We start from the raw sequence: 115,343 nt of genomic DNA on the forward strand, positions 1-115,343 counted from the left end.
AAATCCGTTTCAGAATTCAAATCCATGAAATACTGGATAAGATTCACCAAAACTTCTGTATCTGTTTCTGATTTGAAGGTAAAACCTTTTTCAGTAAGCATTGTTTTAATGGTATCGTAGTTTTCAATAATCCCATTATGAACAAGTGCAATCTTATTATTGTTAGAAAGGTGTGGATGGGAGTTTCTATCACTTGGAACTCCATGTGTAGCCCAACGGGTGTGGCCCATACCGATTTTAGAAGTCCCTTTTAGGCCTTCAGAAATCTTTACTAAATCATCTACCTTCCCTTTCGTTTTCTCAACTTCTAATTTATTATTTCCATCTTCTAAGACAATTCCAGCACTGTCATACCCTCTATATTCCAATCTTCTAAGACCGTTGATAACAATATCATACGCATCCTGAAATCCTGTATACCCTACTATTCCGCACATAATTTATCTCGTGTTTTTTTATTTGTATTTTATTTTTTGCTGTGAACAACTAAAAGCTGAATTTTCTTTTGGCTAGATGGATCGTTACCAATAAATACCGCTCTGTCTGCTGCAAAAGCTCGACTTGTATATTTATATCCTGCTAAGGTCCCCGAAGTACTAGAAATAAATCCTCCTAAATCAATTTTGAAATATTTATTAGTATTGTCCACTCCTGTCTCTACTATATCTTTTAAAGATTTGGTAATTGAAAAATCATAATATGCCTGATTTTTGTCAATATCATAAATTTTATACATTCCAAAATTGATCGAGCCACTAAGATTTAATAAATCTGTGGTAAAGGCTGTTGTTTCTTTGCCATTACTATCTAAATCTTTTTGAACAATGGTAAATGATCTTGGATTTATATATTGACTATTATAGTTTGCATAATTAACACTCCAAGTAGGATCAGTATAAATTCTGATTCTCGCTCCTATAATAGCAGATTTATCATTTTCATATAGCTCTTTCAATTTTTCAATTGTGGTCGTTGGAATTTTAATTCCAATTGAAGGACCACCCATTCCCTGTGTATACAATTTCTCGTCCCCTATTACTTTATTTCCAATAACAAAAGTTCCAAATTTTGCTCCTGTTCTGTCATATTCATAATGACCAATATGAGCATTTGCAGATCCCATGGTAAAATTATAAGTAGATTGTGGTCTTGTATTGGTACCGTTTTCGGTTTTATCATTCTTATAATACATGATCATTTCTATATCATCCGGACTAAACTGCAATAAATATCCATCACTTTCAGCTACAGAAATTCTTAATCCTTTAAAATATCTGATAAAATTAGAAGCATCTTTAAGGTCTGAAGAACTTGCTTTATCTACAATTTTAGTTTGGAAGAAAGTAGCACTTAAAGGAATTCTTATTCCTACTGCTGAAGAAGTATATATTGATGTTGCATCAGAATCTTTAGTAATAGTTACACTATTTACATTTCCATTAAATATTTTACTTCCTAGTTCAGATGAATAATATTTATAATTAGTATTTGAATATGCTATATCGTTCTGTCCATTTAAGAAATCTTCAACTTCATGTACTTTGATTGTAAATTGCGGAGTTGATCCGTTAATTTTAGCTTTACCATATTTATAAGCAGGATAAGTATTTACTACTTTTTTAGCAGCAACATTCCCATCTGGGGAAATATAATCTTCATCTGTTGTTGTGGTAAGTGAGTCCGTTGCATACGTTGGCTTTACAACTAAAACAACAGAATCTACAACCGCATTTGTTCCAAAATCTGGAGTATAAGCAGGCAAACGTACCTGTGTAAGATAAGATGCCCTTTGCATACCAAACTGACTTTCCGTAAAAGCACCTAGGACAGCTTTTCTTGTAGAATTATAAACATCAAACATATTTGATGCATCACTTCGGATACTGTCATTATTACTGATATTATAAGCAATAACATCATAAGAAGCCTCATCTCCCTGAGCTGCATCATTCAAAAATAATTGTTCTCCTAAATTATCTGTTTCTGGTTCACAATTGTATAATAATACACTTCCAAAAATCGCCATAAACAAAATGGCGAAAGTTCTTTTAATAATAGTCATTAAAATGTGTTTTTTAATAAAGTTGATTGATAGAATCTACATCAAGATACTCCGATTTTGATGTTTCTGTTTCGTTGAACGCTTTATCCAGTTCTTCATTTAAGAATTCGTCTCCTTTAACGATTGAATTCACATAGTTCATACTTTCAATGACAACATTCTGAGTCGTTGGATTTTCTAGTGCTTTTAAACCTGAAATATTATCAAACTTAAGTTTTTCATCCATATTGTTACTCAATACAGCATCTTTCTCATTGTATAAAGAAAGAACTATTTTAGCATCTTTGAAATATGTATCTGTTTCATAATAGGTTTTCAGATAAATAGGAACGAAAGAAGACATCCATCCGTTCAGGTGAACAACATCGGGAACCCAATTTAATTTTTTGATGGTTTCTATAACCCCTCTCGCAAAAAAGATTGCTCTCTCATCATTGTCATCAAAAGGATTTCCTTCATCATCAAAATAATATTGCTTTCTTTTAAAATACTCTTCGTTGTCTATAAAGTATACCTGAAGTCTTTCCCCAGGAAGAGAAGCTACTTTAATAATAAGTGGCTGATCTAGATCATTGATAATAATATTCATTCCTGAAAGACGAATAACCTCGTGAAGCTGAAACTTCCTTTCACTTATTTGTCCAAATCGTGGCATAAAAACTCTCACATCATTACCTTCTTGGTGCATCTTAAGTGCCATTTTGTTTACCACTGTTGCTAAATTTGTATCTTCCTGATAAGGGAACATTTCTGTGGTAATGTACAGTATCTTTTGATTCGGCATAAACTTCTATCTAATTTTTGTAAAAAATGCTTTAATGTGCAAAATTACAAAAAAACATCCAACATTATTTTAATTAACATTTTTTTACGATAATTCCCTTTTCCAAATTATCAAAACCAACAATATTATATGATATTTTTAGTATTTTTGAAATACTATTATAACAAACTATGGAAGTTTTAAAAAATAAAAAAACGCTTCAGGATTTCATTGAAAGACAGAAAGAAATGGGAAAAAGAATAGGCTTTGCTCCTACTATGGGAGCGTTGCATAAAGGCCACCTTTCTCTTTATGAAGAAGCCAGAAAAGAAAATGACCTTGTCATCTCTTCAATTTTCGTAAACCCTACCCAATTTAACAATTCTGAAGATCTTGAGAAATATCCAAGAGATATCAATCGTGATATTTTGATTCTGCAGAATTCAGGATTGGTAGATGCTGTTTATATTCCTGAAGTATCAGATATCTATCCTGAAAAGACAGAAAGCCAACATTATGATTTTGACGGACTGGAAAATGAAATGGAAGGAAAATCACGCCCCGGACATTTTGACGGGGTAGGAACAGTCGTAGAAGAACTTTTCAGACAGATCCAGCCCGATAACGCCTATTTTGGTGAAAAAGACTTCCAACAGCTAGCTATTATTAAAAAAATGGTTGAAAAGAAAAAACTTCCTATTCACATAAAAGGAGTTTCAATCTACAGAGCTGAAAACGGCTTGGCATTAAGTTCCAGAAACCAAAGATTACATGAAGATAGAAAAGAAGCGTCGAAAATTATTTACGAAACTTTAAAAAAGGTAAATGATTGGTTTAAAACGAATACAATATCTGAGATTAAAGAAAAGGTGCAGGATGTTTTTGATCATCAACAAGGTATGCAGTTAGAATATTTTTTAATTGCAGACGAAAAAACTTTAAAAGAAACTAATTCTGTTTACAATGACAGAATCTACAGAGCTTTCATTGTCGTTATTGTAGATGGAGTAAGACTCATTGACAACATGCATCTATCATAAAAATCTACTTGATAAATTTATTTTTTAATATAACCTGCGTTACTTTCTAAGTAGCGCTTTTTTATTCAATTTAAGTTTAAGACATTTTAATTTTAGTAATTAAAAACATCCCGCTGCTTACTGTATGTACATAAAAAAATCAAAGGCCTCTTGAGGAAGCCTTTGAAACACCAAATCACAAAATATTAATATGAAAAAAATTTACTTTTCAGTAAACTTGTGACCCGGCTGGGATTCGAACCCAGGACCCATACATTAAAAGTGTATTGCTCTACCAGCTGAGCTACCGAGTCGGTCACTTATCTACAAAGACATTTTAAAAATGTTTTTCGCTTTAAGCGGTGCAAAGATACAATATTTTTTGTTTTTGCAAAATTTATTTTTAAAAATCAAAGGCTTCTTGTGGAAGCCTTTGAAACACCAAATCACAAAATATTAATATGAAAAAAATTTACTTTTCAGTAAACTTGTGACCCGGCTGGGATTCGAACCCAGGACCCATACATTAAAAGTGTATTGCTCTACCAGCTGAGCTACCGAGTCGGCCACAATTGTAATGATAAATATAAAAATAATTCTAATAAATCATACCAATTATTTCAATTTTCTGCAGTGTGCCTGCGACTGGATTCGAACCAGCACATCCTTAGGAAACCACCCCCTCAAGATGGCGTGTCTACCAATTTCACCACGCAGGCAATAAAATTACAAAATCCAGTAATTTTCTTGCTTGTGACCCGGCTGGGATTCGAACCCAGGACCCATACATTAAAAGTGTATTGCTCTACCAGCTGAGCTACCGAGTCGGTCACTTTATTGTCGATTAACACTGTGATAATGTCTCTCGTTTTTAGTGGTGCAAAGATATGAGTTTTTTCTTTATCTCAAAACTTTTTCGCAAATTTGTTTAAAAAAAATTCATGATAATTTCACTTGTTGGATACATGGGAAGTGGCAAATCTCACATTTCCAAAATATTAAGCGAAAAACTAGATTTTAAATTAATTGACCTCGATAAAGAAATTTCACGGAGAAATAAATTAACGATCCCTGAAATCTTCGATAAAAAGGGAGAAATTTACTTTAGAAAGCTGGAAAGAGAAACTTTGGAAGAGATTTTAGCTTCTGAAGAAAATGTGATTTTAAGCCTTGGTGGAGGGACTCCGGTTTATTATAATAATATGGAAATTATTAATCATAACTCAAAAAGTGTTTTTTTGAGGGCTTCTGTAGTAACTTTATCTGAAAGGCTTTTAAAGCAAAAAGAAAAACGTCCTTTGATTGCAACTATTTCTGATGAAAATCTTGCTGAGTTTATAGCTAAGCATTTATTTGAAAGAAATGACTTTTACAATAAAGCACAAATCAATGTAATTACAGACGCACGAGAACCGGATGATATCGTTAATGAAATAATAGAAAAGCTCTATCTCTAGAGCTTTTTTGTTTTTAATCAATATTAATCTTCATTTTCTGAATCTCCTCCAGTTTCCCCAAAGAAGTCATCCCAATCTGTAAAATCTGCAGCAACATCATTTTCTACATAGTCATCCATATCTCGTCGGTCTTTCTTCGTTGGTCTTCCTTCTCCTTTGATTCGGTAATAATCCTGAGACATTTTACGCATTTTTAATAATTCATATTGATCGTTATCCGTCACATCTTTTATATGAAGCGGCACCAATTTCGCTCCTATTCTGCTTTTAGGGATCTGAATTACTTTAATTTTATAATCAATCTGATTTTTACGGATCTTGATCACATCGCCCTCCTTCACCTCTTTAGAAGACTTCACCACCGACTCACCAATAGAAACTCTGTTTTTTTTAATCTCCTCAGTAGCAATGGTTCGCGTCTTATAAAAACGAATGCTCCATAAAAATTTATCTATTCTCATATTTTTTTATACTTTTGTCGTTATATTATTTGTAAAGTAATTAAAAGTTTTTTTAAAAATGAAAAAAATATTTTTATATATCCTTGCGGGTGGACTATGCTTTTCTGCATGTAAAAAAGATGACGAAGATGATGCTTTTGTGGAACCTACTGATATCAATGTAAGAAATTCTTATGATGAACAGGCTATTCAAAAATTTATGGACGAAAATTATCTAGATACACAAGGAAATATAAAAGCTTTTAGTGAAACAGATACGACCGATGATAACTATAAAAAGCTCTCTGAACTTAATCCTATCAAGCTCCCATCTGGGGTTATTTATGTAATAAGAGATGGTGCTCAACCTTCACCTGGCGTTGCCATAGAAACAAATTCTAGCGCTAGTAATGCCACCCAAATCAAAACCATGATAAGAGCAAATTATTACCTTGCTACAAATACAGATGGAAATATTAATTTATCGTCCAGAGGTGCACTTTTCAATACAATCGACGGAAACGGGTCCCCCTTTACAGATCCTACTTTTTATTATGTGAAAAAATCGGTTTTAGATGCTGCAACAGTAGATGTTGCAAAACAAAGAAGCTATTACGAAATCGAAGGTTTTCAAGAGGGTTTAAAGCAATTCCGTGGATATGAAAACACTGCAAACGGAGCTCCATATAACTTACAGGGTGTAATTATAGTTCCATCAAAAGCTGCTTATGCAAGAGACAGTAACTACTACAATCTTCAGAATGCATGTTTTGTATTTAACTTTCAAATCTACGATGCCAAAACAAGGCCAGCAGACCAACAATAAAATAAAAAAGCGCTTCAAATTTGAAGCGCTTTTTTTTATTTATGTATTTTCTAAGATCTTGCTTTTTGTTTTACATTCCCTAAGATATCCGGGAAGTAAAGATCTGCTAAGTGATCAAATTCATCTCCTCTCATAAACATGGTGGCATCAACCTCTTCGTAAGAACTTCTTCCTGCCGCAGCAATCAATTCATTACAGGTATGAAGTGTATTTTTATGGAAATGATACACTCTTTCTGCTTTATCAGTTACATCAAGGCCTTTAATCAGCATTTTATCCTGTGTAGCAACACCTGTCGGACAATTATTCGAGTTACATCTTAGCGCCTGAATACAACCCAACGAGAACATAAATCCTCTTGCATTATTACACATATCTGCTCCCATTGCAATAGCTCTCAAAATATCCAAACTCGTTAACACTTTTCCACTCGCAATAACTCTTAATTTATTTCTTAAATTATAGTTCTTAAGTGTTCTGTTAACAAAAATCAAAGCAGGTTCTAAAGGCATCCCTACTCCATCTGAGAATTCCGGTGGTGCTGCTCCGGTACCTCCTTCAGCTCCGTCAATAGTTATAAAATCAGGATAAATTTTCAGTACATTCATCTGAACGCATACGTCTTCAAACTCTTTAGTATCTCCTATACAAAGTTTAAATCCTACAGGTTTCCCCCCTGAAAGTTCTCTTAAATGTTGTACAAATCTCAAAAGGCCTGCCGCATCAGAAAAAGCACTATGAGAGGGCGGAGAAATGACTGTAATTCCTGGCGTGACGTGGCGTATTTTTGCAATTTCCGGAGTATTTTTCACCCCTGGTAAAACTCCGCCATGACCTGGTTTTGCTCCTTGAGATAATTTGATTTCAACCATTTTCACATTAGGCATGGTTGAATATTTTTTAAATAATTCAGGGTTAAATTTCCCTTCTTCATCACGACATCCGAAATATCCTGTTCCGATTTGCCAGCACAGATCTCCTCCTTCCAAGTGATGCGGAGAAATCCCCCCTTCACCCGTATTGTGATAGAAATTGCCTTTTTTGGCGCCTCTGTTCAAGGAAATTTGCGCTCTATCACTCAATGCTCCGAAACTCATTGCAGAAATATTGAATAAAGAAGCATGATAAGGCTGTCTACACTGCTCACCTCCTACCCAAACTCTTGGAAGTTCTTCTTTTGGAGATTTGGCATAAATGGAATGTTTTATTCCTTCATATTTTCTATGATTGACTTCAAGTTGGGTCCCGAAAGCTACGGTATCACTTAAGTTTTTAGCTCGTCTATAGACTGCTGAACGCTGGTTTCTGGGAAACGGTTTCCCATCTGTTTCCCTTTCTATGAAATATTGCTGCATTTCGGGTGAAATACTTTCGAAAAAGTATCTGAAGTACCCCAAAACAGGGAAGTTCCTTAGAATAGCATGTTTTGACTGATAAGCATTGTAAACTCCCAATGCATAAATTGCGGATAACAGCGTAGGTATCCAATAGTGTGCTCTTATTAGTATTGCCACAATCCACGTAGCAACAACTAATACAATCCCCCAAGATAAAAACTTATCTCTCATGAATGTCGTATTTAAAGTTAAAAATAAATTTAGTGGAAATTTCGCAAAGAGACTATGCTTTTGCTAAAAAACTTTCGTAGGAAGATTGCACAGAAACCGTGCCATCTGACAGGATTTTTTCTAAATTTAGAAATTCGATCTGATTTACAGAAGCCTGATCAAAGTCCTTTTGAACTCTCACATAGTTTTCTGTAAAGCCAAACATTTTGCCGTCTTTATTTTCATGCTCCCAAAGAACCGGAAGCGTTTTCCCTAATTGGGTTTGGTAAAATGCCATCTTTTTCTTTTCAGATAAGATTCTCAGCATTTTATTTCGCTTTTTTCTTTCAGGAATCGGAACTACACCTTCCATTCCTACCGCTTCAGTATTTTCTCTTTCAGAATAAGTAAACACGTGAAGATAAGTAATAGGAAGCTCATTAAGGAAATTATAAGTTTCCATAAACCTTTCTTCCGTTTCTCCAGGGAAACCGACTATTACATCCACACCAATAGCAGCATTAGGCATTACCTCACGGATTTTGTTTACTCTATCATTATAAAGCTTCGTCAGATAACGACGCTTCATTTTTTTCAATAAGTCATCACTTCCGGATTGCAACGGAATATGAAAATGTGGAACAAAACTTTTGCTTTTAGAAACCAGTTCAATACTTTCATCTCTCAAAAGATTAGGTTCAATAGAAGAAATACGGATTCTTTCGATCCCTTCGACCTGATCTAATTCTGAAATTAGATCTAAAAAAGTATGTTCGTGTCTTTTGTTTCCGAATTCGCCTTTTCCATAATCACCGATATTCACACCTGTAAGAACAATTTCTTTGATGTCTCTCGCTGCGATTTCTTTGGCATTCTTTAAAACATTTTCGATGGTGTCTGAACGGGAAATCCCTCTTGCTAAAGGAATTGTACAGTACGTACATTTGTAATCACAACCATCCTGAACTTTCAGAAAAGCTCTGGTTCTGTCACCAATGGAATAGCTTCCGATAAAGAAATCAGTTTCTTCAATTTCACAAGAATGAACAATACCTTCGCTTTCAGATTTTTCTAAATCGTCAAGATAGCTTAAAATGTTGAATTTTTCTTTGGCTCCTAAAACCAAATCAACGCCTTCAATCTGTGAAATTTCTTCAGGTTTCAATTGCGCATAGCATCCAACAATAACCACCAATCCTTCAGGATTGGCTTTCATAGCTCTTTTCACGTGAAGTTTACATTCACGATCAGCATTTTCAGTGACTGAACAGGTATTGATTACATAAACATTCGCCTTCTCATCAAAACTCACCTTGTCATAACCGGCACCTGTTAATTGACGGGCAATAGTAGATGTTTCCGCAAAATTTAATTTGCAGCCAAGGGTGTGAAATGCGGCAGTTCTTTGAAAAGTTGACATTTATGTACTCCTGATTTTTGTGGATGCAAAGATAGTAATTTTAATATGATTTTTAAATTGATTCAATCTATTGCTTAAATTCGTCTCTCACTTCTGGGCTATTTTGATAACAAACAGGCGAAGAATTGGAATTAAAATCATTTTCAGGAAATTTATTTTTCATTTCAGTATTAAATTCCTGAGACTTATTTCTTGCGATAGAAAGTGTATTCCAGTTATCATTTTTCATCATTTTAGCAATGTATATGATTTGTCCTACATGATAAGGGTAATGCGCCAACTGACGGAAAACAGCATCAATTACCGAATGGGCTTCATTTCTTATATAAATCGTTGAATATAAATTTTCATCATTAATTTGATTCAAAGCATCGAAAAGACATTTCCAGCCTTTTTCCCAATACTCTAAAACCTCAGCTTTTGATTTAAAAGTATTCACAAATTCTTCGTCACGATTTCTCCAAGGTTTTTCGCCGTCTTCTGTTAAGAAATTCGTCCATCTCGACAGCATATTTCCTGCAATGTGCTTCACAATAACAGCAATTGAATTACTCTCTTCATTGAACTGCCAAAAAATCTGCTCATCAGAAAGCTGTTCAAATGATTGATCACCAAGTATTTTATAATATTCAAAACGTTTTATGAATAGATCTTTCATACATATTAATTTGAATATCTAATTTAAAGATTTTACAATAAAAAAACCGCCACTTTCATGACGGTTTTATAATTTTTAAGTTAATTTATTTTCTGTTTTTTACCATTACCCATCCTGTGTATTTAACAGGAGTATTTTGTTTACCAGGTTCATTCCATGTTATGGAATACCAGTAATTTCCTGTTGAAACAGGTTTATTACCCGCAGTTCCGTCCCATTTATAATTATTAAACTTATCCGCCTGGAAAATTTTATTTCCATATCTGTCATAAATATTAAAGACCAGATTCTGTTTACCTGCCAATGCTGAGTAATCAATCACATCATTGATACCGTCTCCGTTTGGCGTAATGGCATTAATTAAATTCGGAACAACAATAGCAACATCTACAGGCTCACAATTATAAGCGTCTTTCACGTAAATGGTATGATCTCCTCTTTTAATATTTGTAAAGACATTAGAATCCTGCCAATTAATATTATCCATTGAATATTTATATGGAGATGTCCCTCCTGTCACATTTATAGTAACGGTTGTATTAGAAATATCAATACTTACTACTACAGGTTCTTCGGCTGCGTGTACTTTTACGGTTTGCGTAGCAATACATTCGCCTGATTTCAGTTTTACCCAATACGTTCCTACACTTACGTTGGAAATAGACTGTGTAGTCGCTCCTGTACTCCATTCATATCCGTCAAACCCAGATCCTGCATCAAGAGTGGTTTTATCTTCAATACATATTGTTTTATCTTTTAAAACTGATGAGTACACCGCAGGAATGATCGACAATGTTATTTTCGCAATACCATAACAGCCATTGCCATCTATTACTTTTACGTAGGCCGCACCTTCTGCCGAAATGTAAGCTAAAGGAGTCAGTATTTCATTGGTTCCATTGATCGCGTTGGCTACAGAGGCATAATATTTTTTAGTAACACTTGTTTGTGTAGTTACCGATACAGTAGTTAGATTAAAAGATGCCATTTTAGGATTATCTTCTGATGCACAAGCTCTTAAAGAAACATCATTCACAATCACTTCCGGGTAAAACTTGAGAGTAATCACAGCTACAGCAGAACAACCCTGCGATGTTTTTATCGACGCATATACCACACCTTCTGCTGACAAGTATTGGTTAGGCGTTGTAATCGGTGATGTTCCGGCATTCAGATCAGCCATCGTCTGATAATATTTAATCGTAACACTCGATCCGGTGAACACATTGGCAGTTGTCAGATCAAATGTTCCTTTCCCTGATTTATAATTGTTACAAGCATATATTGTAGCATTATTCCCCGTTATTCCTCCTATTTTAAATTTAAACGCGCCGGTCTGCCTACAGAAGTTGATCGGATTATTCGGATTTGCAGGGTCTAAATAATGTATACTATAATAGTAAGTCATGGTTGTATAAACCAATTGAGGCACTAAAATAGGATTAGCCCCGGAAAGAGCATCATTCTGAGAAGTATGATAAGTGATCACAAAATTAGGATTCCCATTAAGAATTCCCGCGGTTAATGTACTGAAATCAAAAACGGCAGGACTTGCACAGATTAAAATTTCTCGAGGATCATTTGGATTTGCCGCAGGAGTTCCTGGTGGAGTAAATGGATGCGGCTGCAAAAGAGGATCTGTAAAAGGAGAAGCCAAAGTAGCTGTTCCGCCCCAGGTTAAAGAAAATGGAGCAACAGTTGTACTTCCCGCTCCTACCCAGTTATCAATATAAAGATAATAGGTCTGTCCGGCTATAACGTCCATATACATACAGTAAGGCGTAGTTGAGCCTCCTGCTGCACTCGTAAGCGTACTGGTCATATTTAACCCTGTATTTGCACCTACTCCAATTACAGTAGCTGCATTACACCGGATAGGAGATCCCAAATTTCCACAAGTGGCATTAGGTCCGTAGATTGCCCAGTCATAATCTGCTCCCGGATCATTGGGAACCAGATCAAAAGTAAGGGTTCCGCTGGTAGCGATCGTAAGTTTATACCAAATTGAATTATGCTCACCCGTTGTCAAACAGCCTCCTAAGGTTTCATTCACGTTACCTATTCCTGTAGGACTGTAGGTAATACTCGAATTTCCACAAACCGACAACGCAGTAGAACAATCTGCCTGAGAAAAATAAACTTGTGATAATAATAAAAGAAATAGTAGTAGAGTTTTTTTCATTATCCAGTGGTTATTAAATTTTTAAAGCACATCAAATATAACAATTTAAACTTATAACAACAAAAGATAAGAAAAGTAAAATATTTAATTATAAAAAATTAAAATAATTAAATAAATGAAAACGAATAAACAAAAACTATTTTATACTCGTAATATTACCACACATATTTTCAAGGTGGAAAATTTTATGAAAAGGACTTTTCACTTCATTTAAATGCTCCCTGTCTTGAATAAAGGTATATCTCGAAGCCAGAGAATTCATATCCGAGACAATGACCAGCCAACATTCATCAACTGTACTGTCATAATACGGGAATTTCTCGTTTTTCTTCTCTATTAATTCCAGGATTTTTTCAGAACAAAGCTCATCAAACAGGCTCATGCTGTATTCATAAGTGATGAAAACATTTCTGCGGTGAAAAGATTTCCGTACACTTTTTACCACACCAAACGGCTTACCTTTTTTAATACTTTTATAAATATTCTGAATAATTTCTTCCTGATGCTCCAGAGAATCTAACTTAATGTTTGGGTAGAATTCTAAAAAATAAACACCACGATGCTTCGTAGTGTCTTCTTGTTCCAGTAATATTTCTGTCTGACGGAAAATTTTATTTAAACTGCTTTCAACCTTTTTCATTTCAAGATGATTGATCACCTCTGTAAGCTCTATTCCTATCTTTTTGTCGTTAAGTTTAGCGATAAAGTCTGGACTCTCACAGGTAAGATTTTCAAATTGTACTTCCGGAAAATGGTGCATAAATGAATTCAGCAATAAAATCTCGGCCTTCTTTTTATATTTTTCACGATCATGCAAAGGAGACTCATCGATCTTACGGTGATACTTCTCCATCGGCTTTTTTTTCAAATGTCGGTTCAGATAATATAAGCTCAGATTTTTAATTAAATCTTCATCAGAAAATGCCTTTTTCATGTGCTTATGATTTTATTGTTATGGAACACATAAAACTTCCTGTTTCAGTTCTTGAAGTTTTGATTATCAAAAAATTACACTTAAAGGTAAGCAAAAAAACAATTCAAAAAATGCTTTTAAAAATAATTTCTCTTATAATTAATATAAAGTTTATTTTCATAATCAATACCTTTGCCCTTTCAATTATAAAACTGTGATTTATGGATTTTAAGAATTTTAAAATACCCTACAGCATCAATCCCCAATACTCTAAAAAAGTTGCCTATTTTTCAATGGAATTTGCCATTGAGCAGGTGTTAAAGATATATTCAGGAGGTCTCGGATTTTTGGCAGGTTCTCATATGAGAAGCGCTTACAACCTAAAACAGGATCTTATCGGAATCGGTATTCTTTGGAAATTCGGATACTACGATCAGGCAAGAAACCATGATCAGACCTTACAGCCAACATGGACAAGAAAAATGTACAGCTTCCTTGAAGATACCGGAATAAAATTTCAGATTGAAATACACAGTGCTCCGGTTTGGGTAAAAGTCTGGTACCTGGATCCTGAAATTTTCAATACGGCTCCCATGTTTTTCTTATCAACAGATGTTCCGGAGAATGATCACATTTCAAAAACCATTTGCCACAAACTTTATGACGCTAATGAATCTACAAAATTAGCGCAGTACATTTTGCTTGGTAAAGGCGGAGCAAGATTGCTGGATGAAATGAATATCGAAAGAGAAACTTATCATCTTAATGAAGCTCACGGACTTCCTGCTGCATTCCATTTATTAAAAAAATACAACGGAGACCTGAATAAAGTAAAGGAAAAACTGGTTTTCACCACCCATACTCCGGAAGAAGCCGGAAATGAAAAGCACAATCTGAAATTATGCTATGATATGTCTTATTTCTCAGGATTGAGCATGGAAGAAGTGAAAAAAATAGAAGGTGCAGATGACGATCGCTTCAATCACTCTCTTTGTGCTTTGAAAATGGCAAAAATTGCCAACGGAGTTTCACAGCTTCATGGCGTAGTTTCCAGAGCAATGTGGAGCAAATATCCGGGAATTTGCGAAATTACTTCGATTACTAATGCGCAGGAATTCAAATACTGGTCAGACAAACCGCTTTATAATTCAAAAGATGAAAACGACGAGACTGTTTTTGATTATCGTAAAAAACATCTGAAGAAAAGATTATTCAAAATCGTAGCAGATCAGACTGGGAATTTATTCAATCCGAATATATTTACCATTGTCTGGGCAAGAAGATTTGCAGGTTACAAACGTGCCGATTTGCTTTTGCATGACAAAGAGAGATTATACAGATTATTGAATCATCCTAAATATCCGATTCAGATTATCTGGGCGGGAAAACCTTACCCAATGGATTATTCTGCGATTTCTACGTTTAATTCTTTAGTAGAAGAAAGCAAAAATCACAAAAGTATGGCAGTTCTTACGGGCTATGAACTATCATTAAGCAAATCCTTAAAACAAGGTTCTGATCTTTGGTTAAACAATCCGAGAGTTCCGAGAGAAGCTTCAGGAACTTCAGGAATGACGGCAGCAATGAACGGTTCTGTCAATTTATCTACAGATGACGGATGGATCCCTGAATTTGCAAAACATGGTGAAAATTCATTTGTAGTTCCAAAAGCTGATTACCAGAATATGAGTGTTTACGAACAGGATACTTATGATCTGAACAAACTATATGAAATCCTGGAAAACGAAATTCTTCCTACTTATTACGAAAAGCCTAATGTATGGAGAAAAATTCAGCATAATGCAATGAATGACGTGAAAGATCAGTTCAACAGCGATAGAATGGCTGATGAATATTACAAAGTGCTTTACAACTATAACGGGTAAAGTTTAAATTAAAGATTACTTTATCCTAAAAAACAAAATCGGTCTGAAAAATTTCAGACCGATTTTGTTTTTGTTTGTTAATCAATTTTTCTTTTTGTGAGGTACTTTTAAACCTTTTTCTCTGGCTTCAGAAATACCTATGGCTATTGCCTGTTTTCTGCTCGTCACTTTTTCCCCGGAAGAAGATTTCAGCTTTCCTTCCTTGAATTCGTGCATTACTTTTCCTACTTTGTCCTGAGCTTTTTCTGAATATTTTGTCTTGCTCATGATATATTTCTTTTAAGATTTAGGCAGGGCAACCCCTATTTCGTAAACGCATGCATGCTTCAAATACTTTGAACGCTCTCTGGAAGTCACCGATTCTAAATGATTATTCTTCAACACAATAATCGGATCTTCCGTATTTTCTATTTCAAAATTGGCGAAATATCTTTCGTCAGGACTTGTTTTATCATTACTTGCTTTTATCTTTTGCAGCTCATCCGCATATTGTCTGAACCCCGGATCTGATGAATGAATGAATTTATACTCATCACCTGCTTCTACATAATAATGAAGTTTTTTCTCGATCAGATTGGCTTCATCACAAATCTCGGGATTGTCATTTCCGTCTTTAAAACCTACTTCTACCAATGTTCCTCCTTTCTTCTGTGCACATTGCTCAGCATCATCATAACTGGAAAATCCTGTGTATACAATTTGATTTTCTAAAACATATCGGTTCAGCTTTTGGTTAAATGCATTCGTTTCCATAATTATTATTGATTTGATTATATATTCATTACATTCAATTTTGTTGCCAAAATCCTTGTTTTAATTTGCTTTTTTCTGCATTTATAAAATTATTATATTTGAAATCTTTAAAATTAGAAATGAAAAAATTCTTACTCACGCTTACAATTGCTGCTGCATTTCAAAATATATCAGCACAGGAAATCACTTTAGATAAAATATATTCAGGATATTACCGCGGAAAAGGCATTGCCGGAATCACCTCTATGAAGAACGGTGAAAATTATCTGGTGATCGAACAGGGCGGAATCGCTAAATATTCTTATAAAACGTCTCAAAAAGAAGTAAATATCGTAGACGGAAATTTTGAAAGCTATGAGTTTTCTGATGATGAGTCTAAAATTCTATTGCAAAAAGAGAGTCAGCCTATTTACAGACATTCTTTTTTAGGAACATTTGATGTAAAAGATCTAAAATCCGGGAAAACAATTTCTTTGAACAACGGAAAACCAGTTCAGGAGCCGAGATTCTCTCCGGATGCAACAAAAGTGGCGTTCATTGTTGATAATAATATTTTTTATCAGGATTTAAATTCAGGGAAAATAACTCAGGTTACAGAAAACGGGGTTAAAAGTAAAATATTAAATGGTCTTGCAGACTGGGTATACGAAGAGGAATTCGGGCACGCAAGATTATATGAATGGACCAAAAATTCCAATGCGATCGTTTTCGTAGAATCTGTTGAAGAAGATGTTCCGGAAATTTATATTCCAATCTATGGAAAAACGCTTTATCCAAGCGAAATGCGTTATAAATATCCTAAAGCGGGAGAAAAAAACTCTGTAGTTTCTGCTCACATTTATCTTTTGGATAGCGGTAAAAAATCAAAAATAAATCTTGCCAACTTTAAGAATTATTATATTCCGAACGTTATTCAGACGGCAAAACCTGACGAAATTGTATTGATTACTTCTGAAAGAACTCAAAACGCTTCAGATATTTTAAAAGTCAATACAAAAACAGGAGAAGCAAAAAAACTTTTCACGGAGACCGATGAAAAATGGATCGATACGGATAATGTAACGTTAGAATTTTTAGATGACAACAGTTTCCTTTGGGGATCTGAAAGAGATGGAAACCGTCACTTGTATTGGTACGATCAGGAAGGAAAACTAAAAAAACAGGTTACAAAAGGAAATTGGGAGGTAACTGATTACTATGGTTACAATCCAAAATCAAAGGAAATCTACGTTCAAACTACGGAAAAAGGAAGTATCAACAAAGTGGTTTCTAAAGTCAATATTGAAAACGGAAAAACCCAGTTGATTTCAAATACAGAGGGAAATAACTCCGCGAACTTCAGTAAAAACTACAATTACTTCATTGAAACTTCTTCTACTGCAGCAAAACCTTACACATTCGTTCTTAAAGACGGAAACGGTAAAGTGGTAAAAGAACTTCAGAATAATGATGCGCAGCTTCAAAAATTAAAGACCGATAATTTCGTTGAAAAAGAATTTATCACCATTCCGAATGAAGCCGGAGATCAGATGAATGCATGGATCATTAAGCCTAAAAACTTTGATAAAAACAAAAAATATCCATTGTTCATGTTTCAATATTCAGGACCGGGTTCTCAGCAGGTTGCCAACTCTTGGGACAACGGAAACGGAATCTGGTTTGAAATGCTAGCGCAAAAAGGCTATATCATAGCTTGTGTTGACGGACGTGGAACGGGGTATAAAGGGGCTAAATTCAAAAAGGTGACTTATATGAATTTAGGAAAATATGAAATTGAAGATCAGATTACCGCTGCAAAATGGTTCGGAAATCAATCCTATATTGATAAATCAAGAATCGGAATTTTCGGATGGAGCTTTGGTGGATATATGGCAAGTTTAGCAATGACTAAAGGAGCGGATGTTTTCAAAACAGGAATCGCTGTTGCACCGGTAACCAACTGGAGATATTATGATTCTGTTTACACAGAAAGATTTTTAAGAACTCCACAGGAAAACCCTGACGGATATGATAAAAATTCACCGACTGAATATGCGAATCTTTTAAAAGGTAAATTCCTGTTAATCCACGGAACGGCAGATGATAACGTACATTTCCAAAATTCTATGGAATTCTCAGAAGCTTTGATTCAAAACAAAAAACAATTTGAATTCATGGCGTATCCTGATAAAAACCATGGTATCTATGGTGGACAGACAAGACCTCAGTTATATCAGAAAATGACTGATTTTATTTTGGAGAATTTGTAAACATGATTCATCATTAAGAAAGCCTTATATATTGAGATTCTTTCTTCGTCAGAATGACAAATATTGTGTTTTTAAGCATAAATATAAAAATCCCTCTCGGCTGTGAGAGGGATTTTTATATTTATTTCATTAATCAATTATTCAAAATTCAATTAATTTTATCAATTAAAATTAAAAACCTATTTTTGGGAAATTTGAAATTTTCAACTATGAAGACTAAACATCCTAAAGGGTTGCCTTTCCTCTTCTTCACTGAAATGTGGGAACGTTTCGGGTATTATTTAATTCTCGGAATTTTTGTATTGTACGTAATTGAACCAACAGGTTTAAAAGGAGGACTTGGACTTCCTGACAAAACTGCAGACGATATTTTTGGAACTTATATTGCCTTGACTTATCTGACCCCTTTCATCGGTGGATTTCTAGCAGACAGAGTTTTAGGCTATATCAAATCGATTTATTTAGGAGGAATTCTAATGGCAGCCGGATATATCGGGATGGGTATCTTCAAAGATCTTACTTTGTTTTACAGTTCTTTAGCTTTAATTATCATCGGAAACGGTTTTTTTAAACCCACTATTTCTACATTGCTTGGAAATCTGTATTCCGAAGAACCTTATAAAGCCAATAAAGATTCCGGATACAATATTTTCTACATGGGAATTAATATCGGAGCGTTTATCTGTAACATTATTGCTGCTTTCATGAGAAATAAATTCGGTTGGGGTGAAGCTTTCATTACGGCCGGAGTTGGGATGTTAATCGGTATGGTTATTTTTACGATCGGCAGAAAACATTATATTCATGCTGCTCAAATGAAACCTGTACAGGAAGGTGACACAAAGCTTTCTGAAATTTTGATTAAAGTTTTCGTCCCGGCAATTATCGCGGGAGTTATTGGATGGTTTATCCCTAAAAATATTTTTGGAAGTGATAGTACGGATGCCTTTATTTTTGCGTGTATTCCTGTTATTTACTTTTATGCCTCCCTTTATTTCAAAGCAAAACCTGAAGAAAAATCATCTATTGGAGCTTTGTTATCGGTATTTTTGATCAGTATGTTCTTCTGGGCAGTGTTCAAACAAAACGGAACAGCCTTGACTAGGTGGGCCAATTATTATACGGACAGAAGTGTTCCGGCATCACTGGAAAAGCCCTTGGAAGGAATTTATATGGTGGAAGGAAAAAGTTATGAAAATAAAGAAGTTCCTGTATATGACGACCAATTCCAGTCACAAAAAGATAAAGACGGAAACACGATTAAAGTACAAGGAAAAGATGTTTATTTTAAAAACATTTCTCCTGAACAACGTGCTCAATTAGAGAAAAACCCGGAAACAAAAACTTATTTATATAACACTGAATTATTCCAATCTATCAATCCGTTTTGGGTAATTGCTTTAACACCTCTTGTCGTAGGATTTTGGGCATTATTAAGACGAAAAGGAAAAGAACCTTTAACTCCGACAAAAATCGTTTTAGGGCTTTTCATTTCGGGATTGTCTTGTTTGGTAATGGTTTTGGCAGTCTGGGCCGGAGACAATGGAGCTGTAAAAGTTTCACCTTGGTGGCTGGTTGCAAGTTACGGAGTTATTACAGTCGGAGAATTATGCCTTTCTCCGATGGGATTATCTTTCGTTTCCAAATTGTCTCCTGCGAGAATTACAGCCTTGATGATGGGAGGCTTTTTCTTAGCAAACTCTGTCGGAAACAAGCTTTCAGGAATTTTAGCGAGTACATGGTATAACTATGACAATAAGATGAATTATTTTCTGGTAAACTTCGCTTTATTAATATTTGCTACACTTTTAGGCTTATCAATGTTAAAAAGATTAAACAAAATTATGAAAGAAAAAGGGCATTAATCCTCCTTTATAATAAAGAAAATAAAGCTGCAGAGTTATTCTGCAGCTTTTTTATTTAAATATAAAATTAAAACCTTGCCGAAAACACAAAAAAAACTATATTTGTCAGTCTTAACAAAAATTAACAATAAAAAATGGATAATACTGAAGCATTAAGTCCGAAACCGGATGAATTTGTAGAGAATAAGAATTCCAGACATCCAAAAGGATTATGGGTTCTGTTCGGAACAGAAATGTGGGAGCGTTTCAACTTTTATGGGATGAGAGCATTGCTTACCTTATTTATGGTAAACTCGCTTTTGATGAAGGAGGCAGATGCTTCAATTATTTACGGAGGTTTCCTTGCTCTTTGTTATCTTACTCCAATGTTAGGTGGTTTTATCGCCGACAGATTCTTAGGAAACAGATATTGTATCCTTCTTGGAGGTACTTTAATGGCGATCGGACAGTTCTTGTTATTCATCAGTGCAAGTACATTCGGATCTAGCGTAGGAACAGCCACTACAATCATGTGGACTGCTTTGGGAATCATTATTTTCGGTAATGGATTCTTCAAACCAAACATTTCTTCAATGGTTGGAAGTCTTTATCCAAAACAGGAAAAATCTAAACTAGACTCTGCATTTACAATCTTCTATATGGGGATCAACTTAGGAGCTTTTCTGGGTCAGTTGATTTGTCCATTAATTGGAGACGTAAAATCTGCAGACGGAATCAGAGATATCCATGCTTTCAAATGGGGATTCTTAGCGGCTTCTATCGCTATGATGGTAGGAACAATCACATTCTTAATTCTTAAAAACAAATATGTTGTAACACCGACTGGAAGACCAATCGGAGGTTTACCAAAACATAATACTTCAGAAGACTTTGAAGAAGGGGAAGCACAAACTGCAAAATTCTCTACAGCTTCAGTTGGAATTGCAGCTGTATTATTTGTAATTCTGGGTTCATTATTTCATTTTGCTCTAGGGCAGAATGTAATCTATTCATTGGTTTACGCGAGTGGTATCTCATTGGCCTATTTAATTATGTCTGATTCTTCTTTAACTAAAATTGAAAGAGACAGAATCTGGGTAATCTATATCGTTTCATTCTTCGTAATCTTCTTCTGGGCAGCATTTGAACAGGCAGGTTCATCTTTGACGTTCATCGCAGACAACCAGACAGACAGACATTTCTTCGGATGGAATATGCCACCTTCAATGGTGCAGATCTTCAACGGAATCTTCGTTGTAGCTTTAGCCGTACCTTTCAGTATCCTTTGGGATAAATTGAGAAACAGAGGAAAAGAGCCTGTATCTCCATTCAAACAAGCATTAGGATTAGCCTTGATCGCTGTTTCATATTTCATCATTGCACACAACGTAAAAGATCTTGGTAACCATGGCCTTTTAGCTGTAAAATGGTTAATCTTATTATATTTCATCCAGACTTGCGGTGAGCTTTGTTTATCTCCGATCGGATTGTCATTGGTAGGAAAATTAGCTCCAAAAAGATTTGCTTCATTACTATACGGAGTATTCTTCATCGCAAACGCAGCTGGATATGCATTGGCCGGAACTTTAGGTTCTATCTTGCCTGCAACGGGTGATAAATTCGAAGCTGCTCAGAAAATCGGAGTAAATCTTCAGGATGTACTGGATAAAAAAGTAGTTTTAACGAATGATCAGGTAGCTGCTTTCGAAAAAGCGCAATTACCTTTACAGAACCCAACTTTTGCAGGATTTGAAATCCACAACTTATTCGAATTCTTTATGGTATTCGTGGTTCTTTGTGGTATTGCCGCTGTAATCCTTGCTCTAATTTCACCATTCTTAAAGAAAATGATGCACGGTGTAAACTAATCCGCATCAAATAAAATACAACTAAAACCTCTGCTAAGTCAGAGGTTTTTTTTATTTTCGTATGTTCTTATCAAAACGATAATTATTGGCAAATCATTCAATAATTAAATGAATTGCTTGAACTTCTTAATTAAAAAATAATCATATACTTATTATGAGCAAAACTCTAGAAGAAATACAAAATTTCGAAGGAAAATACCCTAGGCAAATCTGGAGCCTTTTCTTCTCTGAAATGTGGGAACGTTTCTGTTTCTACGGAATGAGAGGAATGTTGGTTTTCTTTATGATCTCACAACTTAATTTTCATGAAAGTGAAGCCAATCTTCAATACGGAGCCACACAGGCTTTCGTGTATGCTTTCACTTTTGTTGGCGGGCTTTTCGCTGATAAGATCTTAGGTTTCAGAAAATCTCTTTTCTGGGGCGGACTTTTAATGATTGTCGGAAGTTTAATTCTGGCAGCAGATCCTCACAAATTTTTCTTTCTGGGAATTGCATTTACCGTGGTAGGAACAGGTTTCTTTAAGCCTAATATCTCTTCAATGGTTGGACAGCTTTACAAACCAAACGATTCAAGAGCAGATGCAGGTTTTTCACTTTTCTATGCTGGAATCAATCTTGGAGCGTTACTCGGTGGATACTTATGCATTGCCATTGGAAAAGGAGAACTTTTTGCCAGTATTATTCCTGAAGAATTAAGATGGCACTTAGCATTCGGATTTGCAGCAATTGTAATGGTAATAAGTTTAATCAATTTTGTATTTACCCAAAGAAGTCTAGGAACAATCGGGCTTCAGCCAGGACATCCTGATAATGAAGTAAAATCCACTCCTATTCCAAAATGGAAAGAATACGGAACATACGTCTTATCATTAATCTTCGTTCCGATTATCATGATCATGGTAGCCAAAACCGAGTACACAGATTATTTCATGTGGACGATCGGACCATTGACTTTGATTTATCTATTTTATGAAATGACAAAAGTAACGCCTTCAGAACGTAAGAAACTTTGGGCTGCTTTAGTATTTATTTTATTCTCAATTTTATTCTGGGGAATTTATGAACAAAGTGGAGGTTCGTTAAGTATTTTCGCAGCGAAAAATCTTAATAAAGATCTTCTTGGCCTAGATCCGAATGGAGTAAACAATTCAGGAGGTGCATTCTTCATTATTTTCCTTGCACCACTCATCGGATTGCTTTGGATTTGGCTGAATAAAAGAAAAATTGAACCTAATACCATCATTAAATTCGGTTTAGGATTTATTTTCTTAGGATTAGGATATTATATTTTATTTGCTACAAGACTTTTTGCAGACCTTCAGGGAGTTACTTCTTTGAATTTCTTCACCATAGCTTTACTGGTCATTACCTTAGGAGAACTATGTCTCTCTCCTATCGGACTCTCTATTATGACGAAGCTTTCCACAAAAAACCTTCAGGGTATGATGATGGGAATGTGGTTTCTGGCTTCCGCTTACGGGCAATATGTTGCAGGAATTATTGGAGCAGGCTTAGCAACTGCCAAAGAAGGATCTACCAACTATGACGCTCTTATCACTTATACCGATGGATATAAACAATTAGGTTTATACGCTGTAATTGCCGGAGTGGTATTAATTTTGATTTCCCCATTCGTGAAAAAATTAATGCAGGATGTAAAATAGATAAGTAAATACTTACTTTTACTTAAATAACAAATCATGAAAAAAATTATTAGTATAATCTGTTTGTTTTTGTTGACTTTCAACTTTGCACAGGTAAAATGGATGACCATTGAAGAAGCTTTAAAAGCCCAGAAAGAAAATCCAAAAAAAATCTTGATCGACTTTTATGCAGACTGGTGTGGTCCGTGTAAGATCATGGATAAAAAAACCTACGGACATCAGGTTATTGCTGATATTATCAATCAAAATTATTATCCCGTAAAATTTAATGCGGAAGAAAAAAAATCGATTGAAATTTTTGACAGAACATTTTCAAACCCAAATACCGAAGTAAAAAAAGGCAGAAATTCTTTACACGAATTTACCCAGTATATGAATGTAGGAGCTGTTCCAAGTACTGTATTTCTGGATGAAAACGGAGGACCAATCACTATTTTGCAAGGTGAATTGTCTGCGAAAGAACTGGAACCTTATTTGGAATTTATTTCAAAGGATATGTTCAAAAAAATCCGTTCAAGGGAACAATGGGAAGATTATCAGAAAAAATTCAAATCAAAAATAAAAGATTGATCAAAAACTTTGGGATACATGATTCATCATTCATGGTTTTAAAATTTAATCTAAAAAAATATCAGAGAGACTTTCAATTTTTTTGGAAGTCTTTTTTATTTTCCCGAAATTCGAACCTTTGTTTTTTCATTCAAAATCTCGAAGCTCCATCTCGAAACCTGAAAAATGAATCTCGAAACTTCTATAGAATATGTTAAAGGTATCGGTCCTGAAAAAGCCAAACTCATCAAAAATGTGTTAGGAATTTCAACCGTGGAAGATCTGTTAGACTTCTACCCTCTTCGTTATCTGGATAAAAGTAAAGTTCATAAAATTTCTCAGCTTAAAAATGTGAGTACAGATGTTCAGCTAAAAGGAAAAATCACAAGCATTCAGGAAATACAGACCGGAAAAATAAAAAGGCTTTCCGCGAAATTTAATGATGATACCGGTTCTATGGATTTGGTATGGTTTCAATATTCTAAATGGCTGAAAGAGCAGATTCCCGTCAATAAGGAAATTTATATTTTTGGAAAGATCAATGTTTTTAATAATCAATTTTCGATGCCGCATCCGGAAATTGAGGTTGAAGAAAAAAAAGAAAGCGACAATCGTCTAAGACCCATTTATCCAAGTTCGGAAAAACTGACCAAAAGAGGATTGAATCAAAAATTCTTTCAAACTGTTTTAAAGAATATCTGTAAAGAAATTCCCAATCTGATCGAAGAAAATATGCCTGAATACATGATGAAACATTTTAAGTTTTTATCAAGACAACATACTTATCTGAACATCCATTTTCCAAAAGATATAGAACATTTTGAAAAAGCCAATTATAGGTTAAAATTTGAAGAATCGTTCTTCTTTCAGTTGGGTTACGCTTTAAAAAAACTTCATCATAAAACACAGTCACATGGAAATCCTTTTCCGATCGTAGGAGATTTTTTCACGGGTTTTTATGCGAACAATCTTCCGTTTGATCTTACAGGAGCGCAAAAAAGAGTGCTTAAAGAAATTCGTCAGGATATGAAGAAACCGATCCAGATGAACAGACTTTTGCAAGGCGATGTAGGTTCCGGAAAAACAATGGTTGCTTTACTGACGATGCTGATTGCAATGGACAACGGCTTTCAAAGCTGTATGATGGCTCCTACTGAAATTCTCGCTCAACAGCATTACAATGGGATCAAAGATCTTCTGATCGGAACTGATATCAACGTACGTCTTCTGACAGGTTCCACAAAAGCATCCGAAAGAAAAATAATTCATGAGCAACTGGAAAACGGAGAACTTTCTATTTTAATAGGAACCCACGCTGTTTTGGAAGACAAAGTAAAGTTTAAAAATCTGGGATTAGCCATTATCGATGAACAGCACAGATTCGGGGTTGCACAACGTGCAAAACTCTGGGCTAAAAATAAAATTCCACCACATATTCTGGTGATGACCGCAACACCTATTCCCAGAACATTAGCCATGAGCTTTTATTCTGATCTGGATGTTTCTGTGATCGATGAAATGCCGGTTGGAAGAAAGCCTATTATAACAGCTCACCGACGCGAAAAAGACAGAGCCTACGTTTATAACTTTTGCAGAGAGGAAATTCAAAAAGGACGACAGGTCTATTTTGTTTATCCTTTAATTGAAGAATCTGAAACTTTAGATTATAAAAATTTGATGGTAGGATTGGAAAATGTAATGGATAATTTTCCAAAATACAATGTGACGATGCTTCACGGAAAAATGAAGCCCGATGAAAAAGATGCTGCTATGAGTTATTTTGCATCAGGAAAAGCAGAAATTATGGTGGCAACAACCGTGATTGAAGTAGGGGTAAATGTTCCGAATGCTTCTGTAATGGTCATTGAAAGTGCAGAAAGGTTTGGTTTATCACAGCTCCATCAATTGCGTGGCCGCGTGGGTCGTGGTGCAGAACAAAGCTATTGTATTCTGATGACTTCCGATAAGCTGTCTTCTGACAGCAGAACCCGTATTAAAACGATGACGGAAACCAATGATGGTTTTAAAATATCAGAGGTCGATATGAAGCTTCGCGGTCCCGGAGATATTTTGGGAACCCAGCAAAGTGGTGTTGTAGATTTTAAAAGGCTGGATCTCATTGAAGATTCAGCAATTATAAAATTGACGAAAAAAACTGTCGATAAAATTCTTGAAAACGATCCTCTTCTTACCCGAGCAGATAATCAATTGATCAAAAATTATTATTTAAGATATTACAGAGGAAAAAATAAATGGAGCAAGATTTCATAAAAAAGTCGTGAAAAAAAAATTTCCACGACTTTTAAAAACTGTTATTTAAGAAGAAATTGAAAGGCAAATAAAAAACAAAATGAATTGAGTTTCCAAATATTATTATAAAAACCAACTATTTGAGCTAAGAGAAAGGATTCTTTTAACTGTTTGAGTTTTCATGATTGTACCGTTTTATTTAAAGATCTTCTGCGCTTTAATTGGAAACTCAAGTAATCCATTTTGTTTAACTAACGTTTTATCTAAGATTCAAGAGAGAAATAGTAATAACTTCTCGAGCATTATGCTTTTATATAGTTTATTTGTGTTATTAATTTGTATTACAAAATTGACATATCCGCACAAAAAAAAATTACATCATTATAATTATTTTTTATATAATTATCACATTAATGTGAATATTATGTAATATATAATTTAATTCACCTCTATCCCATTTTCATAATAAAGTTGCTCCTGTTCAGTCCGGACGTCTGATATTGCCAAATCATTGTAATAATTTCTGAAACTGTTTTTTTGAGTTTAGCAAAATCTTCATTCAACTTTAAAAAGATATTGGCCCCGGAAACAAGAATATCTTCTATTTCAGTATCCGCCAAATCATTAGAGTAAACAACAAATATGGCAGAGCTGTATCTTGTATCATCTATCCTCTCTTTAATAAGCAGAAAGTCTGTATTCTGAATATCCTGATAATTGATAAATACAACATCGGGAACTCCATACATAGCTTTGTTTAAGTACTGGCTCAAATCTTCATCATTATAAAAATCTGTACATCTGATTTTTATCCTGTGTTCCTGAAATATTTTTTTTAAAAGAATAAGACTATGTACATTAGAGTCTAATAAAGTGATGTTTAAAAACTCTTTATTCATGCTAGATTCCTTGTACTTAGTTCTACTTCTTTTTCTTTAAGATTTTTTCTTTTACCGATCATCTTTAAGAACAATGAAGGCGTAAGACCGGTAATATTTTTGAACTGACTGCTTAAATGGGCTACACTCGAATAATTAAGCATTAATGAAATTTCCGTTAAGCTGTACTTATTGCTTATCATTAATTCTTTTGCATACTCAATCTTCTGGATGATAATAAAGTTCTCTATGGAAGTATACGTAATTTCAGAAAACAGATTGGACAAATATCCATAGCTGTGATTTAATTTCTCGGAGATATAAATGGAAGCTTTTACAGAAATACAGTTTTCCGAAAAAACCAGCTCTACAATTGCATCTTTTATTTTCTGTACCAAAGCCGTCTTCTGGCTTTCAATAATCTCGATGCCGTAGTCTTGCAGTCTTTTTTTAAAGACTGTGTGTTGTTCTTGGGTGAAATCCTCGTAAAACTCAACTTCTCCAAAATCGAGCATCCGGTATTTCACTCCGTATTCTTTTAACTTATCATCCAATACCTTCCTGCAGAGCGCATTGAAATCAAACTTTACATACATTTTCATCCTAATCTAAGTGTGTTTATATTTAAAAGTAAATATACAAATTATTTCAATTAAAAGTGATATAGGGTATTAAAAAAAAATTCCTGTATGATTTTGATACAGGAATTAAACACTAAGGATGAAAAAAAATATACTTACTAAAAAGCTAAAAAATGCTTATAACAAAGTATATGTACATTATATTTATATGCGACTTGATACTTGCAAATATGCCAAGATAAACAAATTCACATATTATAGAATTATAGTAAAATGTTATATAATTATCAGTTTTTCAATATATGTTCCATCAGAAAGTCGTCCATAAAAAAATTATTTCCGATATCAAAAACCCCTTCGTCATATACTTTATAACCCTGAGACTCATAAAAATTTCTTGCTGAATTGTATTTATTTACATTCAGAATAATTCTTTCATCTCCGTATTGAGCAACGTTATCATTTAAAAATAACAGTGCTTTTTTCCCAAATCCTTTTCCTTTACTTTCAGGAACAAGATAAATTCTGTGAAGCTTTGTAGTTTTTTCTTCATAGCTGTTTTCATATCCTATAAAGCCTTCATAGGAATCATTATTTTCATCTTTAATCAAAAAATAATGATAATCAGGATTGTGTAAATGGCTGGCAATTTCTTCTTTAGAATACATGGTGTTCAGCATATACTCCATCTGTTTCTTGGAAAGGATTTCTGCGTAAGCATTTTCCCATGATCTTTTGGCCAAATCCTGAATCAAAGGAATATCGTTTTCTGTAGCTTTTATAAATTTCATTTATTTTAATTTTAATGCAAAGTTCGCAAAGATGTTTCACTCAGCAAAACCATAGATTATCAGGAATTAAAAAGGTGAAAAGTACAAAACCTTTCACCTTATAATATGTTTATTGTAACTTTAAAATGTTACTGGAAAATCATATTAAATATTTGCCATTTCAGCTTTGATCTTTGCGTGAAGACTTTCTGAAGCAGCAACTAATGGAAGTCTCAAATAGTTTTTAATAATTCCCATTTCTGCCAAAATCACTTTAACTCCGCAAGGATTTCCTTCTGCAAAAATAAGTCTTGTGATTTCAACTAATTTGTTGTGAATTTCGTAGGCTTCATCAACTTTTCTATCAAAAGCCAACTGCACCATTGTAGAGAATTCTTTCGGATATGCCTGTCCGATCACAGAAATCACTCCGTTTCCACCTGCTAAAGTTACAGGAAGTGTATATTCATCATCTCCGGAAACTAAATTAAATCCTTCTGGTTTTTTTCTTAAGATATCGAAATACTGAAGAATGTTCGGTGCCGCTTCTTTAATCAGGAACAAATTCGGAAATTCTTTTGCCAAACGCAATGTCGTTTCCGCTTCAAGGTTTTGTCCTGTTCTTGAAGGAACGTTATAAATAATGATGTTTTTCCCTGTAGAAGCAAGCACTTTATAATGTTGGTAAAGTCCTTCCTGATTCGGTTTGTTATAGTATGGAGACACAGAAAGTACCGCTTCAAATGCAGAAAGATCTGCTTCTTCTATCTGTTTCTTGACCTCAAGAGTATTATTACCGCCAATTCCTAAAACCAAAGGAACGCGTTTATTATTAACCTTAATGATATGCTCAATCACCTGTTTCTTCTCATCAGCAGAAAGCGTCGCAGCTTCGGCTGTAGTTCCCAAAACAACTAAATAATTGGTTCCGTTCTCGATGTTGTAGTCGACTAATTTTGTTAAACTATCAAAATCTACGGATAAATCTTCATTAAAGGGTGTCACCAATGCAACACCTACTCCTTTTAAAATGCTCATCTGTTAGAATTATTTTTTTCAAATTTAATCATTTACGCTAAGAATTTACAATAAATAATAATGTTTTATTCTACATATAATTATATTTGCATATACTAAAAGATATTATGAAAAATAAATTCATATTACTAGGAATTACTCTGGCAACGTTATCCGCTTGTAAGACGGCTTCTTCGGTCTCTTCTGTACAGCTTGTGGACGTGAAAACCCAGAAAAACATTTCTATTAATAATGAGCTAAAGAATGATGATGAGTTTGTAAAAATTATTGAACCTTATAAGCAGAAATTGGATAAGGAGATGAACCAGAAAATCTCCCACACCAATGTAGACCTTACAAAGCAGGGGGACAACAGTAATTTGGGCAATCTTTTAGCAGACTATACATTCGATGGAGCTAATGAGTGGGCGAAGAAAAATCTTCAAAAAAATGTCGACGCAGCGTTGATTAATATCGGAGGAATCCGAACAACGATCGGTAAAGGAGATATTTTGCTGAAAAGTGTGTTTGAAGTAATGCCTTTCGAAAATGAAGTCATCATTGTAAAAATGAAGGGAGCAGATTTGCAGGGTCTTTATGATTACTATGCAAAAACTCAGGTAAACAATCCTGTTTCTCATTTATACATTGAAACCAATAACGGACAACTGACCAAAACCTTAATCAACGGAAAAGCAGTAAACCCGACTCAGGATTACTATATTGCTACGTCTGATTATCTCGCTTTGGGTGGTGATAATATGAAATTCTTCGGAAAAGGAGAATCTATCCCGACAGGAATTAAATTAAGAGATTTATTTATTGATTATTTTAAGAAAACTCCTGAAGTTGTAGTAAATAATGATGTTCGTTTAAATTTTATCGGTAAGAAATAATGGATAGAAAAAGTTTTTTAAAAGCAATAGGTGGTGGAACTTTAGCAATGGCTCTAGCTCCCAATATGATGATGGCGGAAGAATTGAATATTCTTGATTTAAAGTCTGCAAATAAACTGACTATTCTTCATACCAACGATCAGCACAGCAGAATAGAACCTTTTGATGAAAGTTATACCAAAAATCCTAATCAGGGTGGTTTTGCAAGAAGGGCCAGTTTAATTCAGCAGATTAGAAATCAGGAATCTAATGTTTTACTGCTTGATTCTGGAGATATTTTTCAGGGAACTCCTTATTTTAACTTCTTCGGAGGCGAACTGGAATTTAAATTAATGTCCATGATGAAGTATGATGCTTCAACGATGGGAAATCATGATTTTGACAATAGTCTAGACGGATTTTTAAAGGTTTTACCTAATGCAAAGTTCCCTTTTATTTGTTCAAATTATGATTTTAAAAATACTATTCTTGACGGAAAGACTTCTCAATATAAGATTTTCAATAAAAATGGAATCAAGGTTGGTCTTTTTGGAGTAGGTATTCAATTAGACGGATTGGTGGGTAAAAAACAATATGGAGAGACCGTATATTCAGACCCGATTGATGTTGCTCAACATTATTCCAACTTCCTGAAAAATGAACAGAAATGTGATCTTGTCATCTGCCTTTCTCATATTGGCTATGATTATAAAGACGAACCTAATAAAGTAAGTGATAAAATCTTGGCGGCCAAAACAGAAAATATTGATATTATTTTAGGTGGCCATACCCATACTTTCTTACCGGAACCGCAAACTTTTACTAACAGAGCCGGTAAAAATGTACTGGTGAACCAGGTGGGATGGGCAGGTCTTCTTTTAGGCAGAATAGATTTCTTCTTCGATTCAAATAAAAACGTAAAACATATTTCCTGGAATAATCAGGTAATTGACAGCAGCATAATAGCATAATATGAAAAAACTTTTAATTTCTCTTGGCGTTTTAGCTTCTCTGCATTTTGTACATGCACAAACCATTACTTCAAAAAAATGGCAGGACATCTTCTCCTATAATAATGTTCTCGCGATGAAAGAAGATAACGGAAAAATAGTAGCTGCCACCGAAAACGGAATTTTTTATTATACGATTTCAACAGGAGAAATTACAAAGCTTTCTAAAGCGAATGGTCTTCATGAAGTGAAAATTTCAGCCTTCGACTACAATCCTCAGACAAAAATAGGATTGATAGGCTATCAAAACGGTTCATTAGATGTTATTACACCAGCTGGAATCACCTACGTTGTTGATATTCCTATTGCAACAGGGTATAACGGAAGTAAAAAAATCAACCATATTTCTATCACAGGAGACAAGGCGATTGTTTCTGTAGGATATGGGGTTTCTATTTTTGATCTTAAAAAGAAAGAATTCGGAGATTCTGCGCTTTTCGTTTCAGGAGGCGTTTATCAGGCAAGTAATGAAGCTACGATTTTAAATAACAAAGTGTATGCTGTCACGAATAACGGGCTTAAAACCCATGATTTAAATACAACATTTCCTGTATTTTCAACCTGGGCAACAGAGGTAAACGGATCTTTTACCGATGTAGATTCCGAATCTACCGTTGCATTTTCTTCATCTACAAGTGTACAGTTACTTATTAACAATACCTTTACTACACTTCCCCAAACATTCACAAATGTACAGGATGTTGTTGTGAACGGAGACAATATCGTTGTTGCAGATATTAATAGCGTTTATAGTTATAGCCTTACCGGAGGATTAATTGGAAATGTTTCAATAGGAGAAGAATGTAACACTGCTACACGTATCAATTCGAAAATTTTTACCGGAACTAAACTTTCTGGGATAAAAAATGAAGAACGCAATACCTTCAAACCTGATGGACCTTATTTTAATGATTCTTATAAAGTAAGAATATTTAATGAAAATCAGCTTTTGGTTTCAAGTGGTGCGAGAGTTGGTGGATTTAATGAGTCAATAGACAATCCTAAAAATCCTGGTTTTTATTATTTTAATGGAATGGAATGGGTTTATCCTTCATATTTTAAAGGAAGTAGTACCAAATTTAATGTATTAGATGCAATAGCAGATCCTGCGAATCCAAATGATATTTTTTTTACAAATTACAGCAATTCTCCAGGGCAAGGAATATATAAAATGAAATATAATACGACCAATAAAGATTTTGATTTTACAAAACTTTATACTGTAGGAGCTGATGGAATATTGGATCGACGACCAGTCGGTTTCGCATATGATGATCAGAATAATCTAGTTGCTGATCTTGCCTATTCAGAAGGAAAATATCCTGGAATGGCTTTTTATGATAGAGGGACTGATAATTTTTTAGTAAGAATGGTAACCCTTACAAGTAGTGGAATGCAACAACCTTTATTTAACCAAGGACTTTTTTGGATTCCGTTACCAAGATCTAATGAGTTTTTAGTCTATGATCATAAACAAACCATTAATACTTCAGATGATACTGAATATATAATACATCAATCAAACGGCCTACCGAGTAATTCTGAAGGCACACTCTCTGTTGCCATAGATAAATCTGGAGATGCTTGGATTGGGACTTTTACAGGATTAAGAATTCTTCCTAATGCAGCTACAGAAATAAAAAGCAACCCTCAACTAGAACCAATTGTAATAGAGCAAGGAGGGATAGCAGAAGAGCTCTTTAAAGACTCTCAGATTCTACAAATTGAAGTAGATGCAGGAAATCAAAAATGGGTTTCCGTAGATGGTGGTGGGGTATATTATCTTTCAGCTAGTGGAGAACAGACCCTAAAGCATTTCACTAAAGAGAACTCTCCACTTCCTACAAATAGTGTAACCGACATAAAAGTTGACAAAAAAACCGGTAGAGTTTACTTCGTTACGTATGATGGAATTGTTACCTATCAAGGTGATGTAGGTGATGTTACTTCCGGCTTCGGAAATGTATTGGTATATCCGAATCCTGTTGTCTATTCAAATTTCAAAGGAAAAGTAACCATCAAAGGTCTGGCTGAAAAAACAAATATCAGAATAACCGATGCAGCCGGAAACCTTGTGCATTCAGCTGTAGCCAGATCCGGATATTACGAATGGGATTTGAATAACCAGCGCGGAACAAGAGTAGCCTCCGGAATTTATTTCGTATTAATGACGAATGAGGACGGTTCAGATAAAGCGACTGCAAAAATAGCTGTGGTTAATTAATGAACGCACAGTCGGGATTTCTACTTTCTTATCTGAAATACGGAGAAAACGATGCCATCATTCATGCTTTTACAGAAAATGATGGCTTTCAAAGTTATTTTCTAAAAGGAATTTATACAAAAAAGAACAAAAAGAAAGCATTTCTTCTGCCTTTAAACAAGCTTAATTTTGCTGTTAATATGGCAAGAGGAAATGGCATTCCGACAATTTCAAAATTAGAATTGGATCATTTTTATGATTTATATTCAGATATTAATGCCAATACCGTTGTATTTTTTATTTCAGATTTTTTAAATCAGATTTTAAGGATTGAAAATAAAAACACAGTATTATTTATTGGAATTGATGAATTTCTTCAGGAACTCGACCGTAAAAACTATCAGTCTCATTTAATTCTTTTAATTAAGATTTTAAAAATACTGGGAGTTGCACCTCTGATCAATGAAGGTCAATATCTTAATCCGGAAACAGGAGTTTTTGCCCTTGAAATGGCGCATCATTTTTTTGATGAACACAATTCCCTGATCTGGAAAAATATCCTTTCTTCAGAAAGTCCTTATGAAATAAAAATACCTTCCAAATTCAGAAGAAATTTTTTAGACAGCATTTTGATTTACTACCATTATCATTTTGCAGACTTTAAAACTCCCGGATCTTTGGAAATCATTCAGCAGATTTTTGAATAACATCATGCATTTTTATGTATCCTTTTGTGAGTTTACATTTTCAGGACTTTCAGTCTCTGATTCAGCAATTTCTTTTTTAGAAAATCTCGGCTGAAGAATTTTTGCAATCAAACCGGTCCATCCCGTTTGGTGGGAAGCTCCTACTCCACGACCGTTATCTCCGTGGAAATATTCGTAAAACAAGATATAATCCTTAAAATCAGGATCTGTCTGAAATCTTGGATACTGCCCGTTAACAGGGCGATTTCCATTTTCATCTTTTAAAAATATTTTAGACAATCTTTTGCTGAGAGCATCTGCAATCTCATCCAGGTTTGAATAATTTCCGCTTCCGGTAGGATATTCTACCAAAAAGTCGGGGCTGTAGTAAAAGAAGAACCTTTGAAGACTTTCAATGATTAGAAAATTAATCGGGAACCAGATCGGGCCTCTCCAGTTGCTGTTTCCTCCAAAAAGTCCGCTATCGCTTTCTGCAGGGGTATATTTTACAGAATAATCGGTTTCATTCAGTTTTAAAGTATATACATTCTCCTCGTATTCCTTAGACAGGGCACGAACTCCGTAGTCACTCAAAAATTCATTCGGATTCAGCATTCTGTATAGTAACCTTTTCAGGCGATGCCCACGCAAAAGCGACAGCAAGTGCTTTGAATCCTGACCTTTCACTTCCCAACGGGAAACCAAAGATGCCAATTCGGGTTTATTTTCTAGCACCCATTTCATTCTTTTCTTAAAATTGGGAAGATTTTCTATCATTTCATCATCAATGACCTCAACCGCAAACATCGGAATGAGCCCCACTATGGTTCTTAGTTTTAAATACATATGGCTTCCGTCACTTGCTGAAAGAGCATCATAGAAAAATTCATCTTCTTCATCCCAAAGGCTGAAGTTTTCATCTCCCATTTTATCCAGTGAGTTGGCAATAGCAAGAAAATGATCAAAAAACTTCATGGCCATCTCTTCATACACATTATTATAAAGAGCCAGTTCAAGAGCAATTCTCATCATATTTAAGGCAAACATGGCCATCCAGCTTGTTCCGTCTGCCTGTTCCAGCTGCTCTCCATTCGGAAGGGTTGTATTTCGGTCAAAAACACCAATATTATCCAATCCTAAGAATCCCCCTTCAAAAATATTATTTCCATTATTGTCTTTTTTATTCACCCACCAGGTAAAATTCATAAGCAGTTTTTGAAAGGCACTTTCAAGGAATGCAATATCTGCTTTTTCCTGTATATACTCATCTATTTTAAAAACCCTGAAAACCGCCCATGCGTGAACCGGCGGATTGACATCACTAAGATTCCATTCATAGGCAGGAAGCTGCCCGTTTGGATGCATATACCATTCAAAAAGGAAAAGCTTTAACTGATGTTTTGAAAATTCCGGATCGATCAGTGAAAAACTTATTGTATGAAAAGCAAGATCCCATGTTGCATACCAAGGATATTCCCATTTATCGGGCATTGTAATAATATGACCGTTATTGAGGTGCTTCCAGTCCTGATTTCTAATTTTTTCACGGGAAACGGGTGGTTTTATTTCTGCGGGATCACCTTTCAGCCATTGTTCTACATTGTAATAATAAAACATTTTGTTCCAGAGCATTCCTGCGAAAGCCTGTCTTTGCACCAGTTTTTCATCCTCCGACTGTATTCCTGTCTGAATATCCACATAAAATTCATCAGCTTCCTGCTTTCTTGAATTAAAAATTACATCAAAATCTTTAAAAGGCTGTTCTAAATCTTCATCTGTAAGTCTGAATTCAAAAACTTTGGTTTCTTTTGCAGAAAAATTTTCATCGATCAAAAAAGAAGCTTTAGTTCCGAAATTTTGTGGATTAACAGATTGTGAATCCCCGGTAATTACAAAATTATTGATTCCGTCTTTGCAATATTTATATTCATTTGGAGACTGATAAAGCCGTGAATTATTGGTTTCATTATCACAAAACAATATGGATAAAGACTGTTTTGCATAGAATTTTTTTATTTCAAGATCTTTATGACTAACCTTAATTGATGATGCATCTTCTGTTCTCAATTCAGGTTTGTAATCATCATAGCCCCATTTCCACGTATTTCTGAACCAGATCGTCGGTAAAATAACAATAGTGGCGTCTTTTTCCGATTTATTAACAACCGTAAGCTTAATTAAGATATCATTCTGACTTTCTTTGGCATATTCAATAAAAATATCGAAGTATTCATTCTGATCAAAAATTCCGGTATCTATTAATTCGTATTCAGGCTCGTTTTTATTTCTTGCGGCATTCGTCTGTATAAGATCTTCGTATGGAAAAGCATTCTGAGGATATTTGTACAGCATCTTCATATACGAATGGGTAGGTGTGGAATCCAGATAATAAAAATATTCCTTTACGTCTTCTCCATGGTTTCCCTGTCCATTGGTTAAGCCAAAGAAACGTTCTTTTATCATTTTGTCTTTTTTATTCCAGAAGCCTACAGAAAAAACTAGTTTCTGCACATCATCACAAATCCCGCAAATTCCTTCTTCTCCCCACCTGTACGTTTTTGCTTCGGCATCATTGTGATTGGTGTAGTTCCATGCGTCACCGTTTTCACTGTAATCTTCACGCACAACTCCCCATTCTCTGTTGCTTACGTAAGGTCCCCATTTTTTCCAAGAGACATCTGAAAGTCTTTGCTTTTCTTTCATAGCTTTTCAAATAAATGTTAAAAATGAATTTTAAATGATTTGTTTTCTCACAAAAGAATTTCTGATATATCTAACCACCGGTTGAAAAACTTTCAAAAGTGGTCATTCCGCCATCTATAAAAATACTGCTTCCTGTAATATAATCTGAAAGATCACTGGCTAAAAATGCGGCTAAGTTCCCAATATCTTCAGGCTGCCCGATTCTATTGTAAGGAATCAATGTAAGAAGAGAATTCAAAGCATTATCTGTATTCCATGCATTGGTATTAATCGGTGTCTGAATTGCTCCCGGACAAATGGAATTCACCCTGATCTTGTCTGCTCCATATTCCTGAGCCAACGTCTGCATCAGCATTCTTATGGCTCCTTTACTCGAAGCATAATTGGCATGTCCTGCCCAAGGAATAATTTCATGAACGGAACTGATATGAATGATTTTTCCGCAGGCAACCGAACGTGAAGGATCGATTCCGCGACGGAGAAATTCTTTAATGGCTTCTCTTGCACACAGAAACTGACCTGTCAGATTCACTCCCATTACTGCATTCCATTGATCGATGGTCATTTCAGTAAATTTTGCATCTTTCTGAATTCCGGCATTATTGATCAGAATATCCACCGTTCCCAGCTCTGAAACGATATCCTGAAACATTTTAACCACCTGATCTTCTTTAGAAACATCACACTGGTAGATAATACCTTTTCCTCCGGCATCAATAATTTCTTTAAGAACACTATTTGCCTGTTCCATTGATCCTTCAAAAGGATAATTAACAACGACTGTTGCTCCCGCAGATGCTAAAGATTTTGCCACTCCGGCTCCGATTCCGCTGCTGGCTCCTGTAATCACGGCGACCTGATCTTTAAGTGAGATTTCCATGTTTGATTCGTATTTTATTTACAATCAATGGAAAGAATCAAGCCAAAATGAAAAATTTGGGAATTAAAATTTAATTTACAGTTTTTTATACATCAAAAATTGCGGTCCGCTTCTTCCGTCTCTGATTCTTCCATCATACACATATCCTGTCTTCAAATAAATTTCATAGGCAAGCGTATTATTCTGATTCACGGCAAGAACGATTTCATCACAAGTAAGAAAATATTTTTTCACAAACTCATCGATTACAAACATCACCGATTTTCCGATTCCTTTCCCCTGAAGCTCCGGATTAATTGATAATGACCTCAATAAAACTGAATTTGGATTATCGGTAATATCGAATTTATCAGCTCCAAAATCTAAAACTAAAAAACCCGCCAAAACTGCGTCGTCAAAAACAGAAACAGGAAAGGCAAGACCATCACCTCTTTCTTCTATTCTTTCCAGCGCCTGTGCAGCCGTAGAAGTATACAGGCTTTGCCTTTCGTCTAAAACATAGCTTAGTCCGGCTAAGTCTTTGGAAACAAAAAATTTCAGATGAACCATTGCGAATGTAATTAATGGTGATAAATATCTTCGTACATTACTCCTGCTCTGATCTCAACAGGAAGTTTATTTTCTTCAGGAACAATCGGACAGTTGTAGTCGTAAGCATTGTAGGCACAGTACGGATGATAAGACTGGTTAAAATCTAAAATAATTGAATTTCCTTCAGGAATCTTCAAATCCATGTATTTTCCTCCTCCATAGGTTTCTTTCGTATTGGTGACATCCCGAAAAGGAAGAAAAAGATGATCTTTATATTTTTCCGTTTTCATCAGATCCAAACTCTGGTATACGGTAAGTGTATAAGGCTTTCCGTCAAGTTCAAACGTTGCTTTTCCGAATTCCTGATAAGATTTTGTTTTTCCCGAAGATGTCGGAAGATCAAAAGGTACCGGATTTTCTGTTTTAACAAATTTTGCCCGTACTCTGTATTTTAAATCTATCGGAAAGAAAGGATGTTTTTTAAAGTTTGTGAAATTATCTCCTCTTAAAGGCGTTTCTTTAGGATTCAGATATTCTTCATTCAAATCCTTTTGAAATTTTTTGATGGCTTTAATTTCTTTTGCTTCCTGTTTTGAAGTGACCATAGTTGCTCCATTCTTTTGGGAAAAGCTGAAGAAAGGTATCAGTAAAAGAAGAATTATGATAGAGGGTTTCATTATGATTCGGAGATTTTAATTTTATAGATGTCAGATGAGTTTCTTTTAATTGACTGCACAAAAAAGCCTCCCTCTTCCGGAATCACTTCCTGAAAATCGAAACTTTTACAATCTTTGGGAAGCCCCGAAAATACAAGGGTAAACCAAAAGTCTTTCATAAAAGGCACTGCCGTCCAATTAGGATATATTGAAATATTTTCCGCATGAATCAGGTGACTTTTGTGATCCGAATTATTATCAAAAAGATACGTAGACCTCCAGATTCTGATCAGGTTTCCTAAAAACGGTGATGCCGGAAAACAGCAATGAACAATTACCTGTTTCTCCTCCTCTACTTTGGTTTGAAGAGATTCCAGAATTTCTTTTTCTATAATTGGTTTATTGATTGTTTCAGCCACGTTTATTTTATCGATAATGAGTAATAAATAATGAGTAATCGTTACATTACTCATTATTTATTGTGTTTGTTATTTTAATGTTCTAATTCAAGTTTTTCTTTAGAATAGCTTCGTACTTTTTCTGTCAGTTCAGGATGTTCCGCCAGCTTTTGTCCGTAAGAAGGAATTATCTCTAGCAATTTGTCTTTCCATTCTCCTTCCAGCTTTTCAGGGAAACATTTTTCAAGAACTTTTAACATAGCATATACCGCTGTAGATGCTCCCGGTGAAGCTCCCAATAATGAAGCGATCGTTCCTGCTTTATTCACAACGACTTCAGTTCCGAATTCGAGTTTTCCACCTTCTTTTTCGTCTTTTTTAATGATCTGTACTCTTTGTCCGGCTACTTTCAATTCCCAGTCTTCTTCTTTGGCATCTTTTATAAATTCTCTCAAATGCTGCATTCTCTGCGCTTTGGTCATTGCCACCTGCTGAATCAGATATTTCGTTAAAGGAATATTGTGCCACCAAGCTCCAAACAGAGATCTCAAATTTTTTGTATTTACACTTTCCGGCAAATCAAGGTAACTTCCTTCTTTTAGAAATTTTGTAGAAAATCCTGCAAAAGGACCAAAAAGAAGCGCTTTTTCACCATCAATAATTCTTAAATCCAGGTGAGGAACTGACATTGGCGGCGCATCTACCGTTGCCTGCGTATATACTTTTGCCTGATGTTTTTTCACCAATTCCTGATTGTGGGAAACCAACCATTGTCCGGAAACCGGAAAACCTCCATATCCTTCGCTTTCCTTAATATCCGAACTATCCAATAACGGTAAAGCATATCCTCCCGCTCCGATAAATACAAAATCAGCAACAATCTCCTGTTTGTGGTTATGAATTCTATCCTTCACCTTCATTTCCCATTTTCCGTCATCTCTAGGATCAATGTCTTTTACCTCATGATATAAAAAGACTTCAACATTGGAATCTTCCAATAAATGTCTTCCCATTTTTCTTGTTAAAGTTCCGAAGTTCACATCGGTACCTAAATCCATTTTGGTAGCCGCTAAAACTTCCGATTCATTTCTTTTGCTCATGACCAAAGGAATCCATTCTCTCAACTTGTCATGATCTCTGGAAAATTCCATTCCTTGAAATAAAACCGATTCTGATAATTTCTCATGACGCTTTTTAAGATATTCTGCATCTTTTTCACCAAACACCAAACTCATGTGCGAGCAGGAGTTGATAAAGTCTTTCGGATCATGAATATATCCTTTGCTTACTAAATACGACCAGAACTGTTTTGAAATTTCGAACTGCTCGGCAATACTTTCAGCTTTTGAAATATCTATAGATCCGTCTTCTTTTTCAGGAGTGTAATTAAGTTCACAAAAAGCAGAGTGTCCTGTTCCTGCATTATTCCATGCTGCTGTACTTTCTTTTGCAAATCTGCCTAATCTTTCAAAAATTGCAATTTCGAGATTGGGATCAAATTCATGAAGTAATGTTGCTAAAGTGGCACTCATAATTCCGCCACCTATCAGTACAACGTCATATTTTGGTTTCGGTGTTCTGCTAATAAGCGATTGTGACATAATTTCAAATTTTCTATCAAATTTCGGGAAAACTTATTAAAATTGATTTCATTTTAACATCTTATTTTTGCCTATTTCAACATTTTTTTTCTCGGAAGGAAATACAATGGAAAATATCAATGGATTGAAATTGAATCTATAAATAAAAAGCACCAACAAAATTGCCGGTGCTTTTTTATATTTTTTATAATGATTTCTAATTCAGTTTTGTAGTCAGCTTTTTGAATTGTTTTTCTGCATTTTTTCCTTCATACAGAATTCCGTACACCGTATCAATGATTGGAAGCTTTAAGCCTTTTTCTTTTGAAGTTTTATAAATAGAATCTGCAGCGTAATATCCTTCCGCCACCATGTTCATCGACTGAATTGCAGATTTTACAGTATAGCCCTTTCCTATAAGATTTCCTAAGTTTCTGTTTCTCGAGAATAAAGAATAAGCCGTTACCAGTAAATCTCCTAAATAAGCACTTTCATTCACGTCTCTAGGTGCTTCGTAAATTGCTTCCAGGAAAGTTTCCATTTCACGGATGGCATTGGAAACGAAAACAGCAGTAAAATTGTCTCCATACCCTAATCCGCTTGCAATTCCTGCTCCGATTGCAAAAATATTTTTAAGAATCGCACTGTACTCATTTCCTAAAATATCTTTACTGGAATGAACTTTAATAAAGTCAGAATTAAAAATACTTACGAGTTTTTCTGAAACTTCTTCTTCCACTGTAGCTATGGTAAGATAAGAAAGTCTTTCCATCGCAACTTCTTCTGCGTGACAAGGTCCTGCAATCACGGCCTGATTTCTGAATCCGATTTTGAATTCGTCTCTCAGATAATGGGCAACCACATCATTTACTTTAGGAATAATCCCTTTAATGGCCGAAACGAAGATTTTGTCGGTGTATTCACAACTCATTTTATCCAGCGTATCGGAAAGATAAATGGAAGGGGTTGCTAAAACAACAACATCACAGGCAGAAACCAACTCGTTGATGTCTGTTGTGAGTTTTAGATTTTTAATATTAAAATTGACTGCGGTAAGATAAGTCGGATTATGCCCACGAAGTTCGATGGCTCCTTTCACAAACTCATTTCTTACACACCAATGCACTATTTTGCAGTTTTCCACAAGCATTTTTACAATTGCCGTTGCAAAGCTTCCGCTCCCTACAACGCCTACAGAAACATCTTTTTTATTTTTCTTGGTATTTGAAGATTCTGACATTTTTTTCTTTTTTGCCATAATTGATTGTGAACTGCAAATATATTAAAACAAAGATTGCAGGAGACTTTTCACTACATGATAAAAGCCATTTTTAGATAAAATTAACACTTGTACACAATTAAATATCTAATTAGGCGTTAAATAGATAAAAAACTAAATTTTCACCACAAATATTCTTAAAAAATTATTTTTAATTAAATTTGCAACCTTAAAACCGTTTTTAAATACTAAGAAAAGAAAAATGAAGAGATTTCTAAGCAGCAAAAGGAACGTAAACTTCGTCTTAGGCGGACTTTTATCAGTAGTTTTTGCACAAGGTATATTCATTGCAAAATTATTTTCTGAGAAAGATAACAGAAACTATGAAGTAAATCTTGTAAAAATAAACACTGAAAGAGACAGTGTAGATTATCTGAAAATGAAAACTGATCTTGCATTAGTAGATCAAACCGTAAACGAACTGAATTCCTTCTTACGATCAAAAGATATCAGCAATGGAAAACTGACCGTTCTGAGCAAGGACAGCATTTCGAACTCCATTTACCTTGCAAAACAGGCCAACCGATACAGCCAGTATCTGATGGATCTTCAAAACAAACTGATGCAGGTTCCTCTGGGAATGCCTACTGACGGACATATTTCATCTAATTTCGGGATCAGAAAAAATCCTATTCCTTTCAAAACAGTATATGCTTCGGTAAAATCTAATATTGCGACACCAGCTGCAGCTTCTGCCCCAGCTCCTGAAGTAAAGGCTGTACCTGTAGAAAAAATCGTTGAAGTTACCGACAGCTACGGAAATAAAAGAGAGGTAAAAGTAATGGTAACTCCCAAAGCAGCTCCGGCTGTTGCTGCCAGTTCTACCCCGGCAAAATCTTCTGTTGCCACATCTTCTAAAACAGTCGCTGAACAAAATAATCCTCCTGCCGAAGCAGATCAAATGCAGTTCCATAAAGGATTGGATATTGCAGTGGCATTTGGTTCTGATGTAAAAGCAGCCGCAGCGGGAACTGTGATTTTCTCAGGTCAAAAAGGCGGTTACGGAAATTGCGTGATCGTATCTCACGGAAATGGTCTGGCTACCCTTTACGGACATTTATCCCAGCTTATTGCAAGGGTAAATGATAAAGTAAAAGTTGGAGAAGTCATCGCAAAGTCAGGAAATTCCGGACGTTCTACAGGACCTCACCTTCATTATGAGGTACACAAAAACAATACTCCGGTCAATCCGAAGTTGTTTATGAATTTATAGAAATTATTTAATCAATAAAAATCGGCGGCTCTTTTGGAGCCGCCCGAAGCTATATATACAAGAACTTATTAGTAAGCCGCCGTAAAACGCTCACGGATATGATTATTTTGTTCCAGTTCGTCAACCAAAGCTACCGCAACATCTTCTACAGAAAGTATGCTTCTTCCTTCCTCATTAAATACAGGATTTTCTAAACCGGTTCTGTATTTTCCGGTTCTTACCCCTGCAGTTCCCTGATGCATTTCAATGGCCGGGCTGAAGAACGTCCAGTCTAATGTTTTATTTTCTTTAATTTTGTTCAGATAATCTCTTGCTGCTGTTGCTCCCGGTTTAATTTCTGCCGGAAAATCTGCTCCGTCTACCAACTGGTTCCCATCAATAAACAAACTTCCTGCTCCTCCAACGGTAATGAATCTTTTCACTCCTGATTTTTCCACTGCATTTTCAATATTTACTGAACCGTTTAAGAAATCATCATAAAGATTAAGATTCGTCCATCCCGCGTTGAAAGCGCTGATTACTGCATCATTTCCATTTAAAGCACCTGCTAACTCATCTACATTGTTCACATCAACACTTTTTGCAGATACGTTTTCGTTTTGCTGAACTTTAGAAGCGTCTCTTACAATTGCTTCAACTTTGTACCCCCTGTTTGCCAATTCGTTTACGATCTGTGTTCCCACAAACCCGGTTGCACCGATTACTGCTACTTTTTTCATACTATTTTATTTTAAAATTAAATTGTAATAATTATTATTACATTTATGGTTAAAAAATTTTATTCAAACTGATCACTAAATTCCTGAAGTGATTTATTTCCTAAAAACTTTACAACCAATTCATCTGTTTCTATAAATAAACGGGTCAGATGATTATTGATTTCCTTACCGACACTGCAGGCCGGGTTTGGATTTTGATTTTTCTTTCCTAAAACATCTGTGTTCTTCACTACCGAATAAATTTCAGAAATGGTAATTGATCCGGCATTCTTGGCAAGCTGGCTCCCCCCCTCTTTTCCCTGTTTGCTCACAATAAGCCCCGCTTCCCTTAATACACTTATTTCTTTACGTACAATAGCAGGATTTATATTTATACTGCCTGCAATCCACTCGGAACTTAACCAGTCCTGAGGCGATTTTGCCAGTAATGTCATAATATGTATTGCCGTAGCAAATCTTGTATTGTTCATTTTTACATTGCAAAGATAAACAAATTTTTAAATGTAACAAATTTTATTACATTTAAATTATAAGATTAATTTATCAAGGTCTAAAAGCAGGTAATTAATATTCTGATTAATTGTTCTTGTTGCTGACTGCATTTGGTTGAGCATTGCCGCTCTGTTATGCAGATCATTGGCTCTGTAATATCCTCCGTCACTGAAAATCACAGAATGGTCTGCTGCATTTTTATCATCATCAAACTGGTAATGAAGCCACCGTTCTTTCATACTGCTGATAATCGAATGTTTTTCTTTGTTCGAAAACTTCTTTTCGGTGTACATATACCAGATGAATGGCGGAAAATTGGGAGATTCAAGTTTTTCATTCCAGATATCTCTCAACAGGTTTCTTTGATGAATGAATTCTACTTTTTTTCCTTTAGGATTAAGGGTTGCCAACCCAAAACCTGCTCCTAGAACCCCACCACTTATATCAATCGCATTGCTCCATCCTTCGTTTTTTACAATTCCACCCGCAATAGATGCTGATGCACCTGCAATGATTGAATATAAAATCATTTTATTATTTCTTGAATCATTCAGATTGTCTACATAGTTACCAATTTGTGCCACTCTCTCCCCTTCACAGTCAAATTCTGCGGCTACGGCATCTAGTTCCGTAAGCGCAATGGTGATTCTGCTGTTGATCACGCTTTTAAGTTGCAGTACTTTTACCTGCGAGCTTAAAGAAGAGTCTTTTTTAAGTTTAATAATTTGATGAACCTCATCAAGGTTATTTAAAGCATTTAAAATCAGAATGCTCTGATCAGAGAATATTCCCCTCAATTCTTTGTTGGCCATGATAATGGAATCTGAATTGTAAGAAGGGATTTTAGTCGCATAATTATACTGAAAAGGAGCTTTGCAATAGCTGTCTCTCAGCGTAAGAATATTCTGATTGATCACCTGATTTTTCTTTGAAACGCAGGAAGTCACCAAACCTAAGATTACTAAGCAGCAAAACAAATTTTTCATCTTAAACCATTTTGTATTGTCAGGGAAAAAACTAAACTATACTAATATACTATAAATAAAAAAATCCACCCGAATCCGGATGAATTTTTAATCTATTTTTAAAGAAATTTATTTAATTCCCAATAGCTCCACTTCAAAAACAAGTGTACTGTTCGGTCCTATTTCTTTGCTTATTTCCTGATCTCCGTAAGCTAGATGTGGAGGAAGGATAAGTCTCCATTTACTTCCAACAGGCATTAGCTGAAGTGCTTCTGTCCATCCTGAAATCACTCTGTTTAAAGGAAATGATGCAGGCGTTCCTCTTTTCACAGAGCTGTCGAACACTTTTCCGGTGATCGTCGTTCCGTGATAATGGCATTTTACGGTAGATTTCGGACCCGGTTTTGCACCGTCACCTTCCGTAATGATCTCATACTGCAATCCGCTTGGCAAAGTAACTACGCTTTCTCTTTTGCCATATTCTTCCATGTATTCTTTACCGTCTTTCAGGTTTTTCTCCGCCAGTTCTTTTTTACGCTTAAATAACAAATCTGCTACTCCCATACTTAAATATTTTTACAAAGATAGGATTTTAAGGCGGGAAGAAAGAAACCGGAAACCAGAAGTTTTTTTGAATATAATGGTAAGAAATATAGTAATTAACCAATTTATTATCAAAACATTATAACAGAATAGCATTATCCTTATTTTTTCATCTTCAAAAAGTTCAAATATCTTTAATACTGCGTTAACGTCTTTTCGGAAACTTGGCGTTATAATTGGATTTAAAAACTGAATGCCAGATCCATTAAAATATAATAAGAACTTCGATAAGCTCTCGTATGAGGAAAAACAACTGCTGGAAGAAACGAAGAAAAGTATCGCTGATTTTGTAGAACAATCTCCTTCTATAAGTGATGTAAACTATGCTACCAGAAATGCTCATGCAAAAACTTATGCTGTTCTGTCAGGACGTTTCATTATCGATCCTCTTCTTCCGCAAGATTTAAAATACCTTTTTGATAAGGAACAATATGAAATCGTCGCCAGACTTTCTAACGCCAACCTGAAAATAAAAAGGAATAAAAAAGATATTCCCGCTTATGGTTTTTCCATCAAGATAAAAGATGACTCAGGACGTACGATTTCCAATTATCCTCTGGTAAATTTCCCTTTGTTTCCTACCAATTCCGTTTCTGCATTTTTAAAGATGTTTACGGCCATCAATAAGTTTTATGCCAAGAAATGGGGTAACTGGATGACATTCTTAAAAAATATCTGGAAAATTGCTCCTTCTTTTCTGACATTTTCTTTTATAAAGCACAGTATCGGTCTTTTCCTGAAAAGAAATGATTTTATTTTATCGTTTGATTTTCATTCTGTAGGGGCTTACAGACTAGATGATAAAATGATGAAAATAAAAATAAGCCCGAAAAACATTCAGAAAAAGGTCGGAACGAGAAGGGATGTCAAGAAGTCTGTCAAAAGTTATTTTGAAAGTAATGATTATGAAGCTGAAGTTTTTATTCAGCTGTGCTATGACCTGAAAGATCAGCCGATCAACAGATTAAATATTGAATGGAAAAACTCCCCTTTTATAAAATTAGGCGAGATCAGGTTTGAAAAAGATTCGTTTCAAAATTCTACCAGCTGCGACAATGAATTATTGTCTTTTAATCCTTTTGAAAGTGCCGAAATCTTTCAGCCGGTCGGAAAGATTCAGAAGTTAAGAGATGAAGCCTATAAAGTTTCATTACAGACGAGAAAAAAGATCAACAAGCTTTTAAAGTATAAATAAAAAAAGGCTTTACTGATGTAAAGCCTAAATATTTTCATTTTCTTCTAATTGTTTTTTCATTTTATTATCTGGAAACAGCATCGAGACAATAACGGAAATCACTAAAACTCCTCCCACAATTCCTAAAGAAACCGGAGATGGAATGTGAATCCACGGAGCTATCAGCATTTTTACCCCAATGAAGGATAAAATAATTGCCAAACCATAGGACAATTTGCTAAACATATAAATGAAATTAGCCAATAAGAAATATAGGGATCTAAGTCCTAAAATGGCAAAAATATTCGATGTATAAAGAATAAAAGGATCGTTTGAAATCGCAAATATGGCTGGAATGGAATCTACTGCAAAAAGAACATCCGTAAATTCAATAACGGCAACCACTACCAAAAGCGGAGTCGCCATTTTTATACCGCTCTGAATGGTGAAGAATTTGTCGCCATCATAGGTGGAAGAAACTTTCCAAAAGCTTTTTACAAGTTTTGCACCGGCAGAATCGCTGTAATCTTCGTCTTCCTGATCATCATGTCCTCCCCAGGATTTGATTCCCGCATACACTAGGAACAAACCAAATAAGGTCATTACCACATTAATCTTTACAGGATCTCCAAATACCTCCATTTCCGGAAGGTAGGTCAGATTAATGATTCCTATTCCGGCAAAAATAAATATCGCCCTGAATATTAAAGCCCCGATAATTCCCCAAAACAGCACTTTATGATGAAGATGCTTAGGAACTTTAAAGAATCCGAATACTAAAATAAAAACGAATAGATTATCTACAGAAAGTGCTTTTTCTATCCAATACGCCGCCTGATATTGTGTGAATTTTTCTACGGCAAGCTTGTGTCCTTCAGCTTCATTAAAAACCCAATACACAACGCCAGAAAAAATCATAGATAAAGAAATCCAAACCACCGACCAGATGGTAGCTTCTTTTGAAGAAACTTCATGGCTTTTCTTATTGAAAATTCCTAAGTCTAAAAGCAACATAACCAATACCGTTATGGCAAATCCCCACACCAACGCCGGATGAAGATCTAAAATATTTTGTTTCACTATGTTTTTATATTAAAATATTGTGGCTCGCTTACTGCCAAAGATACCATTTAAATCTAAGACAGCCTATTTATATTCCTGACTCTTCTCATTCGAAATAGATCAAAAAAATCACTTCTCAGGCATCACTTTATACGTCGGATCATCCTGAATATTGACCTCAATAACCGCTTCTGCATTTTTCAGCATTTTCCGACAGTCTTCGCTCAAATGTTTTAAATGCAGCCTTTTATTTTGCTGAGCGTATCTTTTTGATAATTTATCTAAAGCATCAATCGCACTCATATCAACAATCCGGCTTTCCTTAAAATCAATTACCACTTGTTCAGGATCATTGTTCGGATCAAATTTATCTGTAAAAGTGGTTACAGACCCGAAAAATAACGGACCTAAGATTTCATAGTATTTAACTCCGTTTTCGTCAGTATGTTTTCGGGCACGAATTCTTGTCGCATTATCCCAGGCAAAAACCAATGCCGAAATAATCACTCCTACTAAAACCGCCAATGCCAGATTGTGAAGCACAATGGTAATTAAAGCGACCGTCATTCCAACAAAAATATCAGACTTCGGCATTTTGTTGACAATTCTGATAGATACCCACTGAAATGTACTGATGGCCACTACCATCATCACTCCTACCAAAGCAGCCATCGGAATTTTTTCTATAAACGGAGCTCCAACCAGAATAATGATCAGGATCGTGATTGAAGCAATAATTCCCGAAAGTCTAGCTCTTGAACCTGCATTTAAATTCACCAGAGTCTGTGCAACCATCGCGCAACCTCCCATTCCTCCGAAGAAACCATTTGTAATATTGGCTACACCCTGCGCTACAGATTCTTTATTGGCATTTCCTTTTGAATTGGTAATTTCATCAACCATTGATAAGGTCAACAATGATTCAATCAAACCAACTCCGGCCATAATTAAAGCATAAGGAAAAATAATCTGCAACGTTTCTAATGAAAAAGGAATACCCGGAATATGAAAACTTGGTAAACTTCCGCTAATATGAGCAATATCCGCGACCGTTTTTGTATTGATCCCAAATCCTACAACAACTCCAAAAACAATTAAAATAGCCACCAGAGATGCCGGAACCACTTTTGTAATTTTTGGAAAAAAATAAACAATGGCAATCGTTAATGCCGTTAATCCCACCATACTATATAATGAAGTTCCCTGAAGCCAGCTTACAGCTCCATGAGCGTCAGTAAATTTAAACTGTTCGATCTGCGCCATAAAAATAATAACCGCCAAACCGTTCAAAAAACCATACATTACCGGTTGTGGAATTAATCTCACAAATTTTCCGAGTTTGAGGACACCTACCAACAGCTGAAAAATTCCGGCAAGAACAACTGTGGCAAAAAGATATTCGATACCATGAGTTTTTATCAAGGCTATCAAAACAACGATTGTTGCTCCTGCTCCTCCGGAAACCATTCCGGGCCGACCGCCTAAAATGGCAGTAACCAATCCCATCATAAAAGCAGCGTACAATCCTGTAAGAGGGGAAAGCCCGGCAAGAATGGCAAAGGATAAAGATTCAGGAATCATGGTCATTGCGACCGTAAGTCCTGCTAAAATTTCGTTTTTATAATTAATTTTCTTTGAAAAGTCAAACAGTTTAAGAGAATTTTCCATTGGAAAAATTGATTGTTAAGGATTTAAAATTGATTTTTGAAAACAGTATATCCTACCTTTTTCAGGAATTGAAAAAAAACAGGTGGAATAGAAAATCCTTAAAGCGGTGTAACTTCAGAAGAAGTCTTGGTTTTTGTTCTCATAATTTCTGCAAAGATAAAAACTTAAAAGTGGATCTGCAATTCGTCATTTTTAAATCATACACCTGTTTAAAATTTTTATTTAACCACAAAAGGCACAAAAGATTTATATTATACATTTAAAGTTGATCATTAGGCTGAAAAAAGAACGCCCAAGTCTTTAAAAATCTTTGATTTTTTTATCCTTTTGAGTGCTTTCAGTATCTCATAGTATCTGTATCAATAGCTTTTGTCTCTTTTGTGGTTAATTTTAATATGAGTTTAAAACAGACTTCATTTTAAATAAAAAAGACTACAAATTTCTGTAGCCTTTTCTTGGATATTAGTTTTTAAGAACATCTTTTATTCCTTCGAGCCCTTCACTGAACTGGGCAAGCAAAGCAACCACCTGCGCCATTCTGTCGTTCTCTCCGAGACCTTTCAGTGTTTTATTTTTTACAAACGTTTTTTTGATCCCTTCCCAACGTTCTGTTTCACTTTCATTCATCATTCCCATCAGTTCTTTCAGCTTCAGCATATTGGCTTCTGCTCCGGTTGTTAACGTCTGAGATTCATTCTGATAATGATTCAGGACGATCTGCGTCACCTCATCTTCTTTCAAAATCGGCTGGATCTGGGCAATCAGTTTATTCATGTTTCGATAAGATCCTTGTAATTTAAAAGTTGGTTCATTTCTGTATTCATCGGCCATTGCAGCAGAAGAGATATATTGAGCATTTACTTTTAAAACTGTTTCTCTTACTTTCAATGTATTTTCAAGTACTTTTCTGAAATCTGAAATTTCGTTGGAACTAAAGTTTCCAATCAAATCTACATTGGGACTGTTTGAAACGATGCTGTCATACAATTCATACAGGTTTTGCATTCCCGGATTCGTCAGTCTGGTCAAATATTCATTGGACATCAAAGCGTTTTCAATTAAACTTAAATCAAATAAACCTGTTTTGCTGCCTGAAATCTCACCTAAATTATAGGTGTCTGAACGGTTGGCCAACATGTCCGGAATTCTGAATTTCTCACCGCTTTCCGTGTATGGATTTCCTGCCATTACCAGACAGAAACGTTTTGATCTTAAGTCATACGTTTTACTTTCTCCATTGTAGATCCCTTCAATTTTTCTCTGTCCATCCGCTAAAGAAATGAATTTTTGTAAGAATTCAGGATTACAGTGCTGAATATCGTCCAAATACAGCATCACATTATCTCCCATTTCCAAAGCAAGGTTCAGTTTTTCAAGTTCCTGTCTTGCTCCTGCATTTTTAGCTTCATTCGGATCTGTGGAAACGATATCGTGACCGATTGACGGTCCATTGATTTTCATAAAAACCAATCCCATTCGGTCCGCCATATATTCCATTAAGGTTGTTTTACCGTAACCCGGAGGCGAAACCAAAAGCAGCATTCCCATTCTGTCGGTACGTTTGTCATTTCCTACGGTACCTAACTGTTTTGCCAGATTGGCTCCAATCAAAGGAAAATAGACCTCACTGATCAGTTTATTTCTTACAAAAGAACTCAGAACCTGAGACTGGAACGTTTCTATTTTCAGGGCTTTCTTTTTCTCATTTACCCATTTTGTTTTCAGTTCATTCAGATTTCGGAATTTCGGAACGGTGATTTCGCTGTAATGTTTTAAACGTGAGGTGAATTCATAATAATTTAAAATATATTCAGCGTCTTTTTCCAAAGAGCGTAATTCTTTTAAACTCACTTCATACGTTGTGTGGTGAATATTTTTCTCGTCAAAATTCTGAGAAATTAAAAACACCGCCACTTCATTAATGATTCCGTTTTCAGTATTTAATTCTGAATGACTTGCAAATGCTTCCACTGCACTCTCCGCCATTGAAAAGCAGGCAGAAGGATAAAGATGGAGCATTTTCAGCTGATCTGTAAATTCAATATCTTTTCCGTGTTCTTTTAAATCTTTAAAAAACATTTGATACAATATCGCGGCTTTTTCAGAGATTATAAAATGCGGTCGGTTCTCTGTTTTCAGATATTCTGCAGCATTGGAAAAGTCCACCTCCACAAAAATCTGATACTGTTCTGCAAAAGCTTTAATTTCTTCTGACAGTTCAACAGTTAACCGTTCAAATCCATTTTTTGAGGTAAATGATGATGAAATCAGAGAAATAATTTCAAACTGCTTTTGATAATACTCTTTTCTTTCTTCTTTCAAAAAGCTCCAGAGCAACTGTGCTAAAGCTCTTTCATTAGAGGTAAAACGCATCAGTCCCAATTCATTATGAATCTGCTGAAGTTTTGAAACAATCGTCAAAGCATCTTCATCATGAATTCCTTTCACCAATCCTTCTCCGAAATGCTGAGTCATAAACTGCTGTATAAACTCCCGGTTTTGTTGTTCAGGGTAGATATCCTGATGTTTTGAAAAAATATTCCAGGCAAGATATTCAAAACGTTTTACCACATTATTTTCTGAGATAAATTCCTGATTCCAGACTTCTTTATAGTCTGAAAGGGCATCAAATTGAAGTTGCTCATAGAATGCCGTTCCTGTTAAATGATAATAGTACTGTGCATTTCGCATCACCAACGTAAGATCAAGCTTCTGTTGATTGACTGCAAATTTATAATCTCCCAAAGCAATCACATGATCTCCGTCTGCATAGATTTCTTTTTTATCTTTCAGCTTTCTTACCGATTCTTGCTGAGAAGTTTTTAACAAAGTCTGAATTTCTTCTGACTTTGCTGAGTCTTCCATTTCGCTCAGCTGTCTTGAAAGATCACGAACTTTCTCTACCATCAAATCGGTAGCAAAGTATCCATTGATCTCGTTTTCCGAATCAAAGGACTCTGCTTTGGTCTGCACAGATTTTAAAATTCTCTTTGCTGAATCGTACAAACTTTGGGTACGTTTGTTTCTCGACTCGGTAAGCTGAACTCTTTTATTCTGAAAATGTCCGTATACCTCTTCTCTCTTCTCTCCTATTTTCTGAATGAATTCATCAAAATCAACAAACTTTGTTTCCATTTCTTCAAGCTGAATGGAGAGTTTGGTGAGATATTCATCACATTTTTCAGGAGTCTGCGAAAGTTCCAGGAAGTTAATTACCGACTGATCAAACAACATCATCTGCGCCTGAAAATCTGCAGACAGTTCTTTTCCGGAAATTTCTCTTTTACGTTTTGTTAATTCCAGTCTTTCCTGATTCAGCCTTGCAAAAATCACGGAAATATTCTCGATGATCTGGGTTGAATGGGAAGTGTCTTCAATTTTTAAGTTATTGACGATATCCACCAAAAGTTCAAGCTGGCCGGAAAGATTTGTAATCTCTTCATCAATCGTTTTTGCATCGATCGCTTTCTGAAGGTTGATGATATTTTCAGAAATGGTCTGCGCTCTTTGCTGATAGGGAGCCAATGAATTTTCCTGCAAAAGAAAATTCACACAGGCATTCGACAATTCGTCCGAACGCTCTGCCAAAGATTTTTCCAGCTGATCCAGTAGAGGAACTTCTACATATTTTAGTTCTCTTGCACCGGTAATTTCACCACGCAATGCACGGATCTGTGAAAGCATATCGATATAATCGGTAAGCTGAGAATAATTGATCCTTTTGGTATCGTCTAAAATTTTCTCACAAGCAGCTTTGATTTTTTCAACCGCTTCTGCCGTACTTTTCTTCTGCTCTACCACTTTTTCATATTCGTTGATGGCAGAATGGGCTATATTTCTGATTTCTTTTAAAGGAAGATCAAGGTTCTGAACCTCATCATCATTTAAAAAATAGTAAGAATCTAAAATTGCCGTCGAAAGTTTGACGATATCATCATACAATCCGCTGTAAGAATCTTTTTTGTTCAGAAGCGTGATCAGCTCCTGGCTTTCCGCCATCACACGAACGATGTCTTTGTTTCCTATTTTATATAAAAGACTGTCCGATTTATCCAGATTCGGCTGTAATTCCTTAGAATAAGGTGTTTGCCAGATTTGAGCCAAATGATGTTTAGTCGTTTCTACACTTTCACGAAGATAGATGAGTTCTCCATTATTTAAAATCGTATATCCGCTGCAACGGATAGGGGTTTCAATGGTCTGGGTAATGATATTGTATGAGATCAGCTGATAATTATTGGTTTTATCATCGTAGAAAACATACATGAAGTTTTCACCGTTCGGTTCCTGAATGGTTTTCAGATAGTGAAGTCTGTTAATATCCTGAGAAATTACCTTTAAACCTCCCGTCTGCAAAGCATATCCGTTGGAAAATAAAATCCCTTGATTTTCCGGAAGCAAGACTCCCGAATGTTTTAAGGTATCCACTCTGGAAACGTTTTTTTCTTTATGATTATAAATGAAATAACGTTCCGTTTCCTGATAAGGTCTGATTTTGAAAATCACTAAATTATCCAGATCACAGAAATGAATTTCAGCATCATCCAGATTCTGGTCTTTGTGAATGACATCTTCTGAGTAAATTCCCTTTCCTGTTTCGGTATTGTCTTCAATTTTAATGGTGATATCACCTCCGATGGATTCTACAAAAACTTTATCTGCTAAAGAAACGTGAGGAAATTTTCCGTTTCGCTGCATATCTCTTGTAGCCTTAGTCCATGCAAAACCATGTTGTGGTGGATACGTAACTTCTGAAGCGCTTCTGGAATCAACGTAGATTAACTGATCTTCTTTGATGAGCCATTTGAACGCTTTGATATCGGTTGTACTTTCAGAGAGCTGAAAAACCATATATAAATAGTTTTCAGTGAAGTGAAAGCGCGCGAAGAAGGTATTTCTATAATATTTATAAAGGTTTTTAAATTCATCAATAAATACTTCATCAGTAATCAATGAAGAATCCTGTGGTTCAAAACGGTTGTTATTAATTTTATAAACAGAAAAAACGTCTGTGATGTTAATTTCCGTCTGTAATCCAAGGTGTGCATTAGATCCGAAGATCAGATTGTCTTTTAATGAATAAATATCTTTCGCGACACAATTGTGAGCAGTAGAAATTCTTTCATTGGCAATCAGAGAGAAGTCTACCCCGCCAAAAATATCTTTCCGGTTTTCATTAAGTCGCTGAAGTCGCTGAATAAGATCGTTTTTCTGATCATTCAGACGGTTTTGTATAATTTCGTATGTCCCTGAATTTAATTTTTCTGACATAGTAATGAGATATTAGATTTAGATACAGGATGTTGGATCCGTATCTCTGTTAAAAAAATGCTTTTTAGAAAAACATATATTTTAGAAAAACTCTCAAAGTATGATTAAAAAAGTATACAATGAGAGTTTTACAATATAATTTAGTCGTGTTTTTATCTGATTGGTTTCTGGTCTATTCCCAAATGTTTCGCCATATCCATCGCTCTGTCCAGAAGACCTCTTTCCTGCTGATTGGCCATATTATTCAACTTGAAAATAAGACTTGCAATGCTCATGTTTTTGATGTCTTCGGAAGAAATATTGTATTTATCAACCATTCCCATCACTTTAGAGATCAGGTTTTCTCCATCTCCCAAAAGGTTTTCTTTCACCAACTGAGCATTTTCACTGTGGCTGATAAATTTATCCAGACCTTTTCCTGCAGAAACCTGACGAACCACATTATCGAAGAAGGTATTGTCTCCACCCACAATATCAATTTTTGCAGTTTTGAATGCTTCAGCCAAAACACCAGCCTGAGCTTGTGCAATGTCTTTCTGAATCGAAATCTGAGCCAATTCCACTTCTTTTTCTTTTGCCAACGTCAGACGGAATTCTTCGTGGTCTTTTCCTGCATCGTTCAGCTTCTTCATGGCTTCTGCTTTTTCGGTAATTCCTGCCGCTTCCGCCAACGCTTTTTCTTTGATGACTTCTGCCTGAGCAATTCCTTCTTTTTTGATCGCATCTGCTTTTTTCTCGATCACTATAGCTTCTACAATTCCCTGTCTTTCCTGAGCCTCCGCTTTTGCATGCATTACCTGAGCTTCTGATAAACCTACCGTAGCTTCTTCTTTCGCTTTTGCATCAGCGATGATCTTACGCGCTTCTGCTTCTTTTTCTGCTGCATCTCTTTTTGCCTGTGCTTCGATCACATATTTCTGAGCATCTTTTTCCGCTGCTAATTTTCTTGCTTCGGCCGCTCTTGTTTCTCCGATCAATTTCTTTTCAGCTTCCTGAGTCGCTACCGTAATTTCTACCTGCTTGTTTCTTTCTGCCGTTTTGAAGGCTTCCAAATCTTTGATTCCCTGTTGTTCTTCCACGACGGTTTTTTCCATCGTCAAACGCTCACGAATTGCATCCTGAATACTTTTCTTCTCCAGTTCGATCGCTTTGTCTTTTTCAATCTGTGCCAAAGAAACAATACGTTCTCTTTCTGTTGCTTCCAACATTTTGTCTTTCTGTACTCTTTCTGTTTCTACCAAATCGGCACGTTCTTTATTTTTAGCAGCAATAACAACCTGTCTCTGCTTGTTTTCTTCTGCGATCTGAAGTTTTTCTTCTGTGGCAATACGAACGGTTTCATATTTTAGCCTTTCTTCTTCATCCACTTTTAGAATTTCAGCATTCTCGCGCGCTTTGATATTGGCTACTTCTCTTTTCTGAGATTCTTCTTTTTCAGCTAACTGCTTTTCGAGTTCCAAAATCGCTTCACGGGCTTCAACATTCTGCTTGGTAATTGTTTTTTCCTCGTCTCTACGAACCTGATTGGCTTTAATATTCTGAGTTGCCGTTAATTCGGTAATTTTTTTAATCCCTTCAGAATCAAGAATATTGTCTTTATCTAAGTTGTCAATTGAAGTCTGCTCCAGGTAATCGATAGCACAGTCATCTAAAACATATCCGTTCAGATCTGTTCCGATAATATCTAAAATCTCCTGACGGAATTCACTTCTTGCTTCGTATAATTCAATGAATTCAAATTTTTTACCGACTGTTTTTAAGGCTTCGGAAAATTTAGCTTCAAACAATTCTCTAAGGGTATTGATATCTGAAGCTCTCTGACAACCGATCGTCTGACCAACGTTGACAATATCATCTACGGATTTATTGACTCTGATGAAGAAAGCCACCTGAATATCAGCTCTCATATTGTCTTTACAGATCAAACCTGCTCTTCCTTCTCTGGAAATCTCCAGTTTCTTCACTGAAATATCCATTGATTCCATTCTGTGAATGATCGGGATTACAATTCCCGCGTTGAAAAAGACTTTTGTTCCACCATATCCCGTTCTTAAAATAACGATTCCCTGTACAGTTTTTTTATACATTGAAAGAATCCAGAAAATCAATCCGATAGATGCGATTACCGCAACAACAATTCCTACAATTAAAGGCATATTCATATTGTTATAGTTTATATATTTTAATGTGTTTTTTTATTTAATTTTTTAAAGAAAAAGATCAAGGATAAAATTCAAAATTTCCATGAAAATCATTAGCATTTTATTTTTTTAAAGGTGTAATTCTTTAGCTACATAGTATATTCTTTTATCCGGATCTTCGTCTACAATGACTACACGGTCGCCATGCTCTATCATTTCGCCATCTTTACTTTTCACCATAAGCGTCATAGGATCGCTCCCGATAAAAACTTCCAGTATTCCTGTTTTGGTTCCGTTGATACTGGATTTCATTCTTCCTTCTCTCCCCAAAAAATCATGCGGACGCTCTCCTTTATGATTAATTTCTTTAAAGAAAGGGTTTAACGGTTTGAGAATAATTTTCGTCAATAATATACTTCCGATCAACAGAGGTAATATGATAACGATTCCCAACCAGGTAGGCAATGGTATAAACATCGTAAGATAAACTGAACCCAACCAGGTAAAAAGCAATGTGAGCGTCAGAAAATAAGTCATCGGAACGATATCCAGATTCAAAAACTTCAGAAACTGAACCCACGCCGAAGGATCTTCAGGAATATGAACATGACCATCCGGCGCATCAAAATCGACATCCACATCGGCATCTATCCCAACATCAATATCCAATCCTGTAACAATCGTAAACACCCAGTACAATGCTGACAGAATCAGCAAAACACTAAGAACCGTATTGACCGGAGAAAAAGCTACATTCAAAAATTCCTGAAAATTCATCGTTATTCTTTTTTAAGGGATTCCTTTAATTTTTTTAAAGCATCCTCAGCTTGTGTGTCATCATTTTTCACTACGGCATCAATTTCATCATCAATCGATTTTCCCGCCGTTGAAATATCCAAATACGCTTCTGCCAAAGCTTCCTGCTGTACCACTCTTTCTTTTAATTTCTCCAACATATTCACTGTAGAATGGGTATCGATCTGCGTCATTTTCTTGTTAATATCCTTTGTCGCTTCACTCACCTGAACTCTCGCTTTTAAGGTTTTAAGTTCATTTTCCCATTTAGAAATGTTCGATTTCAGTGTATTGATATTGGTCTGCATCTTTTCACATTCTGCATGAAGTTTTTCATGTTCTTTATTCAGATGTACTGCATTTTCCTGAGCTGCCGTCTGTTTTTTAAGTGCTTCTTTTGCCAAACGATCCGCCTCTTCTGCAGTAATCTCTCCTTTTTCAGCTTTTTGCACCAGAACAATGGCTTTTCCATAATAATCTTTTGCGGTCTGATCTTCTCTTTCCGATTCATTTTTTTTACGGATCGATAGTGCCTTCAGCTGAGCTAAAGCTTCCACACTTTTCGACAACTGCTCTTTCATGTCTCTTATCCCTTGTTCTGTAAGTTTAATCGGATCTTCAAATCCGTCTATGGCTGAATGAATTTCAGCTTTTCCTATATTAAACAATCTTTTAAAAATATTCATATCAATATTTTTTATTTTATTTACTCATATTAATCATTTCCGTATTGAATTCTCCTACAAGAATTCCCAGCGAATTGATGGAAGCCATCACTTCATTCTGTGCCATATTATCTGTGGGAAGCGTATCTCTGAAGATTACTCTTTTCCCAGAACCGTCAAGTACAAAAGCTCCATGCACAATATCCCTGTTCTTCTGCAACAAAGTTCTGTAGATCGATTCTGTCGGGTTTTTAATCTCAAAAAGAAACTGCTCCATAATCAGTATAGAATCTGAAATAATCAAAATCATATTTTTAATTCCATTCGATTCTTTTTCTATAATCAAAATTGACTGGCTCTCATCTTCAAAAGTCACATTGAACTCATAATCCAACAGCCATTCCTTAACTTTTTCAAAATTTTTATTCTTCATATTTGATCCTTTATTCACTATTGTATGATACAAATATAGAATTAAATTTCATGATTGCAAATATTTTTAGCAATTATTTTTAACATTTTCTCTTATCTTTGCAAAAAGGATTAGATAGCTATGAGTTTTTTCGGCGTAAATATCAAAAAAATAAGACAGGTTAAAGGCTTGAGTCAGAAAGCATTTGCAGATCTCTTCGAATTAAATCGAGGAGTCATCAGTGCTTATGAGGAAGGTCGTGCTGAGCCTAAGATAGAAACTGTTTTGAAAGTTGCTCATTATTTTAGCCTGGATCTTGATGACTTTCTCACCAAAACCCTTCAGGTAAATCATTTAGCAAGTCCATCCAATATAGACCGCTTGATGTTTGTAAATGAAACGCATACCTCTTCGGAAACTTCTGTTCAAAAGCAGGAGATTTCTGCAGAAGAAAAAATCATGCAAAAAATTTTAGCAAATTCAGATTCTGTCTATGAATTTACTCTAAGCAGTCCAACTTTTTCACATTATCAAACCGGAGATATCCTTTTTTTAAAACTCGCCAATCCTCAAAACGAAATAGCTCAGACTCTTTATACTTTAAAAAATGAGAATCTGAAAATGGTTACCAATACCGATACAAAAAGTAAAGAGTCTTATTACAAAATCATTGGATACTTTTCCTTCGAACAAAAAAATATCCTTGCCAGTATTTTGGAAAGGATAGAAAATTTAGAGAGAAAATAAAAGGCAATTACCGAAAAAAGTACGGGGCAGCGTTATGCCGGAGTCGAACCGGATAATCTTGTCAGAATTACTGACTGCATTATTCCTCCCCTTCCAATGGTAACGAAGTAACTTTTTTCTACGACACTTTTATTATTTTTAAACAAGGCAACAATCAAAAAGCGCAATGTCGTGCTCTAACCAACTGAGCTACTTTTCCTATTTGAATTTTGTGTTTTAAATGGTGGAAAAGACGGGATTCGAACCCGTGACCCCGTCGTAATGAGCGAAGTAACACTTTTCTACGGCACTTGTTTATATTTTAAAGCAAATAAGGCAACAGGCGAAAAAGGAGTGCTCTTTTCTGAGCACCGCTCTTACCCATTCTGGGCAGTGAGCCGGCAATTCTACATCTACGAGAGACTTACGTTTTCTTACGAAAACTTTTGCCCAGTTGGTTTTCAACCCAACCTCGCTAGTTCGGTCGCCCGAATTACGCTACTTTAGGACCGTTATAGTTACGAAGGATCCCTTCTCTACGACACTTACTTGCATAGATTTTATAAAAAAGAGGCAACAGACGAGAAAACTCTATATATAAATCATTTTCAGATTTATTCTGGAGTCGAACCAACATCATAAGATTAACCGAAGTAAGTTTTCTCTAACGGCACTCTTTTTTAAACCAAGGTAATAATTACAGAATCTTTCGTGCATTTTGCTCTACCGTCTGAGCTACATCTCGTTTACAACAGAAAAGGCAGGAGTCGAACCTGCGACCTAAATGTTTACTCAATCTCGAAGTATGATTCTAAAACGACACTTGATTTTTATTTTCTTATTTCTAAAAGCAAAACTATTGCACTAATGCGCATTCTTTTTACGCAGTTAAAATTTATTTAAAAAATATCGAACCAATAATATCATACAGTTTTACAAGTCCTAAAACAAGAAGTAAAATCATCCCTCCAATCACTAAGTAAAATTTCACTGTATTCAAAAAGCTATCTTTAGATTCTTCCGAAGTTCCTTTTTCTCTTCTTTTTCTTTTAAAATCTGGAATATGTTTTGTCTTTTTATAGCTATCAGATTCCAGTTCTTTTAAAATATTTTTTGCATAATTGGAAAGTTTATCTTTATCTCCACGGAATACAATATCTTTTAAGATAGCATTTCCAGAATTACTGAATGTATTTCTATACATTTCAATCGCTTCTTTCATTTCAAAATTTTCAATTTCGGACAAGATCCAAAACTTTCCTGCTTCATCTTTAAATCCTGAATCATAATAAATTTGTGCTAATTTTTCTCTTAAAGAAATATCATCAGGAAATTCATTGATTAAATTTCTCAATCTGTCACAGGCTTTTTTCTTTCTTCCTGCATTCAAATCTTTTTCGATCCTGTTGAAAATATCTTCCATGATTATTTTTATAATTAAGTCGTTCGTTTTGCCTTGAAGCAAAAGAACCAAAAGTTCAAGACTTGGAAATTCCGGCTAAAAATTTAATGTAACTAACCAAAATATTCATCTTTTGCGAAGAAAGTGATTTGAGTAGTATTTAAATTAATCAACATAAATCCCTCATACAGTCCTTCATCAAACCCGCTCCAATCTGCAAGCTTAAAGATCATACATTTTTTATTATCAAATAAAATGTTAATAAAATCACTAATTATTTTGTTTGTAAATGAATCAGATAAATTCCAGTGTTTATACAAACTTCCCCTTTTTGCAATCTCATATAATTGCTTTTTCAATTGCTTAATATTAATATCAAATATTGGCACCTTTCTGAAATCTTCAAGCGAATTGTATTCTTGAGTAATACTTACAAAGTCATCATCTTTATAAAAACTTAGGTGCAATTTTTTCAAAGATTTGTTTTTTATAAAGTTAAAAATGAAATCTTTCGCATCATCTGTTGCAATTTCAAAAGGTGCTTTCCTTTCAAAACCGCTCCTGTTCTTATTGACTGAATTTAAATATTCTTTTAATCTTAAATTATCAGTTTTGACCGTTTTAACAAAGAAAAATCCATTAAAATTTAAATTAGAATATTCTTTTATAAATTCAGTTTCCTTCAAGTTTATATCTATTTCATTAAACTCAAAATCTGCTAATTCTTTATATTTATTTTCCATTTTTGAAGTATTACTTTCCTAGCCCCGATTGCAACGGCATCCTTTTTCTGTAATGGCTTAAAAAAAGCGTTGGCGAAAAAGATACAGTGAAAAGCGGGATTAAGCTCCTAAATTAAAGTAATAATCCAATCAGAAGATCACTTATCATTTATGATTTATAACTTATATTTTAAAGGAGTGCCTTTTACAACACTACTTTTTTTATCATTTCTACCGCCGATTTTTTGTCTTCCAAAGCATTCAGTACATCGAAAATTTTGTCGGACCAGCCTGCGATAAGGTATATATCATTTTTTCTGATATCCAAAGGCTGTTTTCCGTAACCAGCCAAATCAAAAATATACAGTTTTGCATTTGGATTGAGTTTTTTATACTTATTCCATGAATTTTCAAATGAATTTCTTCCTCTGTTGCTATCCCAAAGCTGAGTGTCTGTAAATAACATTATTTTATCTACATTTTCATTTCTTCTGATCAAATCATCAATCACCAAATATCCGTTTGTAGAATACCCTACCTCACCTTCTCTTTTATAGAAAGCATCCACGTTTCTTAAAATACTGCTTTTAGGCATTGAAACTCTCTTCCAAGTGTCACCAAACATTCCTGAAACCACATTTTTGCATTGTGACTGCAACATCATTGACATTAGTAATCCAATATCATACAACAACACTTTGGATCTTGGAGAAACCGGCTTTTGCATAGAACCTGAGACATCTGCTGCTATTACTACCGAAGTTTCAAAGCCGAAACCTTTGATATTTTTCGCACTTACCATTACCGCATCTTCCAATGCTTCCAAGATTGATGACAAATATTTTGAATCAATCGTTTTCAATTCTCTATATGCTGCCAAAAATCTGAATGGTAATTGCTTTGAGTTTCTCACCGCTTTTTCATCCGACAAATAGCTGCAAATTTTGTTCATGGCTTCCGGAGAAACATCTGCTTCCAAAATATTTCTAAGGTTCCGTAAGGTTGCCATATACCCTAATTTATTACTGAAAATCAATTCTTCCCACTTATTTTTGAACGCTAATTTCCGTGCTGCATCATCGGCAAATTTTGTCTGCCCCAACACAGAAAGCTCAACTTCCCAAGTATATGGAGTTTCCAACGAGTCGTTTACAATTTTGTTGAAAATTTCTTGTTGATTTTCATCTTTTGCTTTTGGATGCACCAGAAACAAAGCATCTTTTAAAGTTACTTCTGCTTTTCTGTTGTATTTAGCGAATTGATATTCATCAAATTTGTTGAATGATTTCACCAATCCTTTTTGAACTTGTTTTGATAGCTTATTCAGTTTTTTCAAATCGGTTCTGTCGTTTGCCAATTGGTAATACGCCAGTAATTCTGTGATTTCGTCTGCTCGTTGAACAACTCCGTCAACAGTTCTGCTTACCAAGTCTGTACCTGAAGTCTGTTTCGCCAATTCGGTTGTCAAAACCAATGGAATTGAACGCAAATACATATCTTTTCTTGCATACACTGCCAGTTTTGCCACGAACTCAGGATCGTTTTTCTCAATCAGAGACTGGATTCTCGCCAATCTGTCATTTCCTTTTTCATAGGTTGTGTTTGATAATCCTGTTGTAACAACAGCACTATATAATTCTTCTGCAGGTGTCATTGTATACGCTTTTGCACCTTCGTAGTTTATTACTACTTTATTTTCTTTTCTTAAAAAATTAAATTTCATGGGTACTGTTTTTAGTTAAACATTTTTAGAGGATTATCATTCCTTCTCTGATTTCTGATGCAAAGTAAGGATAGACTTACGCAATCTTTTTGCGTATTTATTTTTTTGTGAAAAAGTTTTTATTTTTTGATTATATAAGAACAAGACAATATCTTTTAAAGTGTATCAATCTCCACAAAGTTTGTCATTCCGTAGGAATCTAAGCATAGTATTAATATAATTTAGATTCCACGCTATACTTCGTTTCGCTCTGAACGACAAACGAACCGTTAAACAAACAACAACTCTTCACCAAAATAAAATCTATCTATCATTCATTTTATATAAAGGAATTGAAAGAGAAAAGTTTTTCAAAATCCGTTGTCTAGATTTGTTTTATTAAAATTAAAACTATGATCAAAGGATTATATGAAACCCATGTTCAGGTAAGCGATCTGAATACTGCCATAGAATTCTATACTAAAGTCTTGGGATTGGAATTTGCCCATAAAGATGAAACCCGCCCCATTGCATTTTTATGGATTGGAAAAAATAAAGAATCAATGTTGGGTTTGTGGGAACAAAAAGAGAATTTGCAAACGAGACATTTTGCCTTCACTGCTGATACAAAAGATATTTTAAAATATTCCGTTGAGTTTTTAAAAAATAAAGATTTAAAACCTTATAATTTTTTGAAAAACGGAAGTAACCAACCGATGGTTTTTGCCTGGATGCCGGCTTTAGCGATTTACTTTAATGATCCCGACGGAAATCAATTGGAATTTATATCCATTCTGGAAGGCGGTGGAAAACCCGAGTTGGGTGTTCTTTCTTATGAAGAATGGCTGGAAAAAACTAAGTCATAGACAAAAGTTCTTTAATCATTTCAGAAAAAATAACCGTTTCACTAATCCAGGTTTCGTCATAAAAAAAGCAATAGCGATTGGTATAATACGATTCATTCATTAATCTGAAACTCAGTTTATTTTCATGTTCATGATTATTGAGAATTTCACATTTTATTTCATCCGAAAGTAAATCTATGGTTAAATGCGCGTAAATTCCCCTAGCATTAAAATAATCAGTCTCTATTTTGTTGACTGATTTTTTTATATGATAAAAATAAGCTGCCCCAAGCTCATTTGACAATGCTTTGGAAAACCTATCTATTTCCTCCTCATTATCTACAAAATACAAGCATGCAAAACTTCCGCTCCATGCTACTTTTAGATTTGAATTACTCAATAGCAAATGTATTTCAGAATCCCGGTTATCATGTCCTTTATATTTCATGAACTGAGATTCGAAATCAAAAAATGGAAAAGCAGGTTTTTCAGGAACTAAACTGTTAAGACTTTTATAATAATCATTATTTACAGGACTTATATTGTAGAAATAATCATTTTCATACTGTTCTTTAGAATACAGCCTTTCATCAATCCTGTTGTCTATATAATTGATAACTTCCCCGTTTTGATTAAAATTAACTTTCACAGAATAGGTTCCGAACAATGGCGTTATATACGACTCATGCATTTTAAAAGCTGAGATTATTTTCTGAATGGAATAATCTCGGGTTACTTTGGTTACCATCCTCGAATAATTATCAAAAACAGCTGTTCCGGTAAAAATAATCTTATTATAATAATCATAGTCCATCACCAAAAAATCATATACATGGTAATTATTTTCAATCCTGTGATTATAATAAATGATGTTTCCGTTTAAAAAGGAATCAAGCTCCGAAACATTTTTCATATTGTCATGAAAAACCTCTGCACGGCTCATATACGTATTTTCTTCCCGTCCTTTCAGAGATTCTGCTGTACAGATTATTCGTTTTTTGAGTTTTTGATTCTCAAAGATTTCCTGTGTATATTCAAAAAGAGATTTTGCTTCTTTTTCCGGAATATATTTTCCTAAATGATTTTTATAAAGCTCACTATACTCTGTAACCGGATTCTGAATTTCCGGGATTTCCGGTAATCCTGCTGCAAAGTATTTACCATAATCGGTTTCGAAAAATCCTTTCTCTGCAATTTCATCGATTGTATAGCTCCAGCGATCCCATCCGTCTTCGACCTCAATCTCTTTCTGGAGAATATTCCCGTTATCATCATACTCAAAGCCTTCCCAAGCAGAAAACTCTGAGCTATGGTAATAAGCATATTTTTTTGCAGATTCCGGTTTATCTGTAATAGGATCGATCCATTGAGAAAAAACTTTTTTCCCTTTCACATCATATACTTTTATTTTTCTTTTCTGAAGGATATTGCGATCATAGCACTCCACATTCCATTTTGTAAATCCATTCTTTTCTTCAGAAAAACGGTAGATTTCAACTTCATATTCCAGAGATTTCACATTCACTGTTTTATGATCGCGAATGAAATATTTTCTTCTGATTATTTTTCTTTTTTCAAAATAAATAATTTCCTGAAGAATATCTTTTACATAGACTTTTTTAATAAACTCGGGTTCAAAAAAAGCCTGTTGAAGATCAATTTCTGTTTGTCCTTTAAGAACAGAATCTGTAAAATACCGGCTGTTTTCCAATTGATATTCCTCACCCTAAATGATAAAAGGGAAAAAAGAAAGATAGAAGGTTTTTGAAATTTCCAGTACATGAATTTCTGAAAAGACCTCAATTGTTTTAAGAATCTCTGTTTTTTTGAGTAAAGGCTGCCCCGTCGAAAAATACTCGAAACTCAATTTTTCTCCTTTAGCAGAATACACACTTTTTTGTGGTAGTAATCTTCTTTATCAGGATAAAATAATGCGATATTTCTTTTTTCTGAGTCTTCTACTCTAATTTCCTCATTTTGAAGGTTGCATTTTGAATATTTCCGGAAGTGTAATATGCTGTAATCTTCGTATTTCTTAACCCGTATCACAGTAACTGACGAAATAAAAATATTACGAAATAAAATGTCCTCATCAGGAATATTTTCATCAGAGACATATATTTCTAAGCTTAAAAGTTCACCTTTAAAATACGTTTCTACTTTCTGAAGCTCATCATGTTGATAGATATGTTTCTGATACATTCTTTTTCCAGAAAGTTCATCTTCATTCAATATTGTTTTTCGGTCTCTTGCTGTATATACAATTCTTTCTTCCATTCCTGATAAAAGTAATAAAATAATTATCAATATAAAGTCTATTTTATCTCAAAAAATAAGACAGGCTTTGCTTTCACAAAACCCATCTTTATAATAATGGTTATTAATTTACTTTGTAAAAATTTCCTTCAGCTGAGAAACGATATTACTGTTTCCGGAAACGGTGATATCTCCAATTTTGTCGGCGATTTTTTCCATATATTCCATTTCTTTCAGCTTCCAGAGTACTTCATTTTCTTCCATTAATTTCGCTGTATTCAGCAAACTTCTTGTGGAAGCGGTTTCTTCACGTCTCATGATGCTGTTTGCCTGAGCTTTTTTCTCCGCAATCAAAACCTGATTCATGATTTCTTTCATTTCTCCTGTCAAGATCACGTCTCTGATTCCTGCATCAGAAGCTTTCAAACCTAGTTCTTCTGCTTTGTTTCCAAGATTTTCAAGGATTTCTTTTCCTACAGAATCTTTTTTCACGAGCAATTCATCCAACGTTAAAGCTCCAACAAATTCACGCAAAGCCAACTGCATCAGAATATATAACTGCTTATCATATTCTTTGTTTTCCATTAATGCCTTTTCAATATTTTCCACCTGAAAACGCACATAAAAATTGATACGAAGCATCGCTTTATCTTTTGTCAACAATTCCTGACCTGCAATTTCCATTTGCTGCATTCTCATATCGATAGATTTTACATCGATGGAAATTTCGTTATTCCAAAAGTAGTAGGTTCCTGCTTCCAGTATTTTTGCTAATTTCCCGTCAATCAGCAAAAGACCTTTATATTGATTGGTGATAACAAACTTTCTTACGAAATTTTTCAACTTCATATTTTCAAGAATCGTTTTGGAAATTTTTTCCGTGATTTCCACTTTTGTCAAGTCGATTTTTTGAAATTCTCTGTTAAAAATTCCTTTCCAGAAAGCGTATTGCCCTACCGTCAGAACTTCTTTGAAAATTCCGTTTTCATACATCAGAACGATTTCACCGTCTTTTACTTCAACTACTTCCAATAGAGATTTCAGGCTTTCATTTTTCAATAAAAGATGAAGGTCAGTATTCGATTTAAACAAAGATTTCATATCATAAATTTCTACAGATTTGTTTCCAAACATCCAGAAATTACCTTCTCTTAAAATCTCAATAAGGTTTCCGTTTTTGAAAACCAAACCTGTTTCATACGCTTTAATTTGTACATTCTTTATCATCGTTTTAATATTTTAAATGGTTATTAATTTCAATTAAAAAAAGAAAATCCGGAATCTCTTCTTCCAAAAACGGCGGAAGGAAAGTAATTCAGAAAAATTCATTGAGTTCGGAATCTTATTTTCAAATACAGTTTCTAATTATTCAGATTTTGGGCGTGTCCCTCGCTTTGGCTTTACCAGCAACTTGGGTCGCTACGTTCGCTTCTATCTTTTTGCCTGCAAAAAAGGATATCCGTTACCATCGCTCACGCAGAAAATCGTCCTTTTTAGAAATTTAATTGAGAATAATTAATTCTTCGTTCGAATTTCATTTTCAGAAAATATCTTTTCTTACAGGCTTTTTCAAAATGTTGATTCAACAACTGAAAAAATCCCGGACTTTTCCATGAACATTTTTAATGAGAACATTCAAACTCTCTAAAAAAAATAGATTGTAAGTCTACTTTCAAACTACAGTGACAGTGTAGTGCTCTACCCAACTGAGCTATCCCGTGCGTAACGAGAGTGGGAGTCGAACCCACGCATAAAATCTATTGTTCTACCATTTGAACTATATCTCTTTTCAAGAGATAGAAGGATTTGAACCTTCAACCTATAGAGCCGTATGAGATTTTTTTCGGAAAACCCCTAAAACCTTCAGGTCAAGCTGAACAGAATGAAATCATGTCTCTCAACAAATTCTTCTGCAATGGTGATATACTGAAACACCCAACAAGACCCGCCTGATATCTTTACAGAAATACATTTTTAAAATATTTCTTTGATTATTATATGGTCTAAACTAAAATGTAAATATGTAGAAGTACAACAGTCTGAAGTTTCGGTAGCTACCTCATGTCCGTTTTTACAAAGTTTGTTTATTCCGTTTGAGCCTGAGCTTCCACAACAGCCTGAAAATCTTCTAGAATCTGAATGGTCAATTAATTTTTCATCATCGAGATTGGTTAAAACAGCATTTTTCTGATTTAAATAAACAACCACTTCTTTTTCTTCCAGAATATCATATCCCCATTGCCATTTCAATTGAGATTCGGGAACAACATTTAAAACTTCTGTTAATTCCACTTCGCAAAATTTACATAATATCCGGATGTTTTTCATCTTGTTTCGTTTTGATGATGCAAAATAAAAAGAGAATTACGCAATCTTTTTGCGTTGCAATTATTTTTACAAAAAAATAAAATTCTTCATTATTAGCAATCTAAAATTCTATTCAAAATTTAAAACCCAACATTATAATTAATTAAAATTTATATATTTGTACGATTAAAATACTTAACAACTCAAATATTATTCAATGATAAATTCGGATTTATTATTTCTAATTAACCTTAATAAAATACAGTCGGTCATTTCTCGAAAATTTGATTCACTGAGTGTTCACGGACTTAATTTTAATGATTTTGTGATCCTTTATATTCTTTACAATTCATCTGAAAGTAAAATGCGCCGAATTGATTTAGCAGAAAAAATAGGATTAACAGCTTCCGGAGTTACACGTCTTTTAAATCCTTTAGAAAAAATCGGACTGGTTTCCAGAGAAGCCAACGAAAGAGATGCAAGGGTAAGTTATGTCGTGATTACAGAAACCGGAAAGAAGATTTTTGAAGAAGCAAAAACCACCGCAGAAAATATTACGAAAGACATTTTACCCGCGAAAAAAAGCAAATCTCTTCGTGCAATGAATGATCTTTTGTTTGATTTGGGAGGAAATATTCAATAAACATGAAAAATGCACTAAAACAACAGCTTAGAGAAAAAGCAAAAAACCATACAATAACGATTGGAGTTCTTTCTGTAAAAAATAATATGACAGGAAAACAATTAATTCATGGATCTTTAAATCTTGAAGCTTTGGTCAATAAAATGAAATTTCAATTAAATGCCGGTCAGTTCGCAAATTCACAATTACAAAAAGATTGGAAAGAGCTTGGAAGTGAAGCTTTTTCTTTTGAATTTATTTACAATATTGAACCTCTGGAAAATAGTTTCATCAATTTTCGTAAGGAAATTTTGAAAGCAGAGAAAATTCTGGTTTCTGAAATAAAAACAGAATTATACTAATTATGATGAAAAATATTCAGATTAATGGTGTTGATTTATGCTACGAAATATTTGGAGAAAATAATTACGAAACCATTGTTCTTATCTCAGGATTGGGAAGCCAGATGATTCGTTGGGAAAATACATTTTGTGAATTATTGGTTGAAAAAGGTTTTAAAGTCATTCGTTTTGATAACAGAGATTCCGGTTCTACTGTTTTCACCCCTGAAAAAGAAATTAATTTTAATGAAAATATTCAGGAATTTTTTTCATCAATCAAACCAGAAGAAATTCCATATTCTCTGATGGATATGGCAAAAGATGTTATTGCTTTATTCGATTATTTACAAATTGAAAAAGCTCATTTTGTCGGTCGATCAATGGGAGGTATTATTTCGCAATTATTGGGTTCTTACTTTCCTGAAAGGGTTTTATCATTAAATATCATTATGTCAACATCACTAAATCCGACATTACCACCTTCCAGTTCTGAAATAATGACAATGATGATGAAACCACCAATCAATCCTGAAATTAACAGAGAAGGCTTTATTAATGAAAAACTGTTTTTTGCGGAAAAAATTTCCGGTAACAAATTTAAATTTGATAAAAATTCAGAAATCAAAATGATTGAGGAAGAACTTAAACGTTCCGAAACAAAAAATGGAATTTTCAGGCAACTTTTAGCAATGGGAACTTTTCAATACGATATCGAAATGTTAGAAAAAATTAAAGCTCCTACTCTGGTTATTCATGGAAATCAGGATCCGATTTTTCACTCAGATTGTGGAAAAGATATCGCAGATTCTATCCCAAATTCTGAATTTATTTTGATTGACGGAATGGGACATTCTATTCCTCCCGAACTGTCCGAATATATTATGGAAAAAATTATTAGAAATACGAATACATAAAAAACTCCCTTCTGAAAAGGGAGTCATTATTACAAATTGCTAAATTGCCACATTACTGCTGCAAACACCAATGCAAAATCTTCGCAATATTCTTAGCATCATCCACACCTCTGTGATGTGTGCCTTCAAGCTTTAAATTCAGTTCGCCTAAAGCTCTAGCCATTCCAACACTTTTACGAACGGTAGGATGCAGTTCGCCGAATAATGTTTTCACATTGATATGGTCATCACTCAAAGGATAATCGACATGAAATCTTCTTGCCTGATCTTGAAGCATATTCAGATCATAGTTTCCGTAACTTGCCCAAGTCAGATCTTCAGAATCGTATTCCGCTCTCAGAATATCTAAAGCATCTTCCAATAAAACGCCTTCATCATCAAGCATTTGTTGGGTAATGGAAGTAAGTTTCGTACAGAACGGACTCACTTTTGAAAATTGAGGTTTTACCAGAATTCCTTCATTTTGTGAAATCTTACCAGTTGTTGCATTCATAATACAAACTCCGATTTCTATGATCTCGCTTTCCTGACCTCTTGGCGGTCGGTCATTCCAACACGTAGCTTCGAGGTCTATAATTAATATATTGTCTGTTGTTTTCATTTGTTTAAAAAAGTTAATTGTTAATGGATGGAAGATGGATGCGGGAAGATGGAAGTTTTTGCAGTGCGTAATTTACTTCCTGCCTCTAGCTTCTGACTTCCAGCCTAAATTCACAGCAAGATTTCTCTTAAGATCTTAGCGGCATTGTAAGCATCGTCTGCTCCACTGTGATGATGGCCTTCAAAATTCATATTCAGGAACTTTAAAGCTCTTTTCAAGCCCATCATTTTAAAAAGTCCGTTGTATTGTTTGAATTGATACATCACATTGATATAATTTTCGGAAAAAGGATTTTCGATTCCTAGATAATCGCATTGTTCTACGATTTGCTCTTTATCAAAATTTCCAAAACCTGCCCAAGTAAGAGGAGCTGAATGATACTCATCTCTGATTTTCTCACATGCTTCTTCGAAATAGATTCCTTTTTCTTCGATAAGTTGTGGAGTAATTCCGGTCAGTTCTATGCAAAATTTACTAATTTTGGATCTTTCCGGAATTACGTAAATGCTTTGTTTATAGGAAATTGCCTGTGTTGTTCTGTTTAATCTGCAAATTCCTATTTCTATAATATCGACTTTTTGCCCAATCGGAATTCTGTCGTTTTCCCAACATGTAGCTTCTAAATCAATGATTATTATTTCATTCGTTGTTTTCATGTTTATTAATTTTATTCTGCCTGCTTTTATTCATCTGCATTTGGTTCTTTCTGGTTTGAGGAGAAGTGAGAAGAAGTGCCCTAAAGAAGAATTGATGTTGCTGCTAAAGCTTTGCAAAGGTAAAATCAGAAGTACGCATTCTATTTACGCAGTAAAATAATTTTTAAAATTTATTTGGTTTTTATTTTTTATACTGGTCATTCATGATCATTCTGAATGTAGCAAAGTGGAATGAAGAATCTATTTAAATGCTGAGATTCTTCCTACGTCAGAATGACAAAATAGCCAGATAAAATTGTAGATTCGATTTAATACATATTTTTAATTAATTTCCTTGAAACGCTTTATAAAAAGCGGTTTCAATTTCCTGTTTATCGCTTTCAACATATCTTCTTGAAAAATGAATAGGAACTGCTTCTTTCACTTCACATTCATTCATGATTTTTCCAGATGCAGAAGCGAAACTGTGATAGTTGATCTTCGCAAATTCCTGATCTTCATCTTTGTAAAATGTTTCAATATAAACCTTATCTGCCTTTTTGAAAACAGTTTTAATTTTTTCGTAATTGTCTTCACACACGTTATGGTCCATAATTACGCCCAACTTGAAACCTGTATTTCGTATTAAAAAATGGAATAAATCTGAAGCTTTATAAATTGTTTCTTCAATCTGAATATCTTTGTCAGGATCATTATTTTCAAAAGCCGTTTTCAATTCACTGATCCACTTTCCTTTTCTAAATGCAGAATCTTTTTCATTAAAAGTAACCGAATCTTTTTCTTTGAATAAATAAGCGATGGAATCTGTTTTGTGATCGAGAATGGCAAAATCAACATTCACATATTCATCTTCAAAAAGGAAATTCTGCTTTTTTATCAATTCAAGATTCCAATGTGGCGGACGAATTGTATAGATATTAATTTCTTCTTTTGAAACAATCTCTCGGATTTCATATTCAATTGCATTTTCATCTACTAAATTCCAAGTATAAGATTTTAACCTCGCTTCAATTTGTTGATGAATATTTTTTGGTCCGCAAACCATGATTTTTTCACCACTTCCAATCTGATGTCTAAAAATTCCGTCAAAATTTGAAAAGTGATCAATGTGAGTATGACTGATAAAAACTGCCGAAACAGACTGAATTTCTTTTACCGTCAGCAAACTCGCTTCACCGCAATCACACAAATAATGCTTTCCTGAATTTGAAATTTTTATTAATATACTGATGTCTTCTTTTAAAAGACTTTTTATTTCTGCTTGTATCATTTTTTTATTTTTTTTAATTACATTTTATCACCCGAACTATCATTATGAATGTAGCACAATGAAATGAAGGATCTATTTAAATGCTGAGATTCTTCCTTCGTCAGAATGACAAATATCTCGTCAAATTCAAAATGCAAAAAAGCTTCGATAAAATGAATTACCGAAACTTAATCTTTATTTTAAACAATAAGTTCTTTTGACGTTTTTCTACGTACACCAAAATCAGATTTCCTGATCTTGCACATACGGTGATCCGCTGTATGATGGAAAACGATACCTTCCATATTATTCTCAGGATTGCTCAAAAAGTTCTTGATGAATTCAAAATCTAAACTTTCTAAACTAAGAATATTATATCCATGCTTTACCAGTAAATGACCTTTAATATTTTCAGGATTTCCTTGTACTTTCTCACCGATAAGTTCGTAAGTACCGTCTTCTACCCTGCCCGATTCAGCCAAAGCATTGAAGCCTTCCCAGAAGTATTGATCGTCTTTTTTATTGTTATCACATTCTACCCAATGCGGATGATGACCGGTAATAAGATCTGCTTCCTGACACGGAATTGCACCTTCAGGAGCTGTTTTTCCTTTCTTTGCATCGTATCTTTTGTATAATTTACCGTTGATTACTGCACATGCAGAACCATCAAACTTTTGTGTGGCAACAGCTTTTCCGTCAAAAACCCAGTTATTTTCAGGATTAATTTCGTTAATAACTCTTCCTAAATTATGTATATCTTTTTTAAATAGTGTACTTATCTTTTTCATTTTTAATCTGTTTTAACGCAAAAATTTTCATTCATCGGTAACTTACCAAAACTACACTTTTGCGGAAATTAATTCTTCTTTTACAATATCAATCACTAAAGAGTTCAACTTTTTGTTGATTCTTTTTTGTTCTTCCTTTTCTATGGTTTTGAAGACATCTGGAAAATCCTTTTCGAAATCCTCTAAAATATCCTGAGCAAAAAGACCGATCACTTTTCCAATCATTTTAGGCTCAAATTCACCAATTTTGCTGACAACGTTATTCAATCTGTTAACAGTCGTATATTTTTGGATTTCTTCCCAAATATTCTGAGCTTTTTCGCTAAAATTGATTTGTTTTTGAACAGTTTTTTCCTGCTTTCTTACTACTTTAGATTTTTCGATCCATTTTTCATTTTTATTTTTCAAAATGACTCTTGAGCCGTTTCCAAAATATTTGGTCTTCAAAGTTTTAACAATCGTTCCTTCACACCTGTTATTTTCAATTTCGGGTAATCCCAACCAAACCGGAATGTTAGAATCGAAAGTATTCGGATAATTTAAAGCTTCATCCAAAGTTCCTTGAAATAAGATTTTTGCATAGAAAAATCCGGTTTTTTCAAAAATTTGGTTAACAAAATCTGTATCTAAATAGGTAGTTCCATTTAATTTAATATCGAATGCGTAAAATTCGTTGTGAGGTGCATATTCAACACCTTTTTGAACTTTAATTGCATCTTTTACAGGTTCTACTTCTTTATGTTTGTAACCACCTCCGAACAATTCACCGTATATTACCACAGTTTCAACATCTGGATGCATCGTTTTCACTTTTTCGAAAACTTCAATTACATTTTTTCTGTAACGTTCTAAAATCTGATATGCATTGAAGAACTTTTCATCTTTTTCAATGAAAGCGGTTCTTTTCGCAATTTTAATTTCCTTTCCGTCGGTGAAGAAAGAGAAATTAGCGCCATGAACTTTCTCCTGCACAATGAAAACCTCATCGCCAAAACCCTGTATTCTGATCTGATCGATCACGCGGGTTTGGTAAGCGTTTTCTATGGAGTTATATGTTTTGAAAATCATTTTTTTAATTTTTAATAGTTTTTGAAATTCTTTAAAAGGCTTTCAATATTTTGCTTTCCAACAGGATTCATTGAATGGCAATAAAATTTTGGCAAGTCTGCATCATTATCCATACAATACTCTACCAACCATTTTGCACAATCGTAGCCTGTTTTTTCAACAAATTCTTGAGAATTTGGTTCCAGATAATGTTCATCAGCAAGGTCGTGGTCAAAAGAGATCATTTCCGGAAGTCCTTTTTCCAAAATACTGTTGACAAACTGATCGTAATTTCTAACGATATGCCAGTCGTTTCTGAGAAAAATATCCTGTTTGGTATAATGATAAGCCTCAATCGGATATCTTATATCGTCCAGAAACAGTAATCTTTTTGTTATTTCCATTGCTTAGTTTTTATGAATCCATTCTACCACTGTATTCAGAAAATGTAGTCTCACTTCTTCAAATCTTGTGATATCTGGAATATGATTGATTTCTAATAAATGTTTTGTTCCGTCTTTTTGAACGATATAGTCATTGCCAATGATGTCCATTTCTATTTTTTCTTTTAAAGCCAAGGTATCTTCTAAAAGTTCAGCATCGATTTCCATCAATTTTACGTGATCGGGATGAATTGATTTTAACCATGTTTCTCCTTCAAGTTTGATCTGCCATGATCTTTCTCCTATATTTAAAACCCTTACCGCTTCTCCTTCAAAATAAGGTTCTAAAACAGCATTTTCCGAACTTTCCCAACTTCCTGTAAACTTATGTTTATTCTCTCCACAATGCCAATTTCCCCATTTTGCGACCAAATCTGTTTCTGTATTTATATATGCTCCCTCAGAGATAAAACCTCTTGCAGATTTAAATTTTGAATACTTCATAGCTTTTACCAGGCATGAGATTTTTAATCTGCATTCTAACATTCCATAGGCGTTCGGAAAGCATGGACCATTCCATAAGGCCAACCCTGAAATAAAATCCAGATCATTTTCAAAAATTCCGTGATAAATAATTTTATCCACCGGAAGCATTCCTACTCCTTGCATTTTTTCAACATACAAGGTTTTGTTAACTACTTTTATTTTAGGAACCGACTGATGCCAAATAATCAGTCCATCAAAACGTTCACGTATATATTTATATTCCTGTTCATGTAAACCTATGATGGCTATTCTATTGTGAGTCATTTTTTTTAGTTTTTTAATTTGAAATATTTAGATAACGGAAATTGAAAGCAGGAATATTTTAATATTACAATTTCCCGCTTTCAAATTATTACACCATCATATCAGCACAATTTGAACTTGCAAAGGCAAAAGGTTTCGCTTTAAACACATATCCCATTCCCAGAATGTATCCCATTGCATCTTTTAAAGCAACATTGGATTTGAAATCCGGATCGGTGTTAATGTCTGCGTGTACCTCCATTTCCACATCATAAGTTTCCAGAATAGAGCAAATTGCATAAGCGATTTCTACGGATTTGTTCACCTCATTCAGCATTCGCTCTTTGATACTGATATTCTGTATTTCTCTTTCTTTTCTGATAAAGGTAAACGCTCCTTTTCCCTCACGAATAAAGACAACTGCCGTAGCATAATTGATGGCATCCCCGTAAACGTGTGAATCTGAACCCACACATACTTTCAGTCGGTGCCCATTTGCCTGTTCGCGGATGATGGCTTTTTCTACCAGCTGCGTGATAGAATCCTGGAAAATTTTTCCGGTCATGTTCTGCCATATTTGTTGTTGCGTTTCCATTTTTTCTACATGTTTTGTTTTGTCTTTGTTTAAATATTTGTTTTAACGCAAAGTGCGCTAAGTTTTTTTTCCTACTATCTGTTTTTAAGTTCGCAAAGGCGTTTCACTCAGCTAAGAACACAGAGTTTTTTAATGCAAAATTTGTTGATTCATCAGGACTCGAACCTGAACAACAAGAGTCAAAGTCTTGTGTGCTGACCAATTACACTATGAATCAGTTTTAATTATAATTGATAAATGATGAACGATAATTGATTTTATTTTCTGGATTAATCATTGATTATTTATCGACTATATTTCGCGGAACAGACAGGAATCGAACCTGTACCTTTAGTTTTTCAGACTAACGTGCAGACCTGCTACACCACTCTTCCAAGTTTATGAATGATAATTGATAAGTTATACCATTGTTGCTTATATCATTGATGATTTATCAACTATGCTTTTGTACGGGAAGAGGGAGTCGAACCCTCAAAACCTTGAGCCTAAATCAAGTGTGTCTACCATTTCCACCATTCCCGCGGATTTATTATAAATGATAATTGATTAGAGATAAATGATTGTAAACCATTGCCTTTTCATCAATTATAATTTATCGATTATCATTTATAAATTTAGGTCTGAGAAGGCTTGTCGAATTATAAACTATGCCTGTAATGTTTTTGTAAAGATCTTCTACGCTTGACAAAATCCTTCCCGTTCCTATTTAATCTGTACTCTATAAGGGAATCGAACCCTTGTTTTCTGCTCGAAAGGCAGGCGTCCTCACCGTTAGACGAATAGAGCGTTGATTTGTGAATTATCAACAAACTATCTTTAATTCACTTTTTGACCACTAACCAGGATTCGAACCTGAACAACAAGAGTACATTTCCTGCATGCTGCCATTACATTATAAGCGGTGTTGGTGGAAGTAGCAGGATTCGAACCTGCTCAGCAATGAAGCAACAGATTTACAGTCTGCCCCCGACTCTCCAACTTCGGCGTACTTCCCTTTTTATAGATGATAATTGATAAATTATAATTGATGAACATGTCGTGTTCTAAATCATCTAACTTCTTTCTTGTGAAGAAAAACAAAGCCTGTCTTTAATTTTTAGTTTGATATAAGAACTTCTTCGCTCGACAAACTTTTTCTTTTCTTCGGAACTAATCTCATTTTAGTTATTTGAGATGGTTATGGGATTCAAACCCACTCAGCTTACGCAACGGTTTTGCAGACCGCCCCGACTCTTCCACTTCGGCGAACCATCCTTTTTTATTATAATTGATAAGAGATAAATGATAATTGATATTTCTATTCTTTATAATTTCAAGATTTTAAGTAAAAAATAAAGTCTGTCTTAATTTTAGTTTGATATAAGAACTCCTTCGCTTTGACAAACTTTATTTTATCTAAAATTTATATTATGTTTAAAACTTTCTCATCCATTTATAATTATTTTTAATTTTTGAGTTGAGAAAAAGCCTGTCTATATTTTTGTGTTTTTTTGGCGTAAAGATCTTCTGCTCTCGACAGGCCTTTTCTTTCTCTCATTTGAAACAATTAACATTTAGTTATTTGCGATTCCGGAAAGATTCGAACTTTCAACTTCTGGTTTAACAGACCAGTGCTCTACCATTGAGCTACAGAATCGTTTTGTAATTTCGGAAGGACTCGAACCTTCAACCTTCGGTGTATCAGACCGATGCTCTAACCTATTGAACTACGAAATCGTATTTTGTTGTCTGGAAAGCAAGATTCGAACTTGCGACCTCCCGCGTCCAAGACGGGTAAACAACCACCGTTATCTTTCCAGTTTTGCAGATTCACCTTCCATTCATTTCCGAGAGACAGTCGGATCTGATATTTTCAGCGAATCTTTGCGGTCTATGCGAGAATCGAACTCGCAGTGCCCGAGAGACAGTCGGGAAGGTTAGCCATTACCTCAATAGACCTTTTTTGCGGAGAGCAAAGGAATCGAACCTTCACTACTGTCGTAGAACTCATTAGCAGTAAGCCGCAACAATCCAATATTTGCCTACTCTCCTTTTGTGATTCCGACAGGACTCGAACCTGTAACCCTGGGTTTAGAAAACCCATGCTCTATCCATTGAGCCACGGAACCTATTGTAATCCCAGAAAGATTTGAACTTTCAACCCCCGGTTTAAAAGACCGGTGCTCTACCTATTTGAGCTATGAGATTGTTTTTGTAATCGCAGAAGGATTCGAACCTTCACCCTTCGACGTATCAGGTCGATGCTCCAACCTATTGAGCTATACGATTTTACAATTTGGGGTATCTCCGGGGATCGAACCCTGTTCTCCGGTTCCACAGACCGACGCTTTACCAAATAAGCTAAAGAAACCATAAAAAAAGCGCCTCTTTTCGGGAGGCGCTTTATATTTTCAGACGTGTCAGTTCATTAGCTGACCCATGTATATAAGCACCTTTTTTTCACAAATTCACTATCAAGAAGAATAATACAAGCATAATCCTGCCCCATCAGCTCTTGTCCGTGTAATCTTGAATGTGGATTAGATATGTTATTAAATTGCTTCATTGTATTGTTCTTGTTTTAAAAAAGTTTTTTTGAAAGGCTGAAAACTTGTTGCTTTCAATTTTCGGTTGCAAAGTAAGCGTGAAATTTTTTAACTCACAAATTTATTTTTGATTCAACTATTTGAAAATCAGTTAATTAAATTCATTTTTTAGCATAAGAAATTCCTGTCCGCAATATGTTGCAGATGTTTTAAATACCTAAATGACTGTCTCTCATCGGGTTACTTATCACTCCTTATTTTGTTATTAATTGTTCATTTGTTATTAAATAATTTTCATTTTTATGGTTATTTTTTTTCATTCTAAATAATTTCTGCCCTGAAAACACAAAAAACGCCTCGAATATCGAGGCGTTTTTGCGGTATTTTGATTTAATTTTTACGGGTTTACAGTAAATAATTTTCAAAGCAAGCACATTTCGCCTCATCCAACATCATGCATTCATATCCAAACGATCCCTTTAGTACAGGGCGATCGCATAGATTTAAACTGATATGTGCTCTTTGTATTGTCATAATTTTGTCGGGGCAAAGATAAATCTTTTTCTTTGTTTTTTTATAATTTTCACAGTTGAGGGGAATAAAAATGGGTATTGCAACCGTGGTTTTCATTCATTTTCATTTCCTTTTTCTTTATCCAATTCTTCAAGATAATCAAATAAACTTTTCTGATAATCCTCCAGACTTTTATGCTCACTCGTTCTTATAGTTACAATTTCTTTAGCTTCCATTAAAGAAAGAGCAGGTAAAATTTCTCTGAGTTTCTTTACTGCAAACAGTGGAGATTTATATTTCACCATCATCTCATCCACGATTTCGTAGACATTTTTACCTTCATATTTTATAAAAAGATACTTTTTAGTATTATCCATTCTATTTAGGCATTAACTATTTCATTTGTAAATACTATTAATTCCTGAACATTTTATTTCTTCCTGTTTTATACCTCGAGATATCTTTCAAAATCACCTCATCACCTGGATTGAAATGTTTCAGATCATTTACAATTTCGGAACGGCTGTTGATGTTTTCAGCAATAATGCTGTAAGCAATATCCCTTGTTGGTTTCTGTAATCGTTGATCTTTTTTAAATTCAATTTTCATGGCTTCCAGATACATGAGCTTTTTATCGGAAGAGATTTCATTATATAAATGCTGAATTTCTTTTTCGAGTGTATTGATGTCAGAAATATTCAAAAAGTACGTAGTAAGACTGTTTAATGCTTCTTTGTTTTCTCTCCAGCCTTGTAATAAAACCTGTTGAGCCTGTTCGGAAGATTCCATTTTATTTCTATAAATCGAAGATGCTTTTACCATCTGATGGCTCTGCAAATAATCATCAACAACCATCTGGTAAAACAGATATGCATTTTCAAGATCATTAATCTCTTTATACAGATCTCCCACTTTTTCTTTTTGCTGAAGTTCTTTGTAGAGTACAATCGCTTTATCGTATTGTTTTGCTTTTACATAACAGTTCGCTGCATCTACTTTACTTTGTACTTTCCTCAGAAAAACTACCGCCGCTTCATTGTAAAAACCTCCTTGTTCCAATGTTGACGCTGCCCGATAATTATCTTTTAAAAGATTCATATAAACGATAGCCGCTTTTTTATATTCATTATCCTCAATATGCTTTCTGGCAATATCTTCATACATACTTCTCAGTTTATCAAACAATGAAGTATCTATATATGAACCACCGCCGCCTCCATACGTTTTTGTTGACGGAGGAGGTAACGGGTCTTTTTCCTGATTTTGCAAAATCACTATAAGCACAATGGCAATCGCAGCAAAGAATATAAACTTGAATACACTTCCCAGGATATTTTCCAAATTCATTCGGGATGACTGGGCAATAATGGCAATAACCTTAAAAATCACGAGAATAAAAAAGGCCGTCAAAAACTTTTCTAAAAACTTCTGCTTTTTCATTTTTTCCCTGATTTTAAAATGTTTTCATCTTCATTAAACAAACGGTAAAGGAGAATAATCACACCGGCAATCAACAGCCAAACGAGCCAGTTGTACCCGAAAGAATTGATAAGGGGATAGAAAATATACAGTAATGAAACTGCTAAAATAGCAATCAGAATCAGTTTTATCCCGTCTGATACATATTTTCCTCCCATATATAAAGGTTTTTTTCTGACAAAATAGGAGTACACTCCAATGATTCCGATAGCGGCAAGCAACAGCCAAACTACTTCCGAAATTGAAATTTCTCTTTTTACCTGAGCATCCTGTGCTGCTTTTGAGGCATCTCTTCCGGCGTTTTCATTAAAGACGATTTGAGGGTCTGTTTCATGCGAAGTCCCATAAATTCTAGCCAGAGAATCCCTGATCAATCTTTTTCTTATTTCCAGTACGTCATCTGCATAGAGCTCTTTTGATCCTTTGGACATCTTGCTTGAGGAGTCTTTCATGATAGAATCGAGAACTTTCTTATGATAATTCTTTGTTTTGAGCGCTACTACCTGATCTATTTTTTCCAGATAGATTTTTTTTAATGAATCTCTGAATTTCTTTTCTTTGGCTCTGTACTTCTCGATTTCCCTTACCATTTCCTCTTTCCCTTCTTTGGTATTGACCATTCGTTTATAATCACTGATCAGCCAACTCCTTTCATCGCCAAAAAAAACATCAACCTTATTGTCGATCTCTGTAAATCCGGATTCGAAAACCAATCCTTCGCCATTTTCACTATAAGGATTCGTTTCAATAGTATTTTCGCTGGACAGATCCGTAGAAATTTCCTGTTCCTGTCTTGCCTGATTTCTCCCAAAATCAATCGCAAAAATGATAATCACAATCATGGCCAGAAAAAGTGCAAAGCCTTTCTGCGGACCCGTCATTTTACCTATTGAGCCAGTTTCTTGCGGTGTATTTTCAATAGCATCTAATCCTGAACCGCCAAACATTCCCCAATCGAAATTGCCGAAGCCACCCCGCAAAGTGGAATGAATATCTAACGGAATTCCCAGATACACTGCGCGTTCAGGGTATTTTTTTAAATATTCGATGTATTTCAAAATTTCATCAGGATCTCCTGCTTTCAGTTTCGCCATATCAAATGGGAGATTCTTCATCCATTCTTCATCTGTGATGGGATTCAGAAGGCTTTCCAGCAATTCATCATCATTCATATCCACTTTGTAGCTTTTTATCTTTTGTGGAATGAATACTCCGTTTGAGGGCTTTTTTACTCTGGCTTCTGTTTTCGGAGATTCCAGTAATAATGAAATCCAATCTATGGTTTCATTCAGCTTTACCAATCCGAAGTCAGGATGTATGATAATGTATTTAGCTTCTATAGTTTTCCAGTCCTCTGAATTTATTTTAGGATAAAAATCTGTATTTTCAGGAATAAATAATTTGCTGTCAAAACATTGAAAGTAGGAGTTTTTTCCGATTTCTCCCGGAGCATATCCTCCAAAAACAATGAAGCAGCCGTACAGAACGTTCGATTCAAGGGAAGGTATTGGAAATGACTGTACATTAGCAAGATCAATTCCCAATGATTCTATTTCGCGAAGCCAATCCAAAGATGAAGCGCTTCTTATGAGAAGGCCTCTTTTGGGATAATTATTTTTCGGAAACGGTCTAATTTTCAACTCCATATTCCAATACTTGATCTATAAAAGGTTGTAAGTAATCTTCATACATTTCAGCAATTGTTCTTACTTTCAACAGCGTATGATCCGGCAAAAAATATTCTGCCCCGCCAAACTCAGCCTCTGTCGCCAATGCCATAACAGCATTTACGGTAGTCGGCATATAAAATTCCGGAATATTGGAATTAATACTCCTGAAAGTGAGCATTCCACGGGAATCTGCAATGATTTCGCTTCCGTCTGAAAACGTAAATTTATTTTTATTCTGATCGGCTACCAAAAAAAATGGGGATTGGTTTTTAAATAAGGAGATCGAAGTTCCCCAAAATCTCAGTTCATTTTTAGAGACCACCAGATTACGATTTTCATTAATGCCGATATGGATAAAACTACTGATAAAATTATAAGCGTTGTGCTGAAGTTTATCGACCTCAATTTTTACTTTATCCAGATTTTTAGCAATCTCAGGATCGTTTTTCACGGGTTCCAAGGAAACCTCTCCTTCCAGATTGATCTCAAAAATGGTAGGCAAAGCACTTTGATGCAGATAAAAATGTCTGTTAAAATATACCAGTTCCATATTCACAGGCACATCAAAGCCAGAAACATTCAGTTCAGAATATTCTTTTGTTTTGATATTGAGTTTTGAAACTAAGTTTTTATCCGGCTGATACTGACAGAGAATAAATTCCTGCTGTTTATTTTTAGCTAAAGCAAACATTCCCTGGTCTTTCACGGAAATATCTTCAAACAATACTTCACAGCCCTTCAAAATGCTGTACACACTATAGTATTTCTTGTTGTAATAATTATCTGAAAGATAGGTTCTCAACAGTTGTTTTTTACTGCTTACAATAAAAAACTCTCCTTCATACATAAATTTCGCGATCTTCTGCTTCGAAATCGGAAGCAGTAAAGGATAGTTGAGAGGAACTTCTGTTTTCCCGCCTTTGGTATTCCGGCTGATCGTTTTTTTAAATTTCCTGTAAGGAGGATCTGCCCAAAGTTCTTTCAATGGAAGCAGGATTTTCTGGATATGTTTTCTTGCGCCTAAATGATGTTTATAAAAATTCAGCTCTCCATCTGCAGCAGTGGTTACCAAAAATTTTAACCGGTTTCTGTTTTCATGAATGACTTTCTGAAGATGTTCATTAGCCAAATTTTCATGATTTGTGATAAAAAAGACTTCAAGGTCTTTCTCTGAGCGTTCTTTTTTGAAAAATAGATCCAGTGTTTCCGAAACATCCAATGTTCCGCTTACCAGATTCAGGTTTTCAATGACTTCTTCCACCGTATCCAAAGTCATAGCAATACTGGATTGTCCTAACGCATAGACTTTGCATTCGGAATGTGCTTTGGGATGCTTTATCACGGCAAGAGCTGAAGCAAAAGACAACACTTTCGGAGTTCCCCAGTTTTTCAGGGAAGTGTCTATGAGGATAATTCTTTCGAAAACATTTTCTTCAGGTGGTATTTCTCTCTGGATATACAGGGCTTCATTGTTGGCGACACGGTTCATAAAAACCTCATCTTCATTCGCAAATTCTGACAGCAGCATTCTGTGAAGTTCTCCTTTGTTGGCAATATCTGAAACTCCTCCAATCGGCTGTTCTCCGGGAGAGAGATGTTTCATCGGTATTTTAAGCCCGCTCCAGATTCTTTTAATTAAACTTCCTACCTGAAAAGTTTTGGGTTCTTCAATAAGCTCCTGGATAAAATCTTTTTCAGATTCTGTAGTCGTTCTTTCTTCGGTTACCTCTTCTTTTATTTCCGGTTCTTCTACCCAACCCTGCATGATTTTAATGATAGATTCCGTTGTTGGAAACTTATTATGAATATGGGATAAAGTCTCAATATCTTTATAAAAGACATCACTGGTTAATAATAATTGATGAGCTGAATCACCAATTTTCTGCGGACCTCTGTAATACGTAGTCAGAATATATTCAGATTCTTCGGCAGAAACAGAATAAACTGAATCTTTAAAAAGCGTCTGAAAAAGGTTGATCCTGTTCTGTCCTTTCTTCATTGAATTGCCAACTCTGCTAAGATTTTCCAGCAACTGACAGGCATTTGTAATATCCAGATTAAAAGAACTCGTTTCTTCTGTTCTCAGTTTTCTTAAAAAATAAAAAATTCCGTCAAGATTAAGATAACCATCCTGAGTCGCATACATCGTCAGAAGAAAAGGTCCGAAACGCGGAAAACCCTGTGTTTGCAATTCTTTTAAAACTTCAATAATATAGGGTCTGTAACCGATAACCCCCACATTAGGAATCGAAATCAGATTATTTTCAAGGTATCCCGAAGGGTCACGAACATCCTTATCTGTGATCCATTCCCAGAAATAATCTTCGTATGACTGAAAATAACTTACTAAATCCATTCTCTCGCTTTTTGAGTCAGACGGAATGAGCTTACGGATAATTTCCTGAAATCATCTTTATTGATTGGCAGATAACTTCCGCTTTCATCCCACAGCAACCATTTGTCTGAATCTTTGTTATATTTTTTCTGTAATAATGCGCTTAGATTTTTAAATTCAAAATCAAATCCGCTCGGTAAAAGATGATGGTCTTTCATCCAAAACGTTTTTCCCGGAAAACCCAGCAACGGAGTTCCCAGAAACAAAGCGTTATCATCTACAATCATCCAATTCAATTTTTCCAGTTTAAACTTAGGAAGTTCCACAATCTGATTTTTAATATCATCAATAGGGCATAAAAGTGCCGTCGCGGAAGATTCATTGTCTCCTTTTTTGAGATGGACCTCAATCTTTTCATCTGTTGAAAAAAAATTATGATTGGATGGAGGAAATGTTAATCTCAATGCTTTATCGATCGATGACCAAAGCAACGCTGTTCTTACCTTTTTAGTCGGAACCAAAGCATTTCTTTTGAATAAAAGGCCGTTCTTTAATTCATAAATTATAAAGTTAGGAAGCATCTTAACTTCTGTTGAAACCACCTGTTCAAGGGTAAAACCTTTTAGCCAGATACAATCATCATCTGCCGCAATCTGAATATTTTTCCAGTCGCGGACAGCACCTAAAGCGTATTCTTCTTTTCGGGGAATTTCAGCCCAAAATTCTTTTAAGCGCTCTGAAGGATCTTCTGCCATAAGATTTCAATTTCTTTTTGGATAAACTGTTTCTGTTCTGCATTGGCAATCCAGTCGCAACGGGTTTGAAGATACCTTAATTTGTCTTTGATTACATTCTGTTCTTCAAAGCTCAGTCCTCCGATTTCCCACTGATCGATCAGAATTTTCACATCCTTCATCACTTCTTCTGGATTCGGCGTTTTATTCTGTAACGCCTGCGGATGAGATTGAGGGTTGTCTTCTTTTTCAATCGTTCTATTGATGATTCCTTCCAGAATTTCTATTTGTTCTTCGGTATCCCAAATATGCTTCAACACCCATAAATCTGACAGAATTGCTTCGTTTCTTCCGCAAATCAGAGCACTTGCAGCAATCAGGTTCTGCATTTTTACCGCTCTACGATCTGAGATGGTAATTCCTGTATTTCTAAGGCTGATAATCGTATTAAGATATACTTCATAAACCGGTTTCAGATCTACTGTTTTGCATAATGACTGGAGTTCTTTTATTTCATGCGCTAAAATCTCCGGAATTTCCGAATCTGTTGTCGTTTCAAGTTTTCTTCCGGCCAAAAGAACCTGCTGAAGAAGATCAGGATTCACATAATCCACATTGATTCTCACTAAAAAACGGTCGAAAAGGGCATTCAGCGCTTCATCTTCAGGAAGAACATTACTCGCTCCCACGAACATCAATGCAGGAAGATGCTTGGTTTCTTTCCCTCTTTTGAAAATCTTTTCGTTTAAAGCCATTAAAAGGGAATTCAGTATTGCAGAATTGGCATTGAAAATTTCGTCCAGAAAAACTACTGAAGCTTCAGGCATCATTCCGTCTGTATTGGTAAAAAGTTCACCTTCTTTCAGTTTCCGGATATCAAAAGGTCCGAAAATTTCATTCGGTTCTGTAAATCTGGTTAAAAGATATTCGAAGTTCTTTCCGTCTTTTACGGTTTTTGCCAGTGTTCTTACGAGAGCCGATTTTGCGGTTCCGGGAGGACCATATAAAAAGGCATTTTCTCTTGCCAATAAGCAGATTCCCAATAAATCTACCACATCATTTTTACCTACAAATGTATTTTTTACATACGTAAGAACACTGTTTAGTTTTTCAATATTTTGAGTCATTTATTAAGTTTTAAAAATTCCGCCATTTTTTCTTTTTGGCTTTTCTTATGTATTACTCCTTACTAGTTCATTTCTTTTTTTTCTCGTGAAAAAGAAATTCTCTGATAAGGAACGGTAATATCGAAATATATTTCTGATCCGTCTTCTAATGTCAGGACATCCAAATATTTGCCTTCATGTTGCATCAGTCTTTGCTGAGTATATTTTTTTCTCAAATGAAGTTCTAAGAAATCCTTCTCATCAGAAACTCTTGTAACTATATATGGATTCTGTAGTGCTCCGTCTCCGGTTTTTTCTATGCAACTCAAAATATTATGACAGATAAATAGTATCCCTTCTGCTGCTTTTGTATTCCCAATCTGTTTTAGCGAAAAGTATTTTATAAAATGTGCTCTTGGGCTTAGTAACACATTAATTGTAACATAGTAATTCAGCTTATCATATTCTTTATCTTCAAACAGCTTTTCCATGATGTCTAAATCATCAGAATAAGGATCGTAATCAGGATTGGTTATAATTAATTCTCTGGATCTCAGAAAATTTTCTTTCGTTGGATCTTTTACAAAATCAAATACCGTCTCTTGTTTCATTTTCTTGTGCTTTGTTAATTTTTAATTCTTTCCAGAAAATATTTTTATACCATCCGAATTCTGCTGTCAGAAGCCTATTGATATAAGGAATTTCCGCCAGTCTGTAGGTTCTATTTTCTACAATTCTTTCCAGATAGAGTTTTCTGTAGGTTGTATCTTTCAGTTCTTCTTCCCAGTTCAGATGTTCCAGTTCCAAATCGGTTTCCACTCCGGAATAATGGAATTGTTTCAGAATCGTTTCAAGCAATTGGATCAAAGGATCATCTGCATCCACATTTTTGAGAGCAACCACAATCTGCGGCACAAATCTTAATGACAGATCTGCCGACAATTTTGCAGAAAGATCAGGTTTTCCTTTAAAATCAGGGATCAGTTTTACAAGGTCCTTTTCTGTATTTTCGCGAACGAGATAAAGCTGAACGCTATGATACAGGATTTTGGCAGCCCAGACCGCAGCTTCTTTATCAAACGGAATCTGATCGGAAAAAAATTCAAGTCTTTCTTTTTCAAATTCTGTTTCAAAATATTCTGCAGCTTCCTGTTCTTCTTTGGGAGAGATCTGCTTTACATCTGCAAAAATGGTAATGCATTCTTCTTTCCGAAGCAGAAATAAAGTATCTAAAAATGGGGATTGAGTTTGCATGATAAACAAAAATATAATTATTTCTCTGAGAATAAAATTTTTAATTCAATGATTAAGAATTAAATACTATTTTTCATTATAAACAGGCAATAAAATACTAGAAAAAGGACTATATCAATAAAAAATCGGCTCAGATCTTCGATCTGAGCCGAGCCAAAGTAAATAAGTTCACTTTGAGAATTAAAAACTATTTTATAATCTCGATGATATTATTTTCAGGATCAAGAATTACACTTTCGTAGTATCCATCACCGGAAGTTCTCGGTTCTCCGGCTACTTTATAACCATCGTTTCTTAAAATTTCTGTTAATTCATCAACCTTTTCCTTGCTTCCTGTAGAAAATGCAAGGTGAATGATCCCGAATTTCTGAGCTTCAAAAGAATTGTTTCCTTCCTGAATGTCGGGTCTTGTCATGATTTCCAATCGGCTTCCGTTTTCAAAACTCAGGAAATAAGATTCAAAATTCTTTACGGGGTTATGGTATTTTTCATTAGAAACTGCCCCGAAATATTTCTCGTAGAAATCTTTCATCTTTTCCAGATCCTTTACCCAAAAGGCAACGTGTTCTATTTTCATTGAATCTTTTATTTTTTTGATATTAATTTTTTATTTAGCCATTTTCTCACCGGAATATCGTAGAATTTCATAAAACAGTACGCCAAAACTATTGAAACCGCTACCGTAAGCAAACCAAAAATCCAGGATTGAGGTTCTTCCAGTGTATGCTTTCCATTCACAATCCATGCCATATAAACATATACTAACGGAAAATGCGTAATATAAATCGGATAGGAAATATCGCCTAAAAATTTACATAACTGATTGGCTTTTTCACCCACCACTTTTCCTCCCGCACCCAGTAAAATAACAATTGGAAACATTACTATCAAAGTAAAGCATTCATAAAAAGCATTCTGCCAATGGGCTTCAGTTCCTCCTAAACGTGGAAATGCAAATAAAATGATCAGGATAAAACTTGTAGTAAAAAAAGCATTTTTAGTGAATTTTAATTTAGCCAGTCTTGCCAACAATATTCCCATTAAAAAAGGGAAAGCCAGTCTCGTAAATCCAATCCTCAATTGGGTCGCATCATCAATTGACCATCCGCCAATCATGTCTCCATTTGGATTGGTAAAGGCATAATGAATGGTAAATCCTGCCGAAATCAATACTAAAACTCCCAAGACAATCTTGGAAGTTTTTCTTAGAATTAAAGCATAAACAATATTCGCAATGTATTCAAAAAACAGCGACCAAGACGGGCCGTTTAACGGGTGCATTTCATTCCAGCCACGGATATCCAGACTTTTTCCGACAGGAATTACCGTCATCCCTATGAACATTACCAAGAGTAATTTCCAGACCGGAGTCGTAGAAATTCCACCCCATCCTAATCCTTCCGAATGTTGGAAATAAAATAAGACCGCCCCAACCAAAGAACCGATAATAATCATCGGCTGTAACCTCACTAAACGACGGACGAAAAAATCTTTCAGCGTCATCTGATTCCAGCGGTTATCATAGGCATAACTGATCACATATCCGGAAAGCATGAAGAAAAAGTCTACTGCCAAATAGCCGTGGTTAATGATCTGTTTGGTGTGATCTCCATTCGAAAATGTTTCAAAAGCGTGAAAAAAGACAACCATAATAGCAGCAACGCCACGCAATCCGTCAAGGATCTCGTAATGTGGTTTCGATTGGGAAATATTGAAAGTTTGATTCATATTTAACTTAAAAAATTAATGCAAAAATAGAGGGTATTGTCTCAAAAAGATTGTTTTATATTTTTTAATTATTGTCTTATATTTACATTATTCTGATTACATGTATTTAAATGAAGCAAAATTTAAAATATTTCCAAGAGCAAGAACCCATACTTTTCACTTTGATCATGTTCATATCAAGTGGAATCAGCAGGTGCCGCTTCATCAGCAGGAAACGTGGGAACTGTCTTATATTATCACAGGAAGTGGGGCAAGAATCATTGGTGATGTTGTGGAAAACTTTTCGAAAGGAGAAGTTATTTTGATCCCGCCCAATATCCCGCATTGCTGGTCTTTTGACGAATCTGTTCATGACCGTGAAGGCAACATTGAAAATATCACGATTGTTTTTGAAAATGACTTTCTGGAAAGCTGTAAAAATCTTTTTCCCGAACTTTTCAACAGTATTTCTGAGCTCCAAAATAATGAGAATGCCGTGTCTTTTAAAGATGAATTGTTAGAAAAACTTCAGATTTTAATGACTTCAATGATTCATCAAAATGATATTGAAAGGGTTTCTTCTTTTATTCAATTGCTGGAACTGATTTCTTACTGTAAAGACATGCAGATTGTCGGAAGACCCGTCACAGAAAACAAAAGAGAGAAAAAGCTACAGGAAATTTACCTTTTTATTTTAAGCAATTTCCAAAGGAATATCAGCCTGGAAGAAATTTCAAAATCTGCAGGAATGCAGAAATCCTCCTTTTGTGTTTTCTTCAAAAAAATGACCGGAAAATCTTTTTTTACTTATTTAACCGAATTCAGGATCGAATCTTCATGTCAGATGCTGTTAAAGACAAAACTGTCTATTGCTGAAATCTGCATTGCTTCCGGCTTTAATGATATTCCTTATTATAACCGAGTTTTTAAGAAAATTAAAAAAGTAACTCCCACACAATTCAGAAAAAATAATATTGATAAATTTTGCTTAAAAAGTCTTATTCATTAAAAAAAATTCATGAAACCGTAAATTGACAATTCTCTATTCACTTATTTATTATATTTGCTGCTTCAAAATAAAATTATGAGTATTCACATTAGTGCAAAAAAAGGAGAAATTGCTAAAGTAGTGCTACAGCCGGGAGATCCGCTTCGTGCACAATATATTGCTGAAAATTATTTGGAAAATGCAAAATTAGTCAGCAAAACGAGAGGCATTTTCTATTATACAGGACTTTACAAAGGAAAAGAAATCACTGTAGGTGCTAGTGGAATGGGATTTCCAAGCATTGGAATTTATTCTTTTGAACTGTATACAGAGTATGAAGTGGATACGATTATCAGAATCGGAACTTGTGGTGCCTATACAACAGATCTGAAAACATTTGATATTTTAAATGTTGAAAAAGCAGCAAGTGAAAGTACTTACGCCAAGTTTGCATGGGAAATTGAAGATGATATTCTTTCTCATCAGGGAAGTATTTTTGGTACCATCAATGCAACGGCTGGGGAATTATCTTTAACAACAAAAGCTATTAACGTTCACAGTAGTGATATTTTCTACAGAAAAGATCCTGCTGTTCCTGCCATTGCTACAAAATATAACTGTCCTGCAGTAGAAATGGAAGCATTCGGATTATTTGCCAATGCCCAACATTTAGGAAAAAATGCAGCCACCATTCTTACGGTAACAGATATTATCCCTACTCACGAGAAAATTTCTGCCGACGAAAGGGAAACAGCTTTGAAACCTATGATGGAACTGGCTTTGGAAGCGGCTATTAAAAGTTTATAAAAAATAAAGAACGCTAAAAAGCACTTAAAAATATTTAATAAAAAAGAGTTTTACTGTATCTGTAAAACTCTTTTTTATATGCTGAAAAAACTTTCGGCGACTGCTGTCGTTTCGTTGGCGACTTCGGAAATACTGATTTTCTTTAGATGGGCAATCGTTTGGGCAACATAGGGTAAAAATGCAGGTTCATTTCTGCGGTTCTGCGTTCTCGGCATATTTTTCGGCAGCATGAATGGCGCATCGGTTTCAATCATCATCCGGTCGAGAGGAACATATTTAATAACTTCTTCCAAATGTTTGAATCTTTTCTGATCGGTGATCGCTCCGGTAAATCCCAAATAAAATCCTTTATCCAGATACGTTTTTGCCTCTTCTAATGTTCCTGTGAAACAATGAACAACCGCATTCGGTAGTCTGGATAAGTATTCGTCTGTAATTTCGTTAAACCTTTTGAAGGCCGATCGTTCATGCAAGAAAAGCGGTTTATTAACTTCTATGGCCAATTCAAGTTGGGCACGATAACATTTTTCCTGAATGGGTCTTGGAGAAAAATCTCTGTCGAAATCCAATCCGCATTCTCCTACAGAAACAACGTGGTCTTGTTTTAATAATGTTCTTAATTCAGGGATACTTTCGTGATTAAAAGATTTGGCATCGTGCGGATGAATTCCGGCCGTTGAAAAGAGAACATACTCATAATTTGCTGCTATTTCAGCTGATTCTTTACTCCCTTTTACACTTGTTCCTGTAAGGATCATGCAGTGAACTCCACTGGCAAGAGCAAAGTTGACGATTTCAGCGTGTTCATTATTAAACTGTTTGTTGGTAAGATTGATACCAATGTCGATAAATGTGTTCATTTTTTTTCTGTTTTATTTTTTATTAGAAAATATCTTGCTACATGTGCTCTGTTTATAAAGCTTTTAAAAGATTTCTCAGAATAGAAACTTCTGTAATCAGAATGTGTTCTTCCGTTCATTTCTCTTGTTATTTTAGCCCAGATTAATTTTCTTTCTGCTTTTAAAAAATTTGATGGTTTCATTGAGCTGATCTTCTATTGTTGCCTTTTCAGTTCTCCTCCACTTTTTATTTCCGTACTTTTTCAGATAGGGCGGAATCTTCCCCCATTCATAACTTCTGAAAGGGCCTTTGTTATACATATTTTTCATTGAAAAATTATATTTTACTTCGACAAAAGTATGGGAGAAGTGCGCAATGTTTTTACGCAAAAAAAAATTTCAGTAGTATTAATGAATAAAAGAATACGTCATTTATTCATTCATAAAAACTTCAAGAAAACCAATTAAATGCTTCCCTCCGTGACTCCAACGGATTCCGTGGCCTTCTTTTTCGCGTACCTCGAAAACCAGTTCGTGCTTATAATGAAAGAAAACATTCCACCATGTTTTGTTATCTAAAATAAAATTGATTTTCTCCATGACCTTTTCCTGTTTCTCCTGATTGTTTCCTTTTACTTCACCCCAGAACTGATCTTCCATTCTTCCCACATGTTTTTCCCAGGCTCTTTGCGCGATGGTAATTTCTTCATTGAATGGTTTCTGACAGGCTTCAATCAGAGTTTTTCTTAAAGGAGGAACCGCATTTTCATCACGGATACTCGCAGAAGTCAATCTTTGTCCCAAGATATTCAGCCAGTTCTCAAACGGAATTTCTTCCAATTTTTGAATTTTAATTTCTTCAGGTTCTTTACTTTTAAAAATATCCAGAAACAGGTTGAAGCTTTCTTTTCTGTCAATCTTTATTTCTTCATTAAAGTAAGGAAGTTTCCAATCTGAAATTATATGCTGAGAATCCTGAATGTTTTTACTTAAAGCCTCTATATGCTCAGCTTCTAAAATTGCGTGGTATTTTTCTTTCCAGCCTTCAGAAAATAAGGGAATATATTTTTCGAAAAGATTCATTTCTAAAACATTTTTACAAGATTAACGGAAAGCTTTTCTTCATCTATTATATATTGAATCAGATTAAACCAGTTTTTACAATGATCCAGAATCCACGCATCGGAAGAAACCACAATATCAGCATTTTCCACTAAAAATTTGTCCGGATTGAATTCTAGTTCTGCTTCCCAGCTGAAATTATTTTCCGTTGCAACATCAAGAATCATTTGTTTAATTCTCCCGCTATTGGAAACCGGTTTATCAAAGATCCAAACGATCTTTTGAGCTTTGGAATTTTGATAAAATTTAGCAATCAGTTTTATTGCCGAAAAAGTCTGACTGACTCTTTTATAAGTTCCGTGAACTTCTGACAGATCACGAAAAGAACCGTCTAAACCTTCAAAAATATAGGCTTCTGAAAGCAGGCTTTCCAACAGGATCAAAACATTAAAACCATCTAAATAAATGGTAGTATTTTCCAGCTCCGAAACTTCCAGCTGTTTAGATTTTCTATTTTGAATCTGAACCGTTGAAGCAGAAGCTCCACGCACCGACTGAATCTGCCGAGTTTTCAGTCTATATCTGTTTCCTACAAGTTCGGAAGAAGCTTTTTCAGCGTAATCACGGCTCAATAGATACTGCATATCCTGAACTGCTGATTTTAATTTATCTTTCTGCTTTTCTGAACCGAATAATGCATCATCTCCAGTGTTCTTTCCACGGTTTCTGTTGTTCATATTCAAATGTAGAAGTTATTTTTCAATATAGGTGTAATAGTCTGCATGGGAATCGAAAATAACAACAGTATTTTCTTTTATTCCATAAGCAGCCCTATCACTGATATAATCGAAATCCCCCTGCACTATTTCTCCATTGGTTTTCAGAAGATTGTACGTATTGTCTTTTTTAAAAGCACCAATAACATCGGTCTGATAAGCAGGTGTCATGCATTCATAAGGTGATGAGAGCACCCAATTCATTTTATTATTTTGATAGGTATAATAATTCCATGCATTCTTCTCAAACAGCATAATATAGTTTCCTACGAACGCCGCTTTTTCATATTTTATTTTGAAAACTTCATTTCCGTTGGCTTGAAATACACCATACTTATTTTTATTTTTTACAATGAGTAAATTTCTGCCTGAATTTTCTCCGTATAATAAATGATCCTGCGTTATAATAGTATCTACATCAGTTTTAAAGACGGGTTCATTTTTGGAGTTATGCAGATTGTATTTCCCTGTTTTCGTTTTTGTCAAAAAGTAACCGGAAGCTGCTGGTTCTGCACAATAAATAGAACTTTCTTTCCAGAGTCCTGATCCCACATCATACATGACATGCTCATCAAATACTGCATATTTTTCGTACATCGTTAATTTTACTGGGGAAGTTGAATCTGAATAATAAATAAACTTTCCGCTCAGATCGATCAGTCCCCACCGTTCTTTATATTTTACAACCGCTGTTTTTCCCACGAACGGGTAAGCCATTTCAAACCCGTATGGAAATATTCTTTTTTTGGTTCTGATATTGTAAAAATAAAAGTCGTTATCATTGGTGGAATATCCTGCTTTGTATTCGTAAGAATTACTTACAAAAACCGTATCATTGGCTTTGGTAATAAAGTTTTCCAAAATATCCGGATCGAATCGGCCTCTATATTTACCGAGTGGAGCTTGCGAAAAAAAGCTTTCCGAAAAAAGTAAAAAAATAAAAAAAATATATCCTGTTTTTCTCTGTGATTTCATGGTTTTAAAAGCATTGTAAGAATTACAAAACTATTTAAATATCCTGTATAAAAACAGAAATTGTTTTTTCAGGAACATTTTTCGGGGAATTAAAATTGTTCTTCGATCCCTATTATCCGTAAATTATCTTAAAAATAAAATTAAAAATATTCTTTCAATATCCTACAAAATAAAGGAATACACTTACCCTTATCATAAAAAACAAGATATTACAAAAATCCCATTACATATTATATAAAATTATTACATTTAGAGACATTCATTTATTAATAAAACAGCATTTTTAATTCATAAATGATACTGATCAATAAGTAAGTCTTAGAATTTCCAAAAATCATTACGCAGTAAAACATAAATTTTTGGGAAAAATTCGCTTTAAAAATGCAATCGATTGCATTTTAAGATTAAGAAAGAAATTTAAAACAAATTAAAATATAATGGCAATTACAATCGGTAACAAAGAATACTTCAAAGGGATAGGAAAAGTACAGTTTGAGGGAAGAGAATCTGACAATCCTTTGGCTTTTAAATTTTATGATGAGAATAGAATTGTTCGTGGAAAGACCATGAAAGAATATTTCAAATTTGCAACAGCTTACTGGCATACCTTCTGCGCAACCGGCGGAGATCCGTTCGGAGTGGGAACACAGCAATTTGACTGGTTAACCGCAACGGATGCTAAACAAAGAGCGACAGAAAAAATGGATGCTGCTTTTGAGTTTTTCACAAAACTAGGCGTTCCTTATTACTGTTTCCACGATTATGATCTGATCGACGAGGCTGATAATTTTGTGGAATCTACCAAAAGATTAGAGTTCATTACTGATTATGCTAAGGAAAAACAGGCTGCTTCCGATGTAAAATTACTGTGGGGAACTTCCAATTGTTTTTCCAATGCAAGATTCATGAACGGAGCAGCAACCAATCCGTCTTTTGATGTATTGGCTTATGCAGGAGGTCAGGTAAAAAATGCTTTGGATGCGACTATTAAATTAGGCGGAGAAAATTATGTATTCTGGGGCGGCCGTGAAGGGTATATGTCTTTGCTCAATACGGATATGAAACGTGAACAGGAACATATGGCGAAATTTTTACATTTAGCTAAAGATTATGCACGTTCACAAGGTTTTACAGGAACTTTCTTTATTGAACCTAAACCCATGGAACCTACAAAGCACCAGTATGATTTTGATGCTGCAACGTGTTTAAATTTCCTTCGCCAGTATGACTTATTAAATGATTTCAAACTTAATTTGGAAGTTAACCACGCGACTTTGGCTCAACATACTTTTGAACACGAGCTTCAGGTAGCTGCAGATAATAACGTGTTGGGAAGTATTGATGCTAACAGAGGAGATTATCAGAACGGTTGGGATACTGATCAATTTCCGGTTGATCTCTATGAAATGACTCAGGCGATGCTGGTGATCATTCAGGCCGGAGGTTTCCAAGGCGGAGGGGTGAATTTTGATGCTAAAATCAGAAGAAACTCAACGGATCTGGAAGATATTTTTATTGCTCATATCAGTGGAATGGACAATTTTGCCAGAGCATTCCTTACAGCAGATGCTATTTTAGAAAAATCAAAATATTCTGAAATCAGAACCAACAGATATTCTTCTTTTGATAGTGGAAAAGGAAAAGATTTTGAAGAAGGAAAACTTTCTTTAACAGATCTGGCTTCTCATGCGGAAGGTCTTGGAGAAGTGGGACGAGAAAGCGGGAAACAGGAATATTTAGAAAGCCTGATCAATCAGTATTTATAAAATCGTTGACTCATTGTAACTAAAAACACAATCTAACCATACTTAAAACTATATGAAACTATGCAAATAATTGATTCCGGTCCTCAGTATTCTTCAGGAACAAAAGCACAGATCAACATGGTATATGTTACTGTCCTTACTTTGGTTGCGACTTTAGGAGGGCTTTTGTTCGGATATGATACTGCTGTGATTTCAGGAGCTGAAAAATCTATTCAGGAATATCTTATTATTCCTTTAGGTCTGAGTTCTCTGGCACATGGAGCAACCATATCGAGCGCCCTGATCGGCTGCATCATTGGAGGGGCTATTTCAGGATATTTTTCTACTAAATTAGGAAGAAAGAAATCTTTGATGTTGGCTGCCTTTCTATTTTTCATCAGTGCTTTAGGAGCCGCCTATCCTGAATTTTTATTTTTTAAGCAGGGTGAACATTCTATGGGTGTTTTACTGGCTTTCAATTTTTATCGAATTATCGGAGGAATTGGTGTAGGTCTCGCTTCAGCAGTCTGTCCAATGTATATCGGAGAAATTGCTCCTGCTGAAATCCGCGGAAGATTGGTTTCTCTGAATCAGTTTGCCATTATATTCGGAATGCTGGTTGTTTATTTTGTGAATTGGGGAATTGCAAGCGGGCAAACCGTAGAATGGATCAATGAAATCGGATGGAGATATATGTTTTTATCTTTAACGATTCCTGCTGCCTTATTCGGGATTTTATTATTTTTTGTTCCTGAAACTCCCCGTTATCTTACTTTTATTAAAAAAGACGAGGAAGCTCTGCAAATCCTGACAAAAATTAACGGACAGGATCGTGCGAAAGAAATTTTTGCAGAGATCAAAGGAACGGTAGCAGAAGCTAAGAGTGAAATTTTTGCTTTTGGAAAAACGGTCATTGTCATAGGAATATTATTATCAGTTTTCCAACAGTTTGTAGGAATCAACGTGGCATTGTATTATGCTCCGAGAATCTTTGAAAGTATGGGAGTTCACAAAGATGCTTCAATGCTGCAGACTGTTGTGATGGGACTTGTAAATGTAGTTTTCACCGTCATTGCCATTTTTACGGTGGATAAGTGGGGAAGAAAACCTCTTTTGATTGTCGGCTCTATAGGAATGGCCATCGGAATGTTTGCGATTGCCATCTTTTCTTATTTGCATATCATTGGTATTGCGACTCTGATATTTATTATCATTTATACGGCTTCATTCATGATGTCGTGGGGACCGATTTGCTGGGTATTGATCTCTGAAATATTCCCTAATAAAATACGAGGAAGTGCCATTGCCATTGCTGTTGCCGCTCAATGGGCAGCCAATTATCTGATTTCTTCTACATATCCTTTTATGATGGAATTCAGTGGGGCATTCACGTATGGTTTTTACGGTGTAATGAGTGTTCTTTCTTTAGTATTTGTATGGAAATGGGTACCCGAAACTAAAGGAAAATCTCTTGAGCAGATCGAAAAATTCTGGAAAAAGTAATTATTTTTTTCATATAATCATTTACCAAAAGAGCATCAGATTCTGCGTGCTCTTTTTATATTTTCTGATCTTCATTTATTTCTTCAATTTGTTTATTTTTGAAGAAATACTTACCAATAGAAGGGCATGAAATTTCTTTTGACAAACCAAGACACTGAAAGACTAAAATTTAGAAAACTTGAAAATTCCGATTTTGAAATATGGAAAGATTTATTCAAAGATGACACTACCACAAAACTTCTTGGAATGGATGAGTTTAAAACTCCGGAGGAAAGATGTGCAAAATGGTTTGAATGGACTTTTTACAGGTATGAAAATAATCTTGGCGGACAAAATATTTTAGTTTCCAAAGAGCATAATAAAATCATCGGACAAAGTGGGCTTTTGGTTAGAGAAATTGATAATTCCTTTGAACTTGAAATTGCCTATTCGATTCTTCCTCAATACAGAATGCAGGGCTTTGCCTATGAAGCTGCAAAAAAATGCCGGGATTTTGCTTTTGAAAATAGCTTCCATGAAAGACTTGTTTCCATGATCTTTTCTGAAAATGAAAACTCTAAGAAAGTAGCCCTTAAAAATGGTATGAAATTAAACCGAAAAGTGAATTTTAATACTAAAGAAATGGAATTATTTCAAATTACGAGAGAAGAATGGAAATCCATGCAATCTTCCGCAGAATAATTTCTACTATCCGGAAAAAGTAATTATTTTTTTCATATAATCATTTACTTAAAGAGCATCAAATTCTGGTGCTTTTTTTTAATTCTCACAGACCTTAATTTTTTATTAAATTTTCAAATTATTTCTCAAATTTTTAAAAGAAATTTCTTAAACTTGAAAATTATTTAAAACATCCCATTAGCATATGAAAAAAACACTACTTTTTTGTCTTATTGTGTTTTCAGTTTTCAGTTCCAATCTTCTATTTTCGCAAACAAAAGAATTTAAAACCGGTAAATATTGTACCAAAACAGGGCGATACTGCCTGCATATATTGGATGGAAATAAGTTTAAAGAAACATTTTCGTTCGATATAACGACATTGACTACGGGAAACTATCAGATCGGAAATGATGCTTTAACGTTATTATATGAAGGGTCTGAAAAAGAAAACACACCCGACAGAGTATTCAAAATAGTTACGGTTAAAGATGATAAGATTGTTTTAAAAACAGAAAATCCTGAAACAAAGCTTTCTCTTTATAAAAAATAAGAAAAAAGCAGCTTTTCCGCCATCGGTATCATTAATTTGATTAAATTTACGTCTATTCTGAAAGGAGTATTGAAGGGAAATTTAACGTTAGTCCAGAATACCTATGACAAAAAAAAATGCCACTATTTATGATATCTCGAAAAAGCTAAACATAAGTGTAGCAACCGTTTCAAGGGCATTAAACAATCATCCGAGAATCAGCCAGGCAACTAAAGAACTTGTAGTAAAAACCGCAAAGGAAATGAACTACAAGCAAAATAATCTTGCCAAAGCGCTAAAAAGTGGTGAAACTAAAAATGTAGGAATCATTGTTCCGTTCGTAAATACGAATTTCTTTTCGTCGGTGATTCGCGGGATCGAAGAGGAACTTTCTACGTACGGTTATCATGTCATTATCTGTCAGAGCCATGAAGACGTAAATATTGAAAAAAAACATTTAAATACGTTACTGAATGCTCAGGTTGACGGAATCTTCATGTCTGTTTCCCGAACAACCGTAGATACAGAACACATTCAGCATATTTTAAGCACCTCCAATACCCCAATTATATTTTTTGACCGAAAGAAAGATATTCCCGGAATCAGTACGGTAACCGTAGACGATTATAGAGGCGGTTATATGGCCACTGAACATCTGATAAAAGAAGGATATAAAAATATCTGTCATTTTGCAGGGGATCTCAACCTTGAAATTTACCAGAACCGTCTGAATGGCTACAAACAGGCTTTACTTGATCATAATTTACCCGTAAAAGAAGATAATATCATCACTACTGGAAGTTCGATTGATGCAGGAATTGAAGCAATTAAAAAGCTTTGGAGCAAGAAATCAATACCAGATGCTATTTTTTCTTCGAGTGATTTTGCAGCATTGGGTGCCTGTCAGGAATTGAAAAAACGTAAAATAAAGATTCCGGAAGAAGTAGCTGTTATTGGTTTTTCTAATGAACCTTTTACACAGTTTATGGAACTTCCGATGAGTTCTGTTGACCAGACTCCTGTGACGATGGGGCAAATGGCAGGACAAGTGTTTCTAGATCGTATTAAAGATAATTCTTCGGGGGTTTCTATTGAGAAAAAAGTGGTTTTGACGCCACAGATCTATATTAGAAAATCTTCAAAAAGGAAGTAAGCTTTTTAAACAATTTCAAACAAAAGGGAATTATTAGTATATTTAATGCAAATTAATTTCCATGAAAAAAATCTACTCACTCTTCATTTTTTTACTCTTTTTACAATTCAAAGCACAAAGTGTTATTTTTTCACAGCCCCATATAGGCGATTATGGTCCTGCTTTCGCTTCTTACACTACTAATAATGGTGATCTGATAGGTGCAGCAAGCAGTTTCATGCTAACCCAAACCAGTACGATTACCAAAATAAATATATTTGGTTTTCAGTCCCAATCAAATTTGCCTTCCCTATCTAATGGTTTCATATTATATATTTATAATGATAATAGTGATGTCCCTGCAGGTCAGCCTATTCTCCAGACTGGAAGCCCTGTCGCAACAATAAATGTCACTAACAGTTCGCAAGGATATACCATAGTCAATACAAGCGGTACCAATTATGTTTACTCTATCGATGTTCCTGCTCTTGCAGGTACAGTAAATTTACAAGCCAATAAAAAATACTGGCTTTTCTTCGTAGCAAAATTGAACCTTAGTTACATTGACATCTATTCTCCGGAAAAATTTAACTGGTGGGGAGGTTCGGATGGAACTCCGGGATTTATGCGGATTTCTAATTTAACCGGTGCTGCTGGCTATCCTACCTGGACCATTTATTCTTACAATGGTTGTGCTTTTACTATTGAAGGATCAACTTTAGGTACGGATGAAATTGTTTTTGATTCAACAAGTATCAAGGTATATCCTAATCCGACTTCTGACTATATCAATATCGACACTAAGGATAAAATAAGACAGGTATTTCTTTCTGATATGAGTGGAAAAAAAATTTCGGTTACATTAAATAGCAACACAATAGATTTAAGAGCATTACCAACAGGGTCCTATTTCCTTACTTTAGAAACAGAAAAGGGAACTGTTGTGAAAAAGATTATAAAGAAATAAATTCACTACGATCTTTTTATCACAAGTTAATTACAAAAAACATTAGGAACAAAAAGAAACTGCTCCTCACAAAAAGTAAGAAGCAGTTTCAACCCTAATATTTAATATAATAATCCACTACAGCGAGACTCCTCGTCTCCATGGAATGAAGTCATTCTGGTTAAGTTGGTCAGCTTTGGTTTTTACCTCACCACTTGCCACTTTGATGATGAACTCAAGAAGTTCATCTGCAGCTTCAGGAATTGTTTTATCTCCACTGATTACAGTACCTGCATTAAAGTCGATAATATCCGACATTTTTTCTGCCAAAACCGTATTGGAAGAAATCTTCACTACCGGTGAAATGGGATTTCCCATTGGTGTTCCAAGACCGGTTGTAAAAAGAACAACGGTAGCGCCTGATCCTGCTAAAGCCGTAGTACATTCTGCATCATTTCCAGGTGTGCAAAGCAAATTAAGTCCTGGTTTTGTAGCATATTCTGTAAAGTCAAGAACTTCTACAATTGGTGCCGCTCCTCCTTTTTTTGAAGCTCCTGCTGATTTCATCGCATCGGTAATTAAACCGTCTTTGATGTTTCCGGGAGATGGGTTCATATCAAAACCTGATCCCGCTGCCACTACAGATTTTTCGAAATCTTTCATCAGCTTTAGGAATTTCACTCCGTCTTCATCATTGATACAACGGTTGACTAACTCCTGCTCTACCCCGCAAAGTTCCGGAAATTCAGCAAGCATAGTTGTACCGCCTACAGCAGACATAATATCGGAAACCTCTCCCAAAACAGGGTTTGCAGAGATTCCGGAGAATCCGTCTGAACCACCGCATTCTAAGCCAATATTCAGCTTTGTGATGGATGCCGGTTTTCTTTCTATATCGTTCGCTTTTTTAATTTCTTCGTAGGAATCTTTAATCACGCCTGTCAACATTTCATCAATCGTTCCTGATTTTTGCTGTTCGTAAACAACAATCGGTTTTTTATTGTTTGGAGCCAAAGCGTGAAGCGCATCCATGAAAATTTGCACCTGAAGATTCTGACAACCTAAACTTAGAACTGTCGCTCCTGCTACATTCGGGTTGTTTACATATCCTGCAAACAATCTTCCCAATGCTTCTGCATCCTGACGAATTCCACCACAACCGCCTTGGTGTGTGATAAATCTTACATCAATATTTTTAAAAATTCTGGTATCCTCTTCTTCTTCAACGGCAACATCAGAAGTTTCTCCGCCATTCAGTAAGGATCTTAATAATAGTTGATGTTTACTGGCTTTTTCGTGTAATAATTCTTTTTCAAAAATATCTTTCAGTGTTTCAATATTTTTGTTTTCACAAAAAACCAGAGGAAAGAATAGCCATACGTTTTCCGTTCCTACCTGTCCGTCTTCACGGTGATATCCCATGAAAGTACGGTCTTTCCATTTGTCTACATTAGGTGGAGTCCAACCTAGTGTAGCTGTTTTACCTTCTACTTTTGCACTTTGATGTTTTACATTTTCGGTAGTAATCACCTCGCCTTTTTTGATGAATTGATTGGCTTTTCCAACGATCACCCCATACATTATGATGTAATCTCCATCTTCAAAGTCTGTGGCAGCAAATTTATGTTTTGCTTTTATATCTTTGAGAATCGTGTAATCTGCACCGTCAAGATGTACCGATTCTCCTGCAGGTAAGTCCAGTAACGCCACAATAACGTTGTCTTTAGGATTTACTTTCAGTACTTTCTTTTGCATGATTTCTTAAGAATAAGATTGTATAAAATTGTTATATGCAGTTTCTACGCCATTGTTATCAATTTCCCACAACGCTTTTACGACTGCATCTTTCAGTCCGTCAACCTGAATCAGGTCTGTTCCCCAGAAAGTTGTTTCACTTAATGCTAATTCAGCAACTTTCTCATACTCACCGTTTGCCCAGATCTCTTTAAATTTAGCAACAATTGATTCCTCATCGTTGATTGGCAAAGATTTTTCTCCAAAACTTCCTTGGTAGAATCTGATTAAACTTGCTAAAGAAAATGTCAAATTCAATGGTAATTTTTTATTGATCTCAACATATCCCAACAAACTCGGAAGAACTCTTACTTTAAATTTAGAAACAAAATATAAAGCAATACTTGCCTGATAATGCTTGATAAAAGGATTTCTGAATCTGTCAAAAACTTCTTCTGCAAAATCTTTCAATTCGTTTTCATCTAAGCCTAAAGTAGGATTTACCTCATTGAAAATGGTTTCACTTAAGAATTTACCTATAAATGCATCATCAATAGACTCTTTTACCGTTTCTTTTCCGGATAAAACTGCCGGAGCCAACATCAATGTGTGACCGCCATTCAGAATTCTCACTTTCCTTAAACGATACGGCTGAATATCATCAACTACCAAAATCTGTTCGTTGATTTTATTGAATGGAATTCTTTCATTTAAATTTCCAGCTTCCTGAATCACAAAAAGTAAGAAACATTCAGAAACAACCATCATTTTATCCTCATAATCCAACTGATCTTCATAAGATTCTGCGTCGTCTTTTGGATACCCCGGAACAATTCTGTCTACTAATGTATTATGGAAATAATTATTTTGGTTAATCCATTGCACAAATGAATCTTCTAAATTCCAAAGCTGAGCATATTTAATGATAATATCTCTTAATGCAAACGCATTGTTTTCAATTAATTCACAAGGAATAATTCTCAAACCTTTGTCTGATGCTCCGTTGAAATGTTTGAATCTTTCATACAACAAAACCGCAACTTTCGCGGGGAAATTCTTGTGCGGGCCTTCGTAAGAAGTTTCTGTCCCGTCGTAAGCAATTCCTGTTTCTGTTGTATTGGAAAAAATAAATTCTAATTCGTCTTCTTTTGCCAACGCTAAGAATTCATCATAATTTGTATAAGGATTGACTGACTTCTGAATTGCAGAAATTACCTGCTTATCATCATGAATTTCTCCTTTTTTAATTCCTCTTGTAAAAAGCGTATATAAATTGTCCTGCTCTTCTAATTTGTGAACGGAACCATTTGGAGTGGGTTGCACGTTTACAATTCCTGCATTGAATCCTGCTCCTTTATTTAATTTATCAATCACATAATCTGTGAATCCTCTCATGAAATTTCCTCCTCCAAATTGTACAATTTTAATGGGAAGCTTTTCCTGAGAACCGTTTAATTCACGATTTAATTTTTGTTTTATCTGATTTTCCATCTTTCTAACTCGATGATTTTGTTTTTAACGCAAAGGGCGCTAAGATTTTTCTTTTTAAAACTTGATGTATATTTTTAAGTTTGCAAAGGCGTTGCACTTAAATAAGATCACAAAGTTTTAATTCAATTTTACTTTCTATATTTATTTATAACCATTAAGATTTGAATGAAGGAGTTAAGATGATTTAAGAGAAATAAATTTCTTAAGCCTGTTTTCTAATTTGCTTGCAAATTCTGAACAGCCCTTAACTTCCTAATTTTCTTAATAGTTCAAAAATTATTTAATGACTTTATATTTTGGAACCAATGTCTTCATTACAGTCCATGCAATCAGGTAAGCAACCGCACATACTGAAAATATGATCATATATCCTTTATCAATTCCGTCTACGACTACTGCTCCGGATTTTTTCAATTGCTCGAAGAATCCGTCCGGTAATCTTTCGTTGATATATTGCGGATATTTTTCCAATAAAGGAATTCCATCTACTGTTGACCAGGCTTTGTGAGCGTGATCAAATAAGACTCCTGAAGATTTATTGATAATGAATGAACCGATTCCTCCTGCCATTCCTCCGATTCCGGTAATAGTTGCAATGGCTTTTTTCGGGAACATATCGCCTACTGTTGAGAAGATATTTGCTGACCAAGCCTGATGCGCCGCTCCCGCAATACCGATAATTAAAACCGGAATCCAATATGTAACTGAACCTAAAGGTTGTGCTAAAAGCGCTAATAATGGGAAAAATGCGAAAATCAACATCGCTTTCATTCTTCCTGAGTACGCGTTCATTCCTTTCTTTTCCACAAAATATTTTGGCAGCCATCCTCCAATGATTGACAATAAGGTAATCATGTAAAGAACGAATAAGGGCAATGCACTTTGCGTGGAATCCATTTGGTAAACCGAACTTAAATACGCCGGAGTCCAGAATAAAAAGAACCACCAAACACCGTCTGTCATAAATTTACCAAAAGCAAATGCCCATGTCTGTCTGTGACTGAAACATTCTTTGAAGGAGAATTTTCGTTCTTCTGTTTGTGGTGCGTTTTCTTCAACTTGAAAATCTTCCTGATCCTGCTGAATATAGGTTAGCTCGTGTTCGTTTACTTTATGATGTTCGTGAGGTTTTTTATAATAAAATACCCAAAGTCCCATCCAAAGAAAACCTAATGCACCAATAATGATAAATGCCCATTCCCACCCCATTGATTTTGCAATGAAAGGAATCGTAATAGGCGCAGCCAAGGCTCCCACTGTAGCTCCTGCATTCCAGATACTTGTAGATAATGCTCTGTCTTTTTTAGGGAAATATTCAGCAGTCGTTTTAATTGCTGCCGGGAAATTTCCGGCTTCTCCAATTGCCAATACAAAACGTGCAAAAATAAACAGTGAAACACTGGTACTGATAATCGCTGAAGTATTTGAAACTGTTCCTATTAATTCTTTAGAACCATGAAAACCTGCCGACCAACTCCCAGTAAGGATTCCAGATGTTGCAATTCCACAAAATGCATGTAAAATAGCTCCGACAGACCAGATTCCGATTGCCCAAAGAAACCCTTTTTTGGTATCCATCCAATCCACAAATTTTCCTGCGAAAAGCATTCCTACTGCGTAGAAAATAGAAAATAAGGCGGTAATATTTCCGTAGTCATTATTGTTCCAGTGAAATTCCGGAGCAATAAAATCTTTCCATGTCAATGATAAAACCTGACGATCCAGATAGTTGATCGTTGTTGCAATGAACAACAATATACAGATTGTCCATCTGAAATTTGTAGGTTTAGAAGATTTAACTGAACTCATATTAGTTTTAGAATTAGTTCGTTTTTTATTTTTAATAATGAGGTTTGTTTTTAGCGCAAAGGGCGCAAAGATTTTTTTGCAAATAATTCTGTTGACTTTTAAGTTCACAAAGGCGTTTCACTTAGCTAAGAGCAGAAAGTCTTTTTATTCGCGTTATTTTTTCATTATTATTTTAAAGTCTGAATGATTTCCAGCACTTTTTTAGTTTCATTTTCAATCGTTGCATAGTCTTTAGCAAGCATTAATTCTTTGCTTACCAACTTGCTTCCCATTCCGACTGCAGAAACACCGGCTTTGAACCAGCTTTCAATGCTTTCTTTCGTAGTATCAACTCCACCAGTCGGCATAAATTTCAGATTAGGAAAAACATCTTTGATCGCACTCATGAATCCGGTTCCTAAAGCATTCCCAGGGAATAATTTAACAAAAGTTACTCCTGAATTTTCAGCTTCAATAATTTCGGTCGGAGTCATACAACCAGGACTATACAACACATCTTTTGGAATCAGAAATTCTGCTACTTCCGCAACAAAACCCGGACTGATGAAAAAATCTGCACCTGCTTTATAATATTCTTCAGCTTGTGCTACATTTTTTATCGTTCCTATTCCCAGAAGCATATCCTGCATTTCTGCATTACGAACTTCTATCATTTTAGTAAAATTACTCAACGCAGCTTCACCACGGCTTGTATATTCTACAGCACGGATTCCTGCTTTGTAAAGTGATCTTAGTATTTCTAAAGTTACCGTCTCATCAGCATTGTAATACAGAGGCAAAATCCCCTGATTGATGATAGTATTGGTAACAGTTTGAATTTTTGTCATTTTTGTTTAATTATCTTGTTTAAAAATAATTTTTGATAGGGTAAAATCTATCCTTTAGTGTGCTGTATATTTTTAACGCAAAGAGCACAAAGATTTTCTTTTAAAACTGAATGTATATTTTTAAGTTCGCAAAGGCGTTTCACTTAAATAAGGTCACAAAGGTTTTGTATTTTAACTCTAAATAAGTTGCTAAAAACTATCAACTAACAACCATCAACAAAATCTCCTACCTCTTAATTCTTCCTCCGGAATTCCCAGCCATTACTTCCAAAATATCCTCTACGCTGCTGTAATTAATGTCTCCTAAAATGGTATGTTTTATCGCACAGGCTGCGTTGGCAAAATTCAAGGCTTTTTCGTCATCCAAATTAATCAGTCCATAAATTAAGCCTGCTGCAAAAGCATCACCTGTCCCGATTCTATCGACTACAGGATTTACTTCCAACAGTTCAGTTTCAAAATAATTATCATCAACTAAAGCTCTTCCCTGAGTCTGCTGAGAACTTGCCGTAACCCCGATTCTTATTTTGTCGAAAATCTTATGGACAGAAGGAATTTGTTTTTTTAATTCTTTGCAGGCTTCCAAGAAACCTTCTTTATCTGAAGAGAACTGAGTTCCTAAAATTTCATTAATTTCATTCACTCCACCAATGAAAATTGTTGAATAGCCTACCAATTCTTTTAGAACATCATTCCCGTTTTTGCCATATTTCCAGAGATTGGAACGGTAAGCCGGATCGGTTGTCACTTCAATTCCCAGTTCGCGGGCAGTTTGCAAACCTTCTTTTAAGGCTTCATAAGCCGCTTTGGAAATTCCTGGGCTGATTCCTGTCCAGTGAAAATACTCGCAACCTTCAAGTGCTTTTTTCCAGTCAATTTTTTCAGGCTGAATATTAGCGAAAGAACCATTTAATCTGTTGTATGCAATTCTGCTTGCACGAACTGATGATCCTACTTCTAAAAAGTACAAACCTAAAGGATGCTCATTTTTAGAAATAAAATGAGTATCAATTCCGAAACTTTTAACAAAAGAAAGAGCTGATTCTCCTACAAAATCATCTGAAACACTGCTTATATGTTTTACGTCACAACCCATTGTTGCCAATGAAGACGCTACATTAAGCTCTGTTCCTCCGAAAAAAAATTCCATCTCATGGCTTTGCTTCATCGTTCTGTTTCCGGGTGGCGAAAGTCGCATGATGACTTCTCCGAATGTGACTATTTTGTTGCTCATTTTTACAAATGTTCTTAATTTATTGAATATCTGTTTTTTTTAACGCAAACGGCGCAAAGATTTTTTTAATAGAAAAATTACAGATATTTCTTTTTTATTTAAACCGTTAAGATGTATTTAGTAGTTTAGAAAAGTTAAGTAGAGTTTCACTTTAAATTTCTTAATTTTCTTAATGGTTTAAAATTTTATTTTTATCTCTCACAGATTGAGCAAATTTTGCAGATGATTATGTTAAAAAAGATCTGCGTAATCTGCTCAATCTGCAAGAGTTTTTATTTATTTAAAAATCAAAATAATTTTTAGCATTATGATAACAAATATCAGAAATTATTTTTCCAACATGTTCCATATCATCCGGTAATTCCCCGTTCTTCATTTCTTCTCCAAAAAGATTACACAATACTCTTCTGAAATATTCGTGTCTTGGATAAGAAAGGAAACTTCTTGAATCCGTCAGCATTCCAACAAAGCAGCTGATCAATCCCATATTGGAAAGGGCATTCATTTGCTTAATCATTCCGTCTTTCTGATCAAGGAACCACCATCCTGAACCGAATTGTACTTTTCCTTTGATGCTTCCATCATTGAAATTACCGATCATTGTTGCGAAAATTTCATTGTCGGCAGGATTTAAGTTATATAAAATCGTTTTCGTTAATTTATCTTTTCCATCTAAAGTATTTAACAATTTAGACAGCGTTTCAGCCTGAACGAAGTCACCGATTGAATCCCAACCTGTATCCGGACCCAAAATCCTGTGCATTCTTTCGTTATTATTTCTCAAAGCTCCTAAATGAAACTGCTGAACCCAACCGTATTTGTGGTAAGCTTCTCCTAAGAATAATAAAATGGCTGTTTTGAACTGATTTACTTGTTTTTCAGCAATTACTTTTCCTGAAATTTTATCATTGAAAATAGTGCTTACTTCTGCTTCTGAAGCTTCTTCAAAAGAAATATTGTTCAGTCCGTGGTCGCACAGTCTGCATCCGTTTTCGTGGAAATATTCAATTCTTTTGGTTAAAGCATCACACAACGTTTGGTAAGAGTTGATTTCAATTCCTGCAGATTCGCCCAGTTTTGAAATATAATCTGCGAAATTGTGGTTTTCAATTAAAATTGCTTTATCAGGACGGAAAGCAGTACTCACTTTAATAGAGAAATCACTTTTTGCCAAATCCTGGTGATAATTCAAAATATCTGTAGGATCTTCTGTTGTGCACAGCGATTCTACATTCATCATTTTTAATAAACCTCTTGTTGATTTTTCAGGAGTCTGAAGCTGAGATGAAATATTATCGTAAATTTCTGATGCATTGTCTCCATTCAACAATTCATCGATCCCGAAATATCTTTTCAATTCTAAATGTGTCCAGTGATACAAAGGATTTCTCAAGGTATATGGAACTGTTTTTGCCCAGGCTTCAAATTTTTCTTTGTCTGAAGCATCTCCCGTGATGAATTTTTCGTTCACGCCCATGGTACGCATTGCTCTCCATTTGTAGTGGTCACCTGCGATCCAAACCTTTGAAATATTTTCGAAAACAGTATCTTCTGCAATATCTTTAGGAATCAAGTGATTGTGATAATCAATGATCGGTTGTTTTTCTGCGTACTTGAAGTATAGTTCTTCAGCGTATTTATTTTGTAATAAAAAATTATCAGTAATAAAAGGTTTCATTCTAGTCTAATTCTGTTGTTATTCATTAGCAGGTTTCCCGATGGTTGCCAGAATTCCGCCATCAACGTAAATAATCTGTCCGTTGATGAACTTACTTGCATCCGAAGCCAAGAAAATGGCTGTTCCTGCAAGATCTTCCGGATTCCCCCATCTTCCTTCCGGAGTTCTGCTGATGATAAAATCGTTAAAAGGGTTTCCATCCACTCGAATAGGTTCTGTCTGAGAAGTCGCAAAATATCCGGGACCGATCCCGTTCACCTGAATATTGTGTTTTGCCCATTCTGTCGCCAGATTTTTGGTAAGCATTTTGAGACCGCCTTTTGCAGAAGCATACGCTACTACATTGTCACGACCCAGCTCACTCATCATCGAGCAGATGTTGATGATCTTTCCGGATTTTCTTTTAATCATATATTTTCCAACTAATTTGGACATGATAAAAGGTCCTGTAAGATCTACATCGATTACTTTTCTAAAGTCTTCTACTTCCATCTCAATAGCCGGAATACGTTTGATGATTCCTGCGTTATTGACAAGGATGTCTATTTTTCCATGGGTAGCTTCCATTAAAGCTACTTTCTGAGCGGCTTCCAGTTCGTCCGTCACGTCAAAAAGGTATCCGGTTGCTTTATATCCTTTGGAATGATAATAGTTTAAAGCTTCCTCTAATTTTGACGGCGTTGTACTTGTGATCGCCAATTCAGCACCTGCAGCGGCAAGACCTTCTGCCATTGCCATTCCTAATCCGTGAGTACCGCCGGTAACGACCGCTACTTTGCCGGATAAATCAAATAAATTCATTAGAAAAATTACTTTAATTCGTTAGTTTTAACAGCGTCCATATCACCGTAGTCCATATTTTCTCCTGCCATTCCCCAGATAAAGGTGTAGTTGGAAGTTCCAACGCCTGAGTGAATAGACCATTCCGAAGACAATACCGCTTCATTATTTTTCATAAAAATATGACGGGTTTCATTAGGCTGACCTAAGAAATGGCTTACAGCCTGACCTTCCTCCAAATCAAAATAGAAATAAGCTTCCATTCTTCTTGTGTGCGTGTGAGAAGGCATTGTGTTCCAAACGCTTCCTTCGTGCAGCTCGGTCATTCCCATTTGTAGCTGACAAGTTTCTAATACACTGTTTACAATCAGTTTATTGATTGTTCTTCTGTTTGCGTATTTTGTTTCGCCTAATTCTACAATTTCAGCTTCGTTTTTCGTGATTTTCTTTGTAGGGTAAGAATGATGAGCTGGTGCAGAATTGAAATAAAATAAAGTCTGACCTTCATTTCCGTTTTCAAAAACTACATCTTTTGCTCCTTTTCCAATGTATAAAGCTTCTTTATTTCTCAGTTCGAAAACTTCGCCATCTACAGTGACCTTTCCGGCTGCACCTACATTGATGATTCCCAGTTCTCTTCTGTCTAAGAAATTTTCTGCTTTAAGATCGTCTGTTGGTTCCAGTTTCAAAGCGCTTTTTACAGGCATCACTCCTCCAACAATCATTCTGTCGTACATAGAATACACTACATTGATCTGATCTTCATTAAATAAATCATTCATCAAAAACTCCCTTCTCAGTTCTTCAGTTGTATATTTTTTTACATCTTCGGGATGATGGGCGTAACGAAATTCTGATTTTGTCATACTACTTTATACTTTTTCTTTTTGCGGTTTTATCAAACCTGTTAAACATTGCGTAATCGATTGCATAAAATTACACTAAAAAATGATAGAAATACTTGTGGGATAAATATATAATTATTCTTCAATTAGTTAACAAAAAATTAATTTAATTTTTCAACAAAGTGATTATCAGTTAAATAAATTAAAAATCAGAAAAGAAATTAGAAATTTTTCAAGAAAATATTGTGGTTCAGATTAACCAAAATTAATACTCAACTTAAGTTTAAATATAAAATCGTGCCAAAATAAAACACTCAAATTCACAATATTGATTCGATAAAAATAAGTTAAAATTGATCTTTATATTATATACAATAAGATTAATCTTTATTAAGTCTAAAATTTAATCAAAAGCACCACTCTAAAAAGATGACAAAAATCAGGAAAAGAGCAAAAATTTTCTCCTTGGGTATGAATTTGGGGAATTTTTAAGATATAAAAACAATCATTTTTTAAGGAATTTTTAAGTTTTTGAATCTTAAACAACAATTTTTTTTATTTTTTTTCAAAATAATCACAAAGGTTGATATTCAGACACAAATAATTAATTATCAAATATTTAAATCAACCTAACGAACAAACGTTTTGTTTATTTTAAGATTTTAAACAGTCAAATTAATGAAAAAATAACATTTTTTTCTTTGCGTATTGGAAAATAATATTAGTTTAGGAGCCGAGATATTTTATAATAAAAAATTACGCAATCGATTGCACATTAAAATGCGTAAAATTTTATAAAAATATTTACTACTAAAAAACAGGAAAATACTTACAAAATCCACTAAAAAAGCACAAAGACTGAAAAGACTTTCAACCAAAATTAAAACTATAAGGATACAAAATGGATAAAAAAGTACAATCTATAAAATGGTTATATTTAACTGTTTTTCTACTTCCTGTCCTTGCAATGGCTCAACAAAAAGAACCAAAAAAGGAAAAAGAAACCACGATTGATGAAGTGGTTTTGGTAGGCTATACAAAAGTTTCCAAGAAAGATGTGACGAATGCTGTTTCTTCTGTAAAGGCAGACGCAATAAAAGATATGCCTTCTACGAATGCAGCAGAGGCAATTCAGGGAAGAATGGCCGGAGTACAGGTTTCACTAAGTGAAGGTTCGCCAGGTGCTGATGTGGATATCGTCATCAGAGGAGGAAACTCTATTACCGGGAGTAATGCCCCACTTTATATTGTAGACGGAGTTCAGATGGATAATGCACTATCTATCTTATCTCCAAAAGAGATTGAATCTATTGAGGTTTTAAAGGATGCATCTTCTACCAGTATTTTTGGTGCAAGAGGAGCTAACGGTGTTGTTTTGATCACCACAAAAGGAGGTCGTAAAAAAGCGAAGACCTCTATTAATTATAATGGTTTTCTTGGAGTAAGAAAAATCCAAAATACTATTGATGTATTAGATCCATATCAATATGTTCTTTATCAATATGAACTGTACTATAAAAATGGTATTGATACTGATAAGACAATTTTTAATAACCGTTATGGAACCTACGATCAACTGAGTAAATACAAAGATGTAAAAAAGAGAGATTGGCAGGATGAAGTTTTTGGAAGAGAAGCGTTCAACTTTACCCATAATCTTTCTATTACGGGAGGATCGGACAATTCATCTTTCTCATTATCATTAAATAATGTACAGGAAGACGGAATTATGATTGGCTCCGGATTTAAAAGAAACATGGCCAATTTCAAATATGACTATGACTTATCTAAAAAGGTAAGTATGACTTTAAATGCCAGATACAGCAGACAAACTATTTTCGGTGCAGGAACATCTTCTACAGGTTCGCAAGGAACCAACAGATTAAGAAATGCTGTAAGATATCAGCCATTTGAAGGAGGGTCTACTGTAAACGTAGATGATTTTGATCCTTTGTTTGCTAATGAAACCAATCTTGTAAACCCTATTCTTTTAACGAATAATGAGGTAAAAGAAAATGGGAGAAATGATTTGCTTCTTAATGGAATCTTAGAATATAAAATCAATAAAGATTTTACTTTCAGAAGTGTAATTGGATATGTTCAAAGAGATGAATTTGTCAATCAGTTCTC

101 protein-coding genes and 18 tRNA genes (2 of these 119 cut by a window edge) are annotated in these 115,343 nt (G+C 34.9%); 30 read left to right on the top strand and 89 right to left on the bottom strand.

The annotated features are described in order from the left end of the window. The 3 genes in view from glmS to JI747_RS15515 are tightly spaced (at most 29 nt apart) and all read right to left on the bottom strand, a layout consistent with a single transcriptional unit that may run on beyond the window. Positions 1-437, bottom strand: the 5' end (the start) of a protein-coding gene (gene glmS, locus JI747_RS15505) for a glutamine--fructose-6-phosphate transaminase (isomerizing) (RefSeq protein WP_225689796.1). Its footprint begins 1,417 nt before the window's first position; the window shows 437 of its 1,854 coding nt (coding positions 1-437); its start codon is at positions 435-437; the stop codon falls past the left edge of the window. Positions 438-466: 29 nt separating this feature from the next. Next, on the bottom strand, positions 467-2,062 hold the full coding sequence (locus JI747_RS15510) for a DUF4270 family protein (RefSeq protein WP_225689797.1): 1,596 nt from the start codon (positions 2,060-2,062) through the stop codon (positions 467-469). 13 nt (positions 2,063-2,075) lie between these two features. Further along, positions 2,076-2,846 (bottom strand): glycogen/starch synthase, encoded by a 771-nt coding sequence (locus tag JI747_RS15515; protein ID WP_225689798.1) that lies wholly within the window; start codon positions 2,844-2,846, stop codon positions 2,076-2,078. A gap of 170 nt (positions 2,847-3,016) precedes the next feature. On the opposite strand from JI747_RS15515, the gene panC reads away from it, so the two are divergent. Further along, positions 3,017-3,865, top strand: a complete 849-nt coding sequence (panC, locus tag JI747_RS15520) for a pantoate--beta-alanine ligase (protein WP_225689799.1) — start codon at positions 3,017-3,019, stop codon at positions 3,863-3,865. Between the two features lie 220 nt (positions 3,866-4,085). Here the strand turns inward: panC and JI747_RS15525 are convergent. The 4 genes from JI747_RS15525 to JI747_RS15540 all read right to left on the bottom strand — a co-directional run bounded on the left by JI747_RS15525 (position 4,086) and on the right by JI747_RS15540 (position 4,671). Further along, a tRNA-Lys gene (locus JI747_RS15525) sits at positions 4,086-4,158 on the bottom strand. A 177-nt stretch (positions 4,159-4,335) separates the two neighbouring features. Beyond that, a tRNA-Lys gene (locus tag JI747_RS15530) sits at positions 4,336-4,408 on the bottom strand. A gap of 72 nt (positions 4,409-4,480) precedes the next feature. Beyond that, positions 4,481-4,563, bottom strand: a tRNA-Leu gene (locus JI747_RS15535). A gap of 35 nt (positions 4,564-4,598) precedes the next feature. Continuing rightward, positions 4,599-4,671, bottom strand: a tRNA-Lys gene (locus JI747_RS15540). 114 nt (positions 4,672-4,785) lie between these two features. Here JI747_RS15540 and JI747_RS15545 point away from each other — a divergent pair. Beyond that, on the top strand, positions 4,786-5,301 hold the full coding sequence (locus JI747_RS15545) for a shikimate kinase (RefSeq protein ID WP_225689800.1): 516 nt from the start codon (positions 4,786-4,788) through the stop codon (positions 5,299-5,301). Positions 5,302-5,324: 23 nt separating this feature from the next. Here the strand turns inward: JI747_RS15545 and JI747_RS15550 are convergent, their stop codons facing one another. Next, complete coding sequence (locus tag JI747_RS15550; RefSeq protein ID WP_225689801.1) at positions 5,325-5,762, bottom strand: RNA-binding S4 domain-containing protein; 438 nt, start codon at positions 5,760-5,762, stop codon at positions 5,325-5,327. 139 nt (positions 5,763-5,901) lie between these two features. Between JI747_RS15550 and JI747_RS15555 the strand changes: the two genes are divergently transcribed. Then, entirely contained in the window at positions 5,902-6,567 is a 666-nt protein-coding gene (locus JI747_RS15555; protein WP_317197629.1) for a hypothetical protein, read from the top strand. Between the two features lie 50 nt (positions 6,568-6,617). Here JI747_RS15555 and JI747_RS15560 read toward each other — a convergent pair whose 3' ends face one another. From JI747_RS15560 to JI747_RS15580, 5 genes are all read right to left on the bottom strand, one after another. Then, positions 6,618-8,135 (bottom strand): FMN-binding glutamate synthase family protein, encoded by a 1,518-nt coding sequence (locus JI747_RS15560; RefSeq protein ID WP_225689803.1) that lies wholly within the window; start codon positions 8,133-8,135, stop codon positions 6,618-6,620. Between the two features lie 52 nt (positions 8,136-8,187). Then, positions 8,188-9,534, bottom strand: a complete 1,347-nt coding sequence (gene mtaB, locus JI747_RS15565) for a tRNA (N(6)-L-threonylcarbamoyladenosine(37)-C(2))-methylthiotransferase MtaB (RefSeq protein ID WP_225689804.1) — start codon at positions 9,532-9,534, stop codon at positions 8,188-8,190. Positions 9,535-9,601: 67 nt separating this feature from the next. Next, positions 9,602-10,192 (bottom strand): DUF1572 domain-containing protein, encoded by a 591-nt coding sequence (locus tag JI747_RS15570; RefSeq protein WP_225689805.1) that lies wholly within the window; start codon positions 10,190-10,192, stop codon positions 9,602-9,604. Between the two features lie 85 nt (positions 10,193-10,277). After that, positions 10,278-12,374 (bottom strand): T9SS type B sorting domain-containing protein, encoded by a 2,097-nt coding sequence (locus tag JI747_RS15575; RefSeq protein ID WP_225689806.1) that lies wholly within the window; start codon positions 12,372-12,374, stop codon positions 10,278-10,280. A 136-nt stretch (positions 12,375-12,510) separates the two neighbouring features. After that, a complete protein-coding gene (locus tag JI747_RS15580) occupies positions 12,511-13,308 on the bottom strand; it encodes a hypothetical protein (protein WP_225689807.1) in 798 nt (265 codons plus the stop codon). A 200-nt stretch (positions 13,309-13,508) separates the two neighbouring features. Here JI747_RS15580 and glgP point away from each other — a divergent pair, with 200 nt between their 5' ends. Next, positions 13,509-15,173, top strand: a complete 1,665-nt coding sequence (gene glgP / locus JI747_RS15585) for an alpha-glucan family phosphorylase (protein ID WP_225689808.1) — start codon at positions 13,509-13,511, stop codon at positions 15,171-15,173. An 81-nt stretch (positions 15,174-15,254) separates the two neighbouring features. Here the strand turns inward: glgP and JI747_RS15590 are convergent, their stop codons facing one another. Together JI747_RS15590 and JI747_RS15595 are read right to left on the bottom strand one after the other, a co-directional pair. Further along, on the bottom strand, positions 15,255-15,440 hold the full coding sequence (locus JI747_RS15590) for a DUF6496 domain-containing protein (RefSeq protein ID WP_225689809.1): 186 nt from the start codon (positions 15,438-15,440) through the stop codon (positions 15,255-15,257). 12 nt (positions 15,441-15,452) lie between these two features. Next, positions 15,453-15,926, bottom strand: a complete 474-nt coding sequence (locus JI747_RS15595; protein ID WP_225689810.1) for a hypothetical protein — start codon at positions 15,924-15,926, stop codon at positions 15,453-15,455. Positions 15,927-16,045: 119 nt separating this feature from the next. Here JI747_RS15595 and JI747_RS15600 point away from each other — a divergent pair, with 119 nt between their 5' ends. From JI747_RS15600 to recG, 6 genes are all read left to right on the top strand, one after another. Then, complete coding sequence (locus tag JI747_RS15600; protein WP_225689811.1) at positions 16,046-18,175, top strand: S9 family peptidase; 2,130 nt, start codon at positions 16,046-16,048, stop codon at positions 18,173-18,175. A gap of 209 nt (positions 18,176-18,384) precedes the next feature. Next, a complete protein-coding gene (locus JI747_RS15605; RefSeq protein ID WP_225689812.1) occupies positions 18,385-20,040 on the top strand; it encodes a peptide MFS transporter in 1,656 nt (551 codons plus the stop codon). Between the two features lie 134 nt (positions 20,041-20,174). Further along, positions 20,175-21,887, top strand: a complete 1,713-nt coding sequence (locus JI747_RS15610; protein ID WP_225689813.1) for a peptide MFS transporter — start codon at positions 20,175-20,177, stop codon at positions 21,885-21,887. 154 nt (positions 21,888-22,041) lie between these two features. Then, the gene (locus JI747_RS15615; protein ID WP_225689814.1) at positions 22,042-23,553 is read left to right on the top strand and encodes a peptide MFS transporter; all 1,512 of its coding nucleotides are present in this window, start codon (positions 22,042-22,044) and stop codon (positions 23,551-23,553) included. A gap of 36 nt (positions 23,554-23,589) precedes the next feature. Beyond that, positions 23,590-24,123: a thioredoxin family protein gene (locus JI747_RS15620; RefSeq protein ID WP_225689815.1), complete on the top strand. Its 534-nt coding sequence runs from the start codon at positions 23,590-23,592 to the stop codon at positions 24,121-24,123. Between the two features lie 165 nt (positions 24,124-24,288). Then, complete coding sequence (recG, locus tag JI747_RS15625) at positions 24,289-26,373, top strand: ATP-dependent DNA helicase RecG (protein WP_225689816.1); 2,085 nt, start codon at positions 24,289-24,291, stop codon at positions 26,371-26,373. 428 nt (positions 26,374-26,801) lie between these two features. Here recG and JI747_RS15630 read toward each other — a convergent pair whose 3' ends face one another. The 4 genes from JI747_RS15630 to dapA form a co-directional block, all read right to left on the bottom strand. Then, positions 26,802-27,251 (bottom strand): response regulator, encoded by a 450-nt coding sequence (locus tag JI747_RS15630; protein ID WP_225689817.1) that lies wholly within the window; start codon positions 27,249-27,251, stop codon positions 26,802-26,804. Next, positions 27,248-27,832 (bottom strand): helix-turn-helix domain-containing protein, encoded by a 585-nt coding sequence (locus JI747_RS15635; RefSeq protein WP_225689818.1) that lies wholly within the window; start codon positions 27,830-27,832, stop codon positions 27,248-27,250. Before JI747_RS15635 ends, JI747_RS15630 begins: the two co-directional genes overlap by 4 nt. A gap of 266 nt (positions 27,833-28,098) precedes the next feature. Beyond that, positions 28,099-28,602: a GNAT family N-acetyltransferase gene (locus JI747_RS15640; RefSeq protein WP_225689819.1), complete on the bottom strand. Its 504-nt coding sequence runs from the start codon at positions 28,600-28,602 to the stop codon at positions 28,099-28,101. Positions 28,603-28,746: 144 nt separating this feature from the next. Beyond that, complete coding sequence (gene dapA, locus JI747_RS15645) at positions 28,747-29,619, bottom strand: 4-hydroxy-tetrahydrodipicolinate synthase (protein WP_225689820.1); 873 nt, start codon at positions 29,617-29,619, stop codon at positions 28,747-28,749. A gap of 107 nt (positions 29,620-29,726) precedes the next feature. Here dapA and JI747_RS15650 point away from each other — a divergent pair, with 107 nt between their 5' ends. The 4 genes from JI747_RS15650 to recO are packed head-to-tail and all read left to right on the top strand — an operon-like array spanning position 29,727 to position 34,393. Further along, a complete protein-coding gene (locus tag JI747_RS15650) occupies positions 29,727-30,494 on the top strand; it encodes a 5'-nucleotidase C-terminal domain-containing protein (protein WP_225689821.1) in 768 nt (255 codons plus the stop codon). Further along, positions 30,494-31,444, top strand: coding sequence for a bifunctional metallophosphatase/5'-nucleotidase (locus JI747_RS15655; RefSeq protein WP_225689822.1), 951 nt, complete (start codon positions 30,494-30,496; stop codon positions 31,442-31,444). Before JI747_RS15650 ends, JI747_RS15655 begins: the two co-directional genes overlap by 1 nt. 1 nt (position 31,445) lies before the next feature. Then, a complete protein-coding gene (porZ, locus tag JI747_RS15660; RefSeq protein ID WP_225689823.1) occupies positions 31,446-33,707 on the top strand; it encodes a type IX secretion system anionic LPS delivery protein PorZ in 2,262 nt (753 codons plus the stop codon). Further along, the gene (gene recO, locus JI747_RS15665; protein WP_225689824.1) at positions 33,707-34,393 is read left to right on the top strand and encodes a DNA repair protein RecO; all 687 of its coding nucleotides are present in this window, start codon (positions 33,707-33,709) and stop codon (positions 34,391-34,393) included. The genes porZ and recO overlap by 1 nt, the downstream gene beginning before the upstream one ends. A gap of 12 nt (positions 34,394-34,405) precedes the next feature. On the opposite strand, the gene JI747_RS15670 is transcribed toward recO, so the two are convergent. From JI747_RS15670 to JI747_RS15700, 7 genes are all read right to left on the bottom strand, one after another. After that, a complete protein-coding gene (locus JI747_RS15670) occupies positions 34,406-37,075 on the bottom strand; it encodes an MGH1-like glycoside hydrolase domain-containing protein (RefSeq protein ID WP_225689825.1) in 2,670 nt (889 codons plus the stop codon). A gap of 70 nt (positions 37,076-37,145) precedes the next feature. Continuing rightward, positions 37,146-37,955 carry a glucose 1-dehydrogenase gene (locus JI747_RS15675; RefSeq protein WP_225689826.1) on the bottom strand — a complete coding sequence of 270 codons (810 nt, stop codon included), beginning with the start codon at positions 37,953-37,955 and terminating at the stop codon, positions 37,146-37,148. 75 nt (positions 37,956-38,030) lie between these two features. Then, a complete protein-coding gene (locus tag JI747_RS15680) occupies positions 38,031-38,504 on the bottom strand; it encodes a GNAT family N-acetyltransferase (RefSeq protein ID WP_225689827.1) in 474 nt (157 codons plus the stop codon). A gap of 11 nt (positions 38,505-38,515) precedes the next feature. After that, positions 38,516-39,163, bottom strand: coding sequence for a DUF1684 domain-containing protein (locus tag JI747_RS15685; protein ID WP_225689828.1), 648 nt, complete (start codon positions 39,161-39,163; stop codon positions 38,516-38,518). Beyond that, on the bottom strand, positions 39,163-39,615 hold the full coding sequence (locus JI747_RS15690; protein ID WP_225689829.1) for a hypothetical protein: 453 nt from the start codon (positions 39,613-39,615) through the stop codon (positions 39,163-39,165). The genes JI747_RS15685 and JI747_RS15690 overlap by 1 nt, the downstream gene beginning before the upstream one ends. A gap of 20 nt (positions 39,616-39,635) precedes the next feature. Then, entirely contained in the window at positions 39,636-41,141 is a 1,506-nt protein-coding gene (gene mqo / locus JI747_RS15695) for a malate dehydrogenase (quinone) (RefSeq protein ID WP_225689830.1), read from the bottom strand. Between the two features lie 196 nt (positions 41,142-41,337). Beyond that, the gene (locus tag JI747_RS15700; RefSeq protein ID WP_225689831.1) at positions 41,338-42,360 is read right to left on the bottom strand and encodes an NAD(P)H-dependent glycerol-3-phosphate dehydrogenase; all 1,023 of its coding nucleotides are present in this window, start codon (positions 42,358-42,360) and stop codon (positions 41,338-41,340) included. A gap of 241 nt (positions 42,361-42,601) precedes the next feature. On the opposite strand from JI747_RS15700, the gene JI747_RS15705 reads away from it, so the two are divergent. Further along, a complete protein-coding gene (locus JI747_RS15705) occupies positions 42,602-43,612 on the top strand; it encodes a M23 family metallopeptidase (RefSeq protein ID WP_225689832.1) in 1,011 nt (336 codons plus the stop codon). 68 nt (positions 43,613-43,680) lie between these two features. Here JI747_RS15705 and JI747_RS15710 read toward each other — a convergent pair whose 3' ends face one another. From JI747_RS15710 to JI747_RS15725, 4 genes are all read right to left on the bottom strand, one after another. Beyond that, positions 43,681-44,331, bottom strand: a complete 651-nt coding sequence (locus JI747_RS15710; RefSeq protein ID WP_225689833.1) for an NAD(P)-dependent oxidoreductase — start codon at positions 44,329-44,331, stop codon at positions 43,681-43,683. A gap of 59 nt (positions 44,332-44,390) precedes the next feature. Further along, complete coding sequence (locus tag JI747_RS15715) at positions 44,391-44,801, bottom strand: Rrf2 family transcriptional regulator (protein ID WP_225689834.1); 411 nt, start codon at positions 44,799-44,801, stop codon at positions 44,391-44,393. 57 nt (positions 44,802-44,858) lie between these two features. Continuing rightward, positions 44,859-45,809 (bottom strand): hypothetical protein, encoded by a 951-nt coding sequence (locus tag JI747_RS15720; protein WP_225689835.1) that lies wholly within the window; start codon positions 45,807-45,809, stop codon positions 44,859-44,861. A gap of 108 nt (positions 45,810-45,917) precedes the next feature. Further along, positions 45,918-46,352, bottom strand: a complete 435-nt coding sequence (locus tag JI747_RS15725) for an FKBP-type peptidyl-prolyl cis-trans isomerase (protein WP_225689836.1) — start codon at positions 46,350-46,352, stop codon at positions 45,918-45,920. A 232-nt stretch (positions 46,353-46,584) separates the two neighbouring features. Between JI747_RS15725 and JI747_RS15730 the strand changes: the two genes are divergently transcribed. Further along, positions 46,585-47,586: a catalase family protein gene (locus tag JI747_RS15730; RefSeq protein WP_225689837.1), complete on the top strand. Its 1,002-nt coding sequence runs from the start codon at positions 46,585-46,587 to the stop codon at positions 47,584-47,586. Positions 47,587-47,610: 24 nt separating this feature from the next. Here JI747_RS15730 and JI747_RS15735 read toward each other — a convergent pair whose 3' ends face one another. The 7 genes from JI747_RS15735 to JI747_RS15765 form a co-directional block, all read right to left on the bottom strand. Next, positions 47,611-48,645 carry a TerC/Alx family metal homeostasis membrane protein gene (locus JI747_RS15735; protein ID WP_394371156.1) on the bottom strand — a complete coding sequence of 345 codons (1,035 nt, stop codon included), beginning with the start codon at positions 48,643-48,645 and terminating at the stop codon, positions 47,611-47,613. 111 nt (positions 48,646-48,756) lie between these two features. After that, positions 48,757-50,295 carry a SulP family inorganic anion transporter gene (locus tag JI747_RS15740; protein ID WP_225689838.1) on the bottom strand — a complete coding sequence of 513 codons (1,539 nt, stop codon included), beginning with the start codon at positions 50,293-50,295 and terminating at the stop codon, positions 48,757-48,759. Between the two features lie 462 nt (positions 50,296-50,757). Next, positions 50,758-55,566, bottom strand: a complete 4,809-nt coding sequence (locus JI747_RS15745; RefSeq protein WP_225689839.1) for a DNA repair ATPase — start codon at positions 55,564-55,566, stop codon at positions 50,758-50,760. 152 nt (positions 55,567-55,718) lie between these two features. Continuing rightward, the gene (locus JI747_RS15750) at positions 55,719-57,728 is read right to left on the bottom strand and encodes a flotillin family protein (RefSeq protein ID WP_225689840.1); all 2,010 of its coding nucleotides are present in this window, start codon (positions 57,726-57,728) and stop codon (positions 55,719-55,721) included. A 108-nt stretch (positions 57,729-57,836) separates the two neighbouring features. Next, the gene (locus tag JI747_RS15755; protein WP_225689841.1) at positions 57,837-58,484 is read right to left on the bottom strand and encodes a hypothetical protein; all 648 of its coding nucleotides are present in this window, start codon (positions 58,482-58,484) and stop codon (positions 57,837-57,839) included. 2 nt (positions 58,485-58,486) lie between these two features. Beyond that, positions 58,487-59,188: a PspA/IM30 family protein gene (locus JI747_RS15760; RefSeq protein WP_225689842.1), complete on the bottom strand. Its 702-nt coding sequence runs from the start codon at positions 59,186-59,188 to the stop codon at positions 58,487-58,489. Between the two features lie 16 nt (positions 59,189-59,204). Next, positions 59,205-59,600, bottom strand: coding sequence for a YbjN domain-containing protein (locus JI747_RS15765; protein WP_225689843.1), 396 nt, complete (start codon positions 59,598-59,600; stop codon positions 59,205-59,207). Positions 59,601-59,720: 120 nt separating this feature from the next. Between JI747_RS15765 and JI747_RS15770 the strand changes: the two genes are divergently transcribed. Continuing rightward, entirely contained in the window at positions 59,721-60,326 is a 606-nt protein-coding gene (locus tag JI747_RS15770; protein ID WP_225689844.1) for a helix-turn-helix domain-containing protein, read from the top strand. A gap of 874 nt (positions 60,327-61,200) precedes the next feature. On the opposite strand, the gene JI747_RS15775 is transcribed toward JI747_RS15770, so the two are convergent. The 3 genes from JI747_RS15775 to JI747_RS15785 form a co-directional block, all read right to left on the bottom strand. Beyond that, positions 61,201-61,728 (bottom strand): DUF6584 family protein, encoded by a 528-nt coding sequence (locus JI747_RS15775; protein ID WP_225689845.1) that lies wholly within the window; start codon positions 61,726-61,728, stop codon positions 61,201-61,203. Positions 61,729-61,820: 92 nt separating this feature from the next. Beyond that, the gene (locus JI747_RS15780; RefSeq protein ID WP_225689846.1) at positions 61,821-62,450 is read right to left on the bottom strand and encodes a hypothetical protein; all 630 of its coding nucleotides are present in this window, start codon (positions 62,448-62,450) and stop codon (positions 61,821-61,823) included. A gap of 184 nt (positions 62,451-62,634) precedes the next feature. After that, positions 62,635-64,152 (bottom strand): TROVE domain-containing protein, encoded by a 1,518-nt coding sequence (locus JI747_RS15785; RefSeq protein WP_225689847.1) that lies wholly within the window; start codon positions 64,150-64,152, stop codon positions 62,635-62,637. 392 nt (positions 64,153-64,544) lie between these two features. Between JI747_RS15785 and JI747_RS15790 the strand changes: the two genes are divergently transcribed. Beyond that, positions 64,545-64,997: a VOC family protein gene (locus JI747_RS15790; protein ID WP_225689848.1), complete on the top strand. Its 453-nt coding sequence runs from the start codon at positions 64,545-64,547 to the stop codon at positions 64,995-64,997. Here JI747_RS15790 and JI747_RS15795 read toward each other — a convergent pair. The 5 genes from JI747_RS15795 to JI747_RS15815 all read right to left on the bottom strand — a co-directional run bounded on the left by JI747_RS15795 (position 64,987) and on the right by JI747_RS15815 (position 69,524). Beyond that, the gene (locus JI747_RS15795) at positions 64,987-66,687 is read right to left on the bottom strand and encodes a hypothetical protein (protein WP_225689849.1); all 1,701 of its coding nucleotides are present in this window, start codon (positions 66,685-66,687) and stop codon (positions 64,987-64,989) included. The genes JI747_RS15790 and JI747_RS15795 overlap by 11 nt on opposite strands. 152 nt (positions 66,688-66,839) lie before the next feature. Next, complete coding sequence (locus tag JI747_RS15800; protein ID WP_225689850.1) at positions 66,840-67,283, bottom strand: hypothetical protein; 444 nt, start codon at positions 67,281-67,283, stop codon at positions 66,840-66,842. A 78-nt stretch (positions 67,284-67,361) separates the two neighbouring features. After that, positions 67,362-68,459 carry a slipin family protein gene (locus JI747_RS15805; protein ID WP_225689851.1) on the bottom strand — a complete coding sequence of 366 codons (1,098 nt, stop codon included), beginning with the start codon at positions 68,457-68,459 and terminating at the stop codon, positions 67,362-67,364. A 496-nt stretch (positions 68,460-68,955) separates the two neighbouring features. Further along, positions 68,956-69,021 (bottom strand) — tRNA-OTHER (locus tag JI747_RS15810). A gap of 185 nt (positions 69,022-69,206) precedes the next feature. Then, on the bottom strand, positions 69,207-69,524 hold the full coding sequence (locus tag JI747_RS15815; protein WP_225689852.1) for a hypothetical protein: 318 nt from the start codon (positions 69,522-69,524) through the stop codon (positions 69,207-69,209). Positions 69,525-69,756: 232 nt separating this feature from the next. Here JI747_RS15815 and JI747_RS15820 point away from each other — a divergent pair, with 232 nt between their 5' ends. Genes JI747_RS15820 through JI747_RS15830 form a run of 3 tightly spaced genes read left to right on the top strand, consistent with a single transcriptional unit; the run spans position 69,757 to position 71,416 of the window. Then, the gene (locus JI747_RS15820; RefSeq protein ID WP_225689853.1) at positions 69,757-70,182 is read left to right on the top strand and encodes a MarR family winged helix-turn-helix transcriptional regulator; all 426 of its coding nucleotides are present in this window, start codon (positions 69,757-69,759) and stop codon (positions 70,180-70,182) included. Between the two features lie 2 nt (positions 70,183-70,184). After that, positions 70,185-70,523: a GIY-YIG nuclease family protein gene (locus tag JI747_RS15825; RefSeq protein ID WP_225689854.1), complete on the top strand. Its 339-nt coding sequence runs from the start codon at positions 70,185-70,187 to the stop codon at positions 70,521-70,523. Between the two features lie 2 nt (positions 70,524-70,525). Continuing rightward, the gene (locus JI747_RS15830) at positions 70,526-71,416 is read left to right on the top strand and encodes an alpha/beta fold hydrolase (protein WP_225689855.1); all 891 of its coding nucleotides are present in this window, start codon (positions 70,526-70,528) and stop codon (positions 71,414-71,416) included. Positions 71,417-71,468: 52 nt separating this feature from the next. Here the strand turns inward: JI747_RS15830 and JI747_RS15835 are convergent, their stop codons facing one another. From JI747_RS15835 to JI747_RS15985, 31 genes are all read right to left on the bottom strand, one after another. Further along, entirely contained in the window at positions 71,469-72,017 is a 549-nt protein-coding gene (locus JI747_RS15835) for a 3'-5' exonuclease (RefSeq protein WP_225689856.1), read from the bottom strand. 110 nt (positions 72,018-72,127) lie between these two features. Continuing rightward, positions 72,128-72,673: a 3'-5' exonuclease gene (locus JI747_RS15840; RefSeq protein WP_225689857.1), complete on the bottom strand. Its 546-nt coding sequence runs from the start codon at positions 72,671-72,673 to the stop codon at positions 72,128-72,130. A gap of 325 nt (positions 72,674-72,998) precedes the next feature. Beyond that, positions 72,999-73,943: an MBL fold metallo-hydrolase gene (locus JI747_RS15845; RefSeq protein WP_225689858.1), complete on the bottom strand. Its 945-nt coding sequence runs from the start codon at positions 73,941-73,943 to the stop codon at positions 72,999-73,001. Positions 73,944-74,122: 179 nt separating this feature from the next. Further along, entirely contained in the window at positions 74,123-74,713 is a 591-nt protein-coding gene (locus tag JI747_RS15850; protein ID WP_225689859.1) for an RNA ligase 1 family protein, read from the bottom strand. Between the two features lie 51 nt (positions 74,714-74,764). Further along, positions 74,765-75,781, bottom strand: coding sequence for an RNA ligase, Rnl2 family (locus JI747_RS15855; RefSeq protein ID WP_225689860.1), 1,017 nt, complete (start codon positions 75,779-75,781; stop codon positions 74,765-74,767). A gap of 11 nt (positions 75,782-75,792) precedes the next feature. After that, positions 75,793-76,164, bottom strand: coding sequence for a cyclic-phosphate processing receiver domain-containing protein (locus tag JI747_RS15860; protein WP_225689861.1), 372 nt, complete (start codon positions 76,162-76,164; stop codon positions 75,793-75,795). 3 nt (positions 76,165-76,167) lie between these two features. Beyond that, the gene (locus JI747_RS15865; protein ID WP_225689862.1) at positions 76,168-76,953 is read right to left on the bottom strand and encodes a hypothetical protein; all 786 of its coding nucleotides are present in this window, start codon (positions 76,951-76,953) and stop codon (positions 76,168-76,170) included. An 88-nt stretch (positions 76,954-77,041) separates the two neighbouring features. Beyond that, on the bottom strand, positions 77,042-77,527 hold the full coding sequence (locus tag JI747_RS15870; protein WP_225689863.1) for a ribonuclease H-like YkuK family protein: 486 nt from the start codon (positions 77,525-77,527) through the stop codon (positions 77,042-77,044). A 144-nt stretch (positions 77,528-77,671) separates the two neighbouring features. Beyond that, a tRNA-Gln gene (locus JI747_RS15875) sits at positions 77,672-77,744 on the bottom strand. A gap of 84 nt (positions 77,745-77,828) precedes the next feature. After that, positions 77,829-77,901, bottom strand: a tRNA-Phe gene (locus JI747_RS15880). Between the two features lie 74 nt (positions 77,902-77,975). After that, a tRNA-Leu gene (locus JI747_RS15885) sits at positions 77,976-78,049 on the bottom strand. Between the two features lie 192 nt (positions 78,050-78,241). Next, a tRNA-Glu gene (locus tag JI747_RS15890) sits at positions 78,242-78,313 on the bottom strand. A 119-nt stretch (positions 78,314-78,432) separates the two neighbouring features. Further along, positions 78,433-78,520: transfer RNA gene (locus JI747_RS15895), tRNA-Tyr, on the bottom strand. 178 nt (positions 78,521-78,698) lie between these two features. After that, positions 78,699-78,780: transfer RNA gene (locus JI747_RS15900), tRNA-Cys, on the bottom strand. A gap of 311 nt (positions 78,781-79,091) precedes the next feature. Then, positions 79,092-79,163 (bottom strand) — tRNA-Asn (locus tag JI747_RS15905). A gap of 6 nt (positions 79,164-79,169) precedes the next feature. Continuing rightward, positions 79,170-79,243: transfer RNA gene (locus JI747_RS15910), tRNA-Ile, on the bottom strand. An 11-nt stretch (positions 79,244-79,254) separates the two neighbouring features. Beyond that, positions 79,255-79,326 (bottom strand) — tRNA-Pro (locus tag JI747_RS15915). A 236-nt stretch (positions 79,327-79,562) separates the two neighbouring features. Continuing rightward, a tRNA-Arg gene (locus JI747_RS15920) sits at positions 79,563-79,635 on the bottom strand. Positions 79,636-79,640: 5 nt separating this feature from the next. Continuing rightward, positions 79,641-79,714 (bottom strand) — tRNA-Lys (locus JI747_RS15925). A gap of 7 nt (positions 79,715-79,721) precedes the next feature. Further along, positions 79,722-79,795 (bottom strand) — tRNA-Ile (locus JI747_RS15930). 10 nt (positions 79,796-79,805) lie between these two features. Then, a tRNA-His gene (locus JI747_RS15935) sits at positions 79,806-79,878 on the bottom strand. 800 nt (positions 79,879-80,678) lie between these two features. Next, positions 80,679-80,942, bottom strand: a complete 264-nt coding sequence (locus tag JI747_RS15940; protein WP_225689864.1) for a hypothetical protein — start codon at positions 80,940-80,942, stop codon at positions 80,679-80,681. A 37-nt stretch (positions 80,943-80,979) separates the two neighbouring features. Next, positions 80,980-82,005 carry a tetratricopeptide repeat protein gene (locus JI747_RS15945; protein WP_225689865.1) on the bottom strand — a complete coding sequence of 342 codons (1,026 nt, stop codon included), beginning with the start codon at positions 82,003-82,005 and terminating at the stop codon, positions 80,980-80,982. Next, on the bottom strand, positions 82,002-83,690 hold the full coding sequence (locus tag JI747_RS15950; RefSeq protein WP_225689866.1) for an APC family permease: 1,689 nt from the start codon (positions 83,688-83,690) through the stop codon (positions 82,002-82,004). Before JI747_RS15950 ends, JI747_RS15945 begins: the two co-directional genes overlap by 4 nt. After that, a complete protein-coding gene (locus JI747_RS15955; RefSeq protein ID WP_225689867.1) occupies positions 83,674-86,070 on the bottom strand; it encodes a hypothetical protein in 2,397 nt (798 codons plus the stop codon). The genes JI747_RS15950 and JI747_RS15955 overlap by 17 nt, the downstream gene beginning before the upstream one ends. After that, the gene (locus tag JI747_RS15960) at positions 86,061-86,804 is read right to left on the bottom strand and encodes a hypothetical protein (protein WP_225689868.1); all 744 of its coding nucleotides are present in this window, start codon (positions 86,802-86,804) and stop codon (positions 86,061-86,063) included. The genes JI747_RS15955 and JI747_RS15960 overlap by 10 nt, the downstream gene beginning before the upstream one ends. After that, on the bottom strand, positions 86,777-87,910 hold the full coding sequence (locus JI747_RS15965; protein WP_225689869.1) for an AAA family ATPase: 1,134 nt from the start codon (positions 87,908-87,910) through the stop codon (positions 86,777-86,779). Before JI747_RS15965 ends, JI747_RS15960 begins: the two co-directional genes overlap by 28 nt. Positions 87,911-87,972: 62 nt before the next feature. Beyond that, on the bottom strand, positions 87,973-88,500 hold the full coding sequence (locus tag JI747_RS15970; RefSeq protein WP_225689870.1) for a DUF4919 domain-containing protein: 528 nt from the start codon (positions 88,498-88,500) through the stop codon (positions 87,973-87,975). Continuing rightward, positions 88,478-89,143: a hypothetical protein gene (locus tag JI747_RS15975; RefSeq protein ID WP_225689871.1), complete on the bottom strand. Its 666-nt coding sequence runs from the start codon at positions 89,141-89,143 to the stop codon at positions 88,478-88,480. Before JI747_RS15975 ends, JI747_RS15970 begins: the two co-directional genes overlap by 23 nt. Positions 89,144-89,330: 187 nt before the next feature. Further along, a complete protein-coding gene (locus tag JI747_RS15980) occupies positions 89,331-89,720 on the bottom strand; it encodes a VOC family protein (RefSeq protein WP_225689872.1) in 390 nt (129 codons plus the stop codon). Positions 89,721-89,728: 8 nt separating this feature from the next. Beyond that, complete coding sequence (locus JI747_RS15985; RefSeq protein WP_225689873.1) at positions 89,729-90,871, bottom strand: acyltransferase family protein; 1,143 nt, start codon at positions 90,869-90,871, stop codon at positions 89,729-89,731. A 100-nt stretch (positions 90,872-90,971) separates the two neighbouring features. Between JI747_RS15985 and JI747_RS15990 the strand changes: the two genes are divergently transcribed. Together JI747_RS15990 and deoD are read left to right on the top strand one after the other, a co-directional pair. Beyond that, complete coding sequence (locus tag JI747_RS15990) at positions 90,972-91,859, top strand: AraC family transcriptional regulator (protein ID WP_225689874.1); 888 nt, start codon at positions 90,972-90,974, stop codon at positions 91,857-91,859. 75 nt (positions 91,860-91,934) lie between these two features. Then, entirely contained in the window at positions 91,935-92,645 is a 711-nt protein-coding gene (gene deoD / locus JI747_RS15995; RefSeq protein WP_225689875.1) for a purine-nucleoside phosphorylase, read from the top strand. 74 nt (positions 92,646-92,719) lie between these two features. On the opposite strand, the gene JI747_RS16000 is transcribed toward deoD, so the two are convergent. The 5 genes from JI747_RS16000 to JI747_RS16020 form a co-directional block, all read right to left on the bottom strand. Continuing rightward, a complete protein-coding gene (locus JI747_RS16000) occupies positions 92,720-93,505 on the bottom strand; it encodes a TatD family hydrolase (protein ID WP_225689876.1) in 786 nt (261 codons plus the stop codon). 132 nt (positions 93,506-93,637) lie between these two features. Then, positions 93,638-93,814: a hypothetical protein gene (locus tag JI747_RS16005; RefSeq protein WP_225689877.1), complete on the bottom strand. Its 177-nt coding sequence runs from the start codon at positions 93,812-93,814 to the stop codon at positions 93,638-93,640. Positions 93,815-93,916: 102 nt separating this feature from the next. Beyond that, complete coding sequence (locus JI747_RS16010; RefSeq protein WP_225689878.1) at positions 93,917-94,567, bottom strand: hypothetical protein; 651 nt, start codon at positions 94,565-94,567, stop codon at positions 93,917-93,919. A gap of 2 nt (positions 94,568-94,569) precedes the next feature. Further along, positions 94,570-95,283 carry a DUF434 domain-containing protein gene (locus JI747_RS16015; RefSeq protein ID WP_225689879.1) on the bottom strand — a complete coding sequence of 238 codons (714 nt, stop codon included), beginning with the start codon at positions 95,281-95,283 and terminating at the stop codon, positions 94,570-94,572. Between the two features lie 15 nt (positions 95,284-95,298). Next, positions 95,299-96,297 carry a hypothetical protein gene (locus JI747_RS16020; protein ID WP_225689880.1) on the bottom strand — a complete coding sequence of 333 codons (999 nt, stop codon included), beginning with the start codon at positions 96,295-96,297 and terminating at the stop codon, positions 95,299-95,301. A 437-nt stretch (positions 96,298-96,734) separates the two neighbouring features. On the opposite strand from JI747_RS16020, the gene xylA reads away from it, so the two are divergent. From xylA to JI747_RS16050, 6 genes are all read left to right on the top strand, one after another. Beyond that, positions 96,735-98,063, top strand: a complete 1,329-nt coding sequence (gene xylA / locus JI747_RS16025; protein ID WP_225689881.1) for a xylose isomerase — start codon at positions 96,735-96,737, stop codon at positions 98,061-98,063. A gap of 60 nt (positions 98,064-98,123) precedes the next feature. Continuing rightward, on the top strand, positions 98,124-99,545 hold the full coding sequence (xylE, locus tag JI747_RS16030) for a D-xylose transporter XylE (RefSeq protein ID WP_225689882.1): 1,422 nt from the start codon (positions 98,124-98,126) through the stop codon (positions 99,543-99,545). 126 nt (positions 99,546-99,671) lie between these two features. Next, positions 99,672-100,226, top strand: coding sequence for a GNAT family N-acetyltransferase (locus tag JI747_RS16035; RefSeq protein ID WP_225689883.1), 555 nt, complete (start codon positions 99,672-99,674; stop codon positions 100,224-100,226). A gap of 184 nt (positions 100,227-100,410) precedes the next feature. Next, positions 100,411-100,758, top strand: coding sequence for a hypothetical protein (locus JI747_RS16040; RefSeq protein WP_225689884.1), 348 nt, complete (start codon positions 100,411-100,413; stop codon positions 100,756-100,758). 103 nt (positions 100,759-100,861) lie between these two features. Continuing rightward, a complete protein-coding gene (locus JI747_RS16045) occupies positions 100,862-101,890 on the top strand; it encodes a LacI family DNA-binding transcriptional regulator (RefSeq protein ID WP_225689885.1) in 1,029 nt (342 codons plus the stop codon). A 61-nt stretch (positions 101,891-101,951) separates the two neighbouring features. Beyond that, positions 101,952-102,836, top strand: coding sequence for a T9SS type A sorting domain-containing protein (locus JI747_RS16050; protein WP_225689886.1), 885 nt, complete (start codon positions 101,952-101,954; stop codon positions 102,834-102,836). Positions 102,837-102,953: 117 nt separating this feature from the next. Here the strand turns inward: JI747_RS16050 and JI747_RS16055 are convergent, their stop codons facing one another. The 8 genes from JI747_RS16055 to kduI all read right to left on the bottom strand — a co-directional run bounded on the left by JI747_RS16055 (position 102,954) and on the right by kduI (position 113,234). Then, positions 102,954-104,570, bottom strand: a complete 1,617-nt coding sequence (locus JI747_RS16055) for a UxaA family hydrolase (protein ID WP_225689887.1) — start codon at positions 104,568-104,570, stop codon at positions 102,954-102,956. 6 nt (positions 104,571-104,576) lie between these two features. Continuing rightward, positions 104,577-106,040, bottom strand: a complete 1,464-nt coding sequence (locus JI747_RS16060) for a tagaturonate reductase (protein ID WP_225689888.1) — start codon at positions 106,038-106,040, stop codon at positions 104,577-104,579. Between the two features lie 276 nt (positions 106,041-106,316). Further along, positions 106,317-107,849, bottom strand: coding sequence for an MFS transporter (locus tag JI747_RS16065; protein ID WP_225689889.1), 1,533 nt, complete (start codon positions 107,847-107,849; stop codon positions 106,317-106,319). A 167-nt stretch (positions 107,850-108,016) separates the two neighbouring features. Further along, a complete protein-coding gene (locus JI747_RS16070) occupies positions 108,017-108,676 on the bottom strand; it encodes a beta/alpha barrel domain-containing protein (RefSeq protein ID WP_225689890.1) in 660 nt (219 codons plus the stop codon). Between the two features lie 226 nt (positions 108,677-108,902). Next, a complete protein-coding gene (locus JI747_RS16075; RefSeq protein WP_225689891.1) occupies positions 108,903-109,910 on the bottom strand; it encodes a sugar kinase in 1,008 nt (335 codons plus the stop codon). 280 nt (positions 109,911-110,190) lie between these two features. Beyond that, complete coding sequence (uxaC, locus tag JI747_RS16080; RefSeq protein ID WP_225689892.1) at positions 110,191-111,588, bottom strand: glucuronate isomerase; 1,398 nt, start codon at positions 111,586-111,588, stop codon at positions 110,191-110,193. 18 nt (positions 111,589-111,606) lie between these two features. Then, the gene (locus tag JI747_RS16085) at positions 111,607-112,389 is read right to left on the bottom strand and encodes a gluconate 5-dehydrogenase (RefSeq protein ID WP_039370758.1); all 783 of its coding nucleotides are present in this window, start codon (positions 112,387-112,389) and stop codon (positions 111,607-111,609) included. An 8-nt stretch (positions 112,390-112,397) separates the two neighbouring features. After that, a complete protein-coding gene (kduI, locus tag JI747_RS16090; protein ID WP_225689893.1) occupies positions 112,398-113,234 on the bottom strand; it encodes a 5-dehydro-4-deoxy-D-glucuronate isomerase in 837 nt (278 codons plus the stop codon). 880 nt (positions 113,235-114,114) lie between these two features. On the opposite strand from kduI, the gene JI747_RS16095 reads away from it, so the two are divergent. Further along, positions 114,115-115,343, top strand: partial view of a SusC/RagA family TonB-linked outer membrane protein gene (locus JI747_RS16095; RefSeq protein ID WP_225689894.1) — the 5' end (the start) only. 1,786 nt of this gene lie beyond the right edge of the window; 1,229 of the gene's 3,015 nt are visible here — the first part of the coding sequence; its start codon is at positions 114,115-114,117; the stop codon falls past the right edge of the window.

The sequence above is a fragment of the Chryseobacterium tagetis genome, assembly GCF_016735585.2.
Taxonomy (GTDB): domain Bacteria; phylum Bacteroidota; class Bacteroidia; order Flavobacteriales; family Weeksellaceae; genus Chryseobacterium; species Chryseobacterium tagetis.

Coding starts and splice junctions, on each gene's coding strand:
- JI747_RS15510 (WP_225689797.1), bottom strand. CDS start 2,062: ATGACTATTATTAAAAGAACTTTCGCCATTTTGTTTATGGCGATTTTT.
- JI747_RS15515 (WP_225689798.1), bottom strand. CDS start 2,846: ATGCCGAATCAAAAGATACTGTACATTACCACAGAAATGTTCCCTTAT.
- panC (WP_225689799.1), top strand. CDS start 3,017: ATGGAAGTTTTAAAAAATAAAAAAACGCTTCAGGATTTCATTGAAAGA.
- JI747_RS15545 (WP_225689800.1), top strand. CDS start 4,786: ATGATAATTTCACTTGTTGGATACATGGGAAGTGGCAAATCTCACATT.
- JI747_RS15550 (WP_225689801.1), bottom strand. CDS start 5,762: ATGAGAATAGATAAATTTTTATGGAGCATTCGTTTTTATAAGACGCGA.
- JI747_RS15560 (WP_225689803.1), bottom strand. CDS start 8,135: ATGAGAGATAAGTTTTTATCTTGGGGGATTGTATTAGTTGTTGCTACG.
- mtaB (WP_225689804.1), bottom strand. CDS start 9,534: ATGTCAACTTTTCAAAGAACTGCCGCATTTCACACCCTTGGCTGCAAA.
- JI747_RS15570 (WP_225689805.1), bottom strand. CDS start 10,192: ATGAAAGATCTATTCATAAAACGTTTTGAATATTATAAAATACTTGGT.
- JI747_RS15575 (WP_225689806.1), bottom strand. CDS start 12,374: ATGAAAAAAACTCTACTACTATTTCTTTTATTATTATCACAAGTTTAT.
- JI747_RS15580 (WP_225689807.1), bottom strand. CDS start 13,308: ATGAAAAAGGCATTTTCTGATGAAGATTTAATTAAAAATCTGAGCTTA.
- glgP (WP_225689808.1), top strand. CDS start 13,509: ATGGATTTTAAGAATTTTAAAATACCCTACAGCATCAATCCCCAATAC.
- JI747_RS15590 (WP_225689809.1), bottom strand. CDS start 15,440: ATGAGCAAGACAAAATATTCAGAAAAAGCTCAGGACAAAGTAGGAAAA.
- JI747_RS15595 (WP_225689810.1), bottom strand. CDS start 15,926: ATGGAAACGAATGCATTTAACCAAAAGCTGAACCGATATGTTTTAGAA.
- JI747_RS15600 (WP_225689811.1), top strand. CDS start 16,046: ATGAAAAAATTCTTACTCACGCTTACAATTGCTGCTGCATTTCAAAAT.
- JI747_RS15605 (WP_225689812.1), top strand. CDS start 18,385: ATGAAGACTAAACATCCTAAAGGGTTGCCTTTCCTCTTCTTCACTGAA.
- JI747_RS15610 (WP_225689813.1), top strand. CDS start 20,175: ATGGATAATACTGAAGCATTAAGTCCGAAACCGGATGAATTTGTAGAG.
- JI747_RS15615 (WP_225689814.1), top strand. CDS start 22,042: ATGAGCAAAACTCTAGAAGAAATACAAAATTTCGAAGGAAAATACCCT.
- JI747_RS15620 (WP_225689815.1), top strand. CDS start 23,590: ATGAAAAAAATTATTAGTATAATCTGTTTGTTTTTGTTGACTTTCAAC.
- recG (WP_225689816.1), top strand. CDS start 24,289: ATGAATCTCGAAACTTCTATAGAATATGTTAAAGGTATCGGTCCTGAA.
- JI747_RS15630 (WP_225689817.1), bottom strand. CDS start 27,251: ATGAATAAAGAGTTTTTAAACATCACTTTATTAGACTCTAATGTACAT.
- JI747_RS15635 (WP_225689818.1), bottom strand. CDS start 27,832: ATGAAAATGTATGTAAAGTTTGATTTCAATGCGCTCTGCAGGAAGGTA.
- JI747_RS15640 (WP_225689819.1), bottom strand. CDS start 28,602: ATGAAATTTATAAAAGCTACAGAAAACGATATTCCTTTGATTCAGGAT.
- dapA (WP_225689820.1), bottom strand. CDS start 29,619: ATGAGCATTTTAAAAGGAGTAGGTGTTGCATTGGTGACACCCTTTAAT.
- JI747_RS15650 (WP_225689821.1), top strand. CDS start 29,727: ATGAAAAATAAATTCATATTACTAGGAATTACTCTGGCAACGTTATCC.
- JI747_RS15655 (WP_225689822.1), top strand. CDS start 30,494: ATGGATAGAAAAAGTTTTTTAAAAGCAATAGGTGGTGGAACTTTAGCA.
- porZ (WP_225689823.1), top strand. CDS start 31,446: ATGAAAAAACTTTTAATTTCTCTTGGCGTTTTAGCTTCTCTGCATTTT.
- recO (WP_225689824.1), top strand. CDS start 33,707: ATGAACGCACAGTCGGGATTTCTACTTTCTTATCTGAAATACGGAGAA.
- JI747_RS15670 (WP_225689825.1), bottom strand. CDS start 37,075: ATGAAAGAAAAGCAAAGACTTTCAGATGTCTCTTGGAAAAAATGGGGA.
- JI747_RS15675 (WP_225689826.1), bottom strand. CDS start 37,955: ATGGAAATCTCACTTAAAGATCAGGTCGCCGTGATTACAGGAGCCAGC.
- JI747_RS15680 (WP_225689827.1), bottom strand. CDS start 38,504: ATGGTTCATCTGAAATTTTTTGTTTCCAAAGACTTAGCCGGACTAAGC.
- JI747_RS15685 (WP_225689828.1), bottom strand. CDS start 39,163: ATGAAACCCTCTATCATAATTCTTCTTTTACTGATACCTTTCTTCAGC.
- JI747_RS15690 (WP_225689829.1), bottom strand. CDS start 39,615: ATGAGTAATGTAACGATTACTCATTATTTATTACTCATTATCGATAAA.
- mqo (WP_225689830.1), bottom strand. CDS start 41,141: ATGTCACAATCGCTTATTAGCAGAACACCGAAACCAAAATATGACGTT.
- JI747_RS15700 (WP_225689831.1), bottom strand. CDS start 42,360: ATGTCAGAATCTTCAAATACCAAGAAAAATAAAAAAGATGTTTCTGTA.
- JI747_RS15705 (WP_225689832.1), top strand. CDS start 42,602: ATGAAGAGATTTCTAAGCAGCAAAAGGAACGTAAACTTCGTCTTAGGC.
- JI747_RS15710 (WP_225689833.1), bottom strand. CDS start 44,331: ATGAAAAAAGTAGCAGTAATCGGTGCAACCGGGTTTGTGGGAACACAG.
- JI747_RS15715 (WP_225689834.1), bottom strand. CDS start 44,801: ATGAACAATACAAGATTTGCTACGGCAATACATATTATGACATTACTG.
- JI747_RS15720 (WP_225689835.1), bottom strand. CDS start 45,809: ATGAAAAATTTGTTTTGCTGCTTAGTAATCTTAGGTTTGGTGACTTCC.
- JI747_RS15725 (WP_225689836.1), bottom strand. CDS start 46,352: ATGGGAGTAGCAGATTTGTTATTTAAGCGTAAAAAAGAACTGGCGGAG.
- JI747_RS15730 (WP_225689837.1), top strand. CDS start 46,585: ATGCCAGATCCATTAAAATATAATAAGAACTTCGATAAGCTCTCGTAT.
- JI747_RS15740 (WP_225689838.1), bottom strand. CDS start 50,295: ATGGAAAATTCTCTTAAACTGTTTGACTTTTCAAAGAAAATTAATTAT.
- JI747_RS15745 (WP_225689839.1), bottom strand. CDS start 55,566: ATGTCAGAAAAATTAAATTCAGGGACATACGAAATTATACAAAACCGT.
- JI747_RS15750 (WP_225689840.1), bottom strand. CDS start 57,728: ATGAATATGCCTTTAATTGTAGGAATTGTTGTTGCGGTAATCGCATCT.
- JI747_RS15755 (WP_225689841.1), bottom strand. CDS start 58,484: ATGAATTTTCAGGAATTTTTGAATGTAGCTTTTTCTCCGGTCAATACG.
- JI747_RS15760 (WP_225689842.1), bottom strand. CDS start 59,188: ATGAATATTTTTAAAAGATTGTTTAATATAGGAAAAGCTGAAATTCAT.
- JI747_RS15765 (WP_225689843.1), bottom strand. CDS start 59,600: ATGAAGAATAAAAATTTTGAAAAAGTTAAGGAATGGCTGTTGGATTAT.
- JI747_RS15770 (WP_225689844.1), top strand. CDS start 59,721: ATGAGTTTTTTCGGCGTAAATATCAAAAAAATAAGACAGGTTAAAGGC.
- JI747_RS15775 (WP_225689845.1), bottom strand. CDS start 61,728: ATGGAAGATATTTTCAACAGGATCGAAAAAGATTTGAATGCAGGAAGA.
- JI747_RS15780 (WP_225689846.1), bottom strand. CDS start 62,450: ATGGAAAATAAATATAAAGAATTAGCAGATTTTGAGTTTAATGAAATA.
- JI747_RS15785 (WP_225689847.1), bottom strand. CDS start 64,152: ATGAAATTTAATTTTTTAAGAAAAGAAAATAAAGTAGTAATAAACTAC.
- JI747_RS15790 (WP_225689848.1), top strand. CDS start 64,545: ATGATCAAAGGATTATATGAAACCCATGTTCAGGTAAGCGATCTGAAT.
- JI747_RS15805 (WP_225689851.1), bottom strand. CDS start 68,459: ATGATAAAGAATGTACAAATTAAAGCGTATGAAACAGGTTTGGTTTTC.
- JI747_RS15820 (WP_225689853.1), top strand. CDS start 69,757: ATGATAAATTCGGATTTATTATTTCTAATTAACCTTAATAAAATACAG.
- JI747_RS15825 (WP_225689854.1), top strand. CDS start 70,185: ATGAAAAATGCACTAAAACAACAGCTTAGAGAAAAAGCAAAAAACCAT.
- JI747_RS15830 (WP_225689855.1), top strand. CDS start 70,526: ATGATGAAAAATATTCAGATTAATGGTGTTGATTTATGCTACGAAATA.
- JI747_RS15835 (WP_225689856.1), bottom strand. CDS start 72,017: ATGAAAACAACAGACAATATATTAATTATAGACCTCGAAGCTACGTGT.
- JI747_RS15840 (WP_225689857.1), bottom strand. CDS start 72,673: ATGAAAACAACGAATGAAATAATAATCATTGATTTAGAAGCTACATGT.
- JI747_RS15845 (WP_225689858.1), bottom strand. CDS start 73,943: ATGATACAAGCAGAAATAAAAAGTCTTTTAAAAGAAGACATCAGTATA.
- JI747_RS15850 (WP_225689859.1), bottom strand. CDS start 74,713: ATGAAAAAGATAAGTACACTATTTAAAAAAGATATACATAATTTAGGA.
- JI747_RS15855 (WP_225689860.1), bottom strand. CDS start 75,781: ATGATTTTCAAAACATATAACTCCATAGAAAACGCTTACCAAACCCGC.
- JI747_RS15860 (WP_225689861.1), bottom strand. CDS start 76,164: ATGGAAATAACAAAAAGATTACTGTTTCTGGACGATATAAGATATCCG.
- JI747_RS15865 (WP_225689862.1), bottom strand. CDS start 76,953: ATGACTCACAATAGAATAGCCATCATAGGTTTACATGAACAGGAATAT.
- JI747_RS15870 (WP_225689863.1), bottom strand. CDS start 77,527: ATGGAAACGCAACAACAAATATGGCAGAACATGACCGGAAAAATTTTC.
- JI747_RS15940 (WP_225689864.1), bottom strand. CDS start 80,942: ATGGATAATACTAAAAAGTATCTTTTTATAAAATATGAAGGTAAAAAT.
- JI747_RS15945 (WP_225689865.1), bottom strand. CDS start 82,005: ATGAAAAAGCAGAAGTTTTTAGAAAAGTTTTTGACGGCCTTTTTTATT.
- JI747_RS15950 (WP_225689866.1), bottom strand. CDS start 83,690: ATGGAGTTGAAAATTAGACCGTTTCCGAAAAATAATTATCCCAAAAGA.
- JI747_RS15955 (WP_225689867.1), bottom strand. CDS start 86,070: ATGGATTTAGTAAGTTATTTTCAGTCATACGAAGATTATTTCTGGGAA.
- JI747_RS15960 (WP_225689868.1), bottom strand. CDS start 86,804: ATGGCAGAAGATCCTTCAGAGCGCTTAAAAGAATTTTGGGCTGAAATT.
- JI747_RS15965 (WP_225689869.1), bottom strand. CDS start 87,910: ATGACTCAAAATATTGAAAAACTAAACAGTGTTCTTACGTATGTAAAA.
- JI747_RS15970 (WP_225689870.1), bottom strand. CDS start 88,500: ATGAAACAAGAGACGGTATTTGATTTTGTAAAAGATCCAACGAAAGAA.
- JI747_RS15975 (WP_225689871.1), bottom strand. CDS start 89,143: ATGCAAACTCAATCCCCATTTTTAGATACTTTATTTCTGCTTCGGAAA.
- JI747_RS15980 (WP_225689872.1), bottom strand. CDS start 89,720: ATGAAAATAGAACACGTTGCCTTTTGGGTAAAGGATCTGGAAAAGATG.
- JI747_RS15985 (WP_225689873.1), bottom strand. CDS start 90,871: ATGAATCAAACTTTCAATATTTCCCAATCGAAACCACATTACGAGATC.
- JI747_RS15990 (WP_225689874.1), top strand. CDS start 90,972: ATGTATTTAAATGAAGCAAAATTTAAAATATTTCCAAGAGCAAGAACC.
- deoD (WP_225689875.1), top strand. CDS start 91,935: ATGAGTATTCACATTAGTGCAAAAAAAGGAGAAATTGCTAAAGTAGTG.
- JI747_RS16000 (WP_225689876.1), bottom strand. CDS start 93,505: ATGAACACATTTATCGACATTGGTATCAATCTTACCAACAAACAGTTT.
- JI747_RS16005 (WP_225689877.1), bottom strand. CDS start 93,814: ATGAAAAATATGTATAACAAAGGCCCTTTCAGAAGTTATGAATGGGGG.
- JI747_RS16010 (WP_225689878.1), bottom strand. CDS start 94,567: ATGAATCTTTTCGAAAAATATATTCCCTTATTTTCTGAAGGCTGGAAA.
- JI747_RS16015 (WP_225689879.1), bottom strand. CDS start 95,283: ATGAACAACAGAAACCGTGGAAAGAACACTGGAGATGATGCATTATTC.
- JI747_RS16020 (WP_225689880.1), bottom strand. CDS start 96,297: ATGAAATCACAGAGAAAAACAGGATATATTTTTTTTATTTTTTTACTT.
- xylA (WP_225689881.1), top strand. CDS start 96,735: ATGGCAATTACAATCGGTAACAAAGAATACTTCAAAGGGATAGGAAAA.
- xylE (WP_225689882.1), top strand. CDS start 98,124: ATGCAAATAATTGATTCCGGTCCTCAGTATTCTTCAGGAACAAAAGCA.
- JI747_RS16035 (WP_225689883.1), top strand. CDS start 99,672: ATGAAATTTCTTTTGACAAACCAAGACACTGAAAGACTAAAATTTAGA.
- JI747_RS16040 (WP_225689884.1), top strand. CDS start 100,411: ATGAAAAAAACACTACTTTTTTGTCTTATTGTGTTTTCAGTTTTCAGT.
- JI747_RS16045 (WP_225689885.1), top strand. CDS start 100,862: ATGACAAAAAAAAATGCCACTATTTATGATATCTCGAAAAAGCTAAAC.
- JI747_RS16050 (WP_225689886.1), top strand. CDS start 101,952: ATGAAAAAAATCTACTCACTCTTCATTTTTTTACTCTTTTTACAATTC.
- JI747_RS16055 (WP_225689887.1), bottom strand. CDS start 104,570: ATGCAAAAGAAAGTACTGAAAGTAAATCCTAAAGACAACGTTATTGTG.
- JI747_RS16060 (WP_225689888.1), bottom strand. CDS start 106,040: ATGGAAAATCAGATAAAACAAAAATTAAATCGTGAATTAAACGGTTCT.
- JI747_RS16065 (WP_225689889.1), bottom strand. CDS start 107,849: ATGAGTTCAGTTAAATCTTCTAAACCTACAAATTTCAGATGGACAATC.
- JI747_RS16070 (WP_225689890.1), bottom strand. CDS start 108,676: ATGACAAAAATTCAAACTGTTACCAATACTATCATCAATCAGGGGATT.
- JI747_RS16075 (WP_225689891.1), bottom strand. CDS start 109,910: ATGAGCAACAAAATAGTCACATTCGGAGAAGTCATCATGCGACTTTCG.
- uxaC (WP_225689892.1), bottom strand. CDS start 111,588: ATGAAACCTTTTATTACTGATAATTTTTTATTACAAAATAAATACGCT.
- JI747_RS16085 (WP_039370758.1), bottom strand. CDS start 112,389: ATGAATTTATTTGATTTATCCGGCAAAGTAGCGGTCGTTACCGGCGGT.
- kduI (WP_225689893.1), bottom strand. CDS start 113,234: ATGACAAAATCAGAATTTCGTTACGCCCATCATCCCGAAGATGTAAAA.